94 protein-coding genes and 3 pseudogenes are annotated in these 115,343 nt (G+C 71.1%); 64 read left to right on the top strand and 33 right to left on the bottom strand.

Annotated elements, in window-relative coordinates:
* Nucleotides 1–1,268: 1,268 nt before the first annotated feature.
* Nucleotides 1,269–2,282, bottom strand: coding sequence for an LCP family protein (locus ACLHRZ_RS06100; protein ID WP_490417207.1), 1,014 nt, complete (start codon nucleotides 2,280–2,282; stop codon nucleotides 1,269–1,271).
* Nucleotides 2,283–3,167: 885 nt separating this feature from the next.
* Between ACLHRZ_RS06100 and ACLHRZ_RS06095 the strand changes: the two are divergent.
* From ACLHRZ_RS06095 to ACLHRZ_RS06045, 11 genes and pseudogenes are all read left to right on the top strand, one after another.
* A pseudogene (locus ACLHRZ_RS06095) lies at nucleotides 3,168–3,509 on the top strand (transglycosylase family protein); the annotation flags it as partial.
* Nucleotides 3,510–3,515: 6 nt separating this feature from the next.
* On the top strand, nucleotides 3,516–3,902 hold the full coding sequence (locus tag ACLHRZ_RS06090) for a C40 family peptidase (protein WP_490417225.1): 387 nt from the start codon (nucleotides 3,516–3,518) through the stop codon (nucleotides 3,900–3,902).
* A gap of 752 nt (nucleotides 3,903–4,654) precedes the next feature.
* Nucleotides 4,655–4,900: pseudogene (locus tag ACLHRZ_RS06085) on the top strand (IS110 family transposase); the annotation flags it as partial.
* Nucleotides 4,901–5,229: 329 nt separating this feature from the next.
* Nucleotides 5,230–5,565: a transposase gene (locus ACLHRZ_RS06080; RefSeq protein WP_490417224.1), complete on the top strand. Its 336-nt coding sequence runs from the start codon at nucleotides 5,230–5,232 to the stop codon at nucleotides 5,563–5,565.
* 159 nt (nucleotides 5,566–5,724) lie between these two features.
* Entirely contained in the window at nucleotides 5,725–6,501 is a 777-nt protein-coding gene (locus tag ACLHRZ_RS06075) for an XRE family transcriptional regulator (protein ID WP_490417206.1), read from the top strand.
* A 17-nt stretch (nucleotides 6,502–6,518) separates the two neighbouring features.
* Entirely contained in the window at nucleotides 6,519–7,709 is a 1,191-nt protein-coding gene (locus tag ACLHRZ_RS06070) for a M20 family metallopeptidase (protein ID WP_490417205.1), read from the top strand.
* A 137-nt stretch (nucleotides 7,710–7,846) separates the two neighbouring features.
* Entirely contained in the window at nucleotides 7,847–8,017 is a 171-nt protein-coding gene (locus ACLHRZ_RS06065) for a hypothetical protein (RefSeq protein ID WP_490417204.1), read from the top strand.
* Nucleotides 8,018–8,113: 96 nt separating this feature from the next.
* Nucleotides 8,114–9,859 carry an asparagine synthase-related protein gene (locus tag ACLHRZ_RS06060; RefSeq protein WP_490417203.1) on the top strand — a complete coding sequence of 582 codons (1,746 nt, stop codon included), beginning with the start codon at nucleotides 8,114–8,116 and terminating at the stop codon, nucleotides 9,857–9,859.
* Nucleotides 9,853–10,149: a hypothetical protein gene (locus tag ACLHRZ_RS06055; RefSeq protein WP_490417202.1), complete on the top strand. Its 297-nt coding sequence runs from the start codon at nucleotides 9,853–9,855 to the stop codon at nucleotides 10,147–10,149. The genes ACLHRZ_RS06060 and ACLHRZ_RS06055 overlap by 7 nt, the downstream gene beginning before the upstream one ends.
* Nucleotides 10,146–10,562 carry a lasso peptide biosynthesis B2 protein gene (locus ACLHRZ_RS06050; RefSeq protein WP_490417201.1) on the top strand — a complete coding sequence of 139 codons (417 nt, stop codon included), beginning with the start codon at nucleotides 10,146–10,148 and terminating at the stop codon, nucleotides 10,560–10,562. Before ACLHRZ_RS06055 ends, ACLHRZ_RS06050 begins: the two co-directional genes overlap by 4 nt.
* Nucleotides 10,563–10,740: 178 nt before the next feature.
* A complete protein-coding gene (locus tag ACLHRZ_RS06045) occupies nucleotides 10,741–12,630 on the top strand; it encodes an ATP-binding cassette domain-containing protein (protein ID WP_490417200.1) in 1,890 nt (629 codons plus the stop codon).
* A gap of 84 nt (nucleotides 12,631–12,714) precedes the next feature.
* Here the strand turns inward: ACLHRZ_RS06045 and ACLHRZ_RS06040 are convergent, their stop codons facing one another.
* On the bottom strand, nucleotides 12,715–12,936 hold the full coding sequence (locus ACLHRZ_RS06040) for a lasso RiPP family leader peptide-containing protein (RefSeq protein WP_490417199.1): 222 nt from the start codon (nucleotides 12,934–12,936) through the stop codon (nucleotides 12,715–12,717).
* A gap of 430 nt (nucleotides 12,937–13,366) precedes the next feature.
* Here ACLHRZ_RS06040 and ACLHRZ_RS06035 point away from each other — a divergent pair, with 430 nt between their 5' ends.
* From ACLHRZ_RS06035 to ACLHRZ_RS05990, 10 genes are all read left to right on the top strand, one after another.
* Nucleotides 13,367–15,148, top strand: coding sequence for an FG-GAP-like repeat-containing protein (locus ACLHRZ_RS06035; protein WP_490417198.1), 1,782 nt, complete (start codon nucleotides 13,367–13,369; stop codon nucleotides 15,146–15,148).
* 564 nt (nucleotides 15,149–15,712) lie between these two features.
* Nucleotides 15,713–17,146, top strand: coding sequence for a GDSL-type esterase/lipase family protein (locus ACLHRZ_RS06030; protein ID WP_490417197.1), 1,434 nt, complete (start codon nucleotides 15,713–15,715; stop codon nucleotides 17,144–17,146).
* 68 nt (nucleotides 17,147–17,214) lie between these two features.
* A complete protein-coding gene (locus tag ACLHRZ_RS06025; RefSeq protein ID WP_490417196.1) occupies nucleotides 17,215–19,212 on the top strand; it encodes a glycosyltransferase in 1,998 nt (665 codons plus the stop codon).
* Between the two features lie 121 nt (nucleotides 19,213–19,333).
* Entirely contained in the window at nucleotides 19,334–20,770 is a 1,437-nt protein-coding gene (locus ACLHRZ_RS06020; RefSeq protein WP_490417195.1) for a glycosyltransferase family 2 protein, read from the top strand.
* A complete protein-coding gene (locus tag ACLHRZ_RS06015) occupies nucleotides 20,767–23,286 on the top strand; it encodes a hypothetical protein (protein ID WP_490417194.1) in 2,520 nt (839 codons plus the stop codon). The genes ACLHRZ_RS06020 and ACLHRZ_RS06015 overlap by 4 nt, the downstream gene beginning before the upstream one ends.
* Nucleotides 23,287–23,562: 276 nt before the next feature.
* Nucleotides 23,563–25,539 carry a glycosyltransferase gene (locus ACLHRZ_RS06010; RefSeq protein ID WP_490417193.1) on the top strand — a complete coding sequence of 659 codons (1,977 nt, stop codon included), beginning with the start codon at nucleotides 23,563–23,565 and terminating at the stop codon, nucleotides 25,537–25,539.
* Nucleotides 25,540–26,087: 548 nt separating this feature from the next.
* On the top strand, nucleotides 26,088–27,578 hold the full coding sequence (locus tag ACLHRZ_RS06005) for a D-ribitol-5-phosphate cytidylyltransferase (RefSeq protein WP_490417223.1): 1,491 nt from the start codon (nucleotides 26,088–26,090) through the stop codon (nucleotides 27,576–27,578).
* 142 nt (nucleotides 27,579–27,720) lie between these two features.
* The gene (locus ACLHRZ_RS06000; protein WP_490417192.1) at nucleotides 27,721–29,760 is read left to right on the top strand and encodes a hypothetical protein; all 2,040 of its coding nucleotides are present in this window, start codon (nucleotides 27,721–27,723) and stop codon (nucleotides 29,758–29,760) included.
* Between the two features lie 216 nt (nucleotides 29,761–29,976).
* Nucleotides 29,977–31,020 (top strand): UDP-glucose 4-epimerase GalE, encoded by a 1,044-nt coding sequence (gene galE / locus ACLHRZ_RS05995; RefSeq protein ID WP_490417191.1) that lies wholly within the window; start codon nucleotides 29,977–29,979, stop codon nucleotides 31,018–31,020.
* Between the two features lie 454 nt (nucleotides 31,021–31,474).
* On the top strand, nucleotides 31,475–31,747 hold the full coding sequence (locus ACLHRZ_RS05990; RefSeq protein WP_490417190.1) for a hypothetical protein: 273 nt from the start codon (nucleotides 31,475–31,477) through the stop codon (nucleotides 31,745–31,747).
* A gap of 190 nt (nucleotides 31,748–31,937) precedes the next feature.
* Here ACLHRZ_RS05990 and ACLHRZ_RS05985 read toward each other — a convergent pair whose 3' ends face one another.
* The 5 genes and pseudogenes from ACLHRZ_RS05985 to ACLHRZ_RS05965 form a co-directional block, all read right to left on the bottom strand.
* The gene (locus tag ACLHRZ_RS05985; RefSeq protein ID WP_490417189.1) at nucleotides 31,938–32,414 is read right to left on the bottom strand and encodes a hypothetical protein; all 477 of its coding nucleotides are present in this window, start codon (nucleotides 32,412–32,414) and stop codon (nucleotides 31,938–31,940) included.
* Between the two features lie 607 nt (nucleotides 32,415–33,021).
* A complete protein-coding gene (locus ACLHRZ_RS05980) occupies nucleotides 33,022–35,166 on the bottom strand; it encodes an FG-GAP repeat domain-containing protein (RefSeq protein WP_490417188.1) in 2,145 nt (714 codons plus the stop codon).
* 734 nt (nucleotides 35,167–35,900) lie between these two features.
* The gene (locus ACLHRZ_RS05975) at nucleotides 35,901–36,077 is read right to left on the bottom strand and encodes a hypothetical protein (protein WP_490417187.1); all 177 of its coding nucleotides are present in this window, start codon (nucleotides 36,075–36,077) and stop codon (nucleotides 35,901–35,903) included.
* 42 nt (nucleotides 36,078–36,119) lie between these two features.
* A complete protein-coding gene (locus ACLHRZ_RS05970; protein WP_490417186.1) occupies nucleotides 36,120–36,362 on the bottom strand; it encodes a hypothetical protein in 243 nt (80 codons plus the stop codon).
* A 77-nt stretch (nucleotides 36,363–36,439) separates the two neighbouring features.
* Nucleotides 36,440–37,110 (bottom strand): annotated as a pseudogene (locus tag ACLHRZ_RS05965) (nucleotidyl transferase AbiEii/AbiGii toxin family protein).
* A 488-nt stretch (nucleotides 37,111–37,598) separates the two neighbouring features.
* On the opposite strand from ACLHRZ_RS05965, the gene purB reads away from it, so the two are divergent.
* From purB to ACLHRZ_RS05950, 3 genes are all read left to right on the top strand, one after another.
* Nucleotides 37,599–39,032, top strand: coding sequence for an adenylosuccinate lyase (gene purB / locus ACLHRZ_RS05960; RefSeq protein WP_490417185.1), 1,434 nt, complete (start codon nucleotides 37,599–37,601; stop codon nucleotides 39,030–39,032).
* Between the two features lie 3 nt (nucleotides 39,033–39,035).
* Complete coding sequence (gene mug / locus ACLHRZ_RS05955; protein WP_490417184.1) at nucleotides 39,036–39,575, top strand: G/U mismatch-specific DNA glycosylase; 540 nt, start codon at nucleotides 39,036–39,038, stop codon at nucleotides 39,573–39,575.
* An 89-nt stretch (nucleotides 39,576–39,664) separates the two neighbouring features.
* Nucleotides 39,665–40,828, top strand: a complete 1,164-nt coding sequence (locus tag ACLHRZ_RS05950) for an ROK family transcriptional regulator (RefSeq protein WP_490417183.1) — start codon at nucleotides 39,665–39,667, stop codon at nucleotides 40,826–40,828.
* Between the two features lie 129 nt (nucleotides 40,829–40,957).
* On the opposite strand, the gene ACLHRZ_RS05945 is transcribed toward ACLHRZ_RS05950, so the two are convergent.
* Together ACLHRZ_RS05945 and sigJ are read right to left on the bottom strand one after the other, a co-directional pair.
* Nucleotides 40,958–41,698, bottom strand: coding sequence for a GntR family transcriptional regulator (locus tag ACLHRZ_RS05945; protein WP_490417182.1), 741 nt, complete (start codon nucleotides 41,696–41,698; stop codon nucleotides 40,958–40,960).
* Nucleotides 41,699–41,859: 161 nt separating this feature from the next.
* Entirely contained in the window at nucleotides 41,860–42,672 is an 813-nt protein-coding gene (gene sigJ, locus ACLHRZ_RS05940; RefSeq protein WP_490417222.1) for an RNA polymerase sigma factor SigJ, read from the bottom strand.
* Nucleotides 42,673–42,889: 217 nt separating this feature from the next.
* Between sigJ and ACLHRZ_RS05935 the strand changes: the two genes are divergently transcribed.
* The 4 genes from ACLHRZ_RS05935 (at nucleotide 42,890) to ACLHRZ_RS05920 (ending at nucleotide 48,405) form a co-directional block, all read left to right on the top strand.
* A complete protein-coding gene (locus ACLHRZ_RS05935) occupies nucleotides 42,890–43,720 on the top strand; it encodes an alpha/beta fold hydrolase (RefSeq protein WP_490417181.1) in 831 nt (276 codons plus the stop codon).
* Nucleotides 43,721–43,818: 98 nt separating this feature from the next.
* Complete coding sequence (locus ACLHRZ_RS05930; protein ID WP_490417180.1) at nucleotides 43,819–45,204, top strand: dihydrolipoyl dehydrogenase family protein; 1,386 nt, start codon at nucleotides 43,819–43,821, stop codon at nucleotides 45,202–45,204.
* A 109-nt stretch (nucleotides 45,205–45,313) separates the two neighbouring features.
* A complete protein-coding gene (locus ACLHRZ_RS05925; RefSeq protein WP_490417179.1) occupies nucleotides 45,314–46,687 on the top strand; it encodes a GNAT family N-acetyltransferase in 1,374 nt (457 codons plus the stop codon).
* A gap of 32 nt (nucleotides 46,688–46,719) precedes the next feature.
* The gene (locus ACLHRZ_RS05920; protein WP_490417178.1) at nucleotides 46,720–48,405 is read left to right on the top strand and encodes a DUF885 domain-containing protein; all 1,686 of its coding nucleotides are present in this window, start codon (nucleotides 46,720–46,722) and stop codon (nucleotides 48,403–48,405) included.
* Between the two features lie 21 nt (nucleotides 48,406–48,426).
* On the opposite strand, the gene ACLHRZ_RS05915 is transcribed toward ACLHRZ_RS05920, so the two are convergent.
* The 3 genes from ACLHRZ_RS05915 to ACLHRZ_RS05905 all read right to left on the bottom strand — a co-directional run bounded on the left by ACLHRZ_RS05915 (nucleotide 48,427) and on the right by ACLHRZ_RS05905 (nucleotide 53,560).
* On the bottom strand, nucleotides 48,427–51,693 hold the full coding sequence (locus ACLHRZ_RS05915; RefSeq protein WP_490417177.1) for an AAA family ATPase: 3,267 nt from the start codon (nucleotides 51,691–51,693) through the stop codon (nucleotides 48,427–48,429).
* On the bottom strand, nucleotides 51,690–52,862 hold the full coding sequence (locus ACLHRZ_RS05910) for an exonuclease SbcCD subunit D (protein WP_490417176.1): 1,173 nt from the start codon (nucleotides 52,860–52,862) through the stop codon (nucleotides 51,690–51,692). The genes ACLHRZ_RS05915 and ACLHRZ_RS05910 overlap by 4 nt, the downstream gene beginning before the upstream one ends.
* Before the next feature lie 71 nt (nucleotides 52,863–52,933).
* Nucleotides 52,934–53,560, bottom strand: a complete 627-nt coding sequence (locus ACLHRZ_RS05905; RefSeq protein ID WP_490417175.1) for a YigZ family protein — start codon at nucleotides 53,558–53,560, stop codon at nucleotides 52,934–52,936.
* A gap of 58 nt (nucleotides 53,561–53,618) precedes the next feature.
* Here ACLHRZ_RS05905 and ACLHRZ_RS05900 point away from each other — a divergent pair, with 58 nt between their 5' ends.
* Complete coding sequence (locus ACLHRZ_RS05900; protein WP_490417221.1) at nucleotides 53,619–54,026, top strand: CoA-binding protein; 408 nt, start codon at nucleotides 53,619–53,621, stop codon at nucleotides 54,024–54,026.
* Between the two features lie 3 nt (nucleotides 54,027–54,029).
* Here the strand turns inward: ACLHRZ_RS05900 and ACLHRZ_RS05895 are convergent, their stop codons facing one another.
* Nucleotides 54,030–54,584 carry a YbaK/EbsC family protein gene (locus ACLHRZ_RS05895; protein WP_490417174.1) on the bottom strand — a complete coding sequence of 185 codons (555 nt, stop codon included), beginning with the start codon at nucleotides 54,582–54,584 and terminating at the stop codon, nucleotides 54,030–54,032.
* Between the two features lie 28 nt (nucleotides 54,585–54,612).
* The gene (locus ACLHRZ_RS05890) at nucleotides 54,613–55,191 is read right to left on the bottom strand and encodes a helix-turn-helix domain-containing protein (protein WP_490417173.1); all 579 of its coding nucleotides are present in this window, start codon (nucleotides 55,189–55,191) and stop codon (nucleotides 54,613–54,615) included.
* 106 nt (nucleotides 55,192–55,297) lie between these two features.
* Between ACLHRZ_RS05890 and ACLHRZ_RS05885 the strand changes: the two genes are divergently transcribed.
* Nucleotides 55,298–56,164, top strand: a complete 867-nt coding sequence (locus tag ACLHRZ_RS05885; RefSeq protein WP_490417172.1) for an EamA family transporter — start codon at nucleotides 55,298–55,300, stop codon at nucleotides 56,162–56,164.
* A gap of 16 nt (nucleotides 56,165–56,180) precedes the next feature.
* Here the strand turns inward: ACLHRZ_RS05885 and ACLHRZ_RS05880 are convergent, their stop codons facing one another.
* From ACLHRZ_RS05880 to ACLHRZ_RS05865, 4 genes are all read right to left on the bottom strand, one after another.
* Nucleotides 56,181–56,885 (bottom strand): acyltransferase, encoded by a 705-nt coding sequence (locus ACLHRZ_RS05880; RefSeq protein ID WP_490417171.1) that lies wholly within the window; start codon nucleotides 56,883–56,885, stop codon nucleotides 56,181–56,183.
* Nucleotides 56,886–57,041: 156 nt separating this feature from the next.
* Nucleotides 57,042–57,572: a gamma carbonic anhydrase family protein gene (locus ACLHRZ_RS05875; protein ID WP_490417170.1), complete on the bottom strand. Its 531-nt coding sequence runs from the start codon at nucleotides 57,570–57,572 to the stop codon at nucleotides 57,042–57,044.
* 11 nt (nucleotides 57,573–57,583) lie between these two features.
* A complete protein-coding gene (locus ACLHRZ_RS05870) occupies nucleotides 57,584–58,240 on the bottom strand; it encodes a DedA family protein (RefSeq protein WP_490417169.1) in 657 nt (218 codons plus the stop codon).
* Between the two features lie 116 nt (nucleotides 58,241–58,356).
* Complete coding sequence (locus tag ACLHRZ_RS05865) at nucleotides 58,357–58,833, bottom strand: DUF4442 domain-containing protein (protein WP_490417168.1); 477 nt, start codon at nucleotides 58,831–58,833, stop codon at nucleotides 58,357–58,359.
* 84 nt (nucleotides 58,834–58,917) lie between these two features.
* On the opposite strand from ACLHRZ_RS05865, the gene ACLHRZ_RS05860 reads away from it, so the two are divergent.
* Entirely contained in the window at nucleotides 58,918–59,874 is a 957-nt protein-coding gene (locus ACLHRZ_RS05860; RefSeq protein ID WP_490417167.1) for a DUF8017 domain-containing protein, read from the top strand.
* Nucleotides 59,875–59,901: 27 nt separating this feature from the next.
* On the opposite strand, the gene ACLHRZ_RS05855 is transcribed toward ACLHRZ_RS05860, so the two are convergent.
* The gene (locus ACLHRZ_RS05855) at nucleotides 59,902–60,747 is read right to left on the bottom strand and encodes a spermidine synthase (RefSeq protein ID WP_490417166.1); all 846 of its coding nucleotides are present in this window, start codon (nucleotides 60,745–60,747) and stop codon (nucleotides 59,902–59,904) included.
* 22 nt (nucleotides 60,748–60,769) lie between these two features.
* A complete protein-coding gene (locus tag ACLHRZ_RS05850) occupies nucleotides 60,770–60,988 on the bottom strand; it encodes a hypothetical protein (RefSeq protein WP_490417165.1) in 219 nt (72 codons plus the stop codon).
* Between the two features lie 164 nt (nucleotides 60,989–61,152).
* On the opposite strand from ACLHRZ_RS05850, the gene ACLHRZ_RS05845 reads away from it, so the two are divergent.
* The 4 genes from ACLHRZ_RS05845 to ACLHRZ_RS05830 all read left to right on the top strand — a co-directional run bounded on the left by ACLHRZ_RS05845 (nucleotide 61,153) and on the right by ACLHRZ_RS05830 (nucleotide 64,373).
* The gene (locus tag ACLHRZ_RS05845) at nucleotides 61,153–61,860 is read left to right on the top strand and encodes a TVP38/TMEM64 family protein (RefSeq protein WP_490417164.1); all 708 of its coding nucleotides are present in this window, start codon (nucleotides 61,153–61,155) and stop codon (nucleotides 61,858–61,860) included.
* A 143-nt stretch (nucleotides 61,861–62,003) separates the two neighbouring features.
* Nucleotides 62,004–62,177, top strand: a complete 174-nt coding sequence (locus ACLHRZ_RS05840; protein ID WP_490417163.1) for a hypothetical protein — start codon at nucleotides 62,004–62,006, stop codon at nucleotides 62,175–62,177.
* Nucleotides 62,178–62,334: 157 nt separating this feature from the next.
* Nucleotides 62,335–62,952: a TetR/AcrR family transcriptional regulator gene (locus ACLHRZ_RS05835; RefSeq protein WP_490417162.1), complete on the top strand. Its 618-nt coding sequence runs from the start codon at nucleotides 62,335–62,337 to the stop codon at nucleotides 62,950–62,952.
* 71 nt (nucleotides 62,953–63,023) lie between these two features.
* On the top strand, nucleotides 63,024–64,373 hold the full coding sequence (locus tag ACLHRZ_RS05830) for an FAD-dependent oxidoreductase (protein WP_490417161.1): 1,350 nt from the start codon (nucleotides 63,024–63,026) through the stop codon (nucleotides 64,371–64,373).
* Nucleotides 64,374–64,395: 22 nt separating this feature from the next.
* On the opposite strand, the gene ACLHRZ_RS05825 is transcribed toward ACLHRZ_RS05830, so the two are convergent.
* Nucleotides 64,396–64,746, bottom strand: a complete 351-nt coding sequence (locus ACLHRZ_RS05825; RefSeq protein WP_490417160.1) for an ArsR/SmtB family transcription factor — start codon at nucleotides 64,744–64,746, stop codon at nucleotides 64,396–64,398.
* A 160-nt stretch (nucleotides 64,747–64,906) separates the two neighbouring features.
* Here ACLHRZ_RS05825 and ACLHRZ_RS05820 point away from each other — a divergent pair, with 160 nt between their 5' ends.
* The 4 genes from ACLHRZ_RS05820 (at nucleotide 64,907) to ACLHRZ_RS05805 (ending at nucleotide 68,947) form a co-directional block, all read left to right on the top strand.
* A complete protein-coding gene (locus tag ACLHRZ_RS05820; protein ID WP_490417159.1) occupies nucleotides 64,907–66,001 on the top strand; it encodes an NADH:flavin oxidoreductase/NADH oxidase in 1,095 nt (364 codons plus the stop codon).
* Nucleotides 66,002–66,161: 160 nt separating this feature from the next.
* A complete protein-coding gene (locus ACLHRZ_RS05815; RefSeq protein ID WP_490417158.1) occupies nucleotides 66,162–66,839 on the top strand; it encodes a uracil-DNA glycosylase in 678 nt (225 codons plus the stop codon).
* Nucleotides 66,840–66,854: 15 nt separating this feature from the next.
* A complete protein-coding gene (locus ACLHRZ_RS05810; RefSeq protein WP_490417157.1) occupies nucleotides 66,855–67,883 on the top strand; it encodes an N-acetylglucosamine kinase in 1,029 nt (342 codons plus the stop codon).
* Between the two features lie 116 nt (nucleotides 67,884–67,999).
* Complete coding sequence (locus tag ACLHRZ_RS05805; RefSeq protein WP_490417156.1) at nucleotides 68,000–68,947, top strand: sirohydrochlorin chelatase; 948 nt, start codon at nucleotides 68,000–68,002, stop codon at nucleotides 68,945–68,947.
* Between the two features lie 101 nt (nucleotides 68,948–69,048).
* Here the strand turns inward: ACLHRZ_RS05805 and ACLHRZ_RS05800 are convergent, their stop codons facing one another.
* Entirely contained in the window at nucleotides 69,049–70,122 is a 1,074-nt protein-coding gene (locus ACLHRZ_RS05800; protein ID WP_490417155.1) for a lactonase family protein, read from the bottom strand.
* 99 nt (nucleotides 70,123–70,221) lie between these two features.
* Complete coding sequence (locus ACLHRZ_RS05795; RefSeq protein ID WP_490417154.1) at nucleotides 70,222–71,730, bottom strand: FUSC family protein; 1,509 nt, start codon at nucleotides 71,728–71,730, stop codon at nucleotides 70,222–70,224.
* Nucleotides 71,731–72,065: 335 nt separating this feature from the next.
* Here ACLHRZ_RS05795 and ACLHRZ_RS05790 point away from each other — a divergent pair, with 335 nt between their 5' ends.
* From ACLHRZ_RS05790 to ACLHRZ_RS05775, 4 genes are all read left to right on the top strand, one after another.
* Nucleotides 72,066–74,582, top strand: coding sequence for an ATP-dependent Clp protease ATP-binding subunit (locus ACLHRZ_RS05790; RefSeq protein WP_490417153.1), 2,517 nt, complete (start codon nucleotides 72,066–72,068; stop codon nucleotides 74,580–74,582).
* Between the two features lie 99 nt (nucleotides 74,583–74,681).
* Entirely contained in the window at nucleotides 74,682–75,167 is a 486-nt protein-coding gene (locus ACLHRZ_RS05785) for an Lrp/AsnC family transcriptional regulator (protein WP_490417152.1), read from the top strand.
* A 63-nt stretch (nucleotides 75,168–75,230) separates the two neighbouring features.
* Nucleotides 75,231–75,917: an HAD family hydrolase gene (locus ACLHRZ_RS05780; protein WP_490417151.1), complete on the top strand. Its 687-nt coding sequence runs from the start codon at nucleotides 75,231–75,233 to the stop codon at nucleotides 75,915–75,917.
* Nucleotides 75,918–76,007: 90 nt separating this feature from the next.
* The gene (locus ACLHRZ_RS05775; protein WP_490417150.1) at nucleotides 76,008–76,934 is read left to right on the top strand and encodes a D-alanyl-D-alanine carboxypeptidase family protein; all 927 of its coding nucleotides are present in this window, start codon (nucleotides 76,008–76,010) and stop codon (nucleotides 76,932–76,934) included.
* A 34-nt stretch (nucleotides 76,935–76,968) separates the two neighbouring features.
* Here ACLHRZ_RS05775 and ACLHRZ_RS05770 read toward each other — a convergent pair whose 3' ends face one another.
* The 3 genes from ACLHRZ_RS05770 to ACLHRZ_RS05760 form a co-directional block, all read right to left on the bottom strand.
* Complete coding sequence (locus ACLHRZ_RS05770) at nucleotides 76,969–77,367, bottom strand: phosphopantetheine-binding protein (protein WP_490417149.1); 399 nt, start codon at nucleotides 77,365–77,367, stop codon at nucleotides 76,969–76,971.
* Complete coding sequence (locus ACLHRZ_RS05765; RefSeq protein WP_490417148.1) at nucleotides 77,364–78,959, bottom strand: amino acid adenylation domain-containing protein; 1,596 nt, start codon at nucleotides 78,957–78,959, stop codon at nucleotides 77,364–77,366. The genes ACLHRZ_RS05770 and ACLHRZ_RS05765 overlap by 4 nt, the downstream gene beginning before the upstream one ends.
* 66 nt (nucleotides 78,960–79,025) lie before the next feature.
* Nucleotides 79,026–80,360 (bottom strand): cytochrome P450, encoded by a 1,335-nt coding sequence (locus ACLHRZ_RS05760; protein WP_490417147.1) that lies wholly within the window; start codon nucleotides 80,358–80,360, stop codon nucleotides 79,026–79,028.
* Between the two features lie 343 nt (nucleotides 80,361–80,703).
* Here ACLHRZ_RS05760 and ACLHRZ_RS05755 point away from each other — a divergent pair, with 343 nt between their 5' ends.
* The 7 genes from ACLHRZ_RS05755 to ACLHRZ_RS05725 all read left to right on the top strand — a co-directional run bounded on the left by ACLHRZ_RS05755 (nucleotide 80,704) and on the right by ACLHRZ_RS05725 (nucleotide 87,771).
* Nucleotides 80,704–81,237 (top strand): EF-hand domain-containing protein, encoded by a 534-nt coding sequence (locus tag ACLHRZ_RS05755; RefSeq protein WP_490417146.1) that lies wholly within the window; start codon nucleotides 80,704–80,706, stop codon nucleotides 81,235–81,237.
* 145 nt (nucleotides 81,238–81,382) lie between these two features.
* Nucleotides 81,383–82,198, top strand: coding sequence for a hypothetical protein (locus tag ACLHRZ_RS05750; protein ID WP_490417145.1), 816 nt, complete (start codon nucleotides 81,383–81,385; stop codon nucleotides 82,196–82,198).
* Nucleotides 82,199–82,224: 26 nt separating this feature from the next.
* Entirely contained in the window at nucleotides 82,225–83,085 is an 861-nt protein-coding gene (locus tag ACLHRZ_RS05745; protein WP_490417144.1) for a class I SAM-dependent methyltransferase, read from the top strand.
* Nucleotides 83,082–84,314 carry a cytochrome P450 gene (locus tag ACLHRZ_RS05740; protein WP_490417143.1) on the top strand — a complete coding sequence of 411 codons (1,233 nt, stop codon included), beginning with the start codon at nucleotides 83,082–83,084 and terminating at the stop codon, nucleotides 84,312–84,314. The genes ACLHRZ_RS05745 and ACLHRZ_RS05740 overlap by 4 nt, the downstream gene beginning before the upstream one ends.
* 27 nt (nucleotides 84,315–84,341) lie before the next feature.
* On the top strand, nucleotides 84,342–86,078 hold the full coding sequence (locus ACLHRZ_RS05735) for a non-ribosomal peptide synthetase (protein WP_490417142.1): 1,737 nt from the start codon (nucleotides 84,342–84,344) through the stop codon (nucleotides 86,076–86,078).
* Nucleotides 86,075–86,911 carry a thioesterase II family protein gene (locus ACLHRZ_RS05730; RefSeq protein WP_490417141.1) on the top strand — a complete coding sequence of 279 codons (837 nt, stop codon included), beginning with the start codon at nucleotides 86,075–86,077 and terminating at the stop codon, nucleotides 86,909–86,911. Before ACLHRZ_RS05735 ends, ACLHRZ_RS05730 begins: the two co-directional genes overlap by 4 nt.
* The gene (locus ACLHRZ_RS05725) at nucleotides 86,908–87,771 is read left to right on the top strand and encodes a thioesterase II family protein (RefSeq protein WP_490417140.1); all 864 of its coding nucleotides are present in this window, start codon (nucleotides 86,908–86,910) and stop codon (nucleotides 87,769–87,771) included. Before ACLHRZ_RS05730 ends, ACLHRZ_RS05725 begins: the two co-directional genes overlap by 4 nt.
* Nucleotides 87,772–87,829: 58 nt before the next feature.
* Here ACLHRZ_RS05725 and ACLHRZ_RS05720 read toward each other — a convergent pair whose 3' ends face one another.
* Entirely contained in the window at nucleotides 87,830–88,252 is a 423-nt protein-coding gene (locus tag ACLHRZ_RS05720; RefSeq protein WP_490417139.1) for a YjbQ family protein, read from the bottom strand.
* 91 nt (nucleotides 88,253–88,343) lie between these two features.
* Between ACLHRZ_RS05720 and ACLHRZ_RS05715 the strand changes: the two genes are divergently transcribed.
* From ACLHRZ_RS05715 to ACLHRZ_RS05695, 5 genes are all read left to right on the top strand, one after another.
* Entirely contained in the window at nucleotides 88,344–89,108 is a 765-nt protein-coding gene (locus tag ACLHRZ_RS05715; RefSeq protein ID WP_490417138.1) for a (Fe-S)-binding protein, read from the top strand.
* The gene (locus ACLHRZ_RS05710) at nucleotides 89,105–90,574 is read left to right on the top strand and encodes a lactate utilization protein B (RefSeq protein ID WP_490417137.1); all 1,470 of its coding nucleotides are present in this window, start codon (nucleotides 89,105–89,107) and stop codon (nucleotides 90,572–90,574) included. The genes ACLHRZ_RS05715 and ACLHRZ_RS05710 overlap by 4 nt, the downstream gene beginning before the upstream one ends.
* Nucleotides 90,571–91,278: a LutC/YkgG family protein gene (locus ACLHRZ_RS05705; protein ID WP_490417136.1), complete on the top strand. Its 708-nt coding sequence runs from the start codon at nucleotides 90,571–90,573 to the stop codon at nucleotides 91,276–91,278. The genes ACLHRZ_RS05710 and ACLHRZ_RS05705 overlap by 4 nt, the downstream gene beginning before the upstream one ends.
* Before the next feature lie 64 nt (nucleotides 91,279–91,342).
* Nucleotides 91,343–94,507: a beta-galactosidase, LacZ type gene (lacZ, locus tag ACLHRZ_RS05700; protein WP_490417135.1), complete on the top strand. Its 3,165-nt coding sequence runs from the start codon at nucleotides 91,343–91,345 to the stop codon at nucleotides 94,505–94,507.
* 62 nt (nucleotides 94,508–94,569) lie between these two features.
* Nucleotides 94,570–95,757 (top strand): CaiB/BaiF CoA transferase family protein, encoded by a 1,188-nt coding sequence (locus ACLHRZ_RS05695; RefSeq protein ID WP_490417134.1) that lies wholly within the window; start codon nucleotides 94,570–94,572, stop codon nucleotides 95,755–95,757.
* Nucleotides 95,758–95,788: 31 nt separating this feature from the next.
* Here the strand turns inward: ACLHRZ_RS05695 and ACLHRZ_RS05690 are convergent, their stop codons facing one another.
* Nucleotides 95,789–97,405, bottom strand: a complete 1,617-nt coding sequence (locus ACLHRZ_RS05690) for a peptide-N4-asparagine amidase (RefSeq protein WP_490417133.1) — start codon at nucleotides 97,403–97,405, stop codon at nucleotides 95,789–95,791.
* Between the two features lie 150 nt (nucleotides 97,406–97,555).
* On the opposite strand from ACLHRZ_RS05690, the gene ACLHRZ_RS05685 reads away from it, so the two are divergent.
* Together ACLHRZ_RS05685 and ACLHRZ_RS05680 are read left to right on the top strand one after the other, a co-directional pair.
* Complete coding sequence (locus tag ACLHRZ_RS05685; RefSeq protein ID WP_490417132.1) at nucleotides 97,556–99,373, top strand: ABC transporter transmembrane domain-containing protein; 1,818 nt, start codon at nucleotides 97,556–97,558, stop codon at nucleotides 99,371–99,373.
* Nucleotides 99,370–101,151 carry an ABC transporter ATP-binding protein gene (locus ACLHRZ_RS05680; protein WP_490417131.1) on the top strand — a complete coding sequence of 594 codons (1,782 nt, stop codon included), beginning with the start codon at nucleotides 99,370–99,372 and terminating at the stop codon, nucleotides 101,149–101,151. The genes ACLHRZ_RS05685 and ACLHRZ_RS05680 overlap by 4 nt, the downstream gene beginning before the upstream one ends.
* 134 nt (nucleotides 101,152–101,285) lie before the next feature.
* Here ACLHRZ_RS05680 and ACLHRZ_RS05675 read toward each other — a convergent pair whose 3' ends face one another.
* Nucleotides 101,286–102,077, bottom strand: a complete 792-nt coding sequence (locus tag ACLHRZ_RS05675; RefSeq protein WP_490417130.1) for a metal-dependent hydrolase — start codon at nucleotides 102,075–102,077, stop codon at nucleotides 101,286–101,288.
* A gap of 131 nt (nucleotides 102,078–102,208) precedes the next feature.
* On the opposite strand from ACLHRZ_RS05675, the gene ACLHRZ_RS05670 reads away from it, so the two are divergent.
* Entirely contained in the window at nucleotides 102,209–104,722 is a 2,514-nt protein-coding gene (locus ACLHRZ_RS05670; protein WP_490417129.1) for a DEAD/DEAH box helicase, read from the top strand.
* Here the strand turns inward: ACLHRZ_RS05670 and ACLHRZ_RS05665 are convergent.
* Both ACLHRZ_RS05665 and ACLHRZ_RS05660 read right to left on the bottom strand, forming a co-directional pair.
* Nucleotides 104,700–105,611 (bottom strand): DUF6397 family protein, encoded by a 912-nt coding sequence (locus ACLHRZ_RS05665; RefSeq protein ID WP_490417128.1) that lies wholly within the window; start codon nucleotides 105,609–105,611, stop codon nucleotides 104,700–104,702. The two genes, ACLHRZ_RS05670 and ACLHRZ_RS05665, sit on opposite strands and share 23 nt — an antisense overlap.
* Before the next feature lie 111 nt (nucleotides 105,612–105,722).
* Nucleotides 105,723–106,145 (bottom strand): roadblock/LC7 domain-containing protein, encoded by a 423-nt coding sequence (locus ACLHRZ_RS05660; protein ID WP_490417127.1) that lies wholly within the window; start codon nucleotides 106,143–106,145, stop codon nucleotides 105,723–105,725.
* 255 nt (nucleotides 106,146–106,400) lie between these two features.
* Between ACLHRZ_RS05660 and ACLHRZ_RS05655 the strand changes: the two genes are divergently transcribed.
* Nucleotides 106,401–106,694, top strand: a complete 294-nt coding sequence (locus ACLHRZ_RS05655; RefSeq protein ID WP_490417126.1) for a hypothetical protein — start codon at nucleotides 106,401–106,403, stop codon at nucleotides 106,692–106,694.
* A gap of 56 nt (nucleotides 106,695–106,750) precedes the next feature.
* Here the strand turns inward: ACLHRZ_RS05655 and ACLHRZ_RS05650 are convergent, their stop codons facing one another.
* Complete coding sequence (locus tag ACLHRZ_RS05650) at nucleotides 106,751–107,290, bottom strand: MOSC domain-containing protein (RefSeq protein ID WP_490417125.1); 540 nt, start codon at nucleotides 107,288–107,290, stop codon at nucleotides 106,751–106,753.
* A gap of 200 nt (nucleotides 107,291–107,490) precedes the next feature.
* Here ACLHRZ_RS05650 and ACLHRZ_RS05645 point away from each other — a divergent pair, with 200 nt between their 5' ends.
* From ACLHRZ_RS05645 to ACLHRZ_RS05635, 3 genes are read left to right on the top strand one after another with little or no spacing between them, the layout of a single operon-like run.
* Nucleotides 107,491–108,387 (top strand): alkaline phosphatase family protein, encoded by an 897-nt coding sequence (locus tag ACLHRZ_RS05645; RefSeq protein ID WP_490417124.1) that lies wholly within the window; start codon nucleotides 107,491–107,493, stop codon nucleotides 108,385–108,387.
* A 2-nt stretch (nucleotides 108,388–108,389) separates the two neighbouring features.
* On the top strand, nucleotides 108,390–109,673 hold the full coding sequence (locus ACLHRZ_RS05640; RefSeq protein WP_490417123.1) for an MFS transporter: 1,284 nt from the start codon (nucleotides 108,390–108,392) through the stop codon (nucleotides 109,671–109,673).
* On the top strand, nucleotides 109,670–110,692 hold the full coding sequence (locus tag ACLHRZ_RS05635) for a TolB-like translocation protein (protein ID WP_490417122.1): 1,023 nt from the start codon (nucleotides 109,670–109,672) through the stop codon (nucleotides 110,690–110,692). The genes ACLHRZ_RS05640 and ACLHRZ_RS05635 overlap by 4 nt, the downstream gene beginning before the upstream one ends.
* 82 nt (nucleotides 110,693–110,774) lie before the next feature.
* Here ACLHRZ_RS05635 and ACLHRZ_RS05630 read toward each other — a convergent pair whose 3' ends face one another.
* Nucleotides 110,775–110,957: a tail-anchor membrane protein gene (locus tag ACLHRZ_RS05630; protein WP_336413732.1), complete on the bottom strand. Its 183-nt coding sequence runs from the start codon at nucleotides 110,955–110,957 to the stop codon at nucleotides 110,775–110,777.
* Nucleotides 110,958–111,170: 213 nt separating this feature from the next.
* On the opposite strand from ACLHRZ_RS05630, the gene ACLHRZ_RS05625 reads away from it, so the two are divergent.
* A complete protein-coding gene (locus tag ACLHRZ_RS05625) occupies nucleotides 111,171–114,047 on the top strand; it encodes an SCO1167/SCO6262 family helicase (RefSeq protein WP_490417121.1) in 2,877 nt (958 codons plus the stop codon).
* Nucleotides 114,044–115,303 carry an SWIM zinc finger family protein gene (locus ACLHRZ_RS05620; RefSeq protein ID WP_490417120.1) on the top strand — a complete coding sequence of 420 codons (1,260 nt, stop codon included), beginning with the start codon at nucleotides 114,044–114,046 and terminating at the stop codon, nucleotides 115,301–115,303. The genes ACLHRZ_RS05625 and ACLHRZ_RS05620 overlap by 4 nt, the downstream gene beginning before the upstream one ends.
* Nucleotides 115,304–115,343: the final 40 nt, after the last annotated feature.

Below are 115,343 nucleotides of genomic sequence, written 5' to 3'. Positions count from 1 at the left end.
GCCCAGACCGAGGAGAAGACGGGGGTTGACAGCGCGCCGACGGGCGGGGGAGGGGGAAGCAGTGCTCATGACCTTGGAGGGGGAAATACCGGATCTTCGCGGGGTGTTGCACCGCGCGCCCGCATAAGGCGGGCGGGCCCGCAGGCTGAACAGCTGCAGGAGATGCGCGAAGACGGGCGTTGGGGTAGGCGAACGGAGGACTTGTGCTGCGGCGAGACGGCACGGACACGATGAGAGAGCCGTACCGACGGCTGGCGGCCAACTGCAATGCTCACAGCGGCCGTCCGCCCGGGCTGGCGGGCGCCCTACCCTGCGAGGTGCTGGACGATCCCGAAGAGATTAGGGACAAACGGGTAGAGCATCGAGACGATAATCATCGCGAACACGCCCACCCCGATGCACTTGCCGGCCAGGCGGCCCACGCCCATCCGCTCCGCGGGACGATCCGCGGACCGTGCTGCATGTGACCGTCCTCGCGCCCCAGGACGCTGACGCCGGCAGGCGTCAGTGGAACCGTCCTGCAGCCGCACCGGCTGCCGGCCGAGGCAGGAGTAGACGGCCTGGCCGCGGGAAACTCCCGCCGCGCCAGCACCCGTGACGCTCGCGTGAATGTTCATATCTGTCGCCATCAGGCTTTGGTCCTTTCTTCAAGCCGTCGCAGCCAAGTGCCGAGGCGGCCACGGTCATGCAGCTGTGTAGGAGGGGCCGGGCTTCGCCCCGGTGCACCAGGCGGCGAAGCAGCACCGCCGGTACACCGGCGAGCAGCCAGCGGCGGGGGCCGACGGCACCTCGTGCGGGGACGGAGCGGTGAGGAACTGCGGCTCCGTGTGCGGACTGCAGCAGGGGCCTGTCTCCGGGCCTTACAGGGGCCGGGAGCGGCTGGCTTCCGCCAGCCGTGCGGCCGCGGCGCCGGGTCTCCCGCGCCGATGCCCCATCATGGCCAGATGCCCCTGCCGGGGAGGGGCGGCATAAGTCAATCCGCCGACGCTGGAAGGTGACCTTTCCCGCGGCCGAAAACGTTGAAAGAAGAATCAACTGTGCGGGCGCCCGTCGGCCGGCACGGCCACGCGCACGGGCACAACCCGAGCCGACACGAGACAGCCCGCCCTCCACACGCGTTGCGCGAGCGCACGTTACCGAGTGCTACCCCACCGTCCTATTCGTGATCGAGCACCTGGCAGCCGGCCAGGCCGGCCTTCCCGAGCACCCGACACCCCTTGGCGCCGAAGCCCGCCCGGCCCGCCCCGGACCACGAGCACCAGGACCCGTCAGGGAGTACGGTCGCCCAGGCGGTCGAGGGAGTGGCTGCTGACGTACTGCGCCAGGGTGTCCTGCGTCATCGCCTCCCACAGGCCCCGGCCGGCGTCCCGGTCCAGATAAACGACCGACTGCCCGCCCACCATGCCCGTACCGGTCACCGGCGCGTTCATGAACACCATGTCCGCCCCACCGGTCCCCTTCATGTCCCAGGCAAGGCTGCGGATGTCGCTGTCGGAGAGACGGTCGTCCACGCTGACCGTCTCGGTGACCGCATCCAGCAGCTTCTTCCACCGGAACGGGTCCGTGAGGGAACCGCTGGAGAGCAGCTTGGTGAACACCGAGCGCAGGTAGTTCTGCTGACGGTGTGTACGGTCCAGGTCGCCACGCGGCAGGTTCTTCCTTGCCCGCACATACGACAGGGCCTCCTCACCGCTCATGTGCTGCTTGCTCCCGTCCGCCATCGGGATCTCCGCACCGCCCAGCGCATCGGTCAGCTTCGTGAAGCCGCTCCAGTCCAGCACGGCGAAATGATCCACCCGGACACCGGTCAGCCGCTGCACCGTGTCGATCAGCAGCGGGGGGCCGCCCCACGAGAACGCGGCATTGAGCTTGGCCTTCCCGTGCCCGGGAACATCCACCCACGAGTCACGGGGCAGGGAGACCACAAAAGCACCCGAGCGGTCCTCGGGGAGATGTACCAGCATCATCGTGTCACTGCGCTGCATCCCCTCCCTCCACAGCGGCCCCTGCGCATCCGTCCCCGTGGTCGGAAGATCTGAGCGCGCATCGAGCCCGGCGAACAGGAACGTCACCCCGCCCTTGCCCGAGGCCGGCTGCGGCGCATCGGTGGGAAACGCGCCGGGTATGCGCTCGATCCTTCCGGTGTAGTGGTCAACCGCCCACCACGCCGCCCCCGCGGCCAGGACCGTACCCGTCAGCAGGAGACCCAGTGCCCCCAGCAGGACACGCCGGGCGCGGGGCCGACGACGGGTGCGCGCGGCTGCGCTGACCGAACTTTTCATGGTGATGGCTCCCTCGAGGCGGCCGACAAACGCATGCCCCAGGAACAGGGCGCGACGGGCCCACGCTAGGCAGAACCGTCCCGGGCAGACTTCAGCGAAAGTTGACCGCCGGGATCTCTTGCCGCCGCCTCAGCAGTTCCCGGGCCCTGGAGGCGGCTGGTTCAAGGTCAGCGAGAAAATTCGACCGCACCCGTGCACCCGGCGTGAGAGCGCTGCTGGCCTGCCGGGAGCCATCGCTCGCCCGCGTGCTCCGCCGGCGCCCGCCCTGAGCACGCGCTCGCCGAGGGCGTACACACCAGCTCTGCGGACACGATCACGGCCTCACCGCCAAAACAGGAAACCGGAACCCGGATGCGCACCCGGCTCGGCCTCCCCGTCGCGGGAGGGAGCGCCCGGAAACATGCGCTGCCCCGGTAGTCCAGGGACGCGGACCAGCGTCATCCCGGCACGGGCAGGCCGAAAGGCGCCCCCACTCTCACCAAAGCCCTTCGCCTAAGGCACGCCAAGGTCAACCTTTGCAGCCTCTCGCGCAACTCGCGCATCCGCAGACTCGGATATGCCGCAGTGCAGCGGCCGTGACGCGCCGGGCCTGCTCCGACGGCCACATGACCAAGGGCAACCGAATAGTCCTTGATCGCCACGCACGTGTGGCCAGTTCAGCCCGGCAGCGTCGGGCCGTTGAACAACGGCCGCACCAGTCCCAGAGCCGTTCCGCGCGGTGAACAACAGCCGGCGAACTCCGAACCGGGGTTCCCGGACGCCAGACAGTACCCCGCAGAACACGCAGCACTGGGTTCTGCTACCAGCCCGTGCGAAAGCACCGTCCCCAAGAAGGAGGCCCTCGTGCCCTCGTCCCCCAAGCCCAACCGCCTTCGACTGTACGTGATGCCCGCCCTCGTGCTGTCCGCCGCAGCATCCCTCATCGGCTACTGCGGCACCGGATCCGCACAGGCGGCGACCGTCTCCACCTGGGACAAGGTCGCCGGCTGCGAGAGCAGCGGCAACTGGCAGATCAACACCGGCAACGGCTTCTTCGGCGGCCTGCAGTTCTCCCAGAGCACCTGGGAGGAGTCCGGAGGCAGCCAGTACGCAGCCCGGGCCGACCTCGCCACCAAGGAACAGCAGATCACCATCGCTGAAAACGTGCTGGCCTCCCAGGGACCGGGCGCATGGCCGATATGTTCCGTCAAGGCCGGCCTGACCCAGGACGGCCCCGCCCCGGAGCTCGACGGCCTGCACACCAGCGCGATCGCTGACGCGGCCCTCGCCCAGATCGGCCTCCCCTACGTCTGGGGCGGCGGAAACACCGACGGCCCCACCCAGGGCGGCTTCGACTGCTCAGGCCTGACCACCTACGCCGTCCACCACGCCACGAACGGAACAGTCACCCTCCCGCGCACCACACAGGAACAGCGCCACGCCGGACAGCCCGTAGAGCGCAAGGACATGCAGCCCGGCGACCTCATCGTCTTCGACAACGACGGAAACTGGGGACACGTCGGCATCTACCTCGGCGACGACAAGATGGTCCACGCCCCCCGCCCCGGAAAGACCGTCGAAATCACCGAACTCGGCGACTACTGGGGACAGTTCCCCTGGGACATCCGCCGCGTGGCCTGACCCCTGTAGGTTCTCATCAGAAATGTCGTTGTCTCAGCGTTCTGCCGCTGAAATGTCGGACACCGGAGACGTCGCAGGTCAAGCGTCTCACCAATCTGTCCGGGCTGGCAAGATGCCCGATATATCTGAGGAATTCGACAGATCGACGAGACGAAACCGCCGACAAGTCGCTGAGGCACCAGGGCGAAAGCCCAGGTCGGCCCGTCGGTAGCCGACAGATCAAACGAGAACCTACAACCCCACTGTAGGTTCCCCTCACATCTGTCGTTCGCCCCAACGGTTTCTCGGATCTGTTATCCGTACCGGGAAACCGCAGATTGTGTGTCCCACCGCTGTGCCGGACGCACACCAAGGCCCCCTTGGGTCTGAGGAATTCGACATTTCGGTGAGACACATGGCGCCGACGAAATGATGGCACGCCGCGAAACGTCGCAACCCAGCGGCGTGCCCTGCGACGAGTACGACGGGAACCTACAACCACCCCGGGCCCCAGCGGCTCGCCCCGCCCCCCACCACCTCTGAAGAACCTCTCCATGACCACGCCCCTCCTCCCGTTCCACATGCTGCTGGCCCGCGCCATCCGCTCCCGCCTGACACCACGCCTCACCCAGCGCACCCTCCGCTCTGTGCCAGGGCAGTACTCAACCGGCCCGCTCCCCGCAGCCACCTGCTCTTCATGCTCAACAGCCAGGCAACCGGGGTGAAGGACCGCGCAGTTCGCCACCACCCCCCACCGCCACCGGCTGAGTTGGATGTGCTCGCACGGTGGCCTGCCGGCCGTGGGGACGGAAGGCACAGGCGCCTACGGAGCCGAACGCGCCCACCACCTCACCGCCAGCGAGATCACGGTCATCGACGTCGATCGCCCCGACCGCCGTGCCAACGGCAAGTCCGACCCCGTTGATGCGTATGCGGCCGCGACTGCCGTCCTGTCCGGCCGCACCGCCGGCACCCCCAAGAGCCGTGACGGGATCGTCGAGGCCATCCGCGTCCTGCGCACGGCCCGCAAGAGCGCGGTCAAGGCCCGCACCCAGACCATCAGCCAGAACCGTGCCCTCATCGTCACCGCGCCCTCCGTCGTGCGTGAGAAGGACCGCGGCCTGTCCACAACGGAACTGATCAACACCCCAGCCCGCTCCCGGCCCAGTGGTGACTTCTCCGATCCTGCCCACGCGACCCACGTCGCCCTGCGGCGGCTGGCCCGCCGCTACCAGCAGCTCGGCGACGAGATCAAGGAAGCAGACGCGCAGATCGGCCCCCTGGTCACCCAGGCCGCCCCAGAGCTGGTGGCCCTGCCGGCGCCGGCCGCGAGACCGCCGGCCAGCCGCTGGAGACCGCGGGCCACCATCCCGACCGCCTTGCCTCCGAAGCTGCCTTCGCCCACCTGCGCGCCGCAGCCCCCGTCTCCGCGTCCTCCGGACGCACCGACCGCCACCGGCTCAACCGCGGCGGCAACCGGCACGCGAACTCCGCTCTGCACACCATCGTCCTCGTCCGTATGCCCTTCGACCGGCGCACCCGGGAATACGTCGCCCGACGCACCGCCCAGGGGCTGACGAAGAAAGACATTGTGCGATGCCTGAAACGCTTCGTCGCCCGCGAGGTCTACCGCCATCTCCCCGGAGTGATCCACCACACCACACCCGTCCCACAGGCCACTTGACGAGCTATAGGAGTTTCGTGCAATCAAGCCCCGGTCGCTGGTGTGGGATGCCCACGGCTGTATGCGGGGATGAGTACGAAGGATGGCCGATGAAGGGGGACGTGCGGTGGAATTCATGTGCGCTGAACCGACTGCGGATCACCGGGCGGGAGGGTGGCCGTGGCCGGGCTGACAAGCGGGGAGTCGGCGCTCAAGCGGGCGCGGCTGGCGCGCAACATGACGCTGGAGGAAGCCGCCGACGCGCTCAACGCGATCACCGGCGGGGCGGCGGACGCAAGCCTGATGAGCGCGTGGGAGTCCGGGCGGCGCCGGACCGGTAAGCGGAACCGAGCCGGGCTATGCCAGCTGTACCGGGAGCGGCCGGAGGTGTTGTTCGCCCATCAGGACGGTGCGGCGGCCACGAGCGTGCTGGAGACCTCCGGCACCGCGGTGGTGGTCAAGATGCTCACCCGCTGGACGGACCTGGTCGAGGCGATGGTGGACGTTGCAGCCGGAGCGCGTGAGCACCTGGTCGTCACCGGCTCCCGCAGCCGGGAGAAGGTGTATCTGGCGGCGATCGAGACGGCGGTAGCCCAACACCCGGACCTGGTCCACTACCGGGTGCTGTACGGACCGCCGCGACACCGGGCGCTCGCCGACCACCTGGTACGGCTGCTGGAACTGCGCGACCCGTCCGCGCGCCGCAACGGCGTCAAGACCCTCCATATCAGGGTGGTGGAACCAGCCGAGGCGCTGGAACGATTCTTCGTGGCCTCGGAGACCGCCGCGGTCGTGCCCCTGCCGTCGTTCCACGGGGCGGAAGGGTTCGACTGCGGCGTCTTACTCAGCCGGGAGGCGGCCGTCGGGCTGGTCCACCATGGTCGGGAGGCGTGCGCGTCCGCGCGGCCGGTGGAGACGATCGAGGCCGTCCGCGCGCTGCCGGTGCGGCACAACTGAGGGGGCGAGGGAGAAACGTGATCGAGAACGTGTCGCAGGCCGCAGCCCGTACAGCGTCCGTGGTGGAGCTTACCCGGGAGCTCATCCGGCGGCCGAGCAGGGGCGGGATCGACGATTACGGGCCCGTCCTTGGCGTGCTGGAGGACTGGCTCGCCTCCCGCGGCCTGCCGCACCGTCGACTGCACGACGACGCCGGGGAACTGGTGGGGCTGCTGGTGGAGATTCCCGGCGGCCGGCCCGGCCCGTGGTGGACGCTGGATGCGTGCGTGGACACCGCCCCGTACGGAGACGAGACCGCCTGGTCGTTCCCGCCGGACAGCGGTGACATCGCCGACGGCTGGCTGCTGGGCCGCGGCTCGGCGGACTCCAAGCTCGCCGCGGCGATGTTCTGCCACATCGCCGCCGACCTGGCCCCCCGCGCCGAGACCCTGCACGGCGGGCTCGCCGTGCTGTTGGACGTCGACGAGCACACCGGCGGCTTCGGCGGCGCCCGCGCCTACCTCGCTGACCCGCAGGCGGCCCGGCCGGCCGGAGTGATGATCGGCTACCCGGGCCTGGACGAGGTCGTGGTCGGCGGCCGGGGCCTGTGGCGGGCCACCATCGCCGTCCACGCCCCCTCCGGGCACTCCGGCTCCAGCAAGACCGTCGTTGGCGCGATCTCCCGGGCCGCGCACCTCGTACACCTTCTGGAAACGGCCGACCTGCCCCGTATCGACGGGGCCTCGGGCTTCCCGCTGCCGCCGAAGTTGTCAGTGACCGCCTTCCACGGTGGCCAGGGCTTCTCGGTCACCCCCGACCGGTGCGAACTCAACGTCGACATCCGCACCACCCCGACCTTCGACGGCCACGACGCCGAGACGCTCGTCCGCAAGGCCGTCGCCGAACTCGACGCGGAGCTGCCCGCCCCGAAGCCCACCGAGGCCACCCCGGTCGCCACGTGGCCGCCCTTCCGTCTCACCGAGGGCGAGCAGCCCGCTGCCGCCCTGCTGGGCGCCGCCGCCGAGGCAGGGCTGACAGTGCGGGCGAAGACCGCGGGGCCATCAAACATCGGCAACCTCCTGGCAGGTGAGGGCATCCCGGCTACCGCCGGCTTCGGCCTGCCGTACGAGGGCCTGCACGGCATCGACGAGCGCGCCCACCTCGCGGAACTCCCCACGGTGTACGCCGTCTACCAGCGGGCCGTGCTCGACCTCCTCCGCGCGGGCTGACGTCCCAGGCACGTCCCAATTTCCTCCCAGATCCACTCCCAGCAAGTCCCCAACTCCGTCTCTGGGAACAGATCTTGTCTCGCGGTGACATAGAGGCAGCACCACCTCACACCCACCGATGACAAGGGAGGCCGGTCATGACCGAGCAGACCACCGTCACCACCCAGCCCGCCGCCGAGGACAAGCCCGTCTCGGCGCCGAGCACCGGCGGCTTCGCACCGCAGATCAGCACCCACTCGGTGGCGACCCTCACCCTGGGCCGCCAGACGTTCAACGACTCGGACAAGTCGAACTACTTCGAGGGCTGACAAGCCCGCAGGACCGCAACCGAGCACCCCGAGGGCCGGCCGTCGTACGGCCGGTCCTCGGGCGCGTCACAGGGCTGATCAAGGGGAGGCGAACGGATGGAACGGGAGTGGATGACCGGCGGCATGGCCGCCGTGGACGGAATGACGATCGACGGGCTCGGCGACGTGCGCCGGGCTCTGGGCACACGGGTACGGGCGGCCGCCGAGGGGCCGGTTGCCCTCGCGATCACGGGCTCCTGCCCGGTGACCGAGCAGGAGCTTCACGCCGCGCTTGCGGCCGTACGGGCGGGCAAGTGGGGCGAGCTGACCCGATGGCCGGGCTCGTACTGGGTGGTCGCCGACAACGGGCGGCAGCGGTTTGTGTGCGGCGACCTGGCAGGCTTCCGGGCCGTGTACTACACGCTGCGCGGCGGCGAAGGGACGACGTGGGCGACCGAGGCCCGCCTCCTGGGGCGTCCGCTGGTACCGGATCTGCCGCATCTGGCGGCCCGGCTGACGGTGGGCGAGCAGCACTGGCCGCACCGCAGCCCGTACGAGGAGGCCCGGCTGGTAACCGGAGGATTCGGGCTGCTGTTCGCGCCGGGGGCGCCGCCGCAGCTCGTCGACATCTCCGGCATCGAGCCCCTGGACGAGCTCAGGGAAGGCGCCGAGCGGTTCGGGCAAATGCTCACGCAGGCTGTCCAGCACCGGGTCCGCGCTGCGGGCGAAGTGGTGGGAGCGGACCTGTCTGGTGGGCTGGACTCCTCGGCGGCCGTCGTGCTCGCCGCCGACGCCGGAGATGTGCACGCGGTCACGTACACGGACGGCTACACCAGCGGTGAAGACCTGGCCTTTGCCGCCCGCGTCGCCGAGCACACCGGGACCCGGCACACGGTCGACATTGGCGCCGACGAGCAGCTGCCGTTCTCCTTCCCGGCCGGACAGCCGACCGGGACCGAGCCGGTGCTGGAGGCGGCGATGTACGGCATGGACGCCTCGTATCTGCGCCCCGTACAAGGGATGCCGCTGCACCTGACCGGGCACGGTGGCGACGTCGTGCTGGACGCCTCCAGCTCCTGCTGGGTCCGCCTGCTCCAGGACGGCCGACGGCGCGAGGCCCACCGCCAGGTCGTGGCGTTCGCCCGGCTGCGCAACACCGCCCCGGGCCCGTACTGGAAGGCCCTCAAACAGGCCGCTGACCTGGGCCGGTCCGGTTCCCTCGAACGCGCCGCCGAGGCCCTGGAGCGTGGGCCCGTCACGCCAGAGGCCGCGGTGACCGGCTGGTCGTGGTGCCGCCTGGGGCCTGGGGCGTCCTGGCTGACCGGCTACGGCCGCCACCAAGTCGCCGCACTGCTGCGGCAGGCCGCCCGCGACCAGCAACCGGAACTGGCCGACGAGTTCGACCAGTGGGCTGCCTTGCGGTCGGTGGGTGCCTCGGCCCGCGGCTGGGCCCCGTACGGTGTCGCGCTCGGCGTGAAGCCGGTGTATCCCTACCTGGACAACACCGTCGTCCGCGCCGCGTTCGCCGTTCCGGCCCTCGCCCGGCGCGGACTGGTGGCCTACAAGTCGCTGCTGCGGGCCGCCCTGCCGCAGCTTCCGGACTGGCTGACCTCCCGGCGCTCGAAAGGGTCGTTCACCGCCCAGCGCATCGCCGGACTCGCCCGGCACCGGGACCGGCTCGACGAGCTGATCGCTTCCAGCCCCCTCGCGGCCGGCGGGCTGATCGACCCCGCGGCCGTTCGTGCCGCCCTCGCTCAGGCGGCCCAGGGCCAGAGCGCCACGGTGATCGCCGATCTGCACCAACTCATCGTCACGTGCTGGTGGCTCAGTGGCCAGACGACCGTGCTGGAGGCGGCATGCTGACCCCCGCCGGCCACATCCACCACGCCACGGGCCCGGACGGCACGGCAGTGATCGACGTGAAGCGGGAGACGTGGCTGATGCTCGATAAGGACGCCTCCCGGATCTGGCACGCCATCACCGTCCGCGGCGGCACCACCGGTCTCGCCGAGGAGGTCGCCATCCCCACCGGCCAGGACCTGCAGCAGGTCAGCGGCCAGATCGCCGCAGTCATCGACGAACTGGTGGCCTCAGGCGTGCTCCTCGACACCAACCGGCCCCGGCGAGTGCGGCGAAGGGGGTGGCGTCGATGACGGTCATGGTCCCCGCCGCCCGGCCCACCGCACCGCGGCGCGACCGCCTGGCGGCCGCAGTCGCCCTTGCCTGCTCCCTAGCCGCGAGCCCGCTGCCGCTGCGCTGGAAGCTCGCCGCCGTGCGACTGCTGCGCCGCCTGCCGTACGCGCGCCTCGCCCGGCTGGAGGCCCTGTATACGGCGGTGCTGTCGGTGGTTCCCTCATGGTGGCCGGGCCGGATCGCGTGTGCGGAGCTGAGCCTCGCCACCGTCATCGCGACCGCCCTCACCGGCCGCCAGGCCCGCTGGGTGCACGGCGCCCGCTTCATGCCCCACGCCGCACACGCCTGGGCCGAGGTCCCCGAAGGCGCGGTCGGCCGCGACATCGCCGACGCCGTCGACCGCCCCTGGATGCCGGTCCTGGCCGTGCCGTAACAACTCCCGTGCCGCCGTGGTGCAGGGCCAGCGCGAGCCTCCCCGGCCCTGCACCACGGCATCACTCGTTCGGATGAAATGCTGGCGGCACTGCTGGCAGGTGCGGACGGGGTGACCAGGGGCGATCCCGGGCCTGCGGGAACAATCCCGTTGCCCAGCCCCCTGGTTCGGCTCCCTCATGGGACGCGTGAGCTCTTCCGTATCCTCCCCTCCCGCCACCACGACGGGGCAGCCGCCGATCATGCGCCTGGCGTCCGACCGGCACTTCGAAGCGAGCGTCAGCCTGTCCACGTGGGCCATGGCCCGCCGACTCCCGCACACCCTGGGCCAGGCCGCCCGGCTCGGCTGGCGCACCGACCGCCGCGCCGTCCTGGCCCTGCTTACCTGCCAGATCGGCGCCGCCGCGCTCACCGCGACCGCGCTCGCTGCCACCACCCGCGTGCTGGCCGCCATCTTCACCGGCCCCGACATCGCCACCGGCCTGCGCGAGAACCTGACCGCCGTGGTCGTGCTCGCCCTCGCCGCCGCCGGCCGCTACCTGCTCGATGCCGCCGCCCGCGCGTCCGCCGCGCGCCTTGCGCCGAAGGCCATCCGCGAGGCCGACCTGGAGGTCATCACCGCTGCGACGGCCGCCGAGCTCGTCGCGTACGAGTACCCGGACTTCGAGGATGCGCACGCCGCTGCCGCCGACGGGGCGGAGAAGACCGGCGACCTCATCCTCGACGCCCAGCTGCTGACCTCGGCCGCGGCCCAGCTGGCCGCCGCGGCGACGGTCGTCACCGTGCTGCACCCGGTGATGCTGCCCCTGCTCGTCGCCTCGATCATCCCCTGTGCCTGGGGCGCCGTGCGCGGAGCGCGAATCGAGCACGCCGCTCACCACCGAAACCTCGCCGATTCGCGCCTGCGCAACGTCTTCCGCTCCTACACCACCGAGCGGAACACCGCCGATGAGGTCCGGGCTGGCACCATGGCCGGGTTCCTCATTCGCCAGTACCGCATCGTCTCCGGCCGCCTGGAGGCCGCACAACTCCGTGCGACGAGGCAGGCCCTGGTAGTCCAAGGCATCGGCGACGCGCTCACGGCCATCGGCACTGCCGCGACCTGGGGGGTACTCGTCCTGCTCGTGGCCACCGGCCGCATGGAACTGGCCGCGGCGGGGACCGCCGCCCTGGCCGTACGGACCTCCGGCGCCGCGCTCGCGACGACGGTCCGGGCAGGGGCCCGGCTGTTCCGCACCTCCCTGTCTCTGGACGACTGGGCCCGGTTCTTGGCCGTGGCCAAGCCGTGGACCAGCCGCCGCGGCTCGGCTCAGGTCGCCGAGGACGGGCCGCAGGTGATCACCGCCACGGACGTCTCCTTCATCTATCCCGGCGCCGACACCCCCGCGCTCGACGGCATCAACCTGGACCTCAAGCGCGGCGAGGTCATCGCGCTGGTCGGCGAGAACGGCGCCGGCAAGAGCACCCTCGCCCGGCTGCTGACCGGCCTGTTCCTGCCCACGAGCGGCTCGGTGCAGTGGGACGGCGTGGACCTGGCGGACGCCGACGCGGCCGAGGCGCTGTCGAAGGTGGCGCTCGTCCCGCAGGACTACACCCGCTGGCCGCTGGCCGCCCGGGAGAACATCACCCTCGGCCAGCCCCGCCCCGAAGGCGACACGGCCGTGCACGCAGCCGCCGAGGCGGCCGGCGCCGACACCGTCATCGCCGCACTGCCGAACGGACTGGACACCTCCCTGGCCCGCTCCTGGTGGGGAGGACACGACCTCTCCGGAGGGCAGTGGCAGCGTGTTGCCGTCGCTCGCGCCTTCCACCGCGATGCCCCCGTGCTCGTGATGGACGAACCGACCGCCGCGCTCGACGCCCGCGCCGAGCACCGCATTTACACCCGGCTCAGGGCGCTCGCCGAAGGCCGGGCGACCGTATTCATCACCCACCGCCTGGCCAACACCCGCCTCGCCGACCGCATCGTTGTGCTCCACCAGGGCCGCATCGAGCAGATGGGTACGTACGACGAACTCACACATCAAGGGCTATTCCACGAACTCCTCAAAATCCAAGAAGACACGTGACCCAGTAAGCCCCACGCACGATCGAGTTCCCGGCGAGGCCGGGAACTCACCCAGAATTCTGAGGAGTGCGAGCCCGAGAACACTTCAGCCCGTCCCCCCAAGGGGACGGGCTGAAGTGTGGAGCTGTGTGGACTCTGCACGAGGTGGAGGGTGTGTCCTTGCTGCCGCATCCAACTTCAACACGTAGGACTTGACAGAGAAGTCGTCGGCCGTGTCGAAGTTTTGGTTGCCCAGCGTCACCTCCACGACGTCGCCCGCATCCAGCACGACCGGCGCGGCGTACGCCGCCGACTCGGTGGTCTCCATCTCTTCCTCCTTCGCCACATCGCCGTCCCGGTGCCTCGAATCGGACACGCGGCAACGGGTCTTGCCGCCCTCCGCGGCCCGGGAGGGGCCGCGCTTCCGGGCTCGTCAAACAGTGAACTCTGCAGGGGAGTTGCCGGGTACCGTGTGGGCGCGGGGGAGCCGTATATCGCGTATACCGGGGCCGGGTCATAACCAAGCGCACACCGAACACGCAGCTCAAAGCCCTCATCGACGAGGGGAGCCTGCCGTACGAAGCGGCCCGGCGCAAGTTAACGGTGCCCGCAATATGGGTGTGTTACTTCAGTGGTGAGGGCTCTTCTTTTGACGCGCGGTGGCGGCTACGGCGGGTGAGAGGTTTTGAGTGCTGCCGGGTCTGGGTGTCAGGCCGGGCGGTGACCGAATCCATCATGTCGATGAAGGCAGGACTGCTGTGAACACTGTGCATATTCCGGAGCGGGCTCCGCGAGCGGGGCGCCATCGGGCCTGGTCGCGTGCGGGCGCCGGTGCGCTGCTCGTCGCTGCGATCGCCGGCGGTACCGCCGCCCAGGCGTTCGCCGCCCCCGCTCCTGGTGACGGAGGGAAGGAGGCTGCGGCCGCCGGTGAGGCGAACACGGTAAGCCCCGATTCCCTCTCCTACACTGAGATCGCCAAGGGCGCCGGTAAGGACTCCCTTGCCGTCGACGACAAGGGCAACGCCTACAGCATCGACGCCGGCAAGCTCAAGCACACCGACATCAAGACCGAGAAGGTCACCGAACTCCGCACCTCGTTCGCCGGGGCCACTCAGCTTGCCCTTGACGAGGACGGCCAGCTGTACGTTTTCGCCAGCAACGCCATGTACAAGGTCACCCCGCACGTCTCCAGCGGCGAAGCCACCGCAGAACACCTGTGGAACCTCAGCGATGTCAGGGACAAGGGAAGTAACCTTTCCTTGGTGAATCTCTATAAGTTTAGCGCCCACAAAGGCAAGCTCTACGTACACGCCCACGGACGTTACAACAGTGGCCAGTACACCAGCTACTTCGACCTTGTGGTTGACCCTAAGGATCCGGCGAATGCTACCCAGATGACGCCAGGCGGTGCTGGCGGTAGACTGACTCAAAGTTTTGCCTTTAAGGATGGCAAGGTTTACATAAGTCATTACAATAATTACTTCAGCGTTTATGATATCGCGAAGGGTGAGCCGGTAGCTCCGGCCGGCGCAGACACGTCCTTCCCGTACGGTATGGGTTTTGACGGTGTGGGCAATCTTATCGGGATGACTGATAAGGGTCTGAAGCGGATGGATCTGAAGACCCTGAAGTCGACTGATGTCGGTGGTCTTGGCATGCCGGTCGGACAGATGACGACCAGTCCGGAGGGGAAGATCTACTTCACGAACGGGTCGTTGTTCCGGTATGAGGACTCGGCGGTGAACCCGCAGCCGGGTGCGCCGGTGAAGGCGTCGGATCTGTCCGAGCTGGTGCTCGCGGATGTGGACGGGGACGGGAAGGGGGACATCCTGGGGAAGACGGGGGAATCCTCGGGCCTGTACTGGTTCAGGAACAAGGGCAACAACACCTTCGCCCCCGGTGTGAAGGTCTTCGACTCCTGGAAGTACACCCAGACCACCGCTGCCGACTTCGACGGCGACGGCAACATCGACCTGGCCGCCGTCGACGGCAAGGGCAACCTGAAGATGTGGAAGGGCAACGGAGACGGCACCTTCGGCGAGGAGACCCGGCTCGCCCAGTGGGCCGGCAAGGAGCAGACCACCTCCGGTGACGTCGACAAGGACGGCATCGCCGACCTCATCGCCCTCGACACCAAGACCGGCAAGCTGAACATGTGGAAGGGCACCGGCGACAAGGACAACCCCTTCGCCAAGCCGCGCGCGCTCTCCAAGTGGGCCGGCCTCACCCAGACCACCGCCAGCGACGTCGACGGCGACGGCATCGCCGACCTCATCGCCACCGACAAGAACAACGTCCTCAAGTTCTGGAAGTCCGACGGCAACACCGAGGGCAACCCCTTCGCCAAGCCCGTCACCCTCACCAAGTGGGCCGGCTTCACCCACACCACCGCCGGCGACCTCGACGGCGACGGCAAGGACGACCTCCTCGCCGTCGACACCAAGAACAATCAGCTCAAGTACTGGAACTCCAACGGCAACACTGAGGGCAACCCCTTCTCCAAGCCCACCGCCGTCAGCCTCGAGACCGCCAAGCCCTAACCACCACACGGCACCACCCGTTCCGGGCAGCCTGAACTGACTGCCGGCATCGACAAAGGTGAACGGCGGCGAAGCCCAGCCGCTAATCCGATGGCACAAAGCAAGGCCTCGCGTAAGTTCTGAAAAATCACTAGGCGTTGAGCCGGCCCGCGAAGGAAAATAAGGGCCGGCTCAACGTCATCTGCTGTGCACCGCAGGGACGTTGAAAAGCTGGACCCCAAGCGTGCCCCGACCGAGAAGAGCCGCGGTTTCCCCTCAGAGGTCCAGCGGCCCCAAGCGCGTGGATGGACACCACGTCGGCAGGCGATGAGGTACGTGGGCGATGGCATGGATCTCTCGGTCATCGGGAGATGGCCGCGCCAGTTGGCCGGCACGGCGGGATGGCGTTCTTCCTGTCCTCGTCCTGTGGGGTCTTCCCTTGCGGTGAGCTATTTACCTTTGGAGATCCGCCTACAGGGGGAGACCCGTAATAATGGTATTGCGTAAACAGGTGAGATCTGCTCGGCCCGATTTATGAGCTCGAGGCGCGTCTCGCGTAGCAGATGGATTGGCAGAGGTAGTGCAGTGAAGGTCAGGCGTATTTATGTCGCCGGTGATTCGGTCGCCCAGACCCGGAAGGATGACAATCACCTCCTGTCCGGGTGGGGTCAGCATCTTGGCGATTTTCTCGATTCGCGTATCGAGGTCGTAAATCGAGCACATGATGGTGCGGGTACGCGCTGGTTCTTCGAGAATCGCATGCCGCTGCTGATGAACGAGCTGGGCTCAGGTGATCTCTTCCTGATTGCCTTCGGTGTCATCGACCAGGCTATGGTGAGGCCTGATCTCTATCACACGCCGGAGGAGTTCAAGGCTTACCTGAACCTTTACGTGGATGTGATTCGGGAACGCGGCGCGCGGGCGGTTCTTGTTACGCAGCCGGCGCGCCACATTTTTTCCCCGGACGGTGTGCTGAAACGGCCATCTGGTGACTATTCGGATGTGATGCGGGACCTTGCTGTCGAGCGTGGTGTGCCTTTGCTGGACCTGCAGACGGTGTCCGGGCTGTTGCTGCAGCGGCTCGGTCCGGAGCAGGCACGTGGCTACTTCCGCTGGGTCGATGCCGGGGAGCACCCCCAGCGTCCTGGGGGGATCATCGACACTCTGCACTTCAACCGGGCCGGGGCCCGTGCCATCGGGCAGTGCGCTGTGCGGGAGTTGCAGCGGGCCGGCCTTCTGTCCACGCGTCAGGTGTCGAAGAAGGTCTGGGCGGATCTGCCCTCGCCGCGCCGGGCGGGAGTTGATCTGACGGCCGTGCGCACGGAGTGGGAGGCCAGGTGGTCCCGGCTCCCTGCCGGCGAGGAGCCGCTGGCCGTCACCGCGCCTGGTAACGGGGCGTGCGGGCATGCCGCCACGCGTTTCGCGGGCAGCGCGCCCGCTGGGATCTCCCGGGTGCTGGTGTTCGAGGACGGCAGGCTCATCGGCGCCACCGGGGTGGGAAGCCGCGGCGAGTGGCTGTGGCGCCCTGTGACCAACTGGCGTGATGGCGAGCACCGTGTGGCGCTGGTAGGCGTCTCCGGCTCGGTTACCACCCCGGTGGCCGAGGTGGTCTTCCATTCCCGTTCGGTGGTCGCCCCGCCTGTGCTCACCGCTCCCGGAGCCGGCTCGTGGAACGGTCCTCGTGCTGTCTTCATCGGGACGGCGCAGCCGGGCGTCGAGAAGGTGGTTGCCCTCAGCCAGGGGCGCTGGGTGGGGGAGACGGCGGTCACGCCCGCGGGAACCTGGCGCTATCGCCTGCCCCACGACTGGTGGCCCGGCGAGCACACGATCAACTTCATCGCCGTGCAGGCGGGCATGCAGTCCGCGCCCGCCCGCCACCCGTTCCGTGTGCTGTCCGTCCCGCCCTCGAACTGGCTGAGGCAGCCCCCCACCGGCTGGCAGCAGTGCAGGCCCGCCGGCATGCCGTGCGAGCACATCGAGGAGATGAGACCGAAGGGGACCATCCAGCTGCTCGAGTAACCCCCGGCCGAGCGGCAGCAGACATCAGCGGCGCAACGTGCCCGGGGCAGAAGAGAACGGAAACACCTGTGAAGATCGCCGTGTTCATCGACAACCGCGGCAAAAACGGCGGCGCCACCCGCGCCACCGTTGCCCTGGCCGACATGCTCAGCCGCGGCCATGACGTGGAACTGGTCAACATCTACCGCGACCAGGAGCACATGCCCTACACCCCGGCCCCCTCCGTCAAGGTCACCGACCTCATCGACCTGCGCCCCGGCTCCCCCCTCCACCCGGGCGACGACCCTGCGTTCCGCCGTCCCTCGGGCGTCATCCTGCCGGTGGAGCCGCGCTACACGACGATGAACGCGTTCTCGGACCGCACAGTGGCCCAGTATCTGGCGCAGTGCGACGCGGACGTGGTCATCGCCAACCGGTACACCACGGCCAACTACCTGGCTCTGCTGGGAATCGACCGCTACGCCAAGGTGGCGGTCGTGCACACGATCTACCGGCACTCGCGTCACCAGCACGCGTTCGAGGAGTTCTACCAGCACCTCGATGCGATCGTCCCCGTCTCCTCGGGCGACGTCGCCTGCTACCGGGAGCGTCCGGCGCTCGCAGGGGTCCGTATCGAGAGCATCACCAACGGGGTTGCCGCGCCGAGCCTGCCGATGTCCGACCAGACGAGCAAGATCATTGCGGCGGCCGGTGCACTCATCGACATCAAGCGCTATCACCTGCTCATCGATGCCTACGTACAGCTGAGCGCAGATTTCCCCGACTGGCAGCTGCGCATCTACGGATCAGGGAAGAACGCAGCAGCTCTCCGCGCACAGGTGGAGGAACTCGGTCTCCAGGGACGGGTGTTGCTCATGGGACGCGCGGCATCGATGACGGACGAGTGGGCCAAGGCATCCCTGGCCGCGTGCACCTCGCAGATGGAGGCGCAGCCGCTGGGGCTGATCGAAGCCATGCGCCACGGTGTACCGGTCGTCAGCATGGACTGCGACAACGGGCCGCGCGAGATCATCCGTGACGGCGAGGACGGCATCCTCACCCCCATGGACGACGTGGACGCCCTGGCCGGCGGCCTCAGACGGCTCATGAGCAACGACGCCCTGCGGCGCAGCATGGCTGCAGCAGCGATCGAGAACTCTGTGCGATTCGACCCGCAGGTGGTGGCACAGCGCTTCACCACGCTCCTGGAAGAGGTCGTCGCAGCACGCACGTTCCGGCCCCGGGCCGACGTACGGTGCCTCGACCATGGCAGAGCCGTGGTGCGCATCGCCGAAGACCACGCGCCAGACCACGGGCCGTCTCCTGCGATGCAGCTGGTGCTCCGGCCCGAGCGCCCGTCCCAGCAGCCCGTGCGCGTCCCCCTGCGCACAGTGGCCGGGGGGCCGGGAGAGCCCGCCGCGCTGGAAGCCGAACTTGCCGTCGGCGAGGGCGGGCTGGCCGACGGACAGTGGGCGATCGAGGTGGAGCGCCTCGGTGACGGTGCCCGGGCCCCTCTGGAACTGGCCGGCAGCGACCGGAGGGTGTTCCTGGCAGGCGCGCCCACCGCGCAGCCTGCCGCCCGGGTAAGGGTGCTCAAGCCGTACATGGACGCCGATCGCCAGGCCCGGGTGTGGGTGCGCACCCCCACGGCCCATGCCGAGATCCAGGACCTGCGGGTGCGCGACGACGTGATCACGGTGGACTGCCTGCTCATGGGCCACGCCCTCGCGCAGGCGCCCCTGGTGCACCTGCGGGCGCGCGGAGCGGTGAACGAGTCCGTATCCCTTGCCGGTCAGGCCACGGGCCCCCACACCTTCCGGTTCGGTTTCGCGGCACGGACGCTGGCCGGGCACCTGCCCGATGACCAGGCCTCACGGGTCTTCGACGTCCGTATCACGGCGGGCCCTGGCCTCGAGGCGGCCGTGGGTCTTCTGTATGCAGATGTGCACCAGTACCTGCGGAGCGCGTACCAGTACCCACGGTCGACCCTTGGTGAGGGCAGCTCGGCAGTCCGTGTGGAGCCCTACCTGACCAAGGGCAACAACCTGCTGGCGATTCAGGTCAACCGCGTCCCGGCAGACTCCTGAAACCTTCCCCCACCGCCTCCTTTCCCGGAGGCCGACCACACCGCGCACAGAAGGAGCCGTCCGGCAGGAAGCCGGGAGCCGGCCCGCCTTACTCCTGCCTACCCCCAAGAAATGAGCCACCGTGTACAACGTCAGCGTCGTCATCACGACGTTCAATCCCGGCAGCGGGCTGGGTACCACCCTGCAGTCGCTGGGCCGGCAGTCCATGTCCGCCTCGGACTTCGAGATCGTCATGGTGGACCACGGTTCCACGGACGGCACCCGTGAGCGCCTGCTCCAGTATGCCCAGGAGTATCCCCATACCAGGGTGGTTCCGCTGGAGTCTCCGGCGAGCCAGGCCCGTGCGCGCAATGCCGGTATCGATGCGGCGCGTGGGGAGTTCGTCCTGTTCCTCGACACCGACGACTGGCTGGGCGACGAGGCACTGGAGCGCCTGTACACCTACGGGGCCGACAACCAGGCGGATGTCGTCGTCGGGAAGATGGTCGGCATCAAGCGCTCCGTTCCGCGCGTGCTCTTCAGGAAGAGCCATCCCCACGCCAACCTCACCGAGCACTTGCTGATCGACAGCCTCAGCTGTCATGCGATGTTCCGCCGGGAGTTCCTGGACGAGCACGGCATCCGCTTCCCCGAGGGCCGCACCCAGGTCGTCGACCAGAGCTTCACCGTCACGTCCTACCTCACGGCCGCCAACGTGTCCGTGTACAGCGACTACCCCTGCTACTACTACGCCGGCGGCGGCGCCCGCGGGTTCGACGCAGCGGAACCGGCCGAGTACTTCGAGGAGATCCGCGAAGCCGTCGACACGGTCACCCGCCACACCGAGCCCGGGCCTCTGCGCGACAAGCTGCACCGGCGCTGGCTCCGCACCGAGATGATCGAACGGATGCGCAGCAACAGGCTGCTGCACCAGCTGCCCGGCCGCCGCAGCGAACTCACCGCCCTGATGCGGGAAATGATCGTCTCGGGGTTCAGCCAGGGAGTCATCACCGGCCTCCAGCCGGTCCAGCAGCTCGTCACCGCCATGATCATCGGAGACCTTCAGGACGACCTGCGCGAGCTCGCCCGCTGGGAGAGCGGCATCCGTCTCGCCTGCGGCATCGACCGAGTCCACTGGGAGAACGGGGCGACCGTCGTGCACTTCCACGCCGAACTGCTCGACTCCGGAGTCCCCATGGTGTTCCAGAACCTCGGCGGCCAGGACACGCTCATGCCGCCGATGTCGGAGAACGCCCGCCAGCTCCTGGAGCGCATGGGCGGAAACCTGGCCGTGAACACCGGCAAGACCGGACTCGAACTCACCCTCAAGGAACAGGGCAAGGGCGCCGAGTTCACCGTGCCCATGACCGTCGAACGCCAGCGCGTCTCCCTGTCCGCCCCCACATCCGGCACCTACACCGAACGCTTCCGCCTGCGGCTGAACGCCACCGCCACCATCGCCCACGACCTGGCCGTGGGCGAGAAGTCCCTGGACAAGGGCACCTGGGAACCCAGAATCCGAATGCGCCTGGCCGGCTGGAACGTCGCCGGCCGCCTGAACACCAGCAGCATGACATGACCACCGCACGCACCGACATCCACCTCCTCACGGGCCTGCGCCGCGCCAGACGCCGGACCTGGGCCCGCATAGCACTGCCGCGCTCCCGCGCAGTCCGCATCAAGCGCACGGCCTTCGCCCGCCGGCTCCGCGGACTGGCCATCGCCTGGCTGATGCTGCCCCAGTTCGCCGCACTGACCTGGTTCAGCCTGACAGCCGCACCCTGGCAGGCCACGCTGTGCGGCGTCCTGCTGTACCTCAGCGACTACTACCTACACCGGCACGAGAAGCCCCTGCTGAAGAAACTGGCACGCCTGCGGCTCACCCTCCCGCTGCGGATCAGCACCATCGGCATGTGCCTGTGCATCCCCCTGGTGGCACAGCTCGGCCTGCACAGCACCCCGGCACGGGTCACCCTGGCCTGCATGCTCGCCTGGATCATGGGACAGCCGCTGTACTCAGGACAGGTCCAGGCCATCACCCGGCTGCGCCAGGCCCCCGTCGTCACCCGCCGCATCCAACTGCCCTGCTACGACCAGACCCTGCGCCTGGCGCCCCCGCCCTCCCGGCTGACCAAGAACGAAGGCCGGCGCCTCCTGCACCAACTGCTCCTTGTCCTGGCCGGATACGCCGCATGGCCGGCAACCGGCAACGCGTGGACCGCGGCGCTCGGCACCATCGCCGCACTGGCATGGTCCCTGACCGCATCCCTGCTCCTGCTGCCGGCCCTGCTCCGCGCGCTCCGTCTGCCCCGGCCGCAGCAGGTCATCCGCGAAACCGAGCAATGGCTCCACACCTACGCCCCGGAAATCATCCTCTACTTCAGCGGAGACCGCTCCACGGCCTACCAGGCCAACATGTGGCTGCCGGTCCTGGAACACCTCCAGGCACGCCCGCTCATCCTCATCCGCGAACGCCACCTCATCCCGCTCCTCGACCCCACCACCACCCCCCTCCTGTGCGTTCCGGACAACGACACCCTCATCAACCTCACCCTGCCCGACTCCGTCAAGGCAGCCCTGTACCCCACCAACGTCGGCCGCAACATCCACTTCCACCGGCGCTCCGCCTTCCCGCACGTGTTCATCGGCCACGGAGACAGCGACAAGACACCCAGCACCAACCCGGTGATCCGGATGTACAACGAAATATGGGTGGCCGGCCACGGACACCAAGAACGGCTCAGCCGCGCCGGGCTGGGCATCCCCGACACCAACATCGTCCACGTCGGACGCCCGCAACTGGACACCCTCACCGCCCACACCGGCCGGAGTGCCCCGCACTTCTCGCTGACCGGGCAGCACATCCCCACGGTCCTGTACGCGCCGACCTGGGAAGGCTGGGCCGACACCCCGGGCGCAACCTCCCTGCTGGAAGCCGGCGAACGCATCGTCAGACAGCTGCTGTACGGCTCCTCGCCCGTACGGCTGATTTACCGCCCCCACCCCTACACCGGGCGCCGCGACCCCCGCGCCCGCCGGACCCACCAGCGCATCGCCGACATGATCGAAAAAGCCAACCGCAAACGCGCCAAAGACCCCCGCTACGGCGCAACAGCCCAAGACCACCGCCGACCGGAGCACGAGGTGGCCCTGCGCCGGCTCCAGCACGAGGCCGCAACCATGCGGGAGCAGCTGACCGGGCAAGGAGACGAACTGGCAGCCGCCGCACGACTCGCCACCGCGGACCCGGCAGCACTGCACGCAAGCCGGGAACGCAACGCCCGTGCCGAAGCGGCCTACTGGAACCACAGTCCCTGGTGGGAACACCGGATCGTCGAGCCCGCGGACGCCTCGCTCTACGCCACCTTCGCCGAGACCGACCTCCTGATAGCCGACATCTCCAGCGTCGTATCCGAGTACATCGCCACCCACAAGCCGTACGCCATCGTCAACTCGACAGGATCCAGCACCGAAACCTTCCGGGAAGAGAACACCGCCGCGCGCGCGGGCTACGTCCTGGGGCCCCGAGGCCAGGGATGCGCAAGCCTGGTCCGGCTGCTGTACGACCGCGACCGGCACACCCTGCAGCACCATCAGGCAGCGCTGCGCACGTACCTCCTGGGGCCCGAACACCCCACGGCCACGGACCGCTTCGTGCAAGCGGTCGAAGCTCTGTGCGGGCGTGCCGGCCGGCCACGCGCGGACCGGCCGGCCGACGAGGACGGCACGGAGCGAAGGAGAACGAGCGAGCCCGAGGACCGTACCCCTGTCCCGCAAGAGCACCGGCCCGTCGGCGACCTCCTCGGACCAGTCGGCAAGGGGCCCGGGCCCCTTCCCTGCGCGCCGGCGGCCGCTGCGCTGCCCCGGCCGGACGCCCCGTCCTTCGCTGCCGAAAGCCTGCAAGGTCCCGCGGAGGGCCCGTCATCCACGGAGCCGTCCCACGTACCGCTCAGCGACCTTTTCGCTGACATGCGCATCGCACCTTCCCATGCTGAACAGGAGCTGCCCGCCTCTGGCAGGAGCCACCGCGAGGGACACAAAGAAGGCCCGGCAGAGAGCACGGCTGTTCCTCGCGGCACAGAGGTATGCGGATAGCTGCGGCAATGCGACGTGCAGAATCCGCCGGGCGTAACAGCTCCTCATCCGCGCCCCTGAGATGACCCGGATGGCATGCACGCGGTTTTCGCTGCACCGACAGCCGCCAGGAGGCTCTTCATCAGCCGGCCGCGCCCGGCTGATGACCTGCTGGCCGAACCGGGGTGACGGCACCTGAGTACATGCTGCAAAAACCTAAAACTTCCAGGCGACTGCTTGAAAGTGAACACATGAACCACGAGTTACCTATTTTTTACACTGAGACGGGAATGCGTTATGAAGATTTCTTTCCTTATTCACAACCGGTACGGCATCGGAGGGGTGGTGAAGAGCACCGTAAACCTGGCGGGAGCCCTGGCCGAGCGCCATGACGTCGAGGTCGTCTCACTGCTCCGCCACCGGGATGCTCCCCGGTTCGCCCTGGATCCGCGCGTGGGAACGGTGGACCTCATCGACATGCGGGAGACCTCCGTCCGCTTCGACGGTGACGACCCCCTCCTGCATGCACCCGTGCGGATTTTCCCGGCAAAGGACGGAATGAGGACGTCGGAAAACAGCCGTCTGACGGAGGTGCGCCTGGCCGAGTACCTCTCCACGACGGATGCCGACATCGTCATATCCTGCCACCCCGGCATAGCCGTGTTTCTGGGGCGAGTCGGGGGCGACTTCCTCAAGATCGCGCAGATCCACCAGGCAAGCTACTCACTTGGCGGCGAACAGCGCAAGGCCCTTAGGGAAGCCTCCAGAAACCTTGACGCCCTGGTCTCGGTGAGTAACGAGGACGCGGCCAACATCCGGCAGCTTTTCACCGAGTCCGGGGTATTCGTCACTTCGATCCCCAACTGTGTTCCCCTGCTGGGCGGGCCCGTATCCGACGGAGATACCAAGACCATCATCGCCGCCGGAAGACTCGACAAAGGAAAACGCTACGACGTTCTCGTCCGCGCTTTCAGCCTGCTTGCGGAAAGCTGTCCCGACTGGCGGCTTCGCATCTACGGGCAGGGTGCTGAAAGCAAGCCGCTGGATACCCTGGTCGGCCAGCTCGGCCTTCACGACCAGATCCTCCTCATGGGTCCTTCCGCGCACATGGAAATGGAGTGGTCCAAAGCCGCCATCGCGGTGTCCGCATCAGCATCCGAGTGCCTCCCGATGAACATCATCGAGGCCATGACGGCAGGCGTCCCCGTGGTGAGCACCGACTGTGACTACGGGCCTCGCGAGATCATCACCCATGGCTCCAACGGCCTGCTGGTACCCGTCGACGACGCACACGAACTGGCCCGGGCACTGCACGCACTGATCGACGACCCCGTCAGGCGTGACGCCATAGGTGCGGCCGCCCGCCGCAGCACCGAACGCTTCACGCCACACACGATCGCCGATCGCTACGACGCACTCTTCGACAGCCTGACAGCAGGCAGAAAACTGCCGGCCACGACCTCGTGGAAGGTCTCTGAACAGGGCCACGTCCACTTGACCGTGCCAGCCTCCGGCTTCCCTTCACTGCGGCTGGTCTGCATCGACCGGACGTCGGCGACACCCTCCGTGTCCTTCGACCTGGCGCCCACCGATGACGGTGACGGCAGCATGGAGCACACCGTCACCCTGCTCCGCGGCAGCGCATCACTGCCCGAGGGCAACTGGGACCTGTACCTGGAGGCTGCGGGTACTGCGTTCCGGCGACGCCTCAAGACAGGGGTCTTCGACAACCGCAACCTACTGAAGATCAACGAACCCGGCACCGACGGGCACGCATGGCAGACCCTCACCCCTGTGGTCAACCCCGACGAGACCCTCTCCCTCCACAGCCGGGTACGTGCCGCCGCTCACGCAGAAGCCGACAGCGTCTCCATCGGTGAGCACTATGTCACCGTGGAGGGCCGCCTGTGGGGGGCACAGATGACCAGCGCGGCACAGCTCCTTGCGAGGGGCCGAAAATTTCGAGACATCAGCTTCAGCCTTCCTGCCGCACCCCTGGCAGGAAACGGGTTCCGCTTCACGATCCCGGTAAAAACTCCCGCCCAGCAACGGGCGGAGGAACACGATGTGTGGGACCTCTATCTGCAGCCAGGGCAGGGAGAGGACCCGGTCCGCATCGCACGGTTCCTCGGTGACTACACAGACAAGAAACACATCCACAACTACAGCCCGGTCGTACTCAAGAAAACAAAACACGGACCCGTGCGCGTCCGTCCTTTCTTCACCGTGGACAACGAGCTTTCCATGAACGTGGTCAATCTCAAGCCGCAATGACGACAGAGCCGTCCTGGGCGCCGGGACCGATCTGCGAAACAAAAGACTCCTTCAACGTGGCCGATGCATGCCGAGTACGTCTGCTCGATACCGGCCACCAGCAGTCCTCCGCCCGTCCCTGCGCATCGGACGCATCACGGCAAGGCCGCCGGGTACTCCCTCCGGTCACACACCTGTCCGTGACCCTCCGCGGGCTTCGGGCCGGCGCAGCAGGTGAGATCCTCCGGCGGCCACTGGCTGCTGAAGGAGAACTCCAGGACCCGTGCCATCCAGGCACCGCAAGACCGAGCGCATGCACTCCCCGCACATCCTCCGGACAGCCCGTCCCGGACTGTTGCACCCGGTGAAGGGCCGCAGCGCCCAGGGGAGGGATGGGGGGCGCGGCCGGCGACGACGCCCGGGGCCTCATCGGACTCATCTTTCGACCGCGGCTACCATCTTTCGCCCTCCGATTGCCGGGCGCGCGGTGCCAGCCTGTAAGAGCCGGACCGAAACCGGCACCTCTCACCAGCCCGCCGACCGGCGCCAGAATACGCAAGGAGACCCTCATGCCTGATGCTGCGGACCAGAAGCCGCCCCGCACCGTCGCTGTCATTCTCGCCGGCGGTACTGGCTCCCGCGTCGGGCTCGGCATGCCAAAGCAGCTCGTCAAGATCGCAGGAAAATCGATCATCGAGCACACCCTGCGCATATTCGATTCATCCGCCGACATCGACGACATCGTCATCTTCATGAAGCAGGATTACATTCCGGAAGTCCGCGACATCGTCCACCGCGCCAAAATGGTGAAGGTCCGCGGTATTCACCCCGGAGGAGTCACCCGGAACGAGACGACGCGACAGGCTCTGGACGTACTCTCCGAAGAGTTCGGGCACGACGATGACACCAAGGTGCTGATCCATGACGCCGTGCGTCCACTGGTGTCCCACCGCGTCATCTCCGACTGCATCACGGCCCTGGACGACCACGGAGCAGTGGACGTCGCGGTCCCGGCATCCGACACGGTGATCGTCACCCGCACCTCGGCCGACGGCGGCGCCTATATCGAGGACATCCCCGACCGCAGCTCCCTGCAACGAGGCCAGACCCCTCAGGCATTCCGGCTCTCTGCCATACGCCGGGCCTACGAACGCGCAGCCCAGGACCCGGACTTCACCGCAACGGACGACTGCGCTGTCGTTCTGCGCTACCTTCCCGATGTGCCGATCAGGGTCGTGTGCGGCGAGGAGCACAACGTCAAAGTCACCCACCCGGTCGACCTCTTCATCACCGACAAGCTCTTCCAGCTGCAATCCCAGCTGCCGCCGGCCAGCAGCTCCGACTCTGTGTACGCCGAGCACCTGAGCGGCAAGGTCCTGGTCGTCTTCGGCGGCAGCTACGGCATCGGCGCAGATGTCGCAGACCTCGCCGAGCAGCACGGCGCGAGGGTGTTCCGCTTCAGCCGGACGCTCACAGGAACCCACGTGGAGATCCCGGACCATGTCGAAGCCGCACTGCGCACAGCCCACGCCCAGACCGGCCGGATCGACTTCATCGTGAACACCGCCGGCATCCTGACCGTCGGCAACATCGCCGAGACCGATGCCGAGGAGATCCACCGGTCCACCGCCGTCAACTACCTTGCACCGGTGTTCGTGGCACGGGCGGGATACCCGTACCTGCGCCAGTCCAAGGGGCAGCTGCTGATGTACACCTCCAGCAGCTACACCCGCGGGCGGGAGCAGTACGTCCTGTACTCGTCCGCCAAAGCCGCAACGGTCAACCTCACCCAGGGACTTGCCGAGGAATGGGCGTCCGCCGGCATCCGCGTGAACTGCATCAACCCCGAGCGCACACGGACTCCGATGCGCCTCAGCGCCTTCGGCGAAGAACCGGAAGAGTCACTGCTCACCCCCGAGGCCGTGGCACAAACCTCGGTCGACGTACTGCTGTCGGACGCAACAGGCCATGTCTTCGACGTCCGCAGGCAAACCCCCATGGAAGCGAAGGCCCCGGGAACCACGCATCTGCCGATGCCGGAACTGACACCCCTGGCGTGACGTCCCCCCACGTCCCTGCCTCAACCCGTGCAAGATCACAGCGCCAGTACGAGCACGAACAGGGGAAGAAACCAACGAACTACCAGCCACTGCAGCTGCTGGAACTGACCTGACAGCTGCAAACCCAGCGAAGAAACCCATCATGATCGTCACTACGCTCAAGACAGCCGCACGCACCAGCAGGCGGAGCGAACAGGCAGCCGCCCTCGGCCTGCTGTGCGGCTACGCCGTCATGGCCGGCGCCGTCTGGCTCTCCAGCCCGTGGTTCTTCATAACCGGAGCCGCGACAGCCTACACAGGCGACTGGTATCTGCACCGTACCCGGAGCAGATACATCACGCTGCTGCGCAAAGGCCGGCTCGGCGTCTCCATACGCTCGTTCCTCCGCCGCTTTCTCCTGCTGCTTCTGCTCACACAGACGATGCCGGACACGGACGCAGCCCTGTCGGCCAGTGCTGCATTCTTCCTCGTCCTGCTCGTCGTACAGATCTGTCACGGAAACCTCGCCACCCTGACCAGCACCCGATTCCGGCCGGCCGTCATCACGCAGAACACCGTGCACGGCCAGACCGCCCCGCAGCCGCCGAAGCATCTGATATCTCAGCATGCCGAGAAGATGGACCGGATGGACATACCTGCCGTGTCCGGCATCCTGATTGCCGTGATGGCACAGGACATCTGGCCGGCTGCAGCAGGCATGACAGCATCCCTGCTTGGCGCAACCGTCTACCTGATGCTGCTGTGGCACGCACTCCACCGTGCAAAAAACCTTCCCGCCACAGATGAGCTCATCGCATCGGTGAACTTCTGGCTGGCGGCTCATGCACCGGAGACCGTGCTCTACTTCTCCGGATCGAAGAAATCCGCATACCAGATCAACATGTGGCTCCGCACAGCGGAACAACTCCACACCAGAACACTGGTGGTCCTGCGCGAACGCACCATCCTCAACGCGCTCGCCCCGACAACACTTCCCGTGATCTGCGTCCCCGCCGCAACCCACCTCATGCGCCTGGACTTCTCGACAGTACGAGTGGCCCTGTACCCCGCCAACGTCGGCAAGAACATCCACTTCCTGCGCATCCCGACCACGAAACACGCATTCATCGGCCACGGCGACAGCGACAAAGCCGCCAGCTTCAACCCCTTCTGCAAAGCCTACGACCAGGTCTGGGTCGCCGGCCCGGCAGGCCGCACCCGCTACGCCCAAGCGGCCATCGGAGTACGCGACGAGAACATCACCGAAGTGGGCCGCCCCCAGCTGTCCGGCATCCAGACCGCAGCCAGCCGCATCCCCGCACCCGTTCCCACCGTGCTCTACGCCCCGACCTGGGAAGGGTGGACCGACGAGCCCGGCAACACCTCGCTCTTGCTGGCAGGGGAGAACCTCGTGCGGTCCCTGCTCAGCAGCGACCGCCCCGTACGGGTCCTCTACCGGCCGCACCCCTTCACCGGCATCCGTGATCCGCGAGCATCGGCGGCCCACCGCCGGATCGTTGCACTGATCGAGGAAGCCGCACGCGAACGCCGACGCGATCCGCGATGGAAAGCCACCCCGGTCACCGACGCAGCACGCTCGCTGCTGGACCGAATCGAAGCCCAGACCACGGCACTTGAGAGAACCCGCCGCCTGCAGCCAGAACACGACAGCAGCTTCTCCCTGCGCATCCGCCGGCTGCACGAGGCCCGGAGCAAGGCATTCTGGCAGTCGGTGCCCCCCTGGGAGCACCAGGTGATCACCACGGCGAGCCCCGCTCTGCACGACTGCTTCAACCAGGCAGACGCGCTGCTCTCCGACGTATCCAGCGTTGTCTCCGACTTCCTGGCCAGCGGCAAGCCCTACGCCGTCACGGACTCCGCGGGCCTGGGACCCGATGAGTTCCGGCGCCGGCACGCCGCAGCCCGCGCTGCCATCGTGGTGACCAACGATGCCGGCGGCATGGACCTCCTCCTCGATGCGGTGCTGGACCCGTCCGCGGACGCACTCAGCACCGCACGCCAGGACCTCAGAGCCTTCCTGCTCGGACCCACAGGCAGCGATCCATTCGCCCGGATCAACGAGGCCGTCGCCCGCCTGGCCCGGGAAGCCGACCAGCGGAACCTCCGCATCGCACCCACAGAACGCAACGACACCCCTGCAGACACGAAGGCGGCCATGCCCGGTGCCGCTCACTCGAGATGAGAGATCCGAAGCCCAACTCGCGATGCAGATCTCTTGGCCACCCCCATGCCGGCCGAAGGCACCCTCGGCCGCGAGAGTACGCCAGATCCCGTAGCTGCTGTAAACGGACATCACACACAGCGAGCACGGAGGAAGACTCCCTCCGGAACCGATGCCGGAACATCAAAGACTTCCTTCTCCGGACCGAAACCATTCAGACACCAGGAGCATTTCCCGATGAAGAAAGTCCTCATCACTGGTGGCGCCGGATACATCGGCAGCACCATCGCCTCAGCCATGGCCGACCACGGCATCGCCCCTGTCGTCCTCGACGACCTCTCCACCGGGCGCAGAGAATTTCTCCACGGCCGCCCGTTCTATCAAGGTGACATCTCTGACCAGTCGTTGATCGACCGTATCTTCACCGAACACCCGGATATCGATGCCACCGTTCACTGTGCCGCCAAGATCGTAGTCCCCGACTCCGTCACCGATCCGCTGCACTACTACCACGAGAACGTCGGCAAGACTGTCCCCCTCCTCAAAGCACTCCAGCGCAACAACTGCTCCCGGCTTCTCTTTTCCTCAAGTGCATCGATATACGCCCCGCCTTCCGACGGCCGTGTCGACGAAACCAGCCCCGTAGTTCCTGACAGTCCATACGCCCGCACCAAAGCGATGACCGAGCAGATCCTGCAGGACTGGACCACCAGCACCCCTGTACGGGCCATCTCCCTGCGCTACTTCAACCCCGTCGGCGCCGACCCCCACCTGCGTACCGGCCCGCAGGACCCCAACCCCGGCCATGTCCTGGGCAAGCTCATCGAAGCCCACACCACCGGCACCCCGTTCACCGTCACTGGAGTGCACTGGCCCACACGAGACGGCTCCGCCGTCCGCGACTACATCCACGTATGGGACCTGGCCCTCGCCCACCTGGCCGCCCTCGAACACTTCGACAACGTCCTCCCTCCCGAAGCCGGCCCCGACGCACGGTACCGGTCCATCAATATCGGAACAGGCCAGGGAACCACTGTCCACGAACTGGTAGCAGCATTCGAGGAGGCCGCCGGAGTCTTCCTGGAAGTCCGCCACGCCGGCCCCCGTCCAGGCGACACCATCGGCTGCTACACCTCGTGCACCACCGCTCGCAGTCTTCTCCGCTGGACAGCCAGCAAACCCCTCGCCGAAGCTGTGCAGGACGCACTCGCCTGGCGCGCCAAGTGGGCTCAACACCTCCACAACGGTCTCATCCCGCAAGCTGAAGGCGCTTCAAAATGACGCCCCTGATGCACATCCGGCGATAGCAGAGCGCCACCCTTGTCTGTGAAGCCGGCGATTTGAGAAATCCGCCAGCCAACGGGTTCGAGCGGCATCCAAGCGCATCCCGAAGGTGACCGATGGGGTTATGCCGGCCGTGCATAAACTTGGCCCGGCGGAAGGACAGTTCTGGTAGCCCGTCTTGCTTGCGTCGCTCGTGGACATGGCTAATGCCGTCGGTACTCGGTATGCCGGCGGCCCAGGAGGACGTGGCCCAGCTGTTGCTCCACTTCGCCCGAGTCGCCCCGTTCCACACCGACCTGCGCAAGGCCAACACAGAGGACTGACCAGGCCGCAATCCCTCGACCGGGACGCGGTCCTCTCCTGAGCCGCCGCGCCAGGCGAGCCATGGCAGTACGACGACCTCGGTCACGGGTTCTGCACTTGCACCTTCTTCGAGCAGTACCCACACCGCATGGCCTGCGCTCGCTGCGACTTCTACACGCCGAAGGACTCCAGCCAGGGGCAGCTCCTGGAGGCCAAGGACAACCTCCAGCGCATGCCGGCGAGCGTCCCGCTCAGCGACGAGGAACGCGCCGCCCCCGACGACGGCCAGGCCGCCCCCGGCCAGCAGCTGGAACGGCTGGCCGACGTTCCCACGCCGACCGGGGCGACACCCCGCGAGATCGGCGTCCCGGCGACCGCGACACTCTTGCCGGTCGTCGCCGTCAACCAGGCCAAACACTGAACTACTTGACAGATCAGATTTCACAGAACGCGAAGATGAGTGGTGGAGGGAACGCTGAGCCGGCTGGTCCGCTCGCCCGGCCTGGCGCGCGATGCCGTGACGCTGCCCGAGATGCACGCGGCCGTAGTGCTGTGGTCCATGACCATGCTCATGAGCGCCCGTCTGGCCGGGCGCCGCCGGGACGCCTTCCTCACGCGGCCGCCGGCTCCGTGCGGAGGGTGAACAGCCCCGGCTCCGCCTCAACAGCCCAGCCCCGCGCGGCCAGCCGCTTCAGCCGCGAGCGCACCCCCTCGACACGGGCCGGGGCCGTCGGCTCGCCCAGGGCAAGCGCAATCTGCTTCGCCCGCATCCCACCGGCGGCCTCCGGCGCCGCCAGGAGGGACAGGATCCGCTGGTACTGCGGAGCAAGAATCTCCGCACCGGCACCCTCGACGCGGTGCGGCACCGTCGAACCCGGCACCGCGGCGGCCCTCTCCTGGCCCGTCATCCCGGCGTCCGGCCCGGCCAGCACCTCGGTGACGGTCTCGCGGGCCTGGCCGAGCCGCTCCAACTGCGCTTGCGCCGCGCTGAGCGCGGCTGTGATCCGCTCAGCCTCCTCGCGCAGCCGGGCCACCTCTTCGCGGACCTTCTTCTCCCGGGCCTCCAGCAGACCGAGCACCGACGGCATCAGCCACCTCCACGAACACGACGCGAACAGACGAACGCCCGAACTCCCCCGCCGCCAGTCGAAGTTCATGCCCGACCAGCAGAAATCCAGCGACCACATGCGGAATGCGGATGGCTTCTGACACCAGTTGCCGCTTCCACCCCGTCACCCGTTACCGGCGTACCCGGTCCAGTGCCACGTCGCGTACGGACTGCCACTCGGACGCGACTTGGCGCGTTCGCGTACAAGTTGCCACCCATTTCCCGCCGTCCCACCAAGACGTCGAACGCGGGACGTTCGCCACCGCCCACACCGACTGCGAGTCCACAATCGCCGCACTCGGCTCCGCACGGTGAGGGGTATCAGCCGGTTTTCCAGCGGGGCCGTCTGCATGTCCTGGCATCGTGTCCTGCACTGCACCGCGGGCGGCTGGTGTGCCTCCGCTTGCACGGTGAAATGGACGCGCGCAGCAGGGCTCCAAGCTGTGACGTGCGGTGCCGGACATCGTTCTCGGCAGCCGGAGACCCTGCCAGTTTCCTGCCCCTGCCGCCTCACGAGATCGCCGCTATGCCCTGTCCGCCTGGCTGTGGGCCGGGCGGACAGGGCATCGACGGGGGCCGGGGCCGGGTTACTCCTTAGGGGTTTCGAGGGTGACGGTGAGGGGCTTTTCGAAGGGGTTGCCGGTGACGTTGCCGTTGGAGAACCAGTTCTTGAGCTGGTTGGCGGTGCCGTCGACGGCGATGAGGTCGTCCTTGCCGTCACCGGTGACGTCGCCGGCGGTGACCTGGCGGAAGTTGTTCCACTTGGTCAGGGTGACGGGCTTGATGAAGGGGTTGCCGGTGGTGTCGCCGTTGGAGTGCCAGTACTTCAGGACGGTCTTGCCGTCCTTGTCCTTCGTGGCGGCGACGAGGTCGGCCTTGCCGTCACCGTCGACGTCCGCGCCGGTGGTCTGGCTGAAGCCTTCCCACGGGGTCAGGACCATCGGCTTGTCGAAGGGGTTGCCGGTGTTGCGGGTGCCGCGCCAGAGCTTGAGCTTGCCGGTGGTGGTGTCCAGGGCGACGAGGTCGGCGATGCCGTCACCGTCGAAGTCCTTGGCCGTGGTCTGCTCCTTGCCCTCCCAGCCGCCGGTCAGGCGCTGCTTCTCCTTGAAGGTGCCGTCGCCGTTGCCGCGCCACAGGTGCAGGGTGCCGTTGGAGTCGGCGGCGACGATGTCGGTGTGGCCGTCGCCGTCGAAGTCACCGGCGTTGGTCTGGGTGTAGTCCCAGCTGTCGAAGATCTTGCGGCCCTGCTCGTACGTGCCGTCGCCGTTGCTCTTGAACCAGTACAGGCCGGCGTTCTTGTCGGGCTTGGCGATCAGGTCGGCCCTGCCGTCACCGTCAATGTCCCCCGCCGCCGTCTGCTCCATCTTGGAGGGGTTGACCTTGACACTGTCACGCTTGACGGTGAACGCGTGCTCGACCGGGTCGGAGGTCTTGCCGTCCACGCTCTGGGTGACCGTCAGAGTGACCTCGCCCTCGGGCAGGTCCTGCGACGGCTTGAGCTTCCACTCGCCCTCGTCGTCGACCTCGACGGGCTTGCCCAGGGCCTCACCGTCCTTGAGCTTCACCTCCACCGTGGCACCCTTGGCACCCTTGCCGGTGATCTCCGGACGCATCGACCCCACCTCGGAACCAGCGGCAGGAGACGTGACTACCGGCGCATCATTCCACTGGATGACCATCCGGCCATTACCACCAGCCTTACCGACCTGACCGCCCTCACCGATGCCATCGCTGTAGAACGAATCGTCCTTCACCGCAGCATCTTGGGCATCTCCAGCAACAGTGGACCCGTCCGCGACCCCCACAGCCTCAGTACCGGCAAAGCCACCGCCACCGCCACCGCCACCGCTGTAGGACGCACCGCCGCCACCGCCGTAGCCGCCGCCACCACCACCACCAAATGAACCAAAGCTGTTGACGCCGGTGCCACCTCCGCCCCCGCTGCCTCCGCCTATTCCCTTACCACCAGCGCCGCTGCTGCCGTTGCTGCCGTCGCCGCCGTTGCTGCCGCCCTTGCCGCCACTGCCGTAACCGCCGCTACCACCGTTGCCACCAACGTTGTTGCTGCCGCCCTTGCCGCCATCGCCTGATGTCAGACCGCCGGAGTTGCCGCCGCCGTCACCGCCGTTGGTACCGCCGCCGACGCCGCCATTGTTGCCGCTATTCCAGCCGCCGCCTCCGCCTCCTCCAGCGACAAGGCTTGGATGCGGAGCGCTGGTGGAGGTGTCCTCGGCCCAGAGGATGGACATTCCACCCCCGCCACCGTCGGTCTTCGCTGCGCCGCCACCGCCGAATGCGGGCTGACCGCTGACGGTGCCGCCCTGGCCGACAGCGAGGTGTAGCTGGCGGTTGTGCTCATTGACCTGGACGGTGCCGTGGGTATAGCCGCCGCCACCACCGGAGCCGCTGGAGTGGGAATACCTGCTGCCGGCTCCGCCTGCGGCCCACATGCGGATGTCGAGGGTGGTGACGCCGGCGGGGACGGTGAAGGTTTCCTCCTTGCCGGTGTAGTCGAAGATCTTGCAGTGGCTGAAGCCCTCGGTCGGGGTGCAGTCATCACCTGCCGCAGCCTTGGAGCCGTCGGCCAGGGCCTGCGCCGCACCACCGCCCACGATCGACGCCACCAGCAGCGCGCCTACGCTGGCACGCGTCCACCGGCGCATACCGCGCGGGCCGCCGTCACGCGCCTGCGTCCCGGCAGTCTCCTCCGCCTGGACACGCGTACCACTCATGCCCTCTGCACCGTTCAGATGTGTCGTCATCCGGTTCGGCCTCTTTTCCTATGCAACCGCCGTGCCCGGCACAGCGGATCCTGAACAACACATGAGCAGGCCCCGACACGCACGCCCCCGGCCCAGCCGGCACACACCGGCACACGGCAAAGAGGCACACCGGAACCCACAGACCCCATCCCACATCCGCCCGCCCCGCCACCACCCCGGCGAAAGAAAACAGAACCCTGACCACGAAGACATCGAAAGACAGGACCGGGCTTGAAAGCGTGTACAAGCCCCGTGGTGGGAGGTGGCGGGACGGTTCCCGCCCCGCGGCGGTGAGCCGTGCTTTCTGCTGTGGCAACCGTCTGGTCCACCGCGCCTACGAGGCGGGCGTACGGCTCGGGTGGGCTCGGACGCGCCTTCCCCAGGGCTGCACGGCTGGAAGCTGCGCGACGAGCTGGTGATGATGGTCCACGACCAGGACATCCCGGCTGCCGCGGCCCTGTCCATGGTGACCGGGGCCAACGCCGAGCTGCTCGTCATCGCGGACCGGCTCGGCACTGTCGAGGCGGGCAGGCTCGCAGACCTGCTGAACGTCTCCGGCGGCCCGGTACGGGACATCGCCGCCATTGGCCGTGCCCACGTACCCGGTGCGGGCGAGTGCTGCCGGTGTGGGGTCCCGCGAGATCTTGGACAGATTTGCTCCAGAAGACGCTGGACGTCACCAGTAGATCTTGGACATTCCTCCGCTATGACTTGGTGCGGACGACTGCCTTGAAGCGGGTCACGGGTTTGTCACCGGTCCTTCGGTGCGTGGACAGTTCGACGTCGCCGTCGAGGACGCGGAAGACGGTGTCCTCGATGAGGACGGTGACGTACTTGCCCGCGTGGGCACGTCCGATACGCAGCTGCTGGCCGCCCACCATGACCACGCCGTCCGCGGGCGCTCTCCGCTGTGCCTGGAGAGGCTACGCCGTGGGCGGGATGACGAGGGTGCGCTGGCTGCGAGCTCCACTCAGCTGGGGTCGGCGCTCTGACGGGACTGGCGCGGGCAGGGTTTTGACGACGCGGCCGTCGGCGATGACGTGCATCAGCTGCCCGTCGAACCGAAGGATGACGCGCTGTCCACCGAGGCTGGACGCGAGCTTGACGCGCTGGCCGCCCAGACCGACGTCGCCGTCCTGCCCGACCAGGCGGTCGACCCCCACCACCGAGTGTCAGGCTGGACCCAGAGAGCAACGAGTTCCGCGCCGCTGGTTGAGTGCCGGGGCTCGGCCGGCCCGGCGGGTCAGTTGTCGTCCGGGTCTTCCTCAGCGTGCAGCCGGGTATCGAGGTCGGCGGCCCAGGCCAGGGCCCAAGCGCGCAGGTCCTCTACTTGCTCGGGGCTCAGGCCGTAGTCGGTGAAGTCCTGGTCGTCCCACCACTCGGCGCCGGCGAGGCGGTCGTGCAGGTCCTGAAGGCTGACTTCGTAGCGGGCGTGGCGGCGGCCGAGGTTTTCAAGGGGCGGCGGTGGTGCGGTGTCGAGTGGCGGCGTGGACGTCGATGAGGTCGCGGACCGCGCCGCGGTCGGCGAGTGCACAGACCTTGGTGCCGATCACGTCGTCCAGTGAGAGAACCGGGCCGTACTCGGTGATCGTGGGCGGGGCCCAGAACGCCTACTTGAGGACGTCGATCTCGCTCCTCGCCAGTGGCGGGGTCGGTGGCGATAAGCCGGCCAGACAGGGGGCTGGACTCGATGTGCCGGATGCCCCAGCCGCGCGCGGCCAGGCCGTCGCCGACTGTGCGGATGATTTCGTCGATGGGGGCCGGGTTCTCGGTGGCCACGTTCAGGTCCTGGGAGAACCGGTCGACCAGACCGTGGGCCTGCACCCCCTGCCCGCCGGTGATCACCAGCGGGCAGGGGGTGCCGATCGCGAGGACGTCGGCCAGAAGCCGGCGGCGCAGATCTGTCAGGTTCACGCGGCCGTCGCGGCCGTCGCCGCGGTCACGGTGGTGAGCTCGGCGAAGGCGGACTCCCACGCGCCCCTGAGCGGGCGGCTGATCAGGTGGTCCGTCAGGCCCCGCACCGGAAGAGATGCCGGTCCAGCACGACAGGCCCCCGGCGAGGACGGGGCGGACTGGGACACGGCATCTGGCGCTCGACGCCCCGAGGCCGTACGCGAACCCACCCGCTGGTACCTGCGCCGCCCCGGCGCGCAAACTCCCCGGTCGCCCGCCGGCAGCCACGTGTCGACGAGCGGCAAGGGCAAGCCGCACTCGCCGAGCGGCACAGCACGCTGCGCCCGCGGGTCCGGGGCGGCTCCCGCATCCTGACGCGGGCAGCGGTCATCTCACACGCGTCTCACAGACCCGCAGGAGAGTGCAGGCCGGAACATGTCCGGCCTGCGCTCTTCCGGACTGCCTGGACGTTCACGGGGCGCCAAAGACGCCGGGTAAGCTCTGGTCACGTGACTGCAAAGCCTCGCATCCCCAACGTCCTGGCCGGCCGCTACGCCTCCGCGGAGCTCGCCGTCCTGTGGTCCCCCGAGTACAAGGTGACGCTGGAGCGGAAGCTGTGGCTCGCCGTGCTCCGCGCCCAGAAGGACCTGGGGGTCGAGGTGCCGGACGCGGCCCTCGCCGACTACGAGCGGGTCCTGGAGCAGGTCGACCTGGCCTCGATCGCCGAGCGCGAGAAGGTCACCCGGCACGACGTGAAGGCCCGCATCGAGGAGTTCAACGCCCTCGCCGGCCACGAACACGTGCACAAGGGCATGACCTCCCGCGACCTCACCGAGAACGTGGAGCAGCTGCAGATCCGGCTGTCCCTGGAGCACGTCCGCAACCGCACCGTCGCCGTCCTGGCCCGGCTGGGGAAGCTGGCGGGCGAGCACGCCGAGCTGGTCATGGCGGGCCGCTCGCACAACGTCGCCGCCCAGGCCACCACCCTCGGCAAGCGCTTCGCCACCGCCGCCGACGAGCTGCTGGTCGCCCACGGCCGCACCGAGGAGCTCATCGCCCGCTACCCGCTGCGCGGCATCAAGGGCCCGGTCGGCACCGCCCAGGACATGCTCGACCTGCTCGGCGGCGACGCCGCGAAGCTCGCGCAGTTGGAGGAGCGCATCGCGCAGCACCTCGGCTTCGGCCGGGCCTTCACCTCCGTCGGCCAGGTCTACCCGCGCTCCCTCGACTACGACGTGGTGACCGCGCTGGTGCAGCTCGCGGCCGCGCCCTCCTCGCTGGCGAAGACGATCCGGCTGATGGCCGGCCACGAGCTGGTGACCGAGGGCTTCAAGCCGGGCCAGGTCGGCTCGTCGGCGATGCCGCACAAGATGAACACCCGCTCCTGCGAGCGCGTCAACGGCCTGATGGTCATCCTGCGCGGCTACGCGTCGATGACCGGCGAGCTGGCGGGCGACCAGTGGAACGAGGGCGACGTCTCCTGTTCCGTGGTGCGCCGCGTCGCGCTGCCGGACGCGTTCTTCGCGCTGGACGGCCTGCTGGAGACGTTCCTCACCGTCCTCGACGAGTTCGGCGCCTTCCCGGCCGTCGTCGCCCGTGAGCTGGACCGCTACCTGCCTTTCCTCGCCACCACCAAGGTGCTGATGGGCGCGGTGCGCGCGGGCGTCGGCCGCGAGGTCGCGCACGAGGTCATCAAGGAGCACGCGGTGGCGTCCGCGCTGGCCATGCGCGAGCAGGGCACCGAGCGCAACGAGCTGCTGGACAAGCTGGCCGCCGACGAGCGCATCCCGCTCGACCGTGCCGCGCTGGACAGGCTGATGGCCGACAAGCTGTCGTTCAGCGGTGCCGCGGCCGACCAGGTCGCCTCGGTCGTCTCCCGCATCGAGGAGATCGCCAAGCAGTACCCGGAGGCGGCCGCTTACGTGCCGGGCTCCATCCTGTGACGCATGACTCCTGAAGAACTCGAAGCCGCCCGCGACCGCCTCGTCCCCGACGTGGTCGCGGGCGGTCTGCGCGTCCTGTTCTGCGGCATCAACCCGGGCCTGATGACGGCCGCCACGGGTCACCACTTCGCCCGCCCCGGCAACCGCTTCTGGCCCGTCCTGCACGCGTCCGGATTCACCCCGCGCCGGTTCCACCCGTCGGAGCAGGAGGAGTTGCTCGCCCACGGGCTCGGCATCACCAACGTGGTGGCGCGGGCGACGGCGCGGGCCGACGAGCTGAGCGCCGAGGAGTTCCGCGAGGGCGGGCGGCTGCTGACGGAGAAGGTGGCCCGGCTGCGGCCGCGCTGGCTGGCCGTGGCCGGGGTGACCGCCTACCGCACGGCCTTCGGCGACAAGCGCGCCGCCATGGGCCCGCAGGAGCGGACGATCGGGGACACCCGGATCTGGGCGCTGCCCAACCCCAGCGGCCTCAACGCACATTGGACGCTCGCGACGATGGCCGAGGAGTACGGCCGGCTGCGCGCGGCGGCCGGGACGGACTGAACCGGCGCGTCCGGACGCTCGCCGCCCGGACCCGCACCGGCTACCATCCGGCAACAGGCAAAGCGCACGCAAAGCGAGGAGGCGGCACGTTGGGGCGGCTCACCGGTGGGGATCCGTCTCTGCTGCGGCGGATCAATTCAGCTGTGGTGCTGCACGCACTGCGTGCCGCCGAATCCCCCACGCTCACCGACCTGGTCAAGGTGACGGGCCTGTCCCGGCCGACCGTGGAGGGCGTGGTCGAGGGCCTGATCGCGACCGGCCTGGTGGCGGAGGCGCCCGTCGAGGAGGGCGCGGCGCGCCGGCAGGGGCGGCCGGCCCGGCGCTTCCGGTTCCGGGTCGAGGCGGGGCACCTGCTGGGCATCGAGATCGGGGCGCACCGGATCGCCGCGCTCCTCGCCGACCTCGGCGGGCGGGTCGTGGGGTCGGCGTCGGTCGACGTCTCCGCGACGGCCTCCGCGGACGAGCGCCTGGAGCAGGTGCGGGGCGCCGTCGAAGGGCTGCTGGAGCGGGCGGGCGTGCCGTGCGGTTCGCTGCGGGCCGTGGGCGTGGCCAGCCCCGGCATCGTGGAGGCGGACGGGACCGTCCGGCTGGGCACGGCGCTGCCGGGCTGGACCGGACTGCCCCTCGGCGAGCGGCTGCAACGCTCGTTCCGGTGCCCGGTGCTGGTGGAGAACGACGCCAACGCGGCGGCCGTGGCGGAGCACTGGAAGGGCGCGGCGACCGGCTCGGACGACATCGTCTTCGTGCTCGCCGGGCTGAGCCCGGGGGCGGGTTCGCTGATCGGCGGGCGGCTGCACCGGGGCTTCGGCGGCGCGGCCGGTGAGATCGGCGCCCTGCACCTGCTGGGCCGCGAGGCCACCCCGGAGGAGGTGCTGTCCCCCACCGGGGAACCGCTGCACCCGCTCGACGAGGCCCAGGTGGCCCGGGTGTTCGCGCTGGCGGACGAGGGCGACGAGCGCGCGCGGGCGGCGGTGGAGCGCTATCTGCGGCGCCTGGTGCACGACGTGGCGGCCCTGGTGCTGGCCCTGGACCCGGAGCTCGTGGTCGTCGGCGGCTGGGCGGCCGGCCCGGACGGCGTGCTGGAACCGCTCCGCAGGGAGCTGGCCCGCTACTGTCTGCGCCCGCCGCAGGTGGCGCAGTCACTGCTCGGCGAGGCCGCGGTGGCAACGGGCGCCCTGCGGCTGGCCCTCGACCACGTGGAGGAGCAACTCTTCGCGGTCGAGGGCACCGTCACGGCACGGGGCGCCCCGTAAGGGGTGCGGGGAACTGCGCGACCAGCCACCGACGGCCCGCAGTCGACGTGCTGTCCGGGGCGAAGCCCCGGGAAACAAGGGCAGCGCGTCATCTGCGGGCGCATCGTGGCCGAGCGCGCAGAACCACCCTCAGCCGGCGAGCAGTTGTACGTCCGACCCGCCGAAGGTGAGCCGGCAGGTGTCCGCGCGGTAGGTGGCGACGGCCACGGCCGCGGTGCCGCCGCCCGCGGTGTAGCGGGTGGTGACGACGAGGACGGGCGAGCCGGGGAGCCGGTCGAGCTGCTTGGCGTCGTCCGCGCGGGCCGAGCCCAGCTCCACGGACCGCTCCTGGCTTTCGAGTTGGAGGCGCTGGAGCTCGCGCAGCACGGCGCGGGCGCGGGCCGCTCCGCCGGGCGCGTCGATGGCGGCGAGGCCCGGGACGCTCGCCGCCGGGACGTACAGCAGCTCGGCGGCGACGGTCTGGCCGTGCGTCCTGCGGATGCGGCGCACCGTGTGCACGGGCTCCTCGGCGCCGGTGCCGAGGAGGAGGGCGACGGCCGCGGGCGGGGCGGCCTCGGCGCCGTCGACGACCTGCCAGGAGTCGGCGGCGGTGCCGGGCCAGACGTGCCCGGCGTCACCGACGGCCACGCCCATGCGGGGCGGGGCGACGGTGGTGCCGACGCCGCGGCGGCGCTGGAGCCGTCCCTCCAGCTCCAGTTGCTCGAGCGCCTGCCGGAGCGTGGCCCGGGCGACGCCGAACCGGGCGGCGAGATCGCGCTCGTTGGGCAGGATCTCCCCCACGGCGAACTCGGAGTCGAGTGCGTCGCTGAGGACGGTCTTCAAGTGCCAGTACTTCGGCTCCGGCACCGGTTCCAGCTGCGTGGTCCCCACCCTGTCCTCCGCAAAGGCTTTTTGCGTGCTTCTTTATTAAAGGTTGTTGCAGTATGCCTGCGACCATAGGGCGGTGTGCAGACTTGGTCAAGACCAATGCCCCTGCACGCTGGGCGGCAGGGGCATCTGTCGGAGCAGAGGTGACGGACCGGGCAAGGCCGTTATGACCGCACCCCGGTGAGCTTGTCCGGGTTGCGCATGATGTAAACCGCCGCGACCCGCCCGTCGGCGATGCCGAGGCTGAAGACGGTGTCCGGCCGGCCCTGCGACAGCAGCACCAGCGCCGGAACGCCGTTGACCTCCGCGAAGCGCAGCTCCGGGCCGGGCACTTGGAGGTTCGAGACGGCGACGAGGAAGCGGCCCACCTTGTCCGCGCTCTCGATGACGCGCCGCGCGGCCTTGGCCTTGCCGCCCGCGTCGCTGACGAGCCGGACGTCGGGGGCGAGCAGCGCCAGCAGGTTCTCCAGGCTGCCGCCGGTGGCCGCGGCGAGGAACCGCTCGGTCAGGTCGCGCTGTTGCACCGGGTCGACGTCGAACCGCGGCCGGCGCTCGTCGACGTGCCGCCGTGCGCGGGTGGCGAGTTGGCGCACCGCCGCCTCCGAGCGCTCCAGGGCGGCGGCGATCTCCGGGAAGGGGAAGCCGAACGCCTCGCGCAGCACGAACACCGCACGCTCCAGCGGCGAGAGGGACTCCAGGACGACGAGGAGGGCGAGCGAGACGGAGTCGGCGAGCACGGCCCGCTCGGCGGTGTCCGGGACGGCGGCGGCGAAGTCGGTGGTGACGGGCTCGGGGAGCCAGGGCCCGACGTAGGCCTCGCGCCGGGACTGCGCCTGGCGCAGCCGGTCGAGGGCCAGCCGGGTGGTGATCCGCACCAGGTAGGCGCGGGGTTCGCGGACCTCGTCGCGGTCCGCGCGCGACCAGCGCAGCCAGGCCTCCTGCACGACGTCCTCCGCGTCCGCGAAGCGGCCCAGCATGCGGTAGGCCACCCCGGTCAGGGTGGAGCGGTGTTCCTCGAAGGCGTCGAGTGCGGTGTCACGGTCGTTCACCGGCCCATCCCATCCGAACCGGGGGCCGTTGTCCACATGAAGCGCCTCTCATCGCGGGCGTCCCGGCCGCCCCCGGGTCTACCCCGCGGTAACCGTTGCTGACATCCTGTCTCACACACGTTGCGGAAGACAGAGGAGCTGCTCCATGGCCGAGACGATCTCCTTCCCCGTCGCCACCCCGTCCGGGCGGCGGACCGTGCAGGTGGTGCACGAACGGCTCGGCAGCGGCGATCCGCTGGTGCTGCTGCACGGCATCGGCCACCATCTCCAGGCCTGGGACCCGGTCGTGGGCCTTCTCGCCGCCGAGCGCGACGTCATCGCCGTGGACCTGCCGGGCTTCGGACGCTCCCCCGCCCTGCCGGAGGGCCTCTCCTACGACCTGCAGGGCGTGGTCCCCGTGCTGCGCGCCCTCTTCGAGGCGCTGGGCGTGGACCGGCCGCACGTCGCGGGCAACTCCCTCGGCGGGCTGATCGCCCTGGAGCTCGGGCACGAGAAGCTCGTACGGTCCGTCACGGCACTCTCCCCCGCCGGTTTCTGGACCGAGGGCGAACGCCGCTACGCCTTCACGGTGCTGCAGGCGATGCGGCGCGGGGCCCTGTCCCTGCCGCCGGGCACCGCCATCCGGCTGGCCCGTACCGCAGCCGGCCGGGCGGCCATGACGAGCGCCATCTACGCCCGCCCCGGGCGCCGTTCGCCGGACGCCGTGGCCGCCGAGAGCCGGGCGCTGCGCGAGGCGACGGGCTTCGAGGCCACCCTCGCCGCCGGGCGGTCGCTGCTGTACGCCCACGACGTGCCGGACGTGCCGGTCACCATCGCCTGGGGCACGCGCGACCGGGTCCTCCTGCGGCGGCAGGGGGTGCGGGCCAAGAAGGTGATCCCCGCGGCGCGGCTGGTCCGGCTGCCGGGCTGCGGGCACTGCCCCATGAACGACGACCCGGCGCTGGTCGCGCGCGTCATCCTCGACACCTCGCGCTGAGCGCCGGGTGCGGGGCGCGCGTCGCACAGTGACGCCGCCGCCCCGCGGTGCAAGGCTGGGCCACCCCAGTCGACTCCCGTGGGATGAGGTGCGGTGCAGTGGCCGAACAGGTGGACGTCGTCGTCATCGGCATGGGACCGGGCGGCGAGCACGTGGCGGGACGGCTGGCCGAGTCCGGCCTGAGCGTCGTGGGCGTGGAGGCGGAGCTCGTCGGCGGCGAGTGCCCCTACTGGGCCTGCATTCCCAGCAAGATGATGATCCGCGCCGGGAACCTGCTGGCCGAGGCGCGGCGGGTGCCCGGCATGGCGGGCACCACGCAGGTCACGGCGGACTGGGCGCCGGTGGCGGCCCGGATCCGGGACGAGGCGACGGACGACTGGGACGACCGGGTCGCGGTGGACCGCTTCACCGGCAAGGGCGGCGTGCTCGTCCGCGGGCGCGGCAGGCTGGCCGGGCCGGGCCGGGTCGAGGTGGACGGCCCGGAGGGCGGCAGCTTCGAGGCGCGCATCGGCGTGGTGCTGGCCACCGGCTCCCGTCCGCAGATCCCGCCGGTGCCCGGCCTGGCGGACGTGCCGTACTGGACCAACCGGGACGCCGTCGCGGCGAAGGAGCCGCCCGCCTCGCTGCTGGTGCTCGGCGGCGGCGCGATCGGCGTGGAACTGGCCCAGGTCTACGCCCGGTTCGGCACCCGCGTCACCGTCGTCGAGGCGATGGACGCGCTCGTCCCCGCCGAGGAGCCGGAGGCTGGCGAGCTGCTGGCGCAGGTCCTGGCCGACGAGGGCCTGACACTGCGGACGGGCGCGCGGGCGACGGCGGTGCGGCACGACGGCGAGGCCTTCACCCTGGTGCTGGAGAACGGCGAGGAGCTGACGGGCGGTCAACTGCTCGTGGCCACGGGCCGCACGGCGGACCTCTCCGCCCTGGGCCTGGAGACGGTGGGCCTCGACCCGTCGGCCCGCTCGCTGAGGACCGACGGGCGGATGCTGGCCGCACCGGGGCTGTGGGGCGTCGGCGACGTGACCGGGCACGGGGCGTTCACGCACGTCGCGATGTACGAGGCCGAGATCGCGATCCGCAGCGTGCTCGGCGACCCGGGCCCCGACGCGGACTACCGGGCACTGCCCCGGGTGACCTTCACCGACCCGGAGATCGGGGCGGTGGGCCTGACCGAGCGGCAGGCCCGCGACAAGGGGCTTCCGGTGCGCACGGGCCGCTCGCGCGTGCCGGAGTCGGCGCGCGGCTGGATCCACAAGGCGGGCAACGAGGGCCTGGTCAAGCTGGTCGAGGACAGCGGCCGGGGCGTGCTCGTCGGGGCGACGACGATGGGCCCGGTGGGCGGCGAGGTGCTGTACGGTCTCGCGGTGGCGGTCCAGGCCGAGGTGCCGGTGGAGACCCTGCGGCACATGATCTTCGCCTACCCGACCTTCCACCGCGGCGTGGAGGACGCGCTGAAGGACCTGTGGTCCCGGACGGGCCGGGCGTGAATTCCGCAAAAAGCCACTTTTAGTGGATGGAAACGCGAGGACGCGTCCCTTTACCCGGCGGACACAGAGCGTTCGTGATCACGCAACACCGCTCGGCCAGGGTGGACGCATGACCGACGAGACTCCCGCGAAGCACCGCCCCCGCCACCACTGGCGCCGCGACCTCGCCGAGATCGCGGCCCTGTTCACGGCGGTGGCGGCCGCCGACTCCGTCGCCGACACGGTCGTCCACGGCCCCGACGGCCCGGCCCTGCTCGTGGGCTCGGCCGCCGCCCTGCTGGCCACGGCCGGCTTCCACACCTGGTGGTCCCGCCGCCGCGGGCACGCCCCGCCGGGCGACGGCACGAACGCCCCGTCGCCCGCCGCCCGCCCCGCACCCGCCGAGGCGGGCGACACCGCGCTGTGGCGCATGCGGACGACCGTGCGCGACGAGCCCGGCAGCCTGGCCGCGCTGTGCCGGGCGCTGGCCGGGCACCGGGTCGACATCCTGGCCCTGCAGACCCACCCCCTCGCCGAGGGCACCGTCGACGAACTCCTGCTGCGCGCCCCCGCCGTGCTCGCCCCCGCCGACCTGACCCGGGCGGCCGCCAACGGCGGCGGCAGCGAAACCTGGCTGGAGCGGGCGGACGCCCACGACCTGGTGGACGCCCCCACCCGGGTGCTCGGCCTCGCCACCCGCACCGCCCTCGACCCGGCCGAACTGCCCCTCGCCCTTCGGCAGTTGCTGGGCCGCTGCACCATCCGCTCGGTACCGCTGCGGGCGGCGGAGACCGACCCGGTGCCGGAGGAGGGGACGTGGGAGGGCGCGGTGATGCGGCTGCGCGACCCGGCCGGCGGGACGATCACCATCGAGCGGCCCCATCTTCCGTTCACGCCCACCGAGTTCGCCCGCGCCCGGGCCCTGGTCGAGCTCGACACCCGGCTCGGCCCGCGGATGCCCGCGCGCAGCGACGTGCTGACCCTGCCCGAGGGCAACGAGATCACCGTCCGCCGCGCCGACCTGGGCGACCTCGACGCCGCGCGCGCGATGCACGAGCGCTGCTCCACCGCCACGCTCGCCCGCCGCTACCACGGGCCCGTCGACGACGCCGACCGCTACCTGCGGCACCTGCTCGGCCCGCGCTTCGGCCGCACCCTGGCCGCGTACACCGCGTCCGGCCGGCTCGTCGCGCTGGGACACCTGCTGTGGGACGGCGACGAGACCGAGGTCGCCCTGCTCGTCGAGGACGCGTGGCAGCGGCGCGGCGTCGGCGGCGAACTCCTGGGCCGGCTCGTGGCCATGGCCACGGAGGCCGGCTGCGCCCGCGTCTACGCCGTCACCACCGCCTCCAACACCGGCATGGTCGCGGCCATGCGGGCCCTCGGGCTGCCGCTGGACTACCAGATCGAGGAGGGCACCCTCGTCGCCACGGCCCGCCTGGCGCCCGCCCGCACGGCCGGGGGCGTCCCCGCACGGGAGTCCGCCCAGAGCAAATCCCCCTGACACGGACGCACGTCGCGTACGAGGATGTGCGCATGCCGAAGACCACGAGTAGCCCGCTGCCCCGCCAGGTCGCCGACACCCACGTCGACGCGGCCGTGGCCCTCGACCCCATCACCGGCACCTACCTCGGAACGGCGGAGTCCGCCGGGCGGCTCCCCGACTTCTCGCCCGACGGGCAGCAGGAGGCGGCCGATCTGGCCCGTACGACGCTCAAGGCCCTCGCCGAGGCCGGGGCACAGCCGGGGGCCGACAGCGGTGTCGAGCGGCGGTGCGCCCGGCTGCTGCGCGAGCGGCTGACCGCCGAACTCGCTGTGCACGAGGCCGGGGAGCCGCTGCGCGCCGTCAGCAACATCCACTCGCCCCTGCACGCGGTGCGCGAAGTCTTCACCATGATGCCCACCGGCACCGCCGACGACTGGGCGGCGGTCGCCGCGCGACTGCAGGCCGTGCCGGCCGCGCTGGAGGGCTACCGGGCCTCGCTCGCCGAGGGGATCCGCCGCGGGCTGCCGGGCGGCCCGTGCCAGGTGAGCACCGTGCTCGGGCAGTTGGACGAGTGGATCGGCACCGGGAACGGCTGGTTCGGCGACTTCACCGCCGCGGGCCCGGAGCAGCTGCGCTCCGAGCTGGACAAGGCCGCCGCCACCGCCACCGGCGGCCTCGCCGCCCTGCGCGACTGGCTGCGCGACGTCTACGCCCCGTCCGTCGAGGGCGCCCCGGACGTCGTCGGCCGCGAGCGCTACGCCCGCTGGTCGCGCTACTGGAACGGCACCGACCTCGACCTGGACGAGGCGTACGCGTACGGCTGGTCCGAATACCACCGGCTCCTCGGCGAGATGCGCACCGAGGCGGCGAGGATCCTGCCGGACGCGCGGACCCCGTGGGAGGCGCTGGCCCACCTCGACGTCCACGGCCGTCACATCGAGGGCGTCGAGGAGGTGCGCGTCTGGCTCCAGGAGCTGATGGACGAGGCGATCGACGCGCTCGACGGCACCCACTTCGAACTGGCCGAGCGGGTACGGCGCGTGGAGTCGCGCATCGCCCCGCCCGGCGGTGCGGCGGCCCCGTACTACAGCCCGCCGTCGGAGGACTTCTCCCGGCCGGGCCGCACGTGGCTGCCCACCATGGGCGACACCCGCTTCCCGGTGTACGACCTGGTCTCCACCTGGTACCACGAGGGCGTCCCCGGCCATCACCTGCAGCTGGCGCAGTGGGTGCACATGGCCGGCAGCCTCTCCCGCTACCAGGCCACGATCGGCCTGGTGAGTGCCAACTGCGAGGGCTGGGCGCTGTATGCGGAGCGGCTGATGGACGAACTGGGCTTCCTCACCGACCCCGAGCGCCGGCTGGGCTATCTGGACGCCCAGATGATGCGCTCGACACGGGTGATCGTCGACATCGGCATGCACCTGGAGCTGGAGATCCCCGCCCACTCCCCCTTCCACCCGGGCGAGCGCTGGACGCCGCAGCTGGCGCGGGAGTTCTTCGGCCTGCACAGCGGCCGCCCGGCCGCCTTCGTCGACAGCGAGCTGGTCCGCTACCAGGGGATGCCCGCCCAGGCCATCGGCTACAAGCTGGGCGAGCGGGCGTGGCTGGCGGGCCGGGAGGCGGCGCGCACGGCGCGGGGTGCCGGCTTCGATGCCAAGGCCTGGCACATGGCGGCGCTGTCGCAGGGCTCGCTGGGGCTGGACGATCTGGTGGCGGAGCTGTCGGTGCTCTGACGGGCCGTCAGGAGCGCTGCGTCAGGAGGGTTCGGCCGTGCGATGCCGCACGGCCGAGCCCGACCGGCCCTTGACGACCTGCAGTTGCGCGGGGATGCGCTGCCGCAGGTCGGCGACGTGGCTGACGATGCCTACCGTGCGGTCCCGTTCGCGCAGCGAGTCCAGGACGTCGAGCACCTCGTCGAGGGTCTGCTCGTCCAGGGTGCCGAAGCCCTCGTCGATGAAGAGGGTGTCCAGGCGGGTGCCGCCCGCCTCCTCGGTGACGACGTCGGCGAGACCGAGCGCGAGGGCGAGCGAGGCGAAGAAGGTCTCCCCACCGGAGAGGGTCGCGGTGTCGCGCGCGCTGCCCGTCCAGGCGTCGACGACGTGCAGGCCCAGCCCCGAGCGGCCACGGCCGCCGGCCCGGGCGTCCGAGTGCACGAGCGTGTAGCGGCCGCCGGACATGCGCTGCAGGCGTACGGTCGCGGCGGCCGCGACCTGTTCGAGGCGGGCGGCCAGGACGTAGGACTCCAGGCGCATCTTGCGCTCGTTGCGGGCCGAGGTGCCCGCGGCGAGCGCGGCGAGGCCCGCGACGCGGTGGTGCTCCTCGCGCAGCGGGGCGAGCCGCACGGCGTCGGCCGCGGCCCGGCGGGAGAGCCGGTCCAGTTCCGCGCAGCGGGTGCGGGCTGCGGCGTCCTCGGCGGCGGCGGCCTGCAGCCTGCGGGTCGCCGCGTCCGCGGCGGCCTGGGCGGCTGCGGGGTCGGCAGGGGGCCGCGCGGCGGCGGCCGCGAGGCTCGCGTCGGCCAACTCGGCGGCGACGGCGGCCTCTTCGCTCTGCCATCGGTCGAGGCGCTCCTGCAACCGTCGCTGCTCGACCGCCTCCAGCAGGGCGTCGGCCGCCTGGCCGGGGGTGTCGAACCCGGCACGGTAGGCGGCGTCGGCGAGCCGGTCGTCGGCCTCCTTGAGGCGGCCCGCAGCAGCGTCCGCGCCGCGCACGGCCTCGGCCGCCTCGGCGAGGCGGCCGAGCTGCTGCTCCAGCAGCGCCGCACGGCGCTCCACGCTCTCCTCGCCTCCGCGCGCCTGCGTCAACTCCTCTTCCAGGGAGTGGAGTTCGCGGTCCAGGTCTTCGCGGTGGGAGGTGCGGGCGGCGATGCGCAGCCGGGCGTCCTGCTGCTCGTGACGGCGGCGCTCGTACTCGCGCTCGGCACCGGCCAGCGCCTCCCGTGCGGTGTGCAGGTCCGCGGCTGCGGCCTGCGCCTCCGCGAGGGACCGCTCCAACGCGGCGGCTTCTTCGGCCAATTGGCCGGTGGGGGCCGTGCCCGCGGTGGCGGTCGCGGCGGCGAGGGCCTCGCGCAGCGTCTGCACCTGCCGTGCGGCCTCGTCGCGGCGCGCTTCGGCCGCCTGGGAGGCGTGCAGTGCGGCCTCCTCGGCCGCGCGGTCCGGGTGCTCGGCCGCCGCGCGGGCGGGGGCGGGGTGTTCGGTGGCGCCGCACACGGCGCACGGGGCGCCGGGCTCCAGTCCGGCGGCGAGTTCGGCGGCGATGCCGCGCAGGCGGCGGTCCTTGAGTTCCAGCCAGTGCTCGCGCGCGGCGGCGGCCTGCTCGCGGGCGTGCAGCAGCCGGGCCTCGGCCCCGTCGGCCTCGCCGGTGAGCGTGTCCCGGTGCCGGGCGGCGTCGAGCCGTTCCCGGGCGGGCCCGGTGCGGCCTCCGAGCTGTTCGGCCCGTGCGGCCGCGTCCTGGGCCGCGTCGACCCGCTGCCGGAGGGCGTGCCGCCGGCCGTCCCAGTCGGCGAGCCAGGAAGCCGCCTCGGTGACGGCCTCTTCGTCGGCCCGCGCCTCGCGGTCCAGCCGGGCGGCCTCCGCGGTGGCCGTGGCGGCCCGCTGCTCGGCGCGGCGTGCGGCCGTGAGCGACCCGAGTTCCTCGCGGAACCTGCGCTCCAGGGCGGCGAGTTGCTCGCCGCCCGCATCGCGGTGCCCCTCGGGCAGCCGGTGGCGTGCCGCCGACTCGGCCACGGCGGCGGCCCGGTGGGCCCGCCCGGCCTCGTCGCGCAGCTCCAGCGCGGGAGCAACCGCCTCGGCGGCTCGCGCCGCCGTCAACCGCCCACGCACCGGCTCCAGTTCCCCGCGCTGCTCCGCGAGCCCGGCGGCCCGCTGCCGGGCCGCGTCGTACCGGCGCTGCAGGCGCGCCAGATCACGCGCCTCCTCGGCACGCTCGTGCGTACCACGATGGTCCTTCTCGGCGGCGCGCAGGGCGAGGCCGGCGATGTCGCGCTCCTCGCGGGCGTTCGCCCGTGCCAGTGCCGCCCACTCGAGAATGACCTCGACGAGCCCGGGGTCACCGGGCCCGAGGGGCCCCTCGGGGGAACGGGGCGCCGGCACCGCGCCGGCGGGGCGGGCGGCTCCGACCGACCCGCCATCGCCACCCGCGGTCGACTGCGGGCGCGTCGTGGTCGCTCGCGCAGTTCCCCGCGCCCCTTCGGGGCGCGGACCGCTGAAGGTCCCGGTTCCCTGCGCCCCGAAAGGGGCGCGGGGAACTGCGCGACCGGCCACGGACGACCCGCCGCCGGACGGCGCAGCCCCGGCACGAGCCGGCTCCCCTGCCCGGGAGGGCGCCGGTGTGCCGACCTCCGGCAGGGACCGGTCCGCCGCGGCCTGGCGCATCCGGTGGGCCAGGGCGAGCAGTTGCTCGTCCCCCACGCGGACACGCGCCTCCGCGGCACGGCGGCGCTCCGCGAGGTGGTTCTCCACCGCTGCGAAGCGGCCCGTGTCGAAGAGCCGGCCCAGCAGCCGGCTGCGGGCGGTGTCCTCGGCACGCAGGAAGCGGGCGAAGTCGCCCTGCGGCAGCAGCACCACCTGGCAGAACTGTTCACGGCTCATGCCGAGGAGCTGGGTGATCTCCTCGCCGATCTCCTGGTGCGAGCGACTGAGGCCCTTCCACTCCCCGCCGTCGTTCTCGCGCAGCGCGCTGTAAGGCTTCTCGCGTGTGAAGCCGGTGCCCTTCTTCTTGGGGCGCAGCTGCTCGGGACGCCGGGTGATCTCCAACCGCCGTCCGCCGACGGTGAGTTCGAGCGTCACCTCGGTGGGCAGGTCCGCGGCGGCGTGGTCGCTGCGCAGGCTCAGCCCGCTGCCCTGACGGGCGCCGGGCACGCTGCCGTAGAGGGCGTAGCAGACCGCGTCGAGGACGGAGGTCTTGCCCGCGCCGGTGGGGCCGTGCAGCAGGAACAGCCCGGCGGCCGACAGGGCGTCGAAGTCGACGTGCTGGGTGCCGCCGAACGGCCCGAAGGCGGTGACGGTGAGCCGGTGCAGCCTCATCGGGCGGCCTCGCCGAGGGTCTCGGTCCCGTCCAGCCGTACGGAGTCGAGCGCGGCGGTGAGCACGGCCCGTTCGGTGTCGTCGGGTCCCAGGCCGCCGCGCACGTGGGCCACGAAGTCCTCCGCGATCTCCTGGTCGCTGCGGCCGCGCAGCCGCTGCGCGTAGGAGGCGAGCGGGTCCTCGGACTCCCGCTCGGGGTCGAGGACGAGGCTCACCACGTGGGGGAAGCGGCGGGCGAGGCGCGCCATGGGCTCCTGGGGGCGCACCGGGTCGGTGAGGGTGGCCTCGACCCAGGCGTCCTCGTGCGCCGCGAGTGCCGGGTCGTCGAGCAGTGCGTCGAGGCGGCCGCGGATCCGGGCGAGCGGGCGCGGCACGGGGCAGTCGACGCGTTCGCCGGTGACGGCGCCGGTCGCGTCGAGGTCGATCAGCCACACGGTCTTGCGGTGGGCGGCCTCGGAGAAGGAGTAGGCGAGCGGCGAACCGGAGTAGCGCACGCGCTCGGTGAGGGTCTGGCAGCCGTGGAGGTGGCCGAGCGCCACGTAGTCGACGCCGTCGAAGATCTCGGGGGCCACGGCGGCGACGCCGCCGACGGTGATGTCCCGCTCGCTGTCGCTGGGCGCGCCCCCGGCGACGAAGGCGTGCGCGAGCACGACGGACCGGGTCCCGGCGGGCCGGCCGGCCAGGTCGGCGCGCACCCGGTCCATGGCGGCGCCGAGCACGGCGGCGTGCCCGGGCTTCTCGGCGCCCAGTGCGTCCCGCACGAGGGCGGGTTCGAGGTAGGGCAGCCCGTAGAAGGCGACGTCGCCGTGGGCGTCGGCGAGGACGACGGGGGTGCCGCACCCGGCGGGGTCGGTGCGCAGGTGGATCCCGGCGCGCTCGATGAGCCCGGAACCGACGCCGAGCCGGCGGGGCGAGTCGTGGTTGCCGGAGATCATGACGGTGGGCACGCCGAGGTCCGCGAGCCGGTGCAGGGCCTCGTCGAACAGCTCGACGGCGGCGAGCGGCGGCACGGCGCGGTCGTAGACGTCCCCGGCGACGAGCACGACGTCCGCGTGCTCGTCGCGGGCGGTGCGCACGAGGTGGTCGATGAACTCCCGCTGGGCGTCCAGCAGGCCGATGCGGTGGAAGGACCGGCCCAGGTGCCAGTCCGAGGTGTGCAGAATTCTCACAGGTTCCTCACCGGTGGGCTCCGCCCCGCATGCCGCTCCGTTCCCTCCGCATCGCCGAGTGCACCAGTGTCTCAGACGTCCCCGTACGCCTCGCCGCCGAGCTCGAATTCCGCGGTGCCCGCGGTGGCGTCCGCGAGCCAGGCCCGGAAGGTCTCCACGTCCGCCTCGGGCAACCCGATCTCGATGCGCACTCCGGCCCCGTAGATCACCTCGCGCACCGCCCGCCCCGTGGCCCGCAGTTCGTTCTCCAGCTTTCCGGCCCGCTGGTGGTCGACGGTGACGGCGGCCAGCCGGTAGCGGCGGCGGGTGACCGTCCCGAGGGTGTCGAGGGCCTCGCCGACGACCCCGCCGTAGGCGCGGATCAGCCCGCCCGCGCCGAGCTTGATGCCGCCGAAGTAGCGGGTGACGACGGCGACGACGTACCGCATCTCGCGCCGCACGAGCATCTGCAGCATCGGCACTCCCGCGGTGCCGCCGGGCTCCCCGTCGTCGCTCGCCTTCTGCACGGAGCCGTCCGCGCCGAGGACGTAGGCCCAGCAGTGGTGCCGGGCGGTGGGGTGCTCCTTGCGGATGCGGGCGACGAACGCCTGCGCCTCCTCCTCGGTCGCGACGGGCGCGAGCGCACAGATGAAGCGCGACTTGCTGATCTCGATCTCGTGCACGCCCTCGCGCGCGACTGTCCGGTATGCCTCGGCCATCCCGCCAGCCTATGCCGGACCCGGGAATGGTCCGGCAGCGGCCGTGGTTGAGCCGATCATGTACGCAGAGGCGGGGATCATCCGCAAGATCATCGAAGGCACGGGCGACACCTGGGCCGTGGTCGGTCTGTCCTCCAACGAGCAGCGCGCGGCGTTCCGCGTCGCGGAGGTGCTGCAGCGCCACGGCAAGCGCGTCGTGCCGGTGCACCCGAAAGCGGAGACGGTGCACGGGGAGCAGGGGTACGCCTCACTGAGCGAGATCCCCTTCGACGTCGACGTGGTCGACGTCTTCGTCAACTCCGAGCTGGCGGGCGCCGTCGCGGACGAGGCCGTGGCGATCGGCGCGAAGGCGGTGTGGTTCCAGCTGGGGGTGATCGACGAGGACGCGTACGAACGGACGCGCGCGGCGGGCCTGCTGATGGTGATGGACCGCTGCCCGGCGATCGAGATCCCCCGCCTGCGCTGAGGCTCAGACGGCCAGCCCGGCGAGGACCGTCGCACCGGGCAGCTCCGCGAGGGCCTCGCCCGGCACGATGAGCTTGCCGCGGCGGCTGCCGCTGCCGACGATGACGTGCGGGCTGCCGGCCACGGCCGGATCGACCAGAACCGGCCACCCTGCGGGCAGTCCGAGGGGCGTGATGCCCCCGTACTCCATGCCGGTCGCCTCGAGCACGGTGTCCATGGGCGCGAACGAGGCCTTGCGGGCGCCGAGATGGCGGCGGACGACACCGTTGACGTCGGCCCGGGTGTGGCCGAGGACCATGCAGGCGGCGAGGGTGACCTCGCCGCCGCGCCTGGCCGCGACGACGACGCAGTTGGCGGAGAGGTCCAGCAGCCACGGCCCGTAAGTCTCCGCGAGCACGGACGTGTCGGCGCGCTCGGGCTCGGTGTCCACGTACAGCAGGTCCTCGGCGGGGACCGGGCCGGTCCAGCCGCGCAGGGCGTCGGCCACCGGCGGGACCAGCAGGTCCAGGCACTTCACGGCGGGCCGGACGTCGTCGAAGGCCTCCATCGGCGTGCGCATGTGCGCCACGCTAACAGCCTCAACGGCCTCAACTGCCGCCCACGGGCGGGATGGCCACGGCCATGGTCAGCTCCACCGGCCGGTCGCCGTCGTTGCGGTAGCCGTGCGGGACGTCCGACTCGAAGGCGGCCGCGGTGCCGGCGGGCAGGCGGAACTCCTCGCCGTCCACGACGAGGGTGAGCTCGCCGGCCGTGACGCGGAGCAGCTCCACCGTGCCGGGCGGGTGGGGGTCCGAGGTGCTGGCGTCGCCCGGCTCGACGTGCCAGTCCCACAGCTCCATCGGGCCGCGGACCTGGGTGCCCACCAGCAGCGTGTGGTGGCTGCCGGCCTCGCTGGACCACATGCGCGTGGCCTCCTGCGGCGGGACGATCCGCACCCGCCCCTCCTGCTCGCGCTCCAGCAGGGTGGTGATGCTGACGCCCAGTGCGTCGGCGAGCTTGACCGTGGTACCGACGCTGGGGTTCGTCCGGGCCTGCTCGATCTGGATGATCATGCCGCGGCTGACCCCGGAGCGCGCCGCCAGGGCGTCGAGAGTGAGGCGGCGCTCGCTGCGCCAGCGCTTGAGATTACGGGCGAGCGACTGCGTGAGCTTGTCGAGGTCCGTCACGGTCCGGTCTGTTCCGTCCAATTTATTTGATTAAATAGTCTAATCAATTGCACTACAGCGTGGTGCACGCAACCGTCCACCACACTGTACTGCGAGGTACTGCTCCATGACTCCGGTCTTCGCCCTGGCCACCGCCCTCATGTGGGGCCTGGCCGACTTCGGCGGCGGACTCCTCACCCGGCGGATGCCGGCCCTCACCGTGGTGCTCGTCTCCCAGCTGCTGGCCGTGGGTGCCCTCGGCACGATCGTCATCGCCACCGGCGCCTGGTCCGAGGCCGGCCCCCGGCTGTGGTGCGCCGCGGCCGCGGGCGTCGTGGGCACGGCGGCCCTGCTCTGCTTCTACCGTGCCCTGGCCCTCGGCCCGATGGGCGTCGTCTCGCCGCTGGGCGCGCTCGGCGGCGTGGCGGTGCCGGTCGGCGTCGGTCTCGTCCTCGGCGAACGGCCCGGGGTGCTGCAGTTCGCGGGCATCGCGGTCGCGATCGCCGGCGTCGTCCTGGCCAGCGGTCCGGGGCTGGGCGGGGCGCCCGTGCAGCGGCAGACCCTGGTGCTCACGCTGGTGGCCGCGTTCGGCTTCGGCTCGGTCATGGCGCTGATCGCCGAGGCGTCGACCACCATGACCGGCCTGTTCCTCGCCCTGTTCGTCCAGCGCGTGTGCAACGTGGCGGTCGGCGGGACCGTCCTCCTGGTCTCCTCCCGCCGCGGTGCTCCCGCACTGCCCTCCGGCGGCTGGAGCGTGATCCGCTCCTCACTGCCGGCGCTCGCCTTCATCGGCCTCGCGGACGTGGCGGCCAACGGCACGTACAACCTCGCCGCCCACAGCGGCCCGGTGACGGTGGCGGCCGTGCTGGCATCCCTCTACCCCGTGGTCACAGCCCTGGCGGCGCGCGGCGTCCTGCGCGAGCGCATGCAGACGCTGCAGGCGGCGGGGGCGGGGCTGGCACTGGTGGGAACGGTCCTGCTGGCGACGGGCTGATCCGCCCGGGGCGCGGCTACCCCGCGCCCTCCCCCAGCTCCGCGAGGGTCGGCGGCCCCGCCGCCCGGAGCGGCGGCTCCCAGCCGTGCACCGCGTCCCACCGCCGCACCACCTTCGCCGGCACCCCGGCCACCACCGAGTGGTCCGGCACCTCGCCACGCACCACGGCCCCCGCCGCCACCACGACGTTCCGCCCGAGCCGGGCGCCCGGCAGGATCACGGCCCCGGCCCCCAGCCAGCTGCCCGAGCCTATGGAGACGGGCGAACTCCGCGGCCACTGCCGCCCGATGGGCTGGTCGGGGTCCTCGTAGGAGTGGTTGTCGCTGGTGACGTAGACGTACGGCCCGCAGAAGACGTCGTTGCCGAAGGTGACCGGCTGCGAGGCGATCACATGGCTGCCCCGGCCGAGCACGACGCCGTTGCCGAGCCGCAGCACCGGGTCCGGGCCGAGGTCGAGCCCCGGCACCATGCCCGCGGTGAGGGTGACCTGTTCCCCGACGATGCAGTGGTCGCCCAGCTCGATCCAGCCCTCGCCGAAGACCGTGCCGAGCGGGAAGGCGAGCCGGGTCCCGGTGCCGATGCGGCGGAAACGGTACGGCCCCGGCCGCTCTGCGGTCACCGAACCGGCCTGCTGGATCCAGCGCCAGCCGTGGTGGACCGCACGGGAGACGGCCCGGCGCCGCCAGGCCCCCAACGAGAACGCGTTCTTGTTCTTCGGCACCCGCTCACGGTACTCAGCAGGGCAGGAACGGGGCCGCGCACGGTCCTGTGATCTTCACCCCACGCGGTGCGTGATCGCGCCCCGAAGGGGCGCGAGGAACGGCGCGACCAGCCACGACGAGCCCGCAGTCAACACACTGCCCTTCCAACGGGGCACCTAGCCCCCGACAGCCTCGCTGTGGGCCTTCGCCAGCTCCAGGTACGCCGCAGCGTTGGCCCGGACATGCTCCCGCTCCTCCACGGTCAGCGCGCGCCGGACCTTGGCCGGCACCCCGGCGACCAGGGAGCCGGGCGGGACGTCCATTCCCTGGGGGACCAGCGCCTGGGCGGCGACGAGCGAACCGGCGCCGATCCTGGCGCCGTTGAGGACGGTCGCGCCCATGCCCACGAGCACGTCGTCCTCCACGGTGCAGCCGTGCAGCACCGCATTGTGGCCGACGGTCACGCGCTCGCCGACGCTCACCGGGAAGCCCGGGTCGACGTGCACCGTGCAGTTGTCCTGGATGTTGCTGTCGGCACCGATCACGATGGGCCCGCAGTCGGCGCGCAGCACCGCGTGGTACCAGACGCTCGCACCCGCGGCGAGCGTCACGTCGCCGACGAGGACGGAGGTGGGCGCGGCGAAGGCCGCCGGATCGACGTCCGGCTGCTTGCCGCCGATACCCAGGGTCAGCGCACTATCGGTCACTGCCGCCCCCCTCAGTCGACCGTCGCGACGGACGCGGTCTCGGCGGGCTCCTGCTCGGCGGCCTTGGCGGCCTTCTTCGCCTTGATCCGCATGACGACGAACGAGCCGGCGCCGAAGAGGACGGCGACCACCAGGCCGATCCAGGAGAACCTGCCGATCCACTGCTCTGCGACCTTGCCCACGGTGTAGATGAGCGCGACCGTACCGCCGGCCCAGACGATGCCGCCGAGCACGTTGGCGATGAGGAACTTCCAGTACGGCATCTTCAGCACGCCCGCCAGCGGGCCGGCGAAGATGCGCAGCAGCGCGATGAAGCGGCCGACGAAGACGGCCCACATGCCCCACTTCGTGAAGGCCTTCTCGGCCGTGGCCACGTGGTGCGGGCCGAAGTGCTTGGGGAACTTCCGGCCGAGCCAGTCGAGCAGCGGCTTGCCGCCCTTGCGCCCGATCAGATAGCCGATGGAGTCGCCGATGATGGCGCCCGCGATGGCGCAGCCGCCCAGGACGTACGGATTGATGTGGTCCTGGGAGGCGGCCAACAGCGTGGCGCTGACGAGGACGATCTCACCGGGAAGCGGAATGCCCAGGCTTTCCAGCCCGATGACCCCGCCCACCAGGAGGTAGACGGCGACCGCCGGTACTGATTCGAGCCACTCCTGGATGTGCAACGCCGGTTCCTCCCCGGTTGACGAACTGCTTCCCGGCGTGCGCCGAGCGGACGCACGCCGGGAAGCCTACTGGAGGTAAAGACTCGACCAGGAGCCCGTTGGTTGACGCGCGGGGCCTACTTCTCCGGGGCCTGCTTCTCCGGAGCGTTCGGGCGGAGCGTCCACACCACGGTCATCTCGCCCGTCTCCGCGCCGTCCTCGCGGGTGATCGAGATCCGGACCGGGAACTCCGGGCGCTGCCCCGCGTCCAGCTCGGCGACGACCTCGGCGGCCGGGCGGCCCAGCTCGGCGGTCGCGGTGACCGGGCCCATGGCGAGCTTCTTGTAGCCGATCTCGGCGCGCACGGCCAGCGGCACGGCCCGGGAGAGCTGGTCCCCGAAGGCCGCGAGGACGATGGCGCCGCTCGCGGACTCGGCGAGGGTGAACATCGCGCCGGCGTGCGGACCGCCGACGTGGTTGTGGTAGTCGGGCCGGTCGGGCAGCCGGACGACGGCGCGCTCCGGGGTGGTCTCCTCGAAGACGAGGCCGAGGGTGCGGGCCATGGGCACGGTGGCCGTGAGCATGTCGCCGATCGAGGGCAGGGTCTCTGACATGAGAGGCAAGTTACCAGTCAGTAGCATCTGTGGGGAAGGGCCGTCGATCACGGCCATGGACGGCGCCCTCTATGGTTATCCGCCATGTGGCCAGGACAGCAGCCGCCCGGGGGCGAGCAGAACCCGCAGGGACCCAACCCGTACCAGCAGCCGGGTTATCCGCAGCAACCCAATCCGTACCAGCAGCCGAACCCCTACCAGCAGCCGCCCGCCGGCCAGTGGGCGGCCCCGGCCGCACCCGGACCGCAGCCGCCGCAGAAGAACGGCGGCAAGCGCACGACGTGGATCGCGATCTCGGCGGCGCTGGCCGTGGTCGCGGCGGCCGCGGTGACCGGCCTGGTCGTCCTGGGCGACGACGAGAAGAAGGAGGACGCGGCGAAGGGCGGCTCCACCCCGTCCGCCTCGGCCCCGGCATCGGCGCAGAACCGGAGCACCGGCGCCCCCAGCGCCCCCGAGGACAACCCGCGGGCCGGCGGCGAGGTCAAGCCGGTGATCGACGGGTGGAAGACCGTCGTCAACAGCAAGCGGCACGACGCCTTCGACATCCCCCCGGACTGGACGGTCAACCCGCCGGGCCTGTCCACCGGTTTCGCCGACGACAAGGGCCAGCCGCTGGTCACGATGAGCGGGACCGCGTACTACAAGCCCGACCAGTGCGCGAAGAACGACTCGCGGGGCGGCGCCGGCACCAAGGGTGCGCAGGGCGCCAAGAGCATGGAGGAGGCCGCCGAGACCGAGGCGGGCAACTGGGCGATCGCCGCCTTCGACCGCAAGCAGTCGGGCCACCTGGAGACCACCAAGGCCACGCCCTTCAAGAACGATCAGGGCATCACCGGTTCCACGGCCTCGGCCAAGGTGACCGACGTGAAGAAGACCGACAAGTGCATGACGGACGGCAAGACCTTCACGGTGACCTACAAGGACACCAGCGGCGACCTCGCGACCTGGGTGCTCTACGCCGACACCGGGATCGACGGCGAGGTGTCCGACGACACCGCCAAGAAGATCATGAGCACGCTCCGCCCGCTCAAGTCCCCCTGACCGCACGCCCGGACCGCCGGGGCCGTCTCAGCCCACGCTGAACGCGCCGCCCGGCGGTTCGGGCGACTGCACCGCGTCCGCGTCGTGCACGACCGCCGCCCCGGCGGCGAACCGGGCCAGCGCGGCACCGTGCTCGACCCGCGCGGGAAAGGCGTCGCCCGCGGCCCGGCGGGCCAGAGAGTCCAGCGGCAGTTCGGTGTGCGACGCGACGAGAACGGCGTTGCCGAAGCGGCGCCCGCGCAGCATCGGGGCCTCCGCGATCAGGCACACGTGCGCGAAGACGGCCGCGAAGGTGGCCACTTGGGCGCGCAGGAAGGTGAACGGCGCCCCGTCGGCGAGGTTGGCCGCGTAGCGGCCCCCGGGGCGCAGGACGCGCGCCGCGGTGTGCGCGTACTCGACCGAGGTGAGGTGCGCAGGCACCCGCGACCCGCCGAAGACGTCCGCGACGACGACGTCGGCGGACGCGCCCGGCGAGGCCTCCAGCGCCTCGCGGGCGTCCGCCGCGAGCACCTCGGTCCCGGCCCCGTCCGGCAGCGGAAGGTGCTCGCCGACCAGGGCGATCAGCCCGCGGTCCGCCTCGACGACCCGCTGCCGGGAGCCCGGGCGGGTGGCGGCGGCGTAGCGGGGCAGGGTGAGGGCACCGCCGCCCAGGTGCAGCACGTCGAGCGGCCGGCCCGGCTCGGCCGCCGTGTCCAGGACGTGCGCGATGCGCTGCGCGTACTCGAACTCGAGGTGCGTGGGGTCGTCCAGGTCGACGTACGACTGGGGTGCGCCGTTCACGGTCAGCAGCCAGGCCCGGGCCCGGTCCACGTCGGGCATCAGCTTGGCGGTGCCCCAGTCCACGTCGCGCGTCACGGGTATCGGTTCGTCCACTCCCCCATTGTCCGTCAGGACGTCAGGGCGGCTCACCGCCCGTGCCGTGCACCGCCGAGCCGGCCGCGAAACCGTCCAGCCACGTCTGCACCATGTGCCGGACGACTACCTTGAGCTGTTGAGCGGTGAGCACCTTCTCCAGATGTCCCTGCCGCAGCGCAAGCCTCGCCCGGCGCTCCGCCGCGACGAACAGCGCCATCTGGTCGGCCCTTTCGAGCGCCCCTCCCCACCGCTCTTCCATGTCTGCACTGTAGGCCGGTGCCCGTCCGGGGGCACGTGGATATATCAGCGGGGGACGCTTGTACGCAGCGGCTCATACAGCGGCTTATACCGGGCACGAGGCGGGGGTGTACGCCCTTCGCCGACTTCGGTCCGTCCCCGCACCGCGTCGGTTACGCTCCTTCGATGCCCGATCCCGCCGCGCCGCCCTCCGGCCCCGCCGAGCGCTGCACCCGTGCGCTGACGTCCCCGTGGTTCCGCCTCGGGCTGCTCGTCGCCCTGCTCTCGGCCGCCGTGGCGATCGTGCTCGCCTGCCGCCCGGAGCGGCTGCTCGCCGAGGGGTGGCCGGAGCGGATGTCCGGCGGCCCGGCGGTCGTGCTGTTCGCGGCCGCATACGGGCTGTGCACCGCGGCGTTCGTGCCGCGCCCCGTGCTCAACGTCGCCGCGGGCGCCCTCTTCGGCGGACCGGCCGGCACCGCCGCCGCGGTGGCGGGCACCGTGCTGGGCTCGGCCGTCTCCTTCGGCCTGGGGCGCCTGCTGGGCCAGGAGGCCCTGCGTCCCCTGCTGCGCGGCCGCTGGCTGACGGCGGCGGACCGGCAGCTGAGCCTGCACGGCTTCCGCTCGATGCTGGTCCTGCGGATGCTTCCCGGGATCCCGTTCGCCGCCGCGAACTACTGCGCGTCGGTGTCCCGGATGGGCTGGCTGCCCTTCCTCCTGGCGACCGCCGCCGGCAGCATCCCGACGACCGCCGCCTACGTCGTCGCGGGCAGCCACGCGGCGGCGCCCACTTCGCCGGCCTTCCTGGCCGCCATGGCCTTCCTCGCCGTGACGGGCGTGGCGGCGGTCGCGGTGGCCTGGCGCAGGCGGCCCGCCAAGGGCGCCGTCGCGCCGTGACTCCGAGGCGTTCCCGGGGGCGTCCCCGGAATCGGAACGTCCGGATCCCCGGCCCGTTCCGGCTTCATGACCATTTGATGAGCATTCCGCGAAGCAGGCCGCAGCGGCGGCATTTTGCCCGCTTCCGCTCGTAGCCTGAGCTCATGCCGCCCACTCCGAGCCCCGCCCAGCGGACCCCCGAGGAGATCAACCGCGTGATCCGCGCCTTCCTCACGGCGCGCGGAGGCCGTGCCCTCACCAGGGCCGAGCGCAAGGTCTACGAGGAGCTGCTGGCCGAGTGGCACGCTGCGGAGCAGCACCTCCGGGCGGCCTGCTGAGGCGCCGGAGGAGACAAGCGGAAACCGTCGGTTTCGGGTGGTCCCCCGCGCCACCCGAAACCGACGGCCCTTCCGGTCCTTCCCCGCCCCCGGCAAGGACAACCGGTTACCCGCTGAGTATATTGGCCCGGAGCCAGTCAACGCAGGAGTTATCCGCATGTCCCCGCGCAGCGCAGCGGTCAACGAGGAGTTGCGCCGCCGTTCTCGCGAACGGCTGCTGCAGGCGACCGTCGAACTGGTCACCGAGCGCGGCTACGAGGCGACGACCCTCGCGGACATCGCCGACCGGGCCGGCGCGGCGCGCGGCCTGGTCTCGTACTACTTCCCGGGCAAGGCGCAGTTGCTGCAGTCCGCGGTGCACCGGCTGATGCACCGGGAGCTGGCGGCCGGGCTGGAGCGCGAGCCGCGCACCGAGGACGGGCGCGAGCTGCTGGCCCGGGCCATCGACGTGATCCTGGGGCTCGCCCGGGACCGGCCGCTGCTGATGCGCACCCATATGGCGGGCCTCCTCCAGGCCGAGGGGTTCATCCAGTGCCCCGAGCAGCAGCGGCTGGCGTCCCTGCTGCGCGAGACCGTGGCCGGGTACGGCTCGGCGGACCCGGAGTCCGACTACCGGATACTGCGTGCCCTGCTGATGGGAGCGGTGGTGGGGGTGCTGCTGCCGGGGGCGCCGATGCCCCTGGAGCTGCTGCGGGCCGAGCTGTTCCAGCGGTACGGGCTCGCCTGGGAGCTCGGCGTTCCTCCGGGGGAGCGGCCGCGCACCACGGGCGGCTGAGCCGCGTGTGCCCCTGACGCGACCCTGCTCCCGGTGCGATCCTGGACGCACCTGCTGGAAGGAGACCTTCCGTGCTTCGCGTCGCAGTCGTCGGTTCGGGCCCGAGCGGCGTCTTCACCGCCCAGGCCCTCGTGCAGCAGCAGTCCGTCCCCGGGGTGACCGTGGACGTGCTGGACCGGCTGCCCTGCCCGTACGGGCTGGTGCGCTACGGGGTCGCACCCGACCACGAGAAGATCAAGTCGCTGCAGAACACGCTCCGGACGGCCCTGGAGCACCCCGGCGTCACGTTCCTGGGCAACGTGCGGGTGGGCGAGGAGCCCGGGGCGCTGGCGCCGCGGCGGCTGCTGGAGCTCTACCACGCGGTGGTCTACTGCGTGGGCGCGGCGGCCGACCGCCGGCTGGGGATCCCCGGCGAGGACCTGCCGGGGAGCTTCTCGGCCACGGAGTTCGTCTCCTGGTACAGCGCCCACCCCGACGCCGCGCCCGGCGGGTTCGGCCTGGGCGCCCGGTCGGCCGTGGTGATCGGCGTCGGGAACGTGGCCGTGGACGTGGCCCGGCTGCTGGCGCGCGGTGCGGACGAACTGCGGGCCACGGACGTGCCGGACCCGGCGCTCGCGGCCCTGGCCGGCAGCCGGGTCGCGGACGTCCACATGGTGGGCCGGCGCGGTCCCGCGCAGGCGAAGTTCACCACCAAGGAGCTGCGCGAGCTGGGCGGGCTGACGGGGGTTCAGGCCCTCGTGCGGGACGAGGAGGCGGCGCTGGACCCGGCGTGGGCCGACCCGTCCGGGCTGCCGTCGGCCGCCCGGCGCAACGTGACGGTCCTGCGGGGCTGGGCCGGACGGCCGGAACAGGAGCAGGGGCGCCGGATCCGGCTCCGGTTCTTCCTGCGCCCCGTCGCCCTGCTCGGGGACCGGGCGGTGGAGGCGGTGCGCTTCGAGCGGACCGAGCCGGACGGGACCGGCGGCGTCGTGGGGACCGGGCGCTTCGAGGAGATCGGGGCGCAGCTCGTGCTCCGGTCCGTGGGGTACCGCGGGGTGCCGGTCCCGGGCCTGCCCTTCGACGCGCGGAACGGGACGGTGCCGCACGTGGAGGGCCGGGTGCTGCGGGACGGGGCGCCCGCGCCGGGCGAGTACGTCGCGGGCTGGATCAAGCGCGGCCCGACGGGAGTGATCGGCACCAACCGGCCCTGCGCCAAGGAGACGGTCGCGTCCCTGCTCGCCGATGCCGAGGCGCTGCTGGCCCGCCGGCCGTCGGGCGATGCGCAGGCGGCGCTGCGGGCCGCGGGGCAGGAGCCGGTGGAGTGGCCGGGCTGGCTGGGGATCGAGGCGGCGGAGGCGGCGCTCGGACAGCGGCTGGGCCGCGGAACGGTGAAGATCCCGGACTGGGCCGGTCTGCTCGCCGCGGCGCGGGGCGGCCGCTGACCCGACCACGTGCGACGGCGCGTCAGCCGGCCGCGCCGAGCCGGCCGGCCTGGTGGGCGGCGGCGGTGAGGACGCTGTCGAGGAGGCCGGGGAAGAGCTCGTCCAGGTCGTCCCGGCGCAGGGAGTTCATCTTCGCGGTGCCCCGGTAGATCTGCCGGATCACCCCGTTCTCCCGGAGCACGCGGAAGTGGTGCGTGGTGGTGGACTTGCTGATGGGCAGGTCGAACACCGAACAGGACTGCTCGCGGTCGCCGCCCGCCAGTGCGCACACGATCCCCAGACGCAGGGGGTCGGACAGGGCGTGCAGCACGCCCTCCAGCCGGATCGCTTCGCGGCCGGGGTGCTCGAGGGAGCGACTGGTCGGGTTCTGCACGGCGGCTCTCCTCGGGATGCGACGGCGACGGCCCGGGGATTCCGGAGGATCCATTGTACGAGAGCCATCGTAGTTTGACACCTCACGTACTACGATGACTATCGTACGAGCCAGGACGAAGCCCGCCTGCCCGCAGGCGAGACCCGAAACGGAGCCTGCCGTGAGCGCACTGTTCCACCCCCTGACCCTCCGGTCGCTGACCTTCCCCCACCGCGCCTGGATGGCGCCGATGTGCCAGTACTCGGCCGAGGCCTCCGGCCCCGGCACGGGCGTGGCGAACGACTGGCACTTCGCGCACTACGCCGCGCGTGCCGCCGGCGGCACCGGACTGATCCTCGTCGAGGCCACCGCCGTCAGCCCCGAGGGCCGGATCAGCCCCGCGGACCTGGGGCTGTGGAACGACACCCAGGCCGACGCGCTGCGGCGCATCACGGCGTTCCTGAAGCAGCAGGGCACCGTTCCCGGCATCCAGATAGCGCACGCCGGGCGCAAGGCGGCCACCGAGGCCCCCTGGAACGGCGGCGGGCCCGTGGAACCGGAGGAGGGCTGGCGCACGCTCGCCCCCAGCCCGCTGGCGTTCCGGGACGACCACCCCGTCCCCGACGAGCTGACGGTCAATCAGATCAAGGGGATCGTGGGGCAGTTCGCCGCCGCGGCACGGCGCGCCCTGGCGGCCGGGTTCGAGGTCGTCGAGGTGCACGGCGCCCACGGCTACCTGATCAACGAATTCCTCTCGCCGCACAGCAACCACCGCACCGACGAGTACGGCGGCTCCTTCGAGAACCGCGCCCGCTTCGCGCTGGAGGTCGTGGACGCCGTCCGCGCGGTGTGGCCCGACGAACTGCCGGTGTTCTTCCGCATCTCCGCGACCGACTGGCTCACGGAGAACCCCGAGGACGGCCGCGAGGGCTGGACGGGCGACGACACCGTGCGCCTCGCCCGCGAGCTCCGCGCCCACGGCGTGGACCTCCTCGACGTCTCCACCGGCGGCCTCGCCCCCGACGCGCGCATCCCCGTCGGCCCTGGCTACCAGGTGCCGTTCGCACAGCGGGTGAAGGACGAGACCGGGCTGCCGGTCGCCGTCGCCGGACTGATCACCGAACCGCAGCAGGCCGAGAAGATCGTCGCCGAGGGCGCGGCCGACGCCGTGCTGCTGGGCCGCGAGCTGCTGCGCGACCCGTTCTGGGCACAGCGGGCCGCCGGGGCGCTCGGCGGCGACCTGCGCGCACCCCGCCAGTACGCCAGGGCCCGCTGAGCACCCTTTCGGATGAACCTGCCGGGCGTGTCGGCCCGCGGCCCCGCCCGGATCCCGCCCCGGACGATATGAGCCCCGCCTCCCGCTCGCGTACGATCCTGAACCCTGCGCAGGAATGCGCAATCGTTCAGATCCGCTCGGGCAGGGAGGGGCAGCAGCTGTGGCTGCACGGCCGTTGAAGGAGATCGTCGAACCGGGCTGGGCCGAGGCACTCGAACCGGTGGCCGGGCGGGTCGCCGCGATGGGCGACTTCCTGCGGGCCGAAATCGCGGCGGGGCGCACCTATCTGCCGTCGGGCGCCAACGTCCTGCGCGCGTTCCAGCAACCGTTCGACGAGGTACGGGTCCTGATCGTCGGACAGGACCCGTATCCCACGCCCGGCCACGCCGTGGGGCTGAGCTTCTCCGTCGCCCCGGACGTCCGGCCCCTGCCGGGCAGCCTGGAGAACATATTCCGCGAGCTCAACGCGGACCTGGGACTCCCCCGCCCGTCCAACGGCGACCTCACGCCGTGGACGCAGCAGGGCGTGCTGCTGCTCAACAGGGCGCTGACCACCGCCCCGCGCAAGCCCGCTGCGCACCGCGGCAAGGGCTGGGAGGAGGTCACGGAGCAGGCGATCCGGGCGCTGGTCGGCCGGGGCAAGCCGATGGTGGCCGTGCTGTGGGGCCGTGACGCCCGCAATCTGCGCCCGCTGCTGGGCGGCGTGCCCTGCGTCGAGTCGGCGCATCCCTCCCCCATGTCCGCCGACCGCGGCTTCTTCGGCTCCCGGCCGTTCAGCCGGGTCAACGACCTCCTGGTCGGCCAGGGCGCGGCTCCGGTGAACTGGCAGCTCCCGTAGGGCGGGGCGACCGTCATGAGCAGCTCCGCAGCGCGGCGCGGTCTCGTCCTGGGGGTCGACTCGGGCGGCTCGGGCCTCCGCGTCACCCTGGCCTCCGCCGACGGGGGCGCTCCTCTCCCGGCCGGGGGCACCTGGGTCCGCACGTCCGCGGAGCCCGCCGTCACCGGCGCCCGGGGCATCGACGCGTGCAGCCTTCTCGACGGGGTGCTGCCCGCTGCCCGTGAACTGCTGCGCGCGGCAGGGGCCGAGCGCTGCGAGGCCGTGTGCGTGGGCGCCTCCGGGATGTCGACGCTCGGGACCGACCTCCGCGCCGTCCTTCCCGGCGCGCTGCGGGAGGCGCTGGGCGTGCGCCGGCTCGCCCTGGCCTCCGACGCCGTGACCGCCTATGCCGGGGCGCTCGGACAGCGTCCGGGCGTCGTGGTCGCCGCGGGCACCGGCATCGTGGCGCTGGGCACCGACCTGTCCCCCGCGGGCGGCTGGCGGCGCGCCGACGGGTGGGGACACCTGCTGGGCGACTGCGGGAGCGGTGCCTGGATCGGGCGCGCCGGGCTGGAGGCGGCGCTGCGCGCGCACGACGGGCGCGCGGGCGGTTCGGCCGCGCTGCTGGAACGGCTCGAAGCGGTCTTCGGGCCGACAGCCGGGCTGCCCGGACAGCTCTATCCGCGCGCCGACCGTCCGGCCGTGCTCGCCTCCTTCGCCCCCGAGGTCGCCCGGTGCGCCGCTGCCGACGAGGTCGCGGCGGACATCCTGCGGTCCGCCGCACGGCACATCGCCGAGGCCGCCGCAGCAGCCTGCCCTCTCGCAGCGGATGACCCCGCGAAGGAGCCTGCGGTGCACCAAGTGGCGCTCACCGGCGGGCTGTTCGGCATCGGTGAACCACTGCTCGCCCCGGTACGCCGGGAATTGCACGAGCAACTGCCCGGCGCCCGGCTGACGGCCGCCGCGGGCGGTCCGCTCGACGGCGCATTGTGCGTGGCAGCCGCACTGCTGACGGACACTCTGTTACTGCCTGCCGATGGGTCACTACTCCACGTCGTTTGCTGAACACATCCGCATGCACGGGATGAACCGGCGATTGAATCCAGACATACCTTGCTCGACCGTGTTCAGTTACCCCCGCCCGAACGACCGAGTCCGATGAACGGCTAACATGCGGGCGCATGAGCTCCCCCACAGGGCCCACCGGCCTGCCAGTACGAATGCCCCGCCCCCGCCAGCCCGGGCGGCACCGGCGGCCCGAGCCCGTGGCCGCTCCGGCGGGTGCACCCCCGCTGGTGCTCGCCGTGCCCGGGACGCCCGACACCGCCATGCGCCGCCTCGCCGAGGAGCTCCTCAGCATCGCCCGCTCGGAGCTCCCCGGGCTCGACGCCCGGATCGGCTACCTGGACCACGAGGCCGCGGCCGACGAGCCGGGCTACCCCGCCCTGGACGCCGTCCTCGGCCACGCCGCCGCCCAGCGCACCGCATACGCCCAGCAGGCGGCCGCGACGGACGCCGGCGAGGCCGACGCCTGGGCGCAGGCGCCCGACGCCGTGGTGATCCCGCTGCTGGCGGGGCCGGACAGCGCGGTGCTGCGCCGGATACGCCAGGCCGTCATGAACAGCGGCGCCGCCTGCGAGCTCACCGACGCCCTCGGCCCGCACCCGCTGCTCGCCGAGGCCCTGCACGTGCGCCTCTCCGAGGCCGGCCTGGCGCGCGCCGACCGGGCCCGGCTCTTCACCGTCACCACCGCCGCGGACGGCATCGTCCTCGCGACGATCGGCGGCGAGGAGGCGGCGCAGGCCGCGGGCATCACCGGCATGCTCCTCTCCGCCCGCCTCGCGGTGCCCGTGCTGGCCGCCGCGCTGGACGAGGACGGTGCCGTGGCCCGGGCAGCCGACCAGCTGCGCGCCTCCGGCTCCCGGAACCTCGCACTGGCGCCCTGCCTGATCGGCCCCGAGGCCGACGGGGCACTGCCGGCCATGGCGGCCAAGGAGGCGGGCTGCGCCACCGCCGAGGCCCTGGGCGCGTACCCCGCGATCGGCAAGCTTGCCCTGGCCAAGTACACGGAGGTGCTGGGCATCCCGATGCCGACGGCCGCGGGACCGGGCGGCATGCAGCTCCGCTGACCCCCGCAGGCACCAGCGCCCGTCCGAGGGCCTCCCCATCGAGAGGAGGCCCTCGGGCGTTTCCCGGACCGTCCGTGAAACGGCCCCGCGTCAGCCGGCGCTCAGGCGAGGACCACGCACGAGGCGGCCGGTACCGCGACCGTGCCCGCCTGCGCGGGTATGCCCGTGTCCGGGTCCACGGTGAACCAGCTGACGCCTCCGGAGCGTTCGTTGGCGGCATACAGCAGCCGGCCGCCCGGATGCGCGGCCAGGTGCCGGGGCCAGTGGCCGCCGCAGCCCACGGCGCCGCGCGGCACGGGCGCCCCGCCGTCCGGGTCGAGCGCGAAGACGACGATGCTGTCGCGGCCGCGATTGGCCACCCACAGGAACCGGCCGTCCTCCGAGACGACCGCGGTCGAGGGGTAGTTGGGCGCACTGCCGCCGCACGGGAACCCGGCCGCGTGCACCCCGGAGCCGTCCGCTGCGAGCACCCCCGAGGCCGCGTCCCACCGGCACACGGTCACCGTCGAGTCGAGCTCGCCGACCACGTACGCCCGGTGACCGCGCGGATGGAAGGCCAGCTGCCGGGGCCCGCTCCCCGGGCGCAGCGCGGTCTCCCCGTGCAGGACGGGGGTGCCGGTCGCAGGGTCGAGCGCGTAGACGTACACCGCGTCCGTACCCAGATCCGCGGCGAGCAGCCAGGAGCCGGAAGGATCGGGCACGACGGCGTGGGCATGCGGCCCCTCCTGCCGCTCGGTCACCGGCCCGCCGCCTCTGTGCGGCAGCACGGCCGAGGGGGCCACGGGGGAACCGTCCGGGCGGAGCGGCAGCGCACTGACGCTGCCCGAGCCGTAGTTGGCCGTGAACAGCCGCCGGCCGGCAACGGCCAGATGCGTGGGCCCCGCACCGCCCACGGGCACGACGGGGCCGAGGAGCCGCGGCCTCGCCGGGTCGCCCAGCGAGAAGGCGGCGACGGCCCCCTCGTCGGTCTCGCTCACGGCATGGAGCACGTCACCGCGGGGGGACAGCGCCAGGAACGACGGGTTCGCGACGGCATCGGTGGTGTACACGGGCGTCAACGCACCCGAATCGGGGTCGACTTCGGCGACGGTGACGCCGTGACCGCCTGCTTCCGTGAACGAGCCGATGTAGGCCCAGCGACCCCGCTGCCCGCCCTCGCGTCCGTTTCCGCGCATGACAGCCCCCTCCCTGGCCCGCCCTCGGACCGTCTTGATGCACCCGACGCTACAGGGCACCACCGACAGTGACGGGAACGGGCTCAGAGCGTGCACCCGTCAGGCCCCGACCAGCGGCGACGGCCGGGTGCTGTGCAGGGGCACGGCCAGTTCCGCCAGCGCCCTCTCCAGGCCGTGCAGGTGGACGAGCGCGGCGGGCTCCGTCTCCGTGCGCCCCGCAGTCGTAGCCACGGCAGCCGTGCCGCGTTCCGTCCCCGGCGTGGTCAGCGCCTCCACCGCGGCCTCCACGCGCAGGCAGGCGGCGGTGAGGCGGTCGTCGTGCGAGGCCACCGGGTCCGCGGCGACGGCCGCCAGACCCCGGACCTCGCGGGCGCAGTCGTCGAGGAGGGCGAGCACGCGCCGCGCCTTCTCCTTGCGGGCGCGCAGGGGGCTGAAGGGATGGACCAGCGGTGCGAGCGAGAGCCCCACCCGGCCGAGCAGCAGCTCCAGTTCGGCGACCCGGGCCGCCGGGTCCGCGAGCGTGGAGCCGGCGAGACGGGCACCGGCCTCGGCGGCGCAGGCGTGCACGCAGTGCAGCGCGCGCCGGATCCAGGCATCGGTGGTGGCGTGCGTGGTCACGGGCAGCACGAGCAGCACGGCGAGGACGGCACCGAGCGCCCCGGCCGCGGTCTCGGCCAGCCGGAGGACGAGCAGGGCGGGGTTCAGGACGCCGAGAAGCCCGTAGAGCAGTCCGGCCATCAGCGTCACCGCGAACATCATCCACGTGTAGGAGACGGGAGCCGAGTAGAAGATCCCGAAGATGCACACGGCGATGAGGACCGCCGAAGGCACCGGGGCTCCGTGCAGCGGGATGGCGACGGCGCCTCCGGCGGCGATGCCGAGCAGGGTGCCGAGGATCCGGCGGAAGCCCCGTACGAGGGTCTCGCCGCGGGAGGCGGTGTTCACGAAGATCCACCATGTGGCACCGACGGCCCAGTACCAGCGCTGGTCGGACAGCAGCTGCCCGGCCATGAGGGCGAAGGCGCCGCCCATGGCGGCCTGGACCGCCTGGCGGGTGGTCGTGCGGGCGAGCCCGGATCCGCCGGGCGGGGCGGGCGCGGCGGCGGGCGGCAGCCTGCGCTCGTAGCACCACAGGCCGAAGCGGACGGCCGAGGAGACGAGGAGGGAGTAGGTGACGGCCGTGAAGAGCTCGGGCAGTTGCGCGGGCACGGCGTGCAGGAACTGCGTCGCGAAGAAGGTCATGAACGCGAACACGCCGAGTGCGTGGCCGCGCGGTCCCCAGCGGCGGGCGTAGACACCCGTTCCCATGACGGCGAGGAAGGCCGCGTCCCGTGCCAGGGGCTGGCCGTGCAGCATCGTCGCCAGGGCGAGCACGGGGAAGCCGACCGCGGGCAGCAGGGCGGTGGTGACCGCCTGTCCGCGGACGGTCGTGTCGGTGACCGTGAAGAGCGCGAGGAGCGCGGCGAGACCGCCGATGACGGCCGCGACCAGGGAGTGGCCGGCCAGACCGCAGACGGTCACCGCCAGACCGACGCCGAGGACGGCCCGGACAGCACTCCGCAGCCGCAGCCTCCCCGGGTCCGGAGCCACGAACACCCGCTTCAGCACAGATTCCGCTCCCTGCATACCGACGCATACCGACATGAAAAAGGCGCCGCGGAGACCCGCAGCGCCATCGACCCCTCCATCACAACATCAGTCATCCCGTTGGCTCAAGAGATACGAAATATTCTGTGCCATTGGCACAGCTCCGTAGCTGTGATGCGCGCCTGCACAAGGCCAGTGGCCGACCCGTGCTGCGGCCGAGGTGCGGACCCTCGGATCCGGGCCCATGGTGGTGGGAGCGGCCGCGGACCGGAACGCCGGACACCGCGCCGCTCCCCGCAGCCGGCGACGGCGCGGCGTGCCGGCGCCTGCAGGTGTATGCGCGCCCGCCGGATCGGATGATCACCGTGACGACTTCGCCCTTCGGGTCCGGCGACCCCTTCTCCGACCTGTTCAGCCGTTTCTTCGGCATGAGTCCGGCGGCCTCGCCCCCGGCGGTGCAGCGGGTGCCCATCGGGCGCCTCCTCAGCGAGTCCTCGCACGAACTCCTGGCGGCAGCCGGGAAGCGCGCCGCGGAGGACGGGGCCGATCTGGACACCGCGCATCTGCTGTGGGCGGCCACCCAGGTCGCGCCCGCCCGCCATCTGCTGGAACAGGCGGGCATCGGGCCGGACGACCTGGCGGCCGAACTGCAGGAGGCGCTGCCCTCGGGCGGCGGCGACGGCGAGCCGGCCCTGACGCCCGCCGCAAAACGGGCGCTGCTGGCCGCCCACGCGCTCTCCCAGCGCGCCGGGTCCTCGTACATCGGCCCCGAGCACATTCTGACCGCGCTGCTGGAGGACCCCTCCTCGGACGCCACCCGGACGTTGCGTTCCGACGGGTTCGACCCCGGCGCACTGCGCGAGGGCTTCACCGGCGGCCGGGCGGAGGGCGGTGGGCGGAGCAGCACCCCGACGCTCGACGAGTACGGCCGTGATCTGACCGAGGAGGCCCGCGCCGGGCGGCTCGACCCCGTGGTCGGCCGCGCCGAGGAGATCGAGCAGACGGTGGAGGTGCTCTCCCGGCGCTCGAAGAACAACCCCGTCCTGCTGGGCGACCCCGGTGTCGGCAAGACCGCCATCGTCGAGGGCCTGGCCCAGCGGATCGTCTCCGGCGACGTGCCCAAGACGCTGCGGGACCGCAGGGTCGTCGCACTGGACCTGGCCGGTCTGGTGGCCGGCTCCAAGTACCGCGGCGAGTTCGAGGAACGTCTGAAGAAGGTGATCGACGAGGTCACCACGGCACGGAAGAGCGTCGTCCTGTTCATCGACGAGCTGCACACCGTCGTCGGTGCCGGGGGCGGCGCCGAGGGGGCCATGGACGCCGGCAACATCCTCAAGCCCGCTCTGGCCCGCGGCGACCTCAGCGTGGTGGGCGCGACCACGATCGGCGAGTACCGCAAGAACGTCGAGAAGGACGCCGCACTGGAACGCCGCTTCCAGCCCGTCATGGTGCGCGAGCCCACCGTGGACGAGACGGTCGAGATCCTGCACGGGCTGCGCGACTCCTACGAGGCCCATCACGGCGTGCGCTTCACCGACGAGGCCCTCGACACCGCCGCCGCGCTCTCCGACCGCTACATCAGCGACCGTTTCCTCCCCGACAAGGCCATCGACCTCGTCGACCAGGCAGGAGCCCGCGTCGCGCTGCGCAGCACCGGCGACGAAACCGAGGCCGACGACCTGCGGGAGCGGCTCACCGGCCTGAACCGCGAGAAGGACGAAGCGGTCAGCAACGAGGACTACGAGCGTGCGGCGGAGCTCAAGCAGCGCGTCCGGGAGACGGAGCAGCAGCTCTCGGAGCTCGACGGCGAACGGGCGCCCGCTGCCGTCGTCACCGCCGAGGACGTCGCCGAGGTGCTGTCCCGGCGCACGGGTATCCCGGTCTCCCAGCTGACGGCGACCGAGCGCGAACGTCTGATGAAACTGGAGGAAACCCTGCACGAGCGGGTGGTCGGCCAGGACGAGGCCGTCACCGCGGTGGCCCAGGCCGTGCGCCGGGGCCGCGCGGGCATGGGCGACCCCGACCGTCCCACCGGGAGCTTCCTCTTCCTCGGTCCGACGGGCGTCGGCAAGACCGAACTGGCCAAGGCCGTGGCGGAGATCCTCTTCGGGGAGGAGGACCGGATGGTCCGCTTCGACATGAGCGAGTTCCAGGAGCGGCACACCGTCTCCCGGCTCGTCGGATCACCGCCCGGATACGTCGGTTACGAGGAGGCCGGACAGCTCACCGAGGCGGTGCGCCGCAAGCCGTACAGCGTGCTGCTGTTCGACGAGGTGGAGAAGGCCCACCCGGACGTCTTCAACCTGCTGCTGCAGGTCCTCGACGACGGGCGGCTGACCGACGCGCAGGGGCGCACGGTCGACTTCCGCAACACGGTCGTCATCATGACCAGCAACATCGCCTCCCAGCAGATCCTGGACCACAAGGGCGCGGTGGACGAGATCAGGGACGACCTGATGGCCGAGCTGCGCAGGCACTTCCGCCCCGAATTCCTCAACCGCATCGACGAGGTCGTCGTCTTCCACGCGCTCGGCAGGGCCGACCTGGTCCGGATCGTCGATCTGCTGCTGGAGCGCAGCCGACGCCGGCTGCACGCCCAGCAGGTCGGTCTCACCGTGACGGGAACGGCCAAGGAGTGGCTGGCGAACCGGGGCCATCAGCCGGAGTTCGGCGCCCGGCCGTTGCGCCGCACGATCCAGACCGAGCTCGACAACCGGCTCTCGACCATGCTGCTCGACGGGCAGGTCGGCCCGGGCGACACCGTCGTGTGCGACGTGCAGGACGGTGAACTGACGTGCACCGTCGAGGCGTCCGGGAAGTCTGGCGAGTCGTCCGGGAAGTCCGTCGAGGCGTCCGGCGCGGCGGAGGCCTGAACCTGCGACCGTCAAGGCCATCGCAGCCCCTGAACGGTGAGTGACCGGACCATTGGTACAGTCGCGACCCTGGACCGCCGACCAGGAAGAAGCCTGCCCATGGCCGTTGACGCGCTGGACGCCAGGATCCTGAGGCTGCTGCTGGAGCAGCCCCGGACGAGTGTGCGCGAGTACGCGCGCGTGCTCGGGATCGCGCGCGGCACCCTGCAGGCGCGGCTCGACCGCCTGGAGCGCGACGGGGTGATCACCGGCACCGGCCCCCGGCTGTCCCCCGCGGCGCTGGGCCATCCGGTACTGGCCTTCGTCCACATCGAGGTCACCCAGGGCCATCTGGACACGGTGGCCGACGCCCTGGCCGGGATCCCGGAGATCATCGAGGCGTTCTCGATCACCGGCGGCGGCGATGTCATGACGCGCGTGGTCGCGCGCGATGCGGCCCACCTGGAGGACGTGATCCAGCTGATGGTCCGGCTGCCGGGTGTGGTGCGCACGCGCACGGAGATGGTGCTGCGCGAGCGGGTGCCGTACCGGATGGTGCCCCTGGTGGAGGCCGTGGGACGGGCGGCGGCGCAGAAGAATCCCTGAGCGGAAGAGTCCCTCGGCAGGGGGTTCCGCGGCCGCGGCCTCCCGGCTTGGCATCCTGGGCGCATGGTCACGCCCCAAAATCTTGCGGTCATTTTCGATCTCGACGGAACGCTCGTGGACAGCGAGCCGAACTACTACGCGGCAGGGCGGAGAACGCTCGCCCACTACGGCGTGCACGACTTCACCTGGGAGGACCACTGCCGCTTCATCGGCATCGGCACCCTCGAGACGCTGGAGGCACTGCGGAGCGAGCACCGCATCGAGGCACCGGTCGCCGAGTTGCTCTCCCTGCAGAACCGCCTTTATCTGGAGCTGGCCGCGGCCGGGACCGAAGTGTTTCCGGAAATGCGCAAGTTCGTGGAGCGGCTGCACGCGGCAGGCGTCCCGCTCGCGGTGGCATCCGGCTCCTCGCTCAGGACGATCGAGACGGTGCTGTCCGCCACCGGGCTGTCCGTCTGCTTTCCCGTCGCCGTCTCCGCGGAGGAAGTGCCGCACGGCAAGCCCGAGCCGGACGTCTTCCTGGAGACGGCGCGCCGGATGGGGGTCGCGCCCGGGAGGTGCGTCGTGGTGGAGGACGCCGCACCGGGCGCGGAGGCGGCGCATGCGGCCGGAATGCGCTGCATCGCCGTGCCCTATGCCCCCGGGATGCCACAGGACGCGGGATTCACCACGGCCGGGCTGGTATTCGCAGGCGGGCAGCAGGAGTTCGACGCCGAGCAGGCCTACGCGTGGGTGACCGCGGGCGACTGAGGCGGTCCTGAGTTCTCCTCGTGCGACGGCGGGTGCGATTATCGGCTCACCCATCTCGCTCACCCCAACACGTGAGGAAAAGGTAGCCACATGGAACGAACTGGGAGAAGACCGGCCCGCCGGTGGACTGTTGCCGCAGTCGCCTCGGCCGTGGCCGCGGCAGTGGCCCTCCCGGCGACGGCCGCGGAAGCACAGAGCGGCCCGTCGGGCATAGCCGCCAAGGGCGCGTTCCTGCTCGACAACGGCACCGACCGGGAGCTGTGGGCCAAGGGCGCCGACACCAGGCGGCAGATGGCCAGCACCACCAAGGTCATGACCGCGATGACCGTCCTCGACAGCCCCGGCCTCGACCTGAACCGGCAGATCACCGTCAAGCAGTCCTACCGCGACTACGTGGAGCGCACCGGGGCGAGCACGGCGGACCTGCGCACGGGCGACAAACTGACGGTTCGGCAGATGCTCTACGCCCTCCTCCTCCCGTCCGGCTGCGACGCCGCGGACGCCCTCGCCGACACCTTCGGCACCGGCAGCACCGAGGCCGCCAGGACGGCATCGTTCATCGCCAAGATGAACCGGAAGGCTGCCGAGCTGGGCATGAAGAACACCAAGTACGACTCGTTCGACGGCATATCGCAGGCCGGGAACAACTACACCACCGCCCGCGACTCCGCGGAGCTCGCACGGCACGCGCTGACGAGCGCCACGTTCGGCACGGTGGTCAGGACGACCACCACCCAGCAGAAGGCAGCGAACGTCAACCGCACTTACTACTGGGACAACACGAACAAGCTGCTCGGCTCGTACAAGGGCGCCATCGGCATCAAGACGGGAACGGGCACCGCCGCCGGCCCGTGCCTCGTCTTCGCCGCCCAGCGCGGCAAGCGCACGGTCGTGGGCGTCATCCTCAACGACCCGGCCAGCCGCTACCCGGACGCGGTGAAGATGCTGAACTGGGCCTTCGGCTCCAAGACCCCGGTGAAGCTGCGCCAGTTGCCGCCGTCGGCGCAGAAGGACTGACGGGCCCGTCGGCCCCGGTGTTCTCAGCACCAGCTCAGGGCCGGTTTCCTTCACGGGAGGCCGGCCCTGAGGCGTTCTGCGTGACTATCTGCGTGACCATGGCTCCGGAGCGGCCGTGAAGATGCCATCCATCACGGCTGCTCCCGTCTGGATCACGGGCGGATCTGCTTCCGTCGATGACCCGCGCAAGCACGCCGAGCCTGGGGTCGTCGTAGATTTGCTCGGGTGTCAGGGTGTCCGGGCCGAACCTCTTCTCGACGCGCTGGAGAAATCTGATGACGGTGACCGATGTACCGCCCGCTGTGAAGAAGTCGTCTCCGGGCCCGGCGTGGGTGAGGCCGAGGAGGTCGTGCCACATGTCGGCCAGAACCGCCTCCGTCGCGGTCGGCCGGGCGTGGTTGGCGGGGGTCGCCGGGTCAGCCGCGTCGCTCATGGTGCGGACGCTCCTTGGGGGTCGGAGAGGGGCCCGAGCAGGGCACGGCCGTCGACCTTGCCGTTCGGGGTCAGGGGGAAGGTGTCGCGGAGATGGATCTGTGCCGGGACCATGTACCGGGGCAGCTGGGCGGCCAGGCGTTCGCGCAGGTCTTCGGGCGTGACGTCGGCAGCCGCGGGGATGACGAAGGCCACCAGCGACTTCTCGCCGTGACTTTCGCGCACCGTCACATAGCCACGCTTGACGGCCGGGTCGCGGTTGAGGTGGTGGGTGATCTCGCCCAGTTCGATGCGATGGCTGTTGACCTTGACCTGGTCGTCGAGCCGTCCGTCGAAAACGACGTCGCCGTCCGGCAGTAGGTGGCCTCGGTCGCCGGTGCGGTAGAGGCGTTCCGGGACGCCGCCTATGGAGCGGTGGATGAAGTGTTCGCCGGTGAGTTCCGGCAGCCCCAGATAGCCCGCGGCCAGTCCGTCCCCGGCCAGGCAGATCTCGCCGCTCTCGCCCGGCTCGCACAGGCGTCGGGCGCTGTCGTCGAGGACGTAGAGCCGGGTGTTCTGGATGGGCTTGCCGATCGGTATGGGGGTGTCGTCGCGTGGCGGCTCGTCGACGGGGTGGAACGTGCCGATGCAGGTGCACTCGGTGGGGCCGTAAAGGTTGACCACCCGGCCGGGGCCGTAGATGCGCACCGCCTTGGCCATGTGCCGGTTCGAGTGGGCCTCTCCCCCGGTGGTGATCGTGCCGACGGTCTCCAGAGCTTCGGGAGCTTCGTCGACGACCAGGTTGAACAGGGCCGTGGTCAGCAGCGTGATGGTGACGCGACCGTCCTTCATGACCTTGTCGAGCGTGGACAAACGGATCGGCTCCGCCGGATAGAGCACCGATGCCCCGCCGTTGAGGAGCGCGCCCCAGATCTCCCAGGTGGCGATGTCGAAGGTGACCGGCGTGATCTGCAGCACGCGGCTGTGCTCGTTCAGTGGTCCGTAAGTGGCGCCGTGCACCAGTCGGTTGATGCCGCGGTGAAAGATCGGTACGCCTTTGGGACGGCCCATCGAGCCGGAGGTGAAATTGACGCAGGCGATGCTCTCGGCGCTCGCCGGGCACGGGGGATTTTCGTCGCCGCCCACCAGAGTGCGCGCGTCGACCGGCAGCATTCGGCAGGCGGCGCCGTCGAGCCGTGGTGCGAGGGTGTGCGGCTGGTCGCTCAGCACCCAAGTGCTGCCCGTGTCGTCGAGGACGTAGCAAAGGCGTGCGTCCGGCCACAGGGGATCCAACGGCACGTAGGTGGCCCCGCACTTGAGGATTCCCAGCAGCGCCGCCAGCATCTCCGGCGAGCGCGCCATGCACACGCCGACCGTGGTGCCCGGCCCGACGCCCTTGGCTCGTAACGCGTAAGCCAGCCCGTTGGCAAGCCGGTTGAGCCCGCGGTAGCTCAGCTCCCGGCTTCCCTGGACGGCCGCGACGGCGTGCGGCCGGCACGCGGCCCAGTGCTCGAAGCGCTCCGGCAGGCTGCTGTCGCGCGGATACGGGCACGAAGTCCCGTTGATCGCACGGTGGATGGCAAGCGCGGTGTCGGAACAGTGCAGTGTCTGCATCGCGGAAGTCACGCTCTCAGGTGGCTGGACAGGTGACGGGGGGGACCACTGCCGCCGCGGTGGCGCTCAGCGCCTGTGCAGGCGCATGCGCAGTGAGCGCGGGGCGAGCGCGAGCCGAGGCGCTGGGCGCACGCATGCCTCCGGGAGCGGCTCGAGCCGCCATTGCGCGGCGATGGTGGCCAGCGCGAGCGTGGCCTCGGTCCTGGCGTATTCGTCGCCGATGCATTTACGGGCACCGGCGCCGAACGGGGTGAAGGAGCGCTCGGCACGGGGGCAGCCGGTGTCCTCCCGCCAGCGGTCGGGGTCGAACCGGTCGGGGTCCGGGTACAGGCGCGGATGACGATGCAGGACGTAGGGGCTGAACACCACGACAGTCCCGGCCGGCAGGTGCCGCCCCGCCAGCTCGGTGTCCGTGGACGTGCGCCGGGTCAGCAGCCAGACCGGTGGGTACAACCGCAGTGTCTCGGTGATGATCCGAGCGGTCACGCGCAGCTTCGGTATGTCGCTGAAGTCTGCGGCGCGGCCGCCGAGCACGGAGTCGACCTCGCCGTGCAGTTCCTCCCGCACGCCGGGGTGTTGTCCCAGGAGATGCCAGGACCAGGCCAGCGCGGGGGAGACGGTCTCACCCCCTGCGGAGAAGAACGTGAGCACCTGGTCGTGGATATCTGCGTCGGTCATGCCGTGCGCGTCGTCGTCACGGGCGGCCAGCAGGATCGACATCAGGTCCCCGCGGTCGGCACCGGCCCTGCGACAGTCGGCGATCAGCTCATGCGTATGGCGCTCCAGGCGGCGCCGGGCGCGCAGGAAGCGGCGGTTGCCCGGCGTCGGAATCTTGTCCAGCCACACGAACGGCAGGATGAGGCGCCGCGCCACGCCGGCGAACATGTCCGTGGTGGCCTGCTGGATCTCGGCGAGGAGCGAAGGGTCGAGGTGACCACCGAACAGGGTGCGGGTGACGACGCCGGTGCTGATCGCGTTCATGGTGGCGACGACGTCGATCACCTGGTCCTCACGCCAGGAACGGGTGACCAGGCCGATCTGCTCGGACATCGCCTGCGCGTAACCGGGGAGTCGTTCCCGGTGGAAGGCGGGCTGTACCAACCGCCGCTGTCTGCGGTGGTATCGGTGCTCACACGTCACCAGGCCGTTGCCGCCCACTTCCCGCAGCTTGTCGTATGTGGGGCCGCCCTTGTCGAAGACGCGGTCGTTGACCAGAACCTGATGCATCAATTCGGGGTCACACACCACGTAGGCCGGCCACGGGCCCAGCCGAATCCGCACCAGGTCGCCGTGGGCGGTCAGGGCGGCCATGAAATCCAGTGGTGCCGCGCCGATCGAGACGATGTGGCCGAGCAGGGGAACCGCTCCGGGGGCGGCGCCGACCGTGAACGTGGCTGACATGGGCCCGAAATTCCCTTCCACGCAACGACCGCTACAGAGAACGTCCTTGGGCGCTCACTTGAGAGTGCTCCCGCGTGAGCGGCTCTCAAGATTGCCTTCCCCACTGCGGTTGTACAACCGCAGTATCGAGCCGAATCAGCCTCACTGCCCATTGAGGACCGGCCATTTGACGGCGGCCGACCAATGCACCGCGTTTCGGCCACTACCGACCTGGCTCGTTCCATCGGTTGCCGTCCGGGCGGCGATGCAACTAACTTCCGGTAGCAGCATCGAATGCTCTCTCGTGATGCTGCTCAATCCACGTCTGATCGTCGGGTTCAACGATTCACGGTGGAGGCGGAACATGGCAATATCCGACAAGGGGCAGGTGTTCGATTTTCGCTTCGCTCAATTCGATGCGAACCAGGACGGCCGCATCGAGCGCTCCGACTTCGAGCAAGAGGCAAACAGGATGCTCAGCGCTTTCGGAGTCGACCCGAACTCCCCGCGCGCGCACATGCTCCGCGTCAGCTACGTAGGCGTCTTCGACTTCATCGCGAGCCAGGCGGGCGTCAAGACGGACGGCTCGCTCAGTCGCGAACAGTTCGTCAGCGCGTCGAAGGCAGCGATCACCGATCGCGGCGGGGCCGGTTTCGCCGACGTCCTGGCCCCGTACGCGCACGCCTGCGCGAACCTGTGCGACACCGACGGCGACGGGGTGATCAGCCAGGAGGAATACACCCGGTGGCTCACCGTCATCGGCGCCCCGGCGGGGAACGTGACCGAGTCCTACCGGGCCATCGACACGAACAACGACGGAAGGGTCTCCATCGACGAGTTCATCTCGGCGATACGCAGCTATGTGCTCGGAGAGTCCGACATCAGGATGCTCGGCTAGGGCCGGCGGCCTGCGGGAACTCCCCAGTCACGACCGGGGGGTTCCCGCAGGCGTCGCTCGTCGGTACCACCTGATGGGCTGTTCGCCCCGGCCGCGCGACACGGCCGCAGGACCGGACCTCTCACTCTCACAGGAGCACACCGCCATGCCCACCATCACTGTCGACGACCTGGTGAACCGCATTCGCGACCACCGGTGCTATCGCCACCCGGTCTTCGAACACTGGGAGCGGGTCTCGCCCGACAGCACCGTCCTCGCGGCCCTGTTCCATCAGATCCGGAGTTTCTGCGAGGCCACCCGGCCGGGCCGGAACTTTCCCGAAGCCCTGGCCGCACACCGGCTCTCCGCCGAGAGCGCGCTGCTCCAAGAGATCGTGGAGAGCGAGGAGAACCACGGCGCCGAGCTCGCGACCATGGCGGGACACATCGTCAACCGCGCCGCCGGACGGACCGTCTTCGCCGACGTCCACGACCAGGACCTGGTCGAGAGCGGACTCAAGACGTTCTCCGACAACATCCTCATGAACCTTCCCGGATACGACTCGAAGACCGGACTCCTTGCCCAGACACGGCGGGCACGGGCGGTTTTCGAAAGGCGGCAACAGGTCGGTCTCGACGCCACGCTGCGCAATCTCGGAACCGCCCTCGCGCTGGAGCTGATATCGAACCGCCATCTCATTCCTGGCTGGAAGGCCGCGCTTGTCGACTCCGGCCACTACGGCGTCGCACTCGATGACCCTCACATGCACTACATACAGGAGCACTGGGGCGAGATCGGCGCGGAAGAACAACACGAGAAGAACGCGATCACCGCCGTCGGATCCGTCCTCGACAGCGCCACGGAAGAACTCATCACCGAGGGCGTGGACGAATTCCTCGATTCCGTGACAGCACTGTGGGACGTACTCGACGCGAGCCTTTTGATGTCCGGTCGGCCGATGAACGACCTCGTCTCGGCATAGTCGCCCGCCGGCCCGAAAGGCGAATCGTGGACAGCCAGTTCGACCTGCTTGCGGACGACTACGCGCGCATGGCCGTGGAGAACCCGGTGCGTGCGCACGGCGAGCGCCACACCCTGCTCGACGCACTCGGTGATCTGCGGGGAATGAACGTCCTGGACATGGGCTGCGGGGAAGGGGTGTACACGCGGCTCCTGCGGGACCGGGGCGCCACAGGGGTCACCGGGATCGACACCTCGCGGGGGATGCTGGATCACGCCCGGCGGCGAGAGCGACAGGAGCCGCGCGGGCTGCGGTACCTGCACCGTGACGCGGCGCGGCTGACGGATGCGGCAGACCCGGAGATCGACGGCGCCTTCGACGTGGTCGTCAGCGTGTACATGCTTCCCTATGCGACCTCGCGGCAGGAGCTCACCGCCATGTGCCGGACGGCCCGGCGGGCGCTGCGGCCGGCGGGCGGGCGGTTCGTCGCCGTCACCCTCAACCCGGATGTGTCCACGACACCGGGGTGGTACGACCCGTACGGCTTCGAGGTGATGAACACCGTCGTGGGCACCGCGCAAGCGCGAGGAGCCCCGACAGGGACACGAGGATCCCCGGCCGCCGACGGGTCACCGTTTCGGGCACGGGTCCGGGTCGGTGACGGCTCCGTCATGCTCCACGCCCACCGGTGGTCGGAGATCGCGCATGAACGCGCCCTGCGTGCAGCCGGGTTCGGGCGGGTCACATGGGTACGGCCGAGCGTGTCCGCCGAGGGCCGCGAGCTGTACGGGGACGCCTATTGGCAGAACTTCCTCGCCTGTCCGCAGATCGTGGTCGTCGACTCTCTCGCGGGACCGGCCACGCGAGCCGCACGCGCCGCCGAAGGCCCGCCGGAGGACACCCCATGACCGCCGCCCCCCAGCCGCGCCCCGACCGGTCGCTGAGCATCTACGCGCTGTCCTCCCGCCAAGAGCGACAGGACGCGCGGACCCTGTTCTCCCGGCTGAGCGAGGAGTCCCCCGTCCACTGGGATCCCTACGCGGCGACGTGGCTGGTGTCGGGCCGTGCCGAAGCGGTGCGGGCCTGCACCGGCGAGGAGTTCAGCGCCGTACGCCTGTCGGACGTGGGCCGGAGCACGGCGACCGGCGACCCGGACGGCGCCCGTGAGCGGGTCGGCGACGTACTGGCGCGGCAGGCGCTCTTCATGGACGGTCCGGCGCACACCCAATGGGCGCGGGTCCTGCGCCAGGTGCTCGCGCCCGGCAGGACCGACGCCCTCACCCCGTGGATCAGACGGCGGGTCGCGGAGCTGATGAGCGCCGGCGGGGACCACCGCCTGGATGTCCTGACCGACCTCGCCCGGCCGCTGCCCCTGGCGGTGATCGCCCGGCTGTTCGGGCTGCCGGCCGCCGACCTGGCGGCGATCCGGGAGTGGTCGGACGCGTACACCCGGATCGTCACGGGTGTGGCACCCGAAACCGACCGGACCGTGTACGCGTCGGTCTCGGACTTCACGGACTACGCGCTCGACCTGGTGCGGCATCGCCGGACTGCGCCCCGGGCGGATGGACTCGGCACGCTGATCGCGGGGGCGGACGCGACGGGGACGTGGACCGACACCGACATCGCGGCCAATCTCCTCATGCTCATCGCCGCCGGGCACCAGACGACCACGGGCTTCCTCGCCGGCGCGGTGCTCGAACGGCTGTGCCCGACTTGGGGTCCGCTCGCCCCGGGCGCACCGGGCGACGCAGAGGTGGAGGAGTTGCTCGCCCGTGTCTCCCCGTCACGGTTCGTGGGGCGCCTGGTCACCAGGGACACCGAGCTCGGCGGCCGACGGCTGCGGGCGGGCCAGTCCGTCCTGGTACTGCTCGCCGCCGCCAACTGGAGTGCGCTCAAAAGCCGTTCGCGCAGCGCCGGCACGCTCCCGGCCCGGCACAGCGCGTTCGGCCACGGCCGGCACCGCTGTCCGGGCGCTCGGCTCGCCCGTCTCGAAGGCAGGCTCGTCCTGGAGCAGCTCTTTGCGGCCGGGCGGCACCCGACCCTGGTGCAGGAGTCCGTGCCGTGGTCGGACAACGTCAACCTGCCGTGCCCACTGCGCGTTCCGATCGTGCTGAGCGGCCCCGCGGCGAGCTGAGCAGCCCACGGAGAAGGGAAGAACCGCATGAATGTGGCTCACGTCAGCGCGGCCGTGTCCGGCGCCGCCGTCGACGGCGCTTCCGTCCTCGCCCTGGTGGACGAACAGGTCCGCCGCCGTCCCCTGGCCGCCGCCGTTGCCGCCGTCGACGGCGGCATCGACTACGCGACTCTCTCGGCCCGCGCCGACCGGTGCGCGAAGGCGCTGCACGGGCAGGGCATCCGAGCCGGTGAACCGGTCGCCGTGCAGGTCGCGCCATCGGCCGCGGGCATCGGGGCGCTGCTCGGGGTGTGGCGGGCCGGTGGTGTCCTGGTACCGCTCGATCCCTCCCAACCACCGCTTCGGCAGCGGGAGATCATCGACATCGCCAAGGTCCGCCTGGTGGTCGGAGAAGGGGAGGGCACGCAACCGTACACCGTCATGGACACCGGGAACGCTCGCCGGACGCTGGACTCGGTGCCCGACGCCGCGTACATCATCCACACGTCCGGGAGCACCGGCGCTCCCAAGGGCGTGGTGTGCACCCACGCGGCTCTGGCCAACGTCGCCCGGGCCCAGCGCACCGTCTTCGGACTCGCCCCCGGCGACCGGGTGGCGCAGCTGGCGCCCTGGTGCGTCGACGCCTTCCTCTTCGAGATCGCGCTGGCCCTCGGCGCGGGTGCGTGTGTCCAGGTCGCCACGCCGGACGACCGCCACCCGGGCCCGCCGCTGGAGAGGTTCCTCACCCGCACCCGGTCCACGGCCGCGGTGATCACGCCCTCGGGGCTGCGCGCCCTGCAACCCGACCAGGTGCCAGGACTGCGCCTGCTCATCAGCGCCGGGGAAGCACTGCCGCCCGGCCTGGCCCGGGAGTGGACAACCGGCCGACGCCTCGTCAACGCCTATGGCGTCACCGAAGGCACCATCTGGACGAGTTACGCGGAGCTCGACGAGGAGGCACTGCGGCACGGCGAGTCCGTCCCCCTGGGCCGCCCCATTCCCGGCTGCTCCCTCACCGTTCTCGACCACAGCCTCCAGCCGGTGCCACCGGGCACGCCGGGCGAGGCGTGCCTCGGCGGCGCCGGCCTGGCCGTCGGCTACCTCGACCAGGACGAGCTGACCGCCGAACGCTTTCCCGTCGTCTCCTCGGGACGCGTCTTCCGTACAGGAGACCTCGTGGTGCAGGAGGGCCCGGACACGCTGAGGTTCCTCGGGCGCGACGACGACCAGGTCAAACTCGGCGGCATCCGCGTGGAACTCGGCGAAGTGCGCCACCGCTTGACCGAGCACCCGGCCGTCCACGACTGCGCGGTGCGCAAGGACGGCGCCCGCCTCGTGGCCTACGTCGTTCCCCGCGGCGACGACGCCGCACCGGACCGTCGCTCCCTCACCGCATGGCTGGAGGAGCGGCTGCCCCTCCAGATGGTGCCCAGCCTGTACGTGCCCTTGGCCGCGCTGCCGCTGACCTCATGGGGAAAGCTGGACGTCGGCGCCCTGCCCGCACCGAGTGACGCGGTGGCAACGCAACAGGACCGGGTCCGTTCCCCGCGGTCGGCGACCGAGTCCTACCTCACCGGCGTCGCCGCCGAACTCTTGGACGTGGCCACGGTCTCCCCGTGCGACGACCTGTTCCTGATCGGCATGACGTCCTTGACCATGGCACGGCTGCTGCGCCGTGTGGCCGAGGATCTCGGTGTCGACATCGACCCCATCGACGTCTTCGAGAACCCGACCGCCGCGGAACTGGCCACGGTCCTCGACAAGCGATGCGTGGAGTCGGCATGAGCAGCACCCAGGCCCGACCGACCGAGGGCCACGACCACGGAACCTGGTTCAACTACGTCACCACTCAGCCGGCCCCCCGGCGGCGGCTGTTGTGTCTGGCGGGCGCCGGCAGCGGACCGTCGGAGTTCGCGTCCTGGCAGCATGTGCTGCCCCCGGACACCGAGCTGTGGCCCGTCCAGCTGCCCGGCCGCGAGAAGCGCCTGCGCGAGGCGCCATACACTGAACTGCCCGCCCTCATGGCCGACTTGTCGGCGGCGCTCGCGACCGCCGACGGTGACGCGCCCTTGCCCCTGATCCTGTTCGGCCACAGCTTCGGCGCCCTGGTCATGTACGAATTGGCCCGCCTGCTCGGCGCCGAGCAGCCGCACCGCGTCCACGGGCTCATCGTCTCGGGCCTTGCCGCCCCCGGCCGCCCCGCCCGCAACCCGGGCATCAACGGCCTCGGCGACCCGGAGCTCCTGGACTGGATCCGCGGACTCAGCGGCACCCCGACAGAGCTGCTCGACCAGCCCTGGTTCGTCACCTGGCTCCTGCGTGACGTGCGGGCCTCGTACCGCATGCGCGACGTGTACGAGAAGGAGCACCACGCGTACGAGAAGGACTCGGCCGGCACCGGGCCGCATCTGTCCTGTCCCCTCACCGCCTTCGGCGGCCAGGACGACTTCGAGGCCGACGCCGACGACCTCGACGCCTGGGCCGGGCTCACCTCCGGCCGGTTCCGCCGCCATACGCTGCCCGGCGGTCACTTCTTCCTCCGCGATCAGCGCGCCCCGTTCCTCCGGCTGCTCGGCCAGGAGCTTGGCGAACCCACTGCTGCGGGTCCCCTCGCATGAGCACACCGGCCTCCCGCGAACTCGGCCTCTGGTTCCCCGACGTCCCGCCGCCCACTGAACTGCCCACGCTGGTGTGCCTGGCCGGCTCGGGGGCCGGGCCCGGTGAGTTCCGCTCCTGGAAGGGCGCCTTGGCCAACCGTGCGCGGTTAGCCGCCGTCGCCCTGCCCGGACGGGAGTTCCGTGCCCGCGAACCCTGCGTCGTATCCCTGCCGGATCTCGTCCCGCGATTGATCAGTGCGGCCGAACCCCTGCTCTCCGCGCCGTTCGCGCTGTTCGGCTACAGCACCGGGGCTCTGGTCATGTACGAGGTGGCCCGCACGCTGGCCCCCGAACTCCGCCGCAACCTACTGCACTTATATGTGGGCGGGCAGCCGGCGCCACGCTGGCCCCAGACGGACAGCGGCCACAGCAGCCACAGCGACGACCAGCTGATCGACTACCTGCGCCGGATGGGCGGCACCCCGGAGGACGTGCTCAGCAGCCCGCCGTTCATGCGCCTGTTCCTGCGCGCCCTCCGGGCCGACCTGCAATTCGCCGAACGCTACGTCCACCCCGGCCCCGCGCGCCTGGACTGTCCCCTGACCGTGTTCGCGGGCCGCCACGACGCCGTGGTCGACCCGGGGACGCTACCGGCGTGGGAACAGGAGACACAGGGCCGCTTCCGGCTCATCCACCTCCCCGGCGCACACTTCGCGCTCCGTTCCGACCGCGACCTGATCATCAAGGAAATCGCCCGAGGCCTCCGTCTCGTTCGCTCCACCGAAGCCCCGAGTCCGGCCTATGAGGTGGAACCGACACCCCAGCCGCAAAAGGCCGATACCCGTGGCGCGCCAAGCGCCGCCAGGGCAAGGTGGGACTGAACCGACGCGACACGCCCTGCTCTTCCTGTCCGAGGAGTGCTCCCGAGCCTCCGCTACTTCAGCCCAGGAAGCTCAACCGAACCTGGCGGTCCGGATTATCCACATTGGTATCCACCAGGCACACGGACTGCCAGGTCCCCAGCGCCAGCCGCCCGCCGATGACCGGCAGCGTCGCGTGGGGCGGTACCAGTGCGGGCAGCACGTGGTCGCGGCCGTGGCCCGGGCTGCCGTGGCGGTGGCGCCAGCGGTCGTCGGCGGGGAGCAGCCCGTGCAGGGCCGCGAGCAGGTCGTCGTCGCTGCCGGCGCCCGTCTCCAGGACGGCGATGCCCGCCGTCGCATGCGGCACGAAGACGTTGAGCAGCCCGTCCCGGCCGGCCGCCGCCTGGCGCAGGAAGGCCTCGCAGTCGCCCGTCAGGTCGTACACCGTCTCGGAACGGCCGGTGGTGACGTCCAGGACGTGGGTGCGGAAAGTGTCGGTCATGGGTTCATTCTTCCTCCTGCCCTGCTTCACAGACCGCACCGGCTGCGGCAGGATGAGGCGACACGGGCGATCTTGGAGGTGCCGGGCTGCCATGCGCGTGGGACTGTTCGTCACCTGCGTCAACGACACCCTCTTCCCCCGCACCGGGCGCGCGGTGGTCACCCTGTTGGAACGGCTCGGCATGCAGGTCGACTTCCCGATGGAGCAGACCTGCTGTGGGCAGCCGCTCTACAACACCGGCTACCGGCACCGCACCGAGTCCCTGGTGCTCGGCCTCGCCCTTGCCTTCCGCGACCACGACGTCATCGTGACGCCCTCCGGCTCCTGCGCCGCCATGGTCCGCGACAACTACCCCCGCATCGCCGCCCGCGCCGCGGCCGAGCAGCGCACGACCGGCCGGGCCGAGGCTCTGGCCGAGGCGGCGGCGGCCGTGGTACCGAAGACCTACGAGCTGACCGAGTTCCTCGTCGACGTCCTGGGAGTGACCGACGTCGGCGCCCGTTTCCCCCACACCGTGACCTACCACCCCACCTGTCACGGACTGCGTGTCCTGGGCCTCGGCGACCGCCCCCGCCGGCTCCTGGAGGCGGTCGAAGGCCTCGAACTGCGGGAGCTGCCGGGCGCGGAGGAATGCTGCGGGTTCGGCGGCACCTTCGCCGTCAAGAACCCGTCCGTGTCCGTCGCGATGGGCACGGACAAGGCCCGCGCCGTGACGGAGACGGCCGCACAGGTGCTGTGCACCGCCGACAACTCCTGCCTGATGCACATCGGCGGCCTCCTCTCCCGCCAGGGCTCCCCCGTGCGCCCCGTGCACATCGCGGAGATCCTGGCCTCCACGGACGGAAAAATCCTGTGAGCCGCACCTATCTGGGCATGCCCTCCTTCCCGGAGGCCGCCGCGGTCTCCACCGGCGACGCCACGCTGCGGGCCAACCTCCGCCGCGCCACCCACACCATCCGTGCCAAACGGGCGGCTGCCGTCGCCGAACTGGACGACTGGGACCGGCTGCGCGCGGCCGGAGCCGCCGTCAAGGACCGGACCCTGCGCCACCTCGACCGCTACCTCCTCCAGCTGGAGGAGAACGTCACCCGGGCCGGGGGCACCGTCCACTGGGCGGCCGACGCCGACGAGGCGAACCACATCGTCACCGGCCTCGTGCGGGCCACCGGCGAGACCGAGGTCGTCAAGGTCAAGTCCATGGCCACGCAGGAGACCGGTCTCAACGCCGCCCTGGAACAGGCGGGCATCCGGGCGTACGAGACCGACCTCGCCGAACTCATCGTGCAGCTCGGTGACGACCTCCCCTCCCACATCCTGGTTCCCGCGATCCACCGCAGCCGCGGCGAGATCCGTGACATCTTCCGCACCCGGATGGCCCGCTGGGGCCGCCCGGCGCCGGACGGACTGACCGACCGGCCCGCGGACCTCGCCGAGGCGGCCCGGCTGCACCTGCGCGAGAAGTTCCTCCGCGCCAAGGTCGCCGTCTCCGGTGCCAACTTCATGGTCGCCGAGACCGGCACCCTGGTCGTCGTCGAGTCCGAGGGCAACGGGCGGATGTGCCTCACCCTGCCCGAGACCCTGATCTCCGTCGTCGGCATCGAGAAGACCGTCCCCACCTGGCGGGACCTGGAGATCTACCTCCAGCTCCTGCCCCGCTCCGCCACCGCCGAGCGTATGAACCCGTACACCTCGACGTGGACGGGCACCACCGGCGGCGACGGCCCCCGCTCCTTCCACCTCGTCCTCCTCGACAACGGCCGCACCGACACCCTCGCCGACCGGACCGGCAGGCAGGTGCTGCGGTGCATCCGCTGCTCGGCCTGCCTCAACGTCTGCCCCGTGTACGAGCGCGCAGGCGGCCACGCCTACGGCTCCCCCTACCCGGGCCCCATCGGTGCCGTCCTCACCCCTCAACTCCGCGGCCTCGCCTCCCCTCTGGAGGAATCGCTCCCCTTCGCCTCCTCCCTGTGCGGCGCCTGCTACGACGTGTGCCCGGTCGCCATCGACATCCCCGAAATCCTGGTGCACCTGCGCGAACGCGTCGTCCAGGGCGGCGAGGTCACGTCCCGTGGCGTCCGGACCGTCGTCAAGCCGGCGAGGAAACACCTCGCCGAACGCGCCATGATGCACGCCGCCGGCTGGACGTTCGACCACCCCGGAGCGCTGCGCCGCGCCCAGCGCCTCGCAACCCGCACCCGCCGCCTGCACCCGCGACGACTGCCGGGTCCGGGCCGTGCCTGGTCCGACACGCGCGAACTGCCCCCACTGCCCCCGGAACCGTTCCGCGACTGGTGGTCCCGCACCCGCGGAGGCACGACATGAGCGGCACCAGCAGGGACCGGATCCTGGCCCGGGTGCGCCGGGCCCTCGCCGACGTACCGGCCCACGAGCGCCCGCAGGACCACCCCGTCGCACGCGACTACCTGCGCGCCCACGGGACGCGCAGCCCCGCCGAGTCCGTGGACCTGCTCGCGGAGAACCTCGCCGACTACCGTGCCGTCGTGCACCGCGTCGACGCGGCCGGACTGCCCGCGCTGCTCGCGGAGCTGCTCGGCCGACGCGGAGCACGGCGCGTGGCCGTCCCGGCCGGGCTGCCCGCCGAGTGGCTCGCCCAGGCGCCCGTGGAACAGGTACCCGACTCGGCCGAGGTCACAGCACGCGAACTGGATGCCGTGGACAGCGTGGTCACCGGGTGCGCCCTGGCGATCGCCGAGACCGGAACCGTGGTCCTCGATGCCGGTCCGGACCAGGGGCGCCGCATCATCACCCTCGTCCCCGACCATCACGTGTGCGTGGTGAGAACGGCCGACCAGGTCGTGGACTCGGTGCCGCAGGCCCTCGGACGCCTGGACCCCGCACGGCCGTTGACCTGGATCTCGGGTCCCTCCGCGACCAGCGACATCGAACTCGACCGGGTGGAGGGCGTGCACGGCCCGCGCGCGCTGGACGTGATCCTCGTGCACGAGGACCGTCCACGCGGTGAACAAGCCGTGACGGGTGGGCCCACACCCGCGCGGGGGTTGTGACCTTTATCGGTTCTGTTCGATCCTGGTGCCTCCTGTTGCCCTTCGTGTGCCCTGGAGTCGGCCCATGTGCGAGTGGCTCTCCGCTCCCGAGATCTTCCGGATGAACCGGGAGCCCGCCCGTACCCCTCTCGTCCCGTTCGCAGACCTCGCCTCGGCCCTCGACGGCCGGCCGGAGGCCTCCCCCTACTATCGTTCGCTCAACGGCGACTGGCGCTTCGCCTGGTCGCGGAACCCCGGCGAGCGGCCCGCGGACTTCTTCACCGACGACTTCGACGACTCCGGCTGGGACCGGATCACCGTGCCCGGCAACTGGGAACTGCAGGGGTACCCGGAGCCGGTCTACTTCAACGTCCGCTATCCCTGGAGCGGATACGAGCAGCCCGACCCCCCGCAGGTGCCCACCGGCTTCAATCCGGTCGGCTCCTATCGCTGCGCCTTCGCCGTCCCCCGCGTGTGGACGGGACGGCATGTCCTCCTCTCCTTCCAGGGGGTCAAGTCCGCGTTCTGCGTATGGGTCAACGGCCGGCTGGTGGGCTACAGCGAGGACAGCTATGCGCCCGCCGAGTTCGACCTCACCCCCTATGTGCGCACGGGAGCGGACGAGCCCCTCAACACCCTCGCCGTGGAGGTCTACCGCTGGTCCAGCGGGAGCTGGCTCGAGGACCAGGACATGATCGACCTGTCCGGCATCTTCCGCGACGTGTACCTCTATGCGGTTTCCCCCGTCCACGTCCACGACCTGTTCGTGCGCACCGAGTTGGACGCCGCCTGCCGAAACGCGGAACTGACCGTGACCGCGACCGTGCGCTCCCGCCAGGACCCCCGGCCCGGCCCCCACCGGCTGCAGGCGACCCTCCACGACACCGCGGGCGCGCATGTGCTCGCCTTCACCGGCACGGCCTGTTTCGACGGGTCGGCCGAGGCGACCGTGGAGCTCGCCGCCCGGGTGCCCCGGCCCGCCCTGTGGTCGGCCGAGGACCCCGCCCTGTATCTCCTCACGCTCGAACTGGCCGACCCTCAGGGGCACATCACCGACGTCCAGCGCACGCGGGTCGGCTTCCGTACCGTCCGCTGCGGTCCTGGAGAACTGACCGTCAACGGCCGGCCCGTGGTCTTCCGGGGCGTCAACCGGCACGAGACGGACCCCGACCACGGGCAGGCGGTCACCGAGCAGCGGATGGTGGAGGACATCCGCATCATGAAGCAGCACAACATCAATGCCGTCCGCACCTCCCACTACCCCAACCACCCGCGCTGGCTGGACCTGTGCGACGAATACGGCCTCTATGTGATCGACGAGGCCAACCTGGAGACGCACGAGGTACGGGACAGTCTGCCTGCGGATCTGCCCGAGTGGACGGACGCCTGCCTCGACCGCGTGCGCAGCCTGGTCGAGCGCGACAAGAACCATCCCAGCGTGGTGATGTGGTCCCTGGGCAACGAGGCGGGCCAGGGCGGCGTCTTCCGGACCATGGCCGACTGGGTGCACCGCCGCGACCCCTCGCGGCCGGTGCACTACGAGGGCATGAACGCCGTCGCCGACGTCGAATCGCACATGTACGCCAAGCCTGCGGAAGTGGCCGCCTACGGGCAGTCCGGCAACCCCAAGCCGTACATCCTGTGCGAGTACGCGCACTCGATGGGCAACAGCACCGGAAACCTCCAGGAGTACTGGGACGTCATCGAGGCCCATCCCGCGCTGCACGGCGGCTTCATCTGGGACTTCGCCGACCAGGCCGTGCGCCTCCCGGTGCCGGGCGACCCCGGACGCACCTACCTGTCCTACGGCGGGGACTGGGGCACCGGCTCCCTCTCCGACGGCAACTTCTGCTGCAACGGCCTCGTCACCGCGGACCGCACCCCGCACCCTGCGCTGCACGAGGTCAAGAAGGTGTACCAGCCGGTGCAGTTCACTGCCGCCTCGCCGAGCACGGAAACGGGGACGGGGACGGGCGTAGACACTGGCACAGGCACTGGTGCGGGCGCGGTGAGGATCGCCAACCGGCAGTTGTTCACCGGGCTGGAGGCCTACGACCTCCGATGGGAAGTCACCTGCGACGGCACCCCCGTGCAGACGGGAACCGCCCCGGCACCGGAGGCCGCACCCGGCCGGACCGTGACCGTGGCCCTGCCGCTGGAGCCGCCGGAGAAACCGGAACCCGGCGCCGAATACTGGCTGAACGTCTGCTGCGTACTGCGGCAGAGCACGCCATGGGCCGAGGCGGGTCATGTCGTCGCCGCCGAACAGCTCGCGCTCCCCTGGCGCGGCGCTCCACCCACGAAGCACCGCGCCCCGCGGCTGCCCGCGCTCCGGGTCGCCCGGACCCCGTATGCAGTCACCATCACCGGATCCCACCTCGAACTCGTACTGGACGCCTTCACCGGCTCGTTCACCACCTTTCGCTGTCATGGCCGGACTCTGCTGACGGACGGACCCGTCCCCAACTTCTGGCGCGCACCGACCGACAACGACATCGGCCGCGGCGCCCAGATCACCTCGCGCACCTGGCGGGACGCCGGTGCCCGGCGGACCGTGACGGGGATCCGGGTCGACCGGCCCTCGCCCGGCGAAGTGGTGATCGCCGTCACTGCCGCCCTGCCCACCACTCCGGCGGTCTCCCGCTGGACCACCGTCTTCACCGTGCACGGCGACGGCACCCTGCACGTGCGGCACACCCTCGCACCCGGCACCGGCCTCCCCGACCTCCCGTTGGTGGGCGCGCTGTTGACGATGCCGGCAGAGTTCACGGACCTCACCTGGTACGGGTGCGGACCGCACGAGAACTATCAGGACCGGCGGACCAGTGCCTTCGTCGGCCGCCATCGTCATTCCCTGGACACCGCGGACTCCTCCTTCATGCCGTACGCGCGCCCGCAGCAGGCGGGCAACGCCGTCGATGTGCGCCGCGCCTCGCTCACGGCGCGGGACGGCTCCGGACTGTGCATCCTGGCCGACCCCGCCGCCGTGGACGGCGACACCCGTCGGTTGCTGGAGATCAGTGCACTGCCCTGGTCCCCCTTCGATCTCGAGGACCCACGCCATCCTCACGAGCTGAAGCCCGGGGACGGGACCGTCCTGGGCGTCAACCACCGCCAGACGGGCGTGGGCGGCAACGACTCGTGGGGTGCACCGCCGTTGGAGGCCTACCTGCTGCACGCCGACCGTGACTACAGCTACGCCTACCTCCTGCAGCCCACCCGACCGGCCGCTTCCCGACCTTCACCGTAGGAGAACTGCCTCCGCCGCATGCCGAGTTGTCCACAGACCCAGTCATATGATCGTCCTGACTGATGGCAGACACTCACGGCAGACCGGGAGGAATCCCCTTGGAACCGCCTCTGCACGGCATCACGGTCGTCGCGCTCGAACAAGCCGTGGCAGCCCCCTTCGCAACCCGCCAGCTCGCCGACCTCGGCGCACGCGTCATCAAGATCGAACGTCCGGGACGCGGCGACTTCGCCCGCGACTACGACGGCAGCGTCAAGGGTCTCTCCGCCTACTTCGTCTGGGTCAACCGCGGCAAGGAGAGCGTCGTCCTCGACCTCAAGGACCCGGCCGACCGTGCGCTGCTCGACCGGCTCCTCGCCCGTGCCGACGTGTTCATACAGAACCTCGCCCCGGGCGCCGCCGACCGGCTGGGGCTCGGCAGCGAGCGGCTGCGCGCCCGGCACCCGCGGCTGGTCACCTGTGACGTCTCCGGTTACGGCCCGGACGGCCCGTACCGCGACAAGAAGGCCTACGACCTGCTGGTCCAGTGCGAAGCGGGGCTGGTCTCGATCACCGGCACCGCGGACTCGCCCGCCCGGCCCGGGATCTCCGTGGCCGACATCGCGGGGGCGATGTACGCCTTCACGGGCATTCTGACGGCCCTCTACGAACGCGAGCGCACCGGACGGGGATCGGCGCTCTCCGTCGCCCTCCTCGACGCACTGGCGGAATGGATGGGCCACCCGTATTTCACCCAGGAGTACGGCGATACACTCATCACGCGCAACGCTGCCCGCCATCCTTCCATCTCCCCTTACGGCCATTACCGGTGCGGGGACGGGACACAGGTCTTTCTGAGCGTGCAGAGCGACCGGGAGTGGGTCGCTCTGTGCGAACAGGTGCTGCGCCGACCGGCGTTGGCCCGCGATCCGCACTTCGCCGACAACCCGCTGCGCCACGCGCACGACGGGGAGCTGACAGCACTCATGGAGGACTGTTTCGCCCCGCACACGGCGGACGGTGTCGTCGCCCTGCTCGACGGGGCGGGGATCGCCAACGCCCGGCTGCGGACGGTCGCCGAGCTGGCCGACCATCCGCAGCTGGCAGCTCGCGACCGATGGCGCGACTTCGGTTCACCGGCCGGGCCGCTGCGCGGTCTGCTGCCACCCGTCCAGGTCACCGGGCGGGAGGCGGTGATGGGGCCGGTACCGGCGCTCGGGGAGCACACGGCCGCGATCCGTGCGGAGTTCGCCGGTACGTCGAAGCCGTGAGGCCGCGGCGGACTCCGCACGGGAGCACGGTTCAGCAGCCGTACCGGTCCGCCGTCAGCTCTCCCTGGGCCGTGGCCAGGGCCCGGTCGTAACAGGCGCCCGGTCCGAGGAGGCGGTAGCGCTCGCGCGAGACGCCGGTGGCATGCCGCTGTTCACGGGGCACGTTCTGGTTGTATGCGGCGTCGCCCGTGTAGGTGTCGTCCAGCCGGGACCAGCCGGTGCGCCGTCCGCCCTGCAGTGTGGCGGTGTCCGCGCGGTCGCCCATGGTCATGGTCGTGCGCAGCCGGTTGCCGGCGTCCACGGTCGTCGCGCCGTCCATGGTGTAGGTGCGCCGGGTGCTGGTGACGGTCGCGGGGCCGTGGCCGCGGACGGTCACCGTCTCGTCGTCGTTCCAGCGCGCCTGCAGTGCGTCCGTCGACTCGTCCGCGTTCCAGCGGTGTGCGGAGTTCGCGGCGAGCGTGCGGGTGACGGTCGTCGTGACCCGGCCGTGCGAGGTGTCGAGGTATCCCGAGACCGTGAGCGAGTGTCCACCATCAGCCGTCAGCCGGCGCTCGTCGCCCGGCTGGTAGGACGTCGTGTCGGCGGGGTCGCCCGCCCGGCTCGTGAGCAGTGCGCCGGTCACGTGCGCCGCCTTCGCGTCCTGCCAGACCAGGATGTTGGTGGGGGTGCTCCAGCCGCTCTGTCCGGCGGGCACACCGGCGACCGACACCGCGATCCGGTGGGGACGCCCGTCGTTCAACTGCCCGGCGAACGGCGTGAGGTCGTACTCCACCGGGCGCACGTCGAAGGCGCGCGGGCCCGGAATCACGTACCACAGGAAGGGGTTGGACCACCCGCCCGTCCACACGGTCGGGAACGGTGCTGCGATCCCCGCGAGCTTGCCGTCGACCGTGACCTGCACCTCGCGGTAAGGGCCGTCCTTGGTCTTGCACGAGTACGGTGCGCTGTCCGGCACCGTCAGGTACCAGAACTCCTCGCAGCCGCCACCCGATCCGGTGGCGTACACCTCGGCCACGATGCGCTCGCTGTTGCGCGGCGTGGTCAGCTGCCCTTCGTACACCGCACCGTCGGTGCGGGCGTCCTGCAGCGTGAGGACCTTGTCGGGGGTGCGTGCCTCCTTCACCCGGCCCTGTGCCGTGTAGAACGTCAGGGTCGCCTTGACCTTGATGACGCCGGTGTAGGTCCCGTCCACGGTGTTGCCGATGAGCATCTCGACGGGCTGCTGCTCGTGCAGCGTGGCGGCGTACCGTGTGACGTCCTTTTCCACCTTCCAGGTGATGCCCTGGGGCGAGGGTTCGGGGGTCGAGGTGCGCAGAACCTCCACACCGCCGATGTGCAGGTAGCCGAGCCGGTCGTACTGCCGCCCGGCCACGGATCCTTCGAGTCTCAGGACGACCTTGTTCCAGCGGTGGCCGCACCCGGCGGGCGGTATGTAGGTGTCCTTGTAGGGCGTGTAGTCGCGGAACTCGGTGTCGGCGACCGTCACTTGGCAGGAGGGGGTGTCCGGGACGGACACGGGCGGGCCCGCGGTGACCGGGTCGTGCCAGTGGGTGCCGAACTCGGTGGGCGGCGTTGCGGCGGTGGCCGGGCCCGCGCCCAGCACCAGGCCGGCAGCAGCGACGCACAGAGTGAGCAGCATTCGTCTCATGAGGCAGGAGTGAAGCGCTTCGTACTGCTGTGCACCAGTGCCCCGTTGGCCTGATCCGCTGCGCGCACGGAAAAACCAGTTGAACTCGCCATCCTTGTGACGCGAGCCTTGCACAGCTCCCTCCCACTCCCCTGCCGAATCCGGATTGCCATGCACATTCGTGATCTTCCGTATGCCGATCCCGGCCTACCGGACGTCCGATCGGGCCCGCGCCTGCTGCTCTGGCTGGGCCGGAATCAGTTGGCCGGCCAGCTGAAGGCCCTGTTGTGGGGCACCGTGCACATGTCGTCCGTCGCCCTCTTCCCGCTGGCCGTGGGCCTGACCGTGCAGGCCGTCGTGGACCGCTCCGGCGCGCGGCTGGCGCTCGCCGGCGGGCTCATGGCGCTGTTCGGCGCGCTCACCACCCTGGGTGACACGATGCTCCACCGGGTGGCCGTCACCAACTGGATCACCGCTGCGGCGCGGATACAGCAGCTTCTGGCCCGCAAGACGGCCGAGTTGGGCGCCACGCTGACCCGCCGCGTCGCGGCGGGCGAGGTCGTGGCCGTGTCCACGGGCGACGTCGAGAAGATCGGCTGGTTCGTGGAGGCCCTGTCGCGCTTCGCCTCCGCGGCGTTCACCACGGTGGGGGTGTGTGTGGTCCTGATGGTCTACCAGCCCGCGCTGGGGGCCGTGGTCGCCCTGGGCGTGCCCGTCCTGACGCTGGCGGTGCTGCCGCTGCTGCCGCCCGCGACGCGGCGTGCCGACGAGCAGCGCGACAAGGCCGGCCGGGCCACGGAGCTGGCGTCGGACACCGTGGCCGGTCTGCGGGTGCTGCGGGGCATCGGCGGTGAGGAGTTGTTCCTCTCCCGCTACCGGAGTGCGTCGCAGGACGTGCGCAGGGCTGCCGTGCGCAGCGCCCGCATGTGGGCGCTGATCGCGGCGGTGCAGGTGCTCCTGCCGGGTCTGTTGCTGATCGCCGTGGTCTGGTACGGGGTCGGCCTGGCCCGGGACGGCCGGATCGGCGTCGGCGAGCTGGTGACGGTGTACGGCATGGTCACGTTCCTGCTGTTCCCGCTCCGCCAGTTCGAGGAGATCGCCATGGCGTACTCCTTCTCCCGGCCCTCGGCGCAGCGCGCTGCCCGGGTGCTGGCTCTGCACCGCTCTGCGGCCCCTGTGGAGGACGCAGAGGGGCATGAGGCCGTACTCACCGGCGACTTGTACGACCCGGTGACCGGACTGCTCGCCCCTGCAGGGGAGATGACGGCCGTGGTGTGCGGCGATCCGGATGCTGCGGGTCTCCTCGCCGAGCGGCTGGGCGGGCACGCAGCGGAAGCCGGAGAGGAGGTGCCGTCGGTATTGCTGGGCGGTGTGGCGCTGGACGGTGTGCCGCTGGATGCGGCGCGCGCCGCGGTGCTCGTCCAGGACAAGGATCCCGTGCTGCTGTCCGGGACGCTGACGGAGCTGCTGGACGTGCCCTGCTCCGGTGCGGTGCCGGCGGAAGCCGCTCTGGAGGCGGCCGAGTGCGCAGACGCGCTGGATTCCCTGGCCCGGTCGTCCACGGCGGACTCGACCGGCCCGATGGGTGCGCGGATCACCGAGCGCGGCCGCTCGTTGTCCGGCGGGCAGCGCCAGCGGCTGGCCCTGGCACGGTCGTTGGTGACCGACCCCGAGGTGCTGGTGCTGGACGAGCCGACGTCGGCGGTCGACTCGCACACCGAGGCCCGGATCGCCGAGGGCGTGCGCAGGCTGCGCCGCGGCCGTACGACGGTGGTGTTCACCTCCAGTCCCTTGCTGCTCGACCGGGCGGACCGTGTGGTGTTCGTCCGTGAGGGCCGGGTGGCGGCGGTGGGCGCCCACAGTGAACTGCTGCGCTGCGACCCGGTGTACCACGCGGTCGTCACCCGGCAGGCGGATGAAGGAACGGACAGGGAGCTCGTGGAGTCGACGACACCCGCGACGGGTGAGCAGATCGAGGAGTCGGCATGATCGGCGTGGCACCACCGGCCTACGACCCGGCGGCTCCGGAATCGGCGACGACCCTGCCGGTCGGCAGGCCGTCGACGGTGCGGAGTTATGTGAAGCGTCTGCTGCGCAGGCACCGCAGGGACTTCACACTGCTGGTCGGTGCGAATGCGGTCGCCGTGATCGCCTCGATGGTCGGGCCGTGGCTGCTGGGCGGGCTTGTCGAGGACTTGTCGTCCGGTGCACAGGACTTTCATCTGGGCCGTACGGTTTCGCTGTTCGCGGTCGCCCTGGCCGTTCAGACGGTTTTCGTCCGCGCGGTGCGACTGCGCGGTGCGGTGCTCGGCGAGCAGATGCTCGCCGACCTGCGCGAGGACTTCCTCGTACGGTCGGTGGCTCTGCCGCCCGGCGTGCTGGAACGCGCCGGTACGGGCGACCTGTTGTCGCGGATCACGACGGACATCGACCGGCTGGCGAACGCCATGCGCGAGGCCGTGCCGCAGCTGGCCGTCGGCTTCGTCTGGGCAGGGCTGCTGCTGGGTGCTCTGACGCTCACGGCTCCGCCGCTGGCGCTGAGCGTGCTGGTGGCGATCCCGGTTGCGGTGGTCGGCGGGCGCTGGTACTTCCGCCGGGCGCCCAGTGCCTACCGCTCCGAGGCGGCGGGGTACGCCGCCGTCGCGGCGTCGCTGACGGAGACCGTGGACGCCGGCCGGACCGTCGAGGCGCACCGGCTGGGCGAGCGCCGGGTGTCGCTCTCGGACCGCCGGATCCGCGAGTGGGCGCAGTGGGAGCGCTACACGCTGTGGCTCCGGTCGGTCTTCTATCCAGTGATCAACGTGACGCACGTCCTGCTGCTGGGCGCGGTCCTGGTGCTCGGGGGCGTGTTCGTGCTGCAGGGCTGGATCTCGGTGGGCGAGCTGACGACCGGCGCGCTCTTCGCGCAGATGCTCACGGAGCCGGTCGGGCTGATCCTGCGGTGGTACGACGAGCTCCAGATCGCCCAGGTCTCGCTGGCCCGGCTGGTGGGCGTGCACGAGATCGAGTCCGGCGCCGTGGACGAGCGCGCGGACCCGGCCGGGCGCGAGGTGCGGGCGGACGAGGTGCGCTTCGGCTACCTGCCCGGCGGCGACGTGCTCCACGGGGTGTCGCTGGACGTCAGTCCGGGCACCCGGGTGGCGCTCGTCGGTCCGTCGGGCGCGGGCAAGTCGACGCTGGGCAGGCTGCTGGCCGGGGTCTACGCGCCGCGTGCCGGTGCGGTGACGCTCGGGGGCGCGAAGCTGGCGCGGATGCCGGCCGAGCGGGTGCGCCGCCATGTGGCGCTGGTCAACCAGGAGCACCACGTCTTCGTGGGCTCGTTGCGCGACAACCTGCTGCTCGCCCGTGCGGGCGCGGGGGACGGCGAGCTGTGGGCGGCCCTCGGTGCGGTGGACGCCGAGAGCTGGGCGCGCGGGCTGGAGTCGGGGCTGGACACCGAGGTCGGTTCGGGCGGCCTGGCGCTGACCCCGGCGCAGGCCCAGCAGATCGCGCTGGCCCGGTTGGTGCTCGCGGATCCGCACACGCTGGTGCTGGATGAGGCGACCTCGCTGCTGGACCCGCGCGCCGCCCGGCATCTGGAGCGCTCGCTGGCGAAGGTGCTGGACGGCCGCACGGTCGTGGCCATCGCGCACCGGCTGCACACCGCCCACGACGCGGATGTGATCGTGGTGGCGGAGGAGGGCCGGATCAGCGAGATGGGCAGTCACGACGAACTGGTCGCGGCGGACGGGGCGTACGCGGCGCTGTGGCGGTCCTGGCACCGGTAGCGCTCGGCGGGAAGTGCAGTGCGTCCACTGCGGGCTCGTCGTGGCTGTTCGCGCCCGCGCGGCGGAGCCGCAATCCAGCGGAGCCCCGCGCCCCTTTGGGGCGCGGGGCTCCGCTCAGCAGCCGGCGTCCACGGTCAGACGATCTCCAGTGCCCCGAGCCCGCCGAGGGCACCGAGCAGCATGAAGGAGGGCATGAGCACCTTCAGTTCCACCCAGCTGCCGGCGCGGAAGCGCATGGCCTTCGGCGGGCCGACCGGGTACCAGCGCTTGCGGCCGATGGGCAGGGGCCACAGGATCGGGCAGCCGGAGACGGTGAGGGCATCGCCGATGTCGTGCACCAGGGCGCCGAGGACGATGGGCAGGCCGAGCCACATGTACTCCTCGCCGGGCCCGGAGAACAGCCAGTCGGATCCGTTGCCCGGGCGGTTGAGCACCTCGGCGAGGATCCAGGCTCCGGCTGCGCCCAGGAGCCAGACCAGGACGTCGCTGGACGTCCTGGCCACTCGCCACAGCAGGCCCTCGACCGCGAGCACCATGTGGACGAAGAGGATGCCGAGCACGGCCCAGCGTCCGCCGGTCACGGCCAGCACGGAGGCGCCGGCGCCGATCAGCAGGGCCCACAGCGCGGTGTGGGTGAGGGTGCGGTGGCCGCCGCTGCGCCGGGGGTCGCCCTTCATCCGGGTGGCCTTGTACACGGCGTGGGAGAGGCGGTCGATGATCTCGCACAGGTTGCGCGATATCGGACCGAACGCCCGCGATATGGTCGCGGACTTGTGGTCGAGGTCCGGGGCGAGCGCCGCTCCGGCACAGATCAGCGCTCCGACGACGAGCACCGGCCAGGGCATTGCACAGCCTGCCGCCGCGGCGCCGGCGCCCACCCCCAGCCAGGCGGCCGCTCCGGACAGCGAGTGCGCCGGTCCCATCATGCTCGATTCCACCCCTTTGCTGCCCGGAGTCCCTTTTCTGACGCCGGATCGAGTACTCAGCGTAACCGCCCGCAGGTCGCCCGTCGTCGCCCGGTTCCCTGATCCGGCCCCGGACCAGGCAGTATGGAGACGTGACCCTTATCGATCAGATGCCGAGCCATGCCGACCCCGACGCCCTTTTCGAAGCGTTCTCGACCTGGGCCGAGGAGCGGGGCATCACGCTCTACCCCGCTCAGGAGGAGGCGCTGATCGAGGTGGTCTCCGGGGCCAACGTGATCCTTTCCACCCCGACCGGCTCCGGCAAGAGCCTGGTGGCCGCCGGCGCGCACTTCACGGCGCTCGCCAACGACCAGGTCACCTTCTACACGGCGCCCATCAAGGCGCTGGTGTCGGAGAAGTTCTTCGACCTGTGCAAGATCTTCGGCACGGAGAACGTCGGGATGCTCACCGGCGACGCCTCGGTCAACGCCGATGCGCCGGTCATCTGCTGCACGGCCGAGATCCTCGCCTCCATCGCCCTGCGGGACGGCAAGGACGCCGACATCGGCCAGGTCGTGATGGACGAGTTCCACTTCTATGCGGAGCCGGACCGGGGCTGGGCGTGGCAGATCCCGATCCTGGAGCTTCCGCAGGCGCAGTTCGTCCTGATGTCCGCAACCCTCGGTGACGTCTCCCGCTTCGAGGAGGACCTCACCCGGCGCACCGGCCGGTCCACCTCGGTCGTCCGCTCCGCGACCCGGCCCGTCCCGCTGTCGTACGAGTACCGCGCGACGCCGCTCACCGAGACGCTGACCGAGCTCCTCCAGACGCAGCAGGCCCCCGTCTACATCGTCCACTTCACCCAGGCCGCCGCCGTCGAGCGGGCGCAGGCGCTGATGAGCATCAACATGTGCTCGCGCGAGGAGAAGGACGAGATCGCCAAGCTCATCGGCAACTTCCGCTTCACCACCAAGTTCGGCCGGAACCTCTCGCGCTTCGTGCGGCACGGCATCGGCGTGCACCACGCGGGGATGCTGCCGAAGTACCGGCGGCTGGTGGAGCGGCTGGCGCAGGCCGGACTGCTCAAGGTCATCTGCGGGACGGACACCCTCGGCGTCGGCGTCAACGTGCCGATCCGCACGGTGCTGTTCACTGCCCTGACCAAGTACGACGGCCAGCGGGTGCGCACGCTGCGCGCCCGGGAGTTCCACCAGATCGCCGGGCGGGCCGGCCGGGCGGGCTTCGACACGGCCGGTTTCGTCGTGGCCCAGGCGCCCGACCACGTCGTCGAGAACGAGAAGGCGCTCGCCAAGGCCGGCGACGACCCCAAGAAGCGCCGCAAGGTGGTCCGCAAGAAGGCTCCCGAGGGCTTCATCAACTGGACCGAGAGCACCTTCGAGAAGCTCATCGCCTCCGAGCCGGAGCAGCTCACCTCCCGCTTCCGGGTCACCCACGCGATGCTTCTGGCGGTCATCGCGCGTCCGGGCAACGCCTTCGTGGCGATGCGCAGGCTGCTGGAGGACAACCACGAGCCCCGCAGGAACCAGCTGCGGCACATCCGCCGGGCGATCGCGATCTACCGGTCGCTGCTGGACGGCGGCGTGATCGAGCAGCTCGACGAGCCGGACGCCGAGGGCCGCATCGTGCGGCTGACCGTCGACCTGCAGTCGGACTTCGCGCTCAACCAGCCGCTGTCGACGTTCGCCCTGGCCTCCTTCGAGCTGCTCGACCCGGAGTCGCCCTCCTACGCCCTCGACATGGTCTCGGTCGTGGAGTCGACGCTGGACGACCCGCGACAGATCCTGGTGGCGCAGCAGAACAAGGCGCGCGGCGAGGCCGTCGCGGCGATGAAGGCCGAGGGCATCGAGTACGAGGAGCGCATGGAGCGCCTCGCCGACGTCAGCTACCCCAAGCCGCTGGAGGAACTGCTCTCCCACGCCTACGGCGTCTACCGCAAGAGCCACCCCTGGGTCGGCGATCATCCGCTGTCCCCGAAGTCCGTCATCCGCGACATGTACGAGCGGGCCATGACGTTCACGGAGTTCACCTCCTTCTACGATCTTGCGCGGACCGAGGGCATCGTGCTGCGGTACCTGGCGAGCGCCTACAAGGCGCTGGACCACACCGTGCCGGACGACCTGAAGTCCGACGACTTCGAGGACCTGATCGCCTGGCTGGGCGAGATGGTCCGCCAGGTCGACTCCAGCCTGCTGGACGAGTGGGAGCAACTGGCCAACCCCGAGGAGGAGTCGGCGGAGGACGCCCAGGACCGTGCCGACCAGGTCAAGCCGGTCACGGCCAACGCCCGGGCGTTCCGGGTGCTGGTGCGCAATGCGATGTTCCGCCGGGTCGAGCTGGCCGCTCTCGACAAGGTCGCCGAACTCGGCGAGATGGACGCCGACGCGGGCTGGGACGAGGACCGCTGGGCCGAGGCGATGGACGCCTACTGGGACGAGTACGAGGAGCTGGGGACCGGCCCGGACGCCCGCGGCCCGAAGCTGCTCAGCATCGAGGAGCGTCCGGAGGACGGGCTGTGGCGGGTACGGCAGACCTTCGCCGACCCGAACGGCGACCACGACTGGGGCATCTCCGCCGAGGTGGACCTCGCCGCCTCCGACGAGGAGGGCCGCGCCGTGGTGCGGGTCATGGACGTCGGCCAGCTGTAGCCGCTTCCGGCCGCCGGGCGCCCCGCCACGACAGGAGCCGACGCAGTCCGTGCGGCCTGGCGGGCTCCGGCGGCATCGCCGGGGTGTCCGGTACCGGTGTGTCCGGGACGCCCCGGGCTCGGCCGTCCTCCCGCCGGGGCGGGCACCGGTCCGCGCGGGCCTCCTGCAGGGCGGCCGCCAGGCAGTGCCGGTACCACTCGATCTCGTCCGGATCCTCCGCCACCACCAGGGCATCGATCACTTCGCGGGCGGCAGGGGCCACCGGGCGTGCGGAGACGAGGACGGGGCGCAGGAGGCGCAGGTGGGCACGCTCGTCCGGATCCGGCACCGCATCGGCCAGCTGGACCGGATCGAGCACGGCCGCGAGGGCGGCGGCGCGCTGCCAGGCTCCCTCGGCACGGCCGGTGAGCTGCTCGACGCGGCGGGCCCGCCAGTTGCGCGGCCGCCGGTCCGCGCGCTCCTCCGGCGCCGCGCGCAGCGGGAAGGGGCTGCGGCCGGTGAGCAGTTCGGGATGGCGGTCGGCGAACTCCGCGAGGTCCGAGGCGAGATAGTGCCAGACCACGGCCCGGTACCGGTTCACATAGAACCTCACCGGCGCGAAGTGGCCGCCGCGGGCGAGGCGTCCGAAGCGGGACGGGCTGATGCCCATCAGCTCGGCGCCCCCGGCGGTGCCGACCACCCACAGCCGGGAGCGCAGGGCCTCGGGGAATCCTCCGGCGGCCCGATGGCGCTCGATCTCCTTCTGCGGCACCCGGTGCCGCCCGCCGGGACCGCGCGCAAAAGTCCGCACCTCCCCCAGCTGCACGGCCAATTCGAAGTCCCGGGGCGTGAGCCCCAGCTCCCGGGCCGCCCGCGCGAACGGGACCCCCTGCTCCTGACGTACCGTCATGACATCCTCCCCCGCCATCGATCGACTACCGACAGTAACGACTGTAGCGCAGGGTGACGACATCGGCCCAAGCCTGTGGATAACTCCGCTGCCCCGCCGCGGAGTACGAGGTCAGCGGCCCTCTCGGGCCCGTCCGCCCGGTGGGTTCTGCTGTCGCGCGGCGCCGCCCGGGTGCTCGCCGATGCGGTGGACGAGCAGCGTCATCTCGTACGCGACCCGGCCGATGTCGGTCTCGGCACCGCCCAGGACGCACAGACAGCTGCCCTCGCCCGCGGCGGTCACGAACAGGACCCCCTCATCGAATTCGATCACCGTCTGCCGCACGCGGCCCGCCCGGAACTGCCTGCCGGCCCCTCTGGCGAGGCTCTGCAACCCCGAGGCGACCGCGGCCAGGTGCTCGGCGTCCTCCCGCTCCAGACCCGTGCTCGCCCCCGTCACCAGACCGTCGTTGGACAGCACCAGCGCGTACCGTATCGACTCGACGCGCTGGGCCAGGTCGTCCAGCAGCCCCTCGAGTTCCTTGCCGTCGGTCATATCCCGCCTCCCCGTTCCCGCAGTTCCCCGATTCCCCCGCAACTGCCGTGCAAGCCTTGCTCACCCGGGCCCTCTCGGCAACCCGCCGGACCCTTCGGTACGCACCTGTTCGCCAGTCGGCACGGAATGCGGACACGCCATGGAAACCCCGGTTTTCACCGCACGGTCGGCACCGGGTTTCCGGCGGTTCAATTCGCCGGTCTCCGGGAACACTTGAACAACCGCAGATTTTGCTTCACGGGGCAGGTGATCACTGTGCTCCACAAATTCCGCAGGCGCCCCGGAGAGTCCGGGAAGCCGTCGGTCCGGGCCCCGCAGCCCTCCGCGGCCCCGAAGCGCAATCTCTTCGAGGCGGCGGCCCTGTACGTGGCGGCATGCGCCGAGAACGACGGCGACCGCAGCGCGGAGGCTGCGCGGTGGGTCTCCCCCGAGGCCCTCACCTTCGGGGTCAACGAGCTGGCCTGCCGTGCGGTCATAGCCCTGGCCCGCGAACAGGACGAGGCACCCCTGACCGTGGCCCGCTCCCTGCTCGGCCTGCCCACCGTATGACGGCCGGCTCACGGCACTCCCGCCGCAGGGCGCGCGGGAGCGCCGTGCTCCTGCGACTAGACGCGCTCCAGAGGAAGTCGAGGCCCGTCGGGCAGCTCCACCCGCACGGGATCCCCGGGCCGGACCTCGCCGCTCGCCAGGACGACGCCCATGACGCCGGCCCTGCGCACGACGGAACCGTCCTCCGCGCGCCCCACGACCTCCTTGAGCAGGCCGCGGCGGAACCCCTCGATCTGCAGGCACGGGTTGCGCAGGCCGGTGATCTCGACGACCGCCTCCGGGCCCAGCCGCAGCCGGGCGCCGCGTGGAAGACCCAGCAGATCGATCCCACAGGTGGTGACGTTCTCCCCCAACTGCCCGGGCCCGACCGTGAATCCGGCCGCGGCCACCTCCTCGAACAGTTCCTGCTGAATGAGGTGCACCTGACGGAGGTTGGGCTGCGTGGGGTCCTGCGCAACGCGCGAGCGGTGCTGCACCGTCGCCCCCGAGTGCGTGTCGCCCTCGACCCCCAGCCCCTCCAGCAGTCTGATGCACTCCCGCACCGGCTTGCTGAACTCGTGCTCCCCGCTGCTGCACACCGCAGTCACCGTGCCCATGACGGCCCGGCCTCCCCTCGGTCGCCTGCGATCCCGACCCTCCGACACTAACCCCCCGCACCGACAGTGCGTTCGTCGCGCTCCGCTCGGCCCGTGTTCCCGAACCCGTCACCTCAACGTCGTGTACATGCCACTGCTGGCAGCCCTACGCTGCCACCGCACCCGCACACCCCCACCGTTTCCCCAGTACGGAGGACCTCGTGCCCGCCGACGCCAGACATCCGCAGAGCCCGCACCCCCTCCGCCGGCGCCGACTCGGCGCCCTGGCCGCGGCGTTCGGACTCGCCGCCACCTCCCTCTGCCTGTGGACCGCCGACTCCTCCGCGGCCACGACCCTGCCCACTCCGGACCACGTGGTGGTGGTCGTCTTCGAGAACCACGCCTACGACCAGGTCCTCGGCAGCTCCGACGCCCCGTACATCAACGCACTGGCATCCGGGGGCGCCAACCTGACCGCCTCGTACGCCGAGACCCACCCGAGCCAGCCGAACTACTACGCACTGTTCTCCGGGGACACCCAGGGCGTCACCGACGACAGCTGCGTCGACCCCGGGGCCTTCCAGGCTCCCAACCTCGCCTCGGAACTGCTCGACGCGGGGAAGACCTGGGCGAGCTACAACGAGTCCCTGCCGTCGGAGGGTTCCACCGTCTGCCGCAGCGGCAAGTACGCCCAGAAGCACAACCCGTGGTTCGGCTTCGGCAACGTGCCCACCAGCAGCGCGCACACCTTCGACAAGTTCCCGGGCGACTACAGCACCCTGCCCGCGGTCTCCTTCGTCATACCGAACCTGTGCAACGACATGCACGACTGCGACGTGGCCACCGGTGACACCTGGCTCAAGAACAACCTCAAGAGCTACGCCGACTGGGCCCAGAGCCACAACAGCCTGCTCCTGCTCACCTTCGACGAGGACAACCGGCTCGGCGGCAACCGCATCCCCACCGTCCTCTACGGGCAGCCCGTCAAGGCCGGATCGTCCTCCGGCGACACGTACAACCACTACGACGTGCTGCACACACTGGAGAGCATGTACGGCCTGCCGTACGCCGGAAGCTCCGCCGGCGCCAAGGACATCGCCGGCATCTGGAACAGCTGACCGTGTACCTCGCGGACAGCCGCGCAACTCCTTCACCGGGCACCGCCGGACGGGGCACGGGCCCCGTCCGGCGGGCCGCCGTCGTGCCCGGCACGGTGCTCGCCCTCGGCGCCGTCAGCCTGATCACCGACATCTCCTCCGAGATGGTCACCGCCGTCCTGCCGCTCTACCTCGTCGCCGGACTGGGGCTTTCGCCTCTCGGCTTCGGCCTGCTGGACGGCGTCTACAACGGAGTCAGCGCACTCGTCCGCTTCGCCGGCGGACGGCTCTCCGACCGCCGGGAGGGCGGTCACAAGACCGTGGCGGCCGTCGGCTACGGCCTTTCCGCCCTCTGCAAGCCCCTGTTGCTCGTCGCGCACGGCGTGCCGCTGATCGGAGCGGTTCTCGCCGCCGACCGCACGGGCAAGGGCCTGCGCACCGCACCGCGCGACGCCATGATCTCGCTGGCGAGCGAACCCGCCGGGCGCGGGCGGGCGTTCGGTGTGCACCGCGCCATGGACACGGCCGGCGCACTCCTGGGGCCGCTGCTCGCCTTCCTCGTGCTCCGGGCCGCAGCGGAGGGCTACGACGCCGTCTTCACCGTCAGCGGCTGCGTGGCGGCGCTGGGCGTCCTGGTGCTCCTGCTGTTCGTCCCCGGGCGCACCGGCGCCGCGGCCCCTACCCGGCGCACGACGGCCGAACGGGCGTCTCTGCGCGAGCTGTTGCGGCAGCCCGAGGTGCGCCGGCTGACGTGCTGCGCCGTATTGCTGGGTCTGACCACGGTCAGCGACTCGTTCCTCTATCTGACGCTGCAGCGCCGGCTGGACCTGCCCGAGTCCTGGTTCCCGCTGCTGCCGCTGGGCACTGCGGGAGCGTTCCTGCTGCTGGCCGTGCCGTTCGGTGCGATCGCCGACCGTTTCGGCCGGAGGCGGCTGTTCCTGTGCGGCCATCTCGCGCTGTTGGCGGCGTACGGGGTCCTCGTCGCGCCGGTCGGGCGCTCGGTCGCTCTCGTCTGCCTGGTGCTCGCGTTGCACGGCAGCTTCTATGCGGCCACCGACGGCGTGCTCGCCGCGGCGACCGCCGACGCCGTGCCGGAGGCGGTCCGCGGCAGCGGGCTGGCCGTGGTGCAGACCGGTCAGGCCGCCGCCCGCTTCGTGTGCTCGATCGCCTTCGGAGCGGCATGGACGGCCTGGGGCGACCGCACCGCCCTGGGTGCAGCCGCCGCAGGACTCGCCGTCTCGGCCGCCGTGAGCGCGCTGCTGCTGCGCACCCCGTCCCCCGACACCCTGCCGGAGTCCGCCCGTTGAACCGCACGAAGCGCCTTGTGATCCTGTTCGTCGCCGTGCTGCTCCTGGGCGGCGTCGCCATAGGCGCCACCCTGCACGCCGCCGGCCGGGCCGCGGAGAAGGACCGTACGCAGGAGGGCGGCCCGTCGGCACGCTCCGGCGAGGTCGGCCTGGACGCGCCGGGACGCGAGGTCTTCCGCAACATGGCGTGGGGCCCGCACCGCGACGAGATCGCCTCGGTGCCCGCGGGGAGCCCCGACGGCCCGCGCACCGCCTCCGGCGTCAAGTGCCTGCGTTTCCACGCGGCGTCGGGGACCGGCATCTGCCTCCAGGCCGTGCACGGCAAGCTGCGCGACACCTATCGTGCGGTCGTGCTCGACGCACGGCTGCACGAGCTGCACCGTTACGACCTGGCGGGCATCCCCACCCGGGCCCGGGTGGCGCCCGACGGGCATGCGGCGGCCTGGACCGTCTTCGTCAGCGGCGACTCCTACGCGGGTACCGCCTTCTCCACCCGCACGTCGGTCCTCGACCTGCGCACCGGCACACTGGACCGCAACCTGGAGGACTACCGCCTGCTGGTGGACGACCATCCGTACAAGGCACCGGACCTCAACGTCTGGGGCGTCACGTTCGCCGACGGCGACCGGTTCTACGCCACCGTCGCCACCGGCGGCCGCACATATCTGGTGAGCGGTGACCGCCGCACCCGCACCCTGCGCACCGTGCACACGAACGTGGAGTGCCCTTCCCTCTCGCCCGACGGGACGCGCGTGGCCTACAAGAAGCGCGTCCAGGGCGCGTCCCCCGACGCGCCCTGGCGGCTGTACGTCCTGGACCTGCGCACCCTGCACGAGACCGCCACCGCAGAACAGCGGAACGTCGACGACCAGGCCGTCTGGCAGGACGACCGCACGCTGCTCTACTCCCTGCCTGGCAACTACGGCTCAGATCTGTGGACGGTACCGGCGGACGGTTCGGGCCGCTCCCGCCGGGCCCTGCCGGCGGCGCTCGCGCCGGCCTTCACCGGCCGCGCGTGACCGCCGCCCTGGCGATGCCCCGGCGGCTCCGAGCACTCCGCGGGGAGTGCAGTGCGTCGGCTGCGGGCTCGTCGTGGCTGGATCAGCGCCCGAGCTCCTTGCGGGACACCCGGCGCAGCCTCTTGCGCTGAGAGGGGTCCAGCAGGAGATACGCGGCGGCCGGCACGCCGACCATCACCAGCACCGCCATCCAGAACGGCAGCAGCCACAGCAGGATCACTCCCACCGCCACGCCGCCGACGGCAACCTTGGCCCTGTTGCTCATGTCCGTTCCTCCTTCGCGACAGCTGCCGCTGTGTCTCTCAGAACGCGCGGCGGCCGCGCCCGGTTCCTCGCCGTATGCCCCGTCGAGTCCAGTGCCAGCGTACGTCTGCCGTGTGGCGTGGCTCACCTCCGGGCAGCCGTCGCCGGCAGCGTTCATCCTGTACCCTCGGGCGCTCCCAGGCCTGCTAGTCAAATTTGAGGAGTACGTCGCTCCGTGAGCCCGCTCCCTGCCGCATCACCCTCCGACACCTCCCGGCTCGTCCACTGCTCGGCGGTCTTCCTCCCGGGAGACCCCGCACGCACCGGACGGGTCGCCTTCTGGCTGCCGGGCGGCGAACCGCCCACCGCACCGGAAGCCGCCGAAGAGCTGACGATCGCCGTCGCCGACGGACCGGACGTCACCATCACGACCGTGCGCGCCACCGTGCTGCCCGTACGGGACGCACTGCCTGTCCTGACGCGCGCCCGGGCCGCCCGGGCGGACGAGGCCGCCGCCTTCTGGGGAGCCGCCGCAGTGCTCGCGCTGCAACTGGCTGCCCGGGGCAGGCTGTTGCCCGGCCTGAGCGCTTCCGACCACGACGCCTGGCGAGCCGGGCCGCTCTCCGCCGACGACCTGCAGCGCATCCGCGAGCTGGCCGCCGCCATGCCGCCCGCCGCGCACGCCGTACCGCTCTCCGGCGACGGCCCGCTGCTGCTGCCCGCCCCGGAAGCGCTCGTGCGCTCCTTCCTCGACGCCGTCGCCGACGGGCTGCCCCGCTCGCCCGCCGCCGCCCTCGCGGCCGGCGGGCCGGCCTTCGCCGCCTGGGCGCCCCAGCACGTACCCGGGCACCGCGCCTGGGCGGCCGAGGTCGCCGCCGGGCACGACGCGGGGGTGCGGCTCTCCCTGCGCATCGACGTCCTCGGGACGGCCGAGGCCGACGACGGCGGCCGCCCACCGCGCTTCCGGGCCGTGCTCCAGGTGCACAGCCTCACCGACTCCGCTCTCGTCGCGGACGCCGCCGAGGTGTGGTCCGGCACGTCTCCCGTCGCGGCCACATTCGGCCGCGGCGCCCGGACGAACGCGCTGCTCGCCCTGCGACGTGCCGTCCATGCCTGGCCTGCGCTCTCGCCCCTGCTTTCCTCCGACGTCCCGGACTCCGTCGAGCTCGCCGACGAAGAAGTGGGCGAACTCCTCGGCCCCGCCTCCGCCGCCCTGGACGCCGCAGGCGTCGAGGTGCACTGGCCGAAGGAACTCGTCCGCAGGCTGACCGCACGCGCGGTCGTCGGCCCGCCGGACGACGGCACTGTGCAGCCGGACGCACGGCCGGGCGCACCGTCCCTCTTCTCCGCCGATGCCCTGCTCGCCTTCGGCTGGCGCTTCACCCTCGGCGACCAGGAGCTGACCCGCGACGAACTCGGCCGGCTCGCCGAAGCGCGCCGCCCTGCCGTCCGGTTGCGCGACCAGTGGGTGCTCGTCGACCCGGAAGCCGTACGCCGCGCCCTTGCACAACAGGACCGCAAGGTCACACCGGTCGAGGCCCTCGGTGCCGCCCTCACCGGACGCGTCGTCGCAGGAGACGACGCCGAGGGCGAGGAAACCGTCAAGGTGCGGGCCACCGGCTGGCTGGCCGCACTGCGCGATCGCATCGCCGACCCCGAAGCCGGGCACGCACCTGTCACCCAGCCCGCTGCGCTGGCCGCCACGCTGCGCGACTACCAACTGCGCGGCCTGGACTGGCTGAACCGGATGACGTCTCTCGGGCTCGGCTGCTGCCTGGCCGACGACATGGGTCTCGGCAAGACCATCACCCTGATCGCGCTTCACCTGCACCGGCAGACCCTGCCGGAGAGCAAGGGCCCCACTCTGGTGGTCTGTCCCGCCTCGCTCATGGGCAACTGGCAGCGGGAGATCGAACGTTTCGCCCCCGGCACCCCGGTCCGCCGCTTCCACGGCACGTCCCGCTCCCTGGAGGGCCTGGAGGACGCGGAGTTCGTCCTCACCACCTACGGCACGATGCGGCTGGACGCGCAGCGGCTCGCGGAGACCGGCTGGGGCATGGTCGTCGCGGACGAGGCACAGCACGTGAAGAACCCCCACTCCTCCACCGCCCGCCGGCTGCGCTCCATCGGCGCCGGGGCACGCGTCGCGCTGTCCGGCACTCCGGTGGAGAACAACCTGACCGAACTGTGGGCCATTCTCGACTGGACGACGCCCGGCCTCCTCGGCTCGCTCGGCACGTTCCGGCGACGCTACGCACAGGCCGTCGAGTCCGGCACCGACCCGGCTGCGGCCGAGAGGCTCGCCGCACTGATCAGGCCCTTCCTGCTGCGCCGCCGCAAGTCCGACCCGGGCATCGCGCCCGAACTGCCGCCGAAGACCGAGACGGACCGGGCGGTCGCCCTCACGCCGGAACAGGCGGGGCTCTACGAGGCCGTGGTGCGTGAGCTGCTCGCCGAGGTGGCGGAGGCGGACGGTCTCCAGCGGCGCGGACTGATCGTGAAACTTCTGACGGGTCTGAAGCAGATCTGCAACCACCCGGCGCAGTATCTGAAGGAGGGGAACAGCGCGCGGATCACCGGGCGTTCGGGCAAGGTCGAGCTGTTGGACGAGTTGCTGGACACCATTCTGGCCGAGGGCGCGAGCGTGCTCGTGTTCACCCAGTACGTTCAAATGGCCCGGCTCCTGGAACGTCACCTGGCTGCTCGCGGTGTTCCCACGCAACTGCTGCACGGCGGTACGCCCGTGGCGCAGCGGGAGGAGATGGTGCGCCGCTTCCAGGACGGCGATGTCCCGGTCTTCCTACTGTCGTTGAAGGCCGCCGGGACGGGGCTGAACCTGACGCGTGCCGAGCACGTCGTGCACGTCGACCGCTGGTGGAATCCGGCCGTCGAGGCCCAGGCCACCGACCGCGCCCACCGCATCGGCCAGACCCGCCCCGTCCAGGTGCACCGTCTGATCGCCGAGGGGACGATCGAGGACCGGATCGCGGAACTGCTCACCCGCAAACAGGCCCTGGCGGACGCGGTGCTGGGTTCCGGCGAGGCGGCTCTGACCGAGCTGACCGACGCCGAGCTGTCGGAACTGGTGGAACTGAGGGGGACGGGACGATGACGCACGACCTCGATGCCGGGCGCACCTTCGAGGCGCTTCCGCCCGTGCGCGGGCGGGCGTTCGCCACGAGCCGGTGGGGCCGCGCCTGGCTGCAGGCGCTGGAGGACACGGCCCTGGACGGCGAACAGGTCAGGGCGGGCCGCCGGCACGCCCGGGCCGGCGCCGTGGGTGCGGTCTCGGTGCGGCCGGGGCGCGTCACCGCGCTCGTACGCGACCGCGACGGGTCGTCGTACCGGGCGGACGTGATGGTGCAGCAACTCGCGCAGAGCGACTGGGACCGCTTCATCGCTCTGGTCACCGGCCGCGCAGAACATCTGGCCGCACTGCTGGACCGGGACCTGCCACCGCACATGGCCGAGGACGCAGCCGCAGCGGGTGTCGACCTGCTGCCGGGGATCGGCGATCTGGAACCGGAATGCGCTTGCGGGGCGTGGGACCACTGCGCGCACACCGCCGCACTGTGCCACCAGGTGGCACGGCTGCTCGACCGGGACCCCTTCGTCCTGCTCCTGTTGCGCGGACGCGGCGAACGCGAGGTGCTGGACGAGCTGCAGGCACGCAGTGCAGCCCGGACCGCCGACCCAACGGCGAAGGTGCCTGCGGGCGTTCCCGCGCGGGAGGTGTTCGCGGGACACGGGCGCGCGGCAGCGCTGCCGGCGCCCCCGCCGCCGGTGGAGGCGCCCGGACGTCCGCCCGCATTCTCGGGCGACCTTCCTGCACCTCCCGGACTGGACGTCGCCGCCCTGGAGTTCCTCGCGGCGGACGCCGCCCACCGGGCCCGGCTGCTCCTGGCCGAAGCCTTGTCCCCGGGGCACGACCGCACGCCCGTACCGGCTCCGCTCACCGTCCGCGAGGACACCGTGCGCCTCGCCGCCAACGGCGCACCGGACACCGTGACCGACCGGCTGGCGGCGGGCTGCGGCGGTGAACGCGCCGGACTGGCACGGGCGGTACGCGCCTGGAGATTCGGCGGACCGGCAGCGCTGAGCGTGCTGGACGAGGAGTGGACGCCGGAGCCGGGGGTCCTCGCACAGGCCCGCGACCGGCTGGCGGCCGCCTGGGAGGGGGACGGACGGCCGCCCCGGCTGGACGGCGCCGGCAACCGCTGGACGGCCGTGGGCACGGACGTCCAGCTCCGCTACGGACGCGACGGCCGCTGGTGGCCGTACCGCGGGGAGGACGACCTCTGGGAGCCGGCCGGGCCGGGCGGCCGGGATCCGGCTGCGGTACTCGCGAGCACGCTCGCGGAGGGCTGACGCCGCCGGTGGGGGGGGGGGGGGGGGGGGGGGGGGGGGG

This window comes from Streptomyces sp. AM25, from assembly GCF_058146165.1.
Note: the sequence above shows the minus strand (reverse complement) of the source record. Positions and strands in the feature narration are given on the sequence as shown.

Coding starts and splice junctions, on each gene's coding strand:
- ACLHRZ_RS06100 (WP_490417207.1), bottom strand. CDS start 2,282: ATGAAAAGTTCGGTCAGCGCAGCCGCGCGCACCCGTCGTCGGCCCCGC.
- ACLHRZ_RS06065 (WP_490417204.1), top strand. CDS start 7,847: ATGACCGAGCAGACCACCGTCACCACCCAGCCCGCCGCCGAGGACAAG.
- ACLHRZ_RS06060 (WP_490417203.1), top strand. CDS start 8,114: ATGGAACGGGAGTGGATGACCGGCGGCATGGCCGCCGTGGACGGAATG.
- ACLHRZ_RS06055 (WP_490417202.1), top strand. CDS start 9,853: ATGCTGACCCCCGCCGGCCACATCCACCACGCCACGGGCCCGGACGGC.
- ACLHRZ_RS06050 (WP_490417201.1), top strand. CDS start 10,146: ATGACGGTCATGGTCCCCGCCGCCCGGCCCACCGCACCGCGGCGCGAC.
- ACLHRZ_RS06045 (WP_490417200.1), top strand. CDS start 10,741: ATGGGACGCGTGAGCTCTTCCGTATCCTCCCCTCCCGCCACCACGACG.
- ACLHRZ_RS06040 (WP_490417199.1), bottom strand. CDS start 12,936: ATGGAGACCACCGAGTCGGCGGCGTACGCCGCGCCGGTCGTGCTGGAT.
- ACLHRZ_RS06015 (WP_490417194.1), top strand. CDS start 20,767: ATGACCACCGCACGCACCGACATCCACCTCCTCACGGGCCTGCGCCGC.
- ACLHRZ_RS06010 (WP_490417193.1), top strand. CDS start 23,563: ATGAAGATTTCTTTCCTTATTCACAACCGGTACGGCATCGGAGGGGTG.
- ACLHRZ_RS06005 (WP_490417223.1), top strand. CDS start 26,088: ATGCCTGATGCTGCGGACCAGAAGCCGCCCCGCACCGTCGCTGTCATT.
- ACLHRZ_RS06000 (WP_490417192.1), top strand. CDS start 27,721: ATGATCGTCACTACGCTCAAGACAGCCGCACGCACCAGCAGGCGGAGC.
- galE (WP_490417191.1), top strand. CDS start 29,977: ATGAAGAAAGTCCTCATCACTGGTGGCGCCGGATACATCGGCAGCACC.
- ACLHRZ_RS05990 (WP_490417190.1), top strand. CDS start 31,475: ATGGCCTGCGCTCGCTGCGACTTCTACACGCCGAAGGACTCCAGCCAG.
- ACLHRZ_RS05985 (WP_490417189.1), bottom strand. CDS start 32,414: ATGCCGTCGGTGCTCGGTCTGCTGGAGGCCCGGGAGAAGAAGGTCCGC.
- ACLHRZ_RS05980 (WP_490417188.1), bottom strand. CDS start 35,166: ATGAGTGGTACGCGTGTCCAGGCGGAGGAGACTGCCGGGACGCAGGCG.
- ACLHRZ_RS05975 (WP_490417187.1), bottom strand. CDS start 36,077: ATGGTGGGCGGCCAGCAGCTGCGTATCGGACGTGCCCACGCGGGCAAG.
- mug (WP_490417184.1), top strand. CDS start 39,036: ATGACTCCTGAAGAACTCGAAGCCGCCCGCGACCGCCTCGTCCCCGAC.
- sigJ (WP_490417222.1), bottom strand. CDS start 42,672: ATGCTGGGCCGCTTCGCGGACGCGGAGGACGTCGTGCAGGAGGCCTGG.
- ACLHRZ_RS05935 (WP_490417181.1), top strand. CDS start 42,890: ATGGCCGAGACGATCTCCTTCCCCGTCGCCACCCCGTCCGGGCGGCGG.
- ACLHRZ_RS05925 (WP_490417179.1), top strand. CDS start 45,314: ATGACCGACGAGACTCCCGCGAAGCACCGCCCCCGCCACCACTGGCGC.
- ACLHRZ_RS05920 (WP_490417178.1), top strand. CDS start 46,720: ATGCCGAAGACCACGAGTAGCCCGCTGCCCCGCCAGGTCGCCGACACC.
- ACLHRZ_RS05915 (WP_490417177.1), bottom strand. CDS start 51,693: ATGAGGCTGCACCGGCTCACCGTCACCGCCTTCGGGCCGTTCGGCGGC.
- ACLHRZ_RS05905 (WP_490417175.1), bottom strand. CDS start 53,560: ATGGCCGAGGCATACCGGACAGTCGCGCGCGAGGGCGTGCACGAGATC.
- ACLHRZ_RS05900 (WP_490417221.1), top strand. CDS start 53,619: ATGTACGCAGAGGCGGGGATCATCCGCAAGATCATCGAAGGCACGGGC.
- ACLHRZ_RS05895 (WP_490417174.1), bottom strand. CDS start 54,584: ATGCGCACGCCGATGGAGGCCTTCGACGACGTCCGGCCCGCCGTGAAG.
- ACLHRZ_RS05885 (WP_490417172.1), top strand. CDS start 55,298: ATGACTCCGGTCTTCGCCCTGGCCACCGCCCTCATGTGGGGCCTGGCC.
- ACLHRZ_RS05865 (WP_490417168.1), bottom strand. CDS start 58,833: ATGTCAGAGACCCTGCCCTCGATCGGCGACATGCTCACGGCCACCGTG.
- ACLHRZ_RS05860 (WP_490417167.1), top strand. CDS start 58,918: ATGTGGCCAGGACAGCAGCCGCCCGGGGGCGAGCAGAACCCGCAGGGA.
- ACLHRZ_RS05850 (WP_490417165.1), bottom strand. CDS start 60,988: ATGGAAGAGCGGTGGGGAGGGGCGCTCGAAAGGGCCGACCAGATGGCG.
- ACLHRZ_RS05845 (WP_490417164.1), top strand. CDS start 61,153: ATGCCCGATCCCGCCGCGCCGCCCTCCGGCCCCGCCGAGCGCTGCACC.
- ACLHRZ_RS05840 (WP_490417163.1), top strand. CDS start 62,004: ATGCCGCCCACTCCGAGCCCCGCCCAGCGGACCCCCGAGGAGATCAAC.
- ACLHRZ_RS05835 (WP_490417162.1), top strand. CDS start 62,335: ATGTCCCCGCGCAGCGCAGCGGTCAACGAGGAGTTGCGCCGCCGTTCT.
- ACLHRZ_RS05810 (WP_490417157.1), top strand. CDS start 66,855: ATGAGCAGCTCCGCAGCGCGGCGCGGTCTCGTCCTGGGGGTCGACTCG.
- ACLHRZ_RS05805 (WP_490417156.1), top strand. CDS start 68,000: ATGAGCTCCCCCACAGGGCCCACCGGCCTGCCAGTACGAATGCCCCGC.
- ACLHRZ_RS05800 (WP_490417155.1), bottom strand. CDS start 70,122: ATGCGCGGAAACGGACGCGAGGGCGGGCAGCGGGGTCGCTGGGCCTAC.
- ACLHRZ_RS05790 (WP_490417153.1), top strand. CDS start 72,066: ATGATCACCGTGACGACTTCGCCCTTCGGGTCCGGCGACCCCTTCTCC.
- ACLHRZ_RS05785 (WP_490417152.1), top strand. CDS start 74,682: ATGGCCGTTGACGCGCTGGACGCCAGGATCCTGAGGCTGCTGCTGGAG.
- ACLHRZ_RS05780 (WP_490417151.1), top strand. CDS start 75,231: ATGGTCACGCCCCAAAATCTTGCGGTCATTTTCGATCTCGACGGAACG.
- ACLHRZ_RS05775 (WP_490417150.1), top strand. CDS start 76,008: ATGGAACGAACTGGGAGAAGACCGGCCCGCCGGTGGACTGTTGCCGCA.
- ACLHRZ_RS05770 (WP_490417149.1), bottom strand. CDS start 77,367: ATGAGCGACGCGGCTGACCCGGCGACCCCCGCCAACCACGCCCGGCCG.
- ACLHRZ_RS05765 (WP_490417148.1), bottom strand. CDS start 78,959: ATGCAGACACTGCACTGTTCCGACACCGCGCTTGCCATCCACCGTGCG.
- ACLHRZ_RS05760 (WP_490417147.1), bottom strand. CDS start 80,360: ATGTCAGCCACGTTCACGGTCGGCGCCGCCCCCGGAGCGGTTCCCCTG.
- ACLHRZ_RS05755 (WP_490417146.1), top strand. CDS start 80,704: ATGGCAATATCCGACAAGGGGCAGGTGTTCGATTTTCGCTTCGCTCAA.
- ACLHRZ_RS05750 (WP_490417145.1), top strand. CDS start 81,383: ATGCCCACCATCACTGTCGACGACCTGGTGAACCGCATTCGCGACCAC.
- ACLHRZ_RS05740 (WP_490417143.1), top strand. CDS start 83,082: ATGACCGCCGCCCCCCAGCCGCGCCCCGACCGGTCGCTGAGCATCTAC.
- ACLHRZ_RS05735 (WP_490417142.1), top strand. CDS start 84,342: ATGAATGTGGCTCACGTCAGCGCGGCCGTGTCCGGCGCCGCCGTCGAC.
- ACLHRZ_RS05730 (WP_490417141.1), top strand. CDS start 86,075: ATGAGCAGCACCCAGGCCCGACCGACCGAGGGCCACGACCACGGAACC.
- ACLHRZ_RS05725 (WP_490417140.1), top strand. CDS start 86,908: ATGAGCACACCGGCCTCCCGCGAACTCGGCCTCTGGTTCCCCGACGTC.
- ACLHRZ_RS05720 (WP_490417139.1), bottom strand. CDS start 88,252: ATGACCGACACTTTCCGCACCCACGTCCTGGACGTCACCACCGGCCGT.
- ACLHRZ_RS05715 (WP_490417138.1), top strand. CDS start 88,344: ATGCGCGTGGGACTGTTCGTCACCTGCGTCAACGACACCCTCTTCCCC.
- ACLHRZ_RS05705 (WP_490417136.1), top strand. CDS start 90,571: ATGAGCGGCACCAGCAGGGACCGGATCCTGGCCCGGGTGCGCCGGGCC.
- lacZ (WP_490417135.1), top strand. CDS start 91,343: ATGTGCGAGTGGCTCTCCGCTCCCGAGATCTTCCGGATGAACCGGGAG.
- ACLHRZ_RS05695 (WP_490417134.1), top strand. CDS start 94,570: ATGGCAGACACTCACGGCAGACCGGGAGGAATCCCCTTGGAACCGCCT.
- ACLHRZ_RS05690 (WP_490417133.1), bottom strand. CDS start 97,405: ATGAGACGAATGCTGCTCACTCTGTGCGTCGCTGCTGCCGGCCTGGTG.
- ACLHRZ_RS05685 (WP_490417132.1), top strand. CDS start 97,556: ATGCACATTCGTGATCTTCCGTATGCCGATCCCGGCCTACCGGACGTC.
- ACLHRZ_RS05680 (WP_490417131.1), top strand. CDS start 99,370: ATGATCGGCGTGGCACCACCGGCCTACGACCCGGCGGCTCCGGAATCG.
- ACLHRZ_RS05675 (WP_490417130.1), bottom strand. CDS start 102,077: ATGATGGGACCGGCGCACTCGCTGTCCGGAGCGGCCGCCTGGCTGGGG.
- ACLHRZ_RS05665 (WP_490417128.1), bottom strand. CDS start 105,611: ATGACGGTACGTCAGGAGCAGGGGGTCCCGTTCGCGCGGGCGGCCCGG.
- ACLHRZ_RS05660 (WP_490417127.1), bottom strand. CDS start 106,145: ATGACCGACGGCAAGGAACTCGAGGGGCTGCTGGACGACCTGGCCCAG.
- ACLHRZ_RS05650 (WP_490417125.1), bottom strand. CDS start 107,290: ATGGGCACGGTGACTGCGGTGTGCAGCAGCGGGGAGCACGAGTTCAGC.
- ACLHRZ_RS05630 (WP_336413732.1), bottom strand. CDS start 110,957: ATGAGCAACAGGGCCAAGGTTGCCGTCGGCGGCGTGGCGGTGGGAGTG.
- ACLHRZ_RS05620 (WP_490417120.1), top strand. CDS start 114,044: ATGACGCACGACCTCGATGCCGGGCGCACCTTCGAGGCGCTTCCGCCC.